Source organism: Flavobacterium sp. J27, from assembly GCF_004303025.1.
GTDB lineage: Bacteria > Bacteroidota > Bacteroidia > Flavobacteriales > Flavobacteriaceae > Flavobacterium.
In genome coordinates, this window is the sequence record NZ_PJQW01000012.1 from 76,426 (window position 1) to 166,809 (window position 90,384).

At 30.5% G+C, this 90,384-nt stretch carries 93 protein-coding genes and 1 tRNA gene; 55 read left to right on the forward strand and 39 right to left on the reverse strand.

The window, feature by feature from the left end:
* The coding region (locus tag CX675_RS20205) for an FAD-dependent oxidoreductase (RefSeq protein ID WP_240723664.1) at positions 1-705 on the forward strand (705 nt) is incomplete at its 5' end.
* 110 nt (positions 706-815) lie between these two features.
* On the opposite strand, the gene CX675_RS15650 is transcribed toward CX675_RS20205, so the two are convergent.
* Complete coding sequence (locus tag CX675_RS15650) at positions 816-2,258, reverse strand: MFS transporter (RefSeq protein ID WP_130736194.1); 1,443 nt, start codon at positions 2,256-2,258, stop codon at positions 816-818.
* A gap of 352 nt (positions 2,259-2,610) precedes the next feature.
* Here CX675_RS15650 and CX675_RS15655 point away from each other — a divergent pair, with 352 nt between their 5' ends.
* A complete protein-coding gene (locus tag CX675_RS15655) occupies positions 2,611-3,123 on the forward strand; it encodes a hypothetical protein (RefSeq protein ID WP_130736195.1) in 513 nt (170 codons plus the stop codon).
* Here CX675_RS15655 and CX675_RS15660 read toward each other — a convergent pair.
* Complete coding sequence (locus tag CX675_RS15660; protein WP_130736281.1) at positions 3,116-3,676, reverse strand: Smr/MutS family protein; 561 nt, start codon at positions 3,674-3,676, stop codon at positions 3,116-3,118. The genes CX675_RS15655 and CX675_RS15660 overlap by 8 nt on opposite strands.
* Positions 3,666-3,863 carry a hypothetical protein gene (locus CX675_RS15665; RefSeq protein ID WP_130736196.1) on the reverse strand — a complete coding sequence of 66 codons (198 nt, stop codon included), beginning with the start codon at positions 3,861-3,863 and terminating at the stop codon, positions 3,666-3,668. Before CX675_RS15665 ends, CX675_RS15660 begins: the two co-directional genes overlap by 11 nt.
* A 92-nt stretch (positions 3,864-3,955) precedes the next feature.
* Between CX675_RS15665 and CX675_RS15670 the strand changes: the two genes are divergently transcribed.
* The 3 genes from CX675_RS15670 to CX675_RS15680 all read left to right on the forward strand — a co-directional run bounded on the left by CX675_RS15670 (position 3,956) and on the right by CX675_RS15680 (position 5,471).
* The gene (locus CX675_RS15670) at positions 3,956-4,231 is read left to right on the forward strand and encodes a DUF2752 domain-containing protein (RefSeq protein ID WP_130736197.1); all 276 of its coding nucleotides are present in this window, start codon (positions 3,956-3,958) and stop codon (positions 4,229-4,231) included.
* A gap of 27 nt (positions 4,232-4,258) precedes the next feature.
* Positions 4,259-4,588: a CCC motif membrane protein gene (locus tag CX675_RS15675; RefSeq protein WP_130736198.1), complete on the forward strand. Its 330-nt coding sequence runs from the start codon at positions 4,259-4,261 to the stop codon at positions 4,586-4,588.
* A gap of 190 nt (positions 4,589-4,778) precedes the next feature.
* Positions 4,779-5,471, forward strand: coding sequence for a hypothetical protein (locus CX675_RS15680; protein ID WP_130736199.1), 693 nt, complete (start codon positions 4,779-4,781; stop codon positions 5,469-5,471).
* 91 nt (positions 5,472-5,562) lie between these two features.
* Here CX675_RS15680 and CX675_RS15685 read toward each other — a convergent pair whose 3' ends face one another.
* The 4 genes from CX675_RS15685 to CX675_RS15700 all read right to left on the reverse strand — a co-directional run bounded on the left by CX675_RS15685 (position 5,563) and on the right by CX675_RS15700 (position 11,116).
* A complete protein-coding gene (locus CX675_RS15685; protein ID WP_130736200.1) occupies positions 5,563-7,023 on the reverse strand; it encodes a lipopolysaccharide biosynthesis protein in 1,461 nt (486 codons plus the stop codon).
* Positions 7,024-7,038: 15 nt separating this feature from the next.
* The gene (locus CX675_RS15690) at positions 7,039-8,325 is read right to left on the reverse strand and encodes a glycosyltransferase family 4 protein (RefSeq protein ID WP_130736201.1); all 1,287 of its coding nucleotides are present in this window, start codon (positions 8,323-8,325) and stop codon (positions 7,039-7,041) included.
* Between the two features lie 4 nt (positions 8,326-8,329).
* Positions 8,330-10,744: a YfhO family protein gene (locus CX675_RS15695; RefSeq protein WP_130736202.1), complete on the reverse strand. Its 2,415-nt coding sequence runs from the start codon at positions 10,742-10,744 to the stop codon at positions 8,330-8,332.
* Positions 10,745-10,837: 93 nt separating this feature from the next.
* Entirely contained in the window at positions 10,838-11,116 is a 279-nt protein-coding gene (locus CX675_RS15700) for a DUF4834 family protein (protein WP_130736203.1), read from the reverse strand.
* A gap of 106 nt (positions 11,117-11,222) precedes the next feature.
* Between CX675_RS15700 and CX675_RS15705 the strand changes: the two genes are divergently transcribed.
* Positions 11,223-12,191, forward strand: coding sequence for a transporter (locus CX675_RS15705; RefSeq protein ID WP_130736204.1), 969 nt, complete (start codon positions 11,223-11,225; stop codon positions 12,189-12,191).
* A gap of 1 nt (position 12,192) precedes the next feature.
* On the forward strand, positions 12,193-13,311 hold the full coding sequence (locus CX675_RS15710; protein ID WP_130736205.1) for a GTP cyclohydrolase: 1,119 nt from the start codon (positions 12,193-12,195) through the stop codon (positions 13,309-13,311).
* Between the two features lie 56 nt (positions 13,312-13,367).
* Here the strand turns inward: CX675_RS15710 and CX675_RS15715 are convergent, their stop codons facing one another.
* Genes CX675_RS15715 through CX675_RS15725 form a run of 3 tightly spaced genes read right to left on the reverse strand, consistent with a single transcriptional unit; the run spans position 13,368 to position 14,846 of the window.
* A complete protein-coding gene (locus CX675_RS15715; RefSeq protein WP_130736206.1) occupies positions 13,368-13,679 on the reverse strand; it encodes a rhodanese-like domain-containing protein in 312 nt (103 codons plus the stop codon).
* 24 nt (positions 13,680-13,703) lie between these two features.
* Positions 13,704-14,318 (reverse strand): thioredoxin family protein, encoded by a 615-nt coding sequence (locus CX675_RS15720; RefSeq protein WP_130736207.1) that lies wholly within the window; start codon positions 14,316-14,318, stop codon positions 13,704-13,706.
* A 9-nt stretch (positions 14,319-14,327) separates the two neighbouring features.
* Complete coding sequence (locus CX675_RS15725) at positions 14,328-14,846, reverse strand: redoxin domain-containing protein (protein ID WP_130736208.1); 519 nt, start codon at positions 14,844-14,846, stop codon at positions 14,328-14,330.
* A gap of 122 nt (positions 14,847-14,968) precedes the next feature.
* Between CX675_RS15725 and CX675_RS15730 the strand changes: the two genes are divergently transcribed.
* From CX675_RS15730 to CX675_RS15815, 18 genes are all read left to right on the forward strand, one after another.
* Positions 14,969-15,424: a MarR family winged helix-turn-helix transcriptional regulator gene (locus CX675_RS15730; RefSeq protein WP_130736209.1), complete on the forward strand. Its 456-nt coding sequence runs from the start codon at positions 14,969-14,971 to the stop codon at positions 15,422-15,424.
* 1 nt (position 15,425) lies between these two features.
* On the forward strand, positions 15,426-16,058 hold the full coding sequence (locus CX675_RS15735; protein ID WP_130736210.1) for an NAD(P)H-dependent oxidoreductase: 633 nt from the start codon (positions 15,426-15,428) through the stop codon (positions 16,056-16,058).
* A gap of 23 nt (positions 16,059-16,081) precedes the next feature.
* Positions 16,082-16,648 (forward strand): YceI family protein, encoded by a 567-nt coding sequence (locus CX675_RS15740; protein WP_130736211.1) that lies wholly within the window; start codon positions 16,082-16,084, stop codon positions 16,646-16,648.
* Between the two features lie 106 nt (positions 16,649-16,754).
* Positions 16,755-17,621 (forward strand): AraC family transcriptional regulator, encoded by an 867-nt coding sequence (locus CX675_RS15745; protein ID WP_130736212.1) that lies wholly within the window; start codon positions 16,755-16,757, stop codon positions 17,619-17,621.
* A gap of 82 nt (positions 17,622-17,703) precedes the next feature.
* Positions 17,704-18,243, forward strand: coding sequence for a YbhB/YbcL family Raf kinase inhibitor-like protein (locus CX675_RS15750; RefSeq protein WP_130736213.1), 540 nt, complete (start codon positions 17,704-17,706; stop codon positions 18,241-18,243).
* A gap of 299 nt (positions 18,244-18,542) precedes the next feature.
* A complete protein-coding gene (locus CX675_RS15755; protein ID WP_130736214.1) occupies positions 18,543-19,943 on the forward strand; it encodes an anthranilate synthase component I family protein in 1,401 nt (466 codons plus the stop codon).
* A gap of 108 nt (positions 19,944-20,051) precedes the next feature.
* Positions 20,052-20,615: an aminodeoxychorismate/anthranilate synthase component II gene (locus tag CX675_RS15760; protein ID WP_130736215.1), complete on the forward strand. Its 564-nt coding sequence runs from the start codon at positions 20,052-20,054 to the stop codon at positions 20,613-20,615.
* A gap of 49 nt (positions 20,616-20,664) precedes the next feature.
* Positions 20,665-21,660, forward strand: a complete 996-nt coding sequence (gene trpD, locus CX675_RS15765; RefSeq protein WP_130736216.1) for an anthranilate phosphoribosyltransferase — start codon at positions 20,665-20,667, stop codon at positions 21,658-21,660.
* Between the two features lie 31 nt (positions 21,661-21,691).
* Positions 21,692-22,480 carry an indole-3-glycerol phosphate synthase TrpC gene (gene trpC / locus CX675_RS15770; RefSeq protein ID WP_130736217.1) on the forward strand — a complete coding sequence of 263 codons (789 nt, stop codon included), beginning with the start codon at positions 21,692-21,694 and terminating at the stop codon, positions 22,478-22,480.
* Complete coding sequence (locus CX675_RS15775; RefSeq protein WP_130736218.1) at positions 22,474-23,115, forward strand: phosphoribosylanthranilate isomerase; 642 nt, start codon at positions 22,474-22,476, stop codon at positions 23,113-23,115. Before trpC ends, CX675_RS15775 begins: the two co-directional genes overlap by 7 nt.
* Positions 23,099-24,286: a tryptophan synthase subunit beta gene (gene trpB, locus CX675_RS15780; RefSeq protein ID WP_130736219.1), complete on the forward strand. Its 1,188-nt coding sequence runs from the start codon at positions 23,099-23,101 to the stop codon at positions 24,284-24,286. Before CX675_RS15775 ends, trpB begins: the two co-directional genes overlap by 17 nt.
* A gap of 31 nt (positions 24,287-24,317) precedes the next feature.
* The gene (trpA, locus tag CX675_RS15785; RefSeq protein ID WP_130736220.1) at positions 24,318-25,082 is read left to right on the forward strand and encodes a tryptophan synthase subunit alpha; all 765 of its coding nucleotides are present in this window, start codon (positions 24,318-24,320) and stop codon (positions 25,080-25,082) included.
* Positions 25,083-25,124: 42 nt separating this feature from the next.
* A complete protein-coding gene (locus tag CX675_RS15790) occupies positions 25,125-25,910 on the forward strand; it encodes a hypothetical protein (RefSeq protein WP_130736221.1) in 786 nt (261 codons plus the stop codon).
* Positions 25,911-26,045: 135 nt separating this feature from the next.
* Positions 26,046-26,663: a TetR/AcrR family transcriptional regulator gene (locus CX675_RS15795; protein WP_130736222.1), complete on the forward strand. Its 618-nt coding sequence runs from the start codon at positions 26,046-26,048 to the stop codon at positions 26,661-26,663.
* 2 nt (positions 26,664-26,665) lie between these two features.
* Positions 26,666-27,964 (forward strand): TolC family protein, encoded by a 1,299-nt coding sequence (locus CX675_RS15800; RefSeq protein WP_130736223.1) that lies wholly within the window; start codon positions 26,666-26,668, stop codon positions 27,962-27,964.
* An 11-nt stretch (positions 27,965-27,975) separates the two neighbouring features.
* A complete protein-coding gene (locus CX675_RS15805) occupies positions 27,976-29,055 on the forward strand; it encodes an HlyD family secretion protein (protein WP_130736224.1) in 1,080 nt (359 codons plus the stop codon).
* A 2-nt stretch (positions 29,056-29,057) separates the two neighbouring features.
* Positions 29,058-30,653, forward strand: a complete 1,596-nt coding sequence (locus CX675_RS15810; RefSeq protein ID WP_130736225.1) for an MDR family MFS transporter — start codon at positions 29,058-29,060, stop codon at positions 30,651-30,653.
* A gap of 100 nt (positions 30,654-30,753) precedes the next feature.
* Complete coding sequence (locus CX675_RS15815; protein ID WP_130736226.1) at positions 30,754-31,125, forward strand: DUF2809 domain-containing protein; 372 nt, start codon at positions 30,754-30,756, stop codon at positions 31,123-31,125.
* Here the strand turns inward: CX675_RS15815 and yaaA are convergent.
* Positions 31,115-31,873 carry a peroxide stress protein YaaA gene (gene yaaA, locus CX675_RS15820; protein WP_130736227.1) on the reverse strand — a complete coding sequence of 253 codons (759 nt, stop codon included), beginning with the start codon at positions 31,871-31,873 and terminating at the stop codon, positions 31,115-31,117. The genes CX675_RS15815 and yaaA overlap by 11 nt on opposite strands.
* Before the next feature lie 145 nt (positions 31,874-32,018).
* Here yaaA and CX675_RS15825 point away from each other — a divergent pair, with 145 nt between their 5' ends.
* Both CX675_RS15825 and CX675_RS15830 read left to right on the forward strand, forming a co-directional pair.
* Positions 32,019-32,759, forward strand: coding sequence for a protein phosphatase 2C domain-containing protein (locus CX675_RS15825; RefSeq protein ID WP_130736228.1), 741 nt, complete (start codon positions 32,019-32,021; stop codon positions 32,757-32,759).
* Positions 32,760-32,815: 56 nt separating this feature from the next.
* A complete protein-coding gene (locus CX675_RS15830) occupies positions 32,816-33,469 on the forward strand; it encodes a hypothetical protein (protein ID WP_130736229.1) in 654 nt (217 codons plus the stop codon).
* A gap of 23 nt (positions 33,470-33,492) precedes the next feature.
* Here CX675_RS15830 and CX675_RS15835 read toward each other — a convergent pair whose 3' ends face one another.
* Together CX675_RS15835 and CX675_RS15840 are read right to left on the reverse strand one after the other, a co-directional pair.
* Positions 33,493-34,536 carry an RluA family pseudouridine synthase gene (locus CX675_RS15835; RefSeq protein WP_130736230.1) on the reverse strand — a complete coding sequence of 348 codons (1,044 nt, stop codon included), beginning with the start codon at positions 34,534-34,536 and terminating at the stop codon, positions 33,493-33,495.
* Positions 34,537-35,163 carry a PASTA domain-containing protein gene (locus CX675_RS15840; RefSeq protein ID WP_130736231.1) on the reverse strand — a complete coding sequence of 209 codons (627 nt, stop codon included), beginning with the start codon at positions 35,161-35,163 and terminating at the stop codon, positions 34,537-34,539.
* Positions 35,164-35,252: 89 nt separating this feature from the next.
* Between CX675_RS15840 and CX675_RS15845 the strand changes: the two genes are divergently transcribed.
* From CX675_RS15845 to CX675_RS15880, 8 genes are all read left to right on the forward strand, one after another.
* Positions 35,253-36,224 (forward strand): D-alanine--D-alanine ligase, encoded by a 972-nt coding sequence (locus tag CX675_RS15845; protein ID WP_130736232.1) that lies wholly within the window; start codon positions 35,253-35,255, stop codon positions 36,222-36,224.
* 10 nt (positions 36,225-36,234) lie between these two features.
* Positions 36,235-36,702: a hypothetical protein gene (locus tag CX675_RS15850; protein WP_130736233.1), complete on the forward strand. Its 468-nt coding sequence runs from the start codon at positions 36,235-36,237 to the stop codon at positions 36,700-36,702.
* On the forward strand, positions 36,702-37,160 hold the full coding sequence (gene coaD, locus CX675_RS15855) for a pantetheine-phosphate adenylyltransferase (RefSeq protein ID WP_130736234.1): 459 nt from the start codon (positions 36,702-36,704) through the stop codon (positions 37,158-37,160). Before CX675_RS15850 ends, coaD begins: the two co-directional genes overlap by 1 nt.
* A 318-nt stretch (positions 37,161-37,478) precedes the next feature.
* Entirely contained in the window at positions 37,479-39,017 is a 1,539-nt protein-coding gene (locus CX675_RS15860) for a SulP family inorganic anion transporter (protein WP_130736235.1), read from the forward strand.
* Between the two features lie 77 nt (positions 39,018-39,094).
* Positions 39,095-39,532 (forward strand): hypothetical protein, encoded by a 438-nt coding sequence (locus CX675_RS15865; RefSeq protein WP_130736236.1) that lies wholly within the window; start codon positions 39,095-39,097, stop codon positions 39,530-39,532.
* A gap of 61 nt (positions 39,533-39,593) precedes the next feature.
* On the forward strand, positions 39,594-40,130 hold the full coding sequence (locus CX675_RS15870) for an NADPH-dependent FMN reductase (RefSeq protein ID WP_130736237.1): 537 nt from the start codon (positions 39,594-39,596) through the stop codon (positions 40,128-40,130).
* A gap of 485 nt (positions 40,131-40,615) precedes the next feature.
* Positions 40,616-41,179 (forward strand): Crp/Fnr family transcriptional regulator, encoded by a 564-nt coding sequence (locus CX675_RS15875; RefSeq protein WP_130736238.1) that lies wholly within the window; start codon positions 40,616-40,618, stop codon positions 41,177-41,179.
* An 83-nt stretch (positions 41,180-41,262) separates the two neighbouring features.
* Positions 41,263-42,210, forward strand: a complete 948-nt coding sequence (locus CX675_RS15880; RefSeq protein ID WP_130736239.1) for a DUF6268 family outer membrane beta-barrel protein — start codon at positions 41,263-41,265, stop codon at positions 42,208-42,210.
* A gap of 30 nt (positions 42,211-42,240) precedes the next feature.
* On the opposite strand, the gene CX675_RS15885 is transcribed toward CX675_RS15880, so the two are convergent.
* Positions 42,241-42,876, reverse strand: a complete 636-nt coding sequence (locus CX675_RS15885) for a class I SAM-dependent methyltransferase (protein WP_130736240.1) — start codon at positions 42,874-42,876, stop codon at positions 42,241-42,243.
* Positions 42,877-43,214: 338 nt separating this feature from the next.
* Entirely contained in the window at positions 43,215-44,555 is a 1,341-nt protein-coding gene (locus CX675_RS15890; RefSeq protein ID WP_130736241.1) for a DEAD/DEAH box helicase, read from the reverse strand.
* 100 nt (positions 44,556-44,655) lie between these two features.
* On the opposite strand from CX675_RS15890, the gene CX675_RS15895 reads away from it, so the two are divergent.
* Positions 44,656-46,362, forward strand: a complete 1,707-nt coding sequence (locus CX675_RS15895) for a M14 family metallopeptidase (protein WP_130736242.1) — start codon at positions 44,656-44,658, stop codon at positions 46,360-46,362.
* A gap of 157 nt (positions 46,363-46,519) precedes the next feature.
* On the opposite strand, the gene CX675_RS15900 is transcribed toward CX675_RS15895, so the two are convergent.
* Positions 46,520-46,966 (reverse strand): PA2169 family four-helix-bundle protein, encoded by a 447-nt coding sequence (locus tag CX675_RS15900; protein ID WP_130736243.1) that lies wholly within the window; start codon positions 46,964-46,966, stop codon positions 46,520-46,522.
* 130 nt (positions 46,967-47,096) lie between these two features.
* Positions 47,097-47,687: an NUDIX hydrolase gene (locus tag CX675_RS15905; RefSeq protein ID WP_130736244.1), complete on the reverse strand. Its 591-nt coding sequence runs from the start codon at positions 47,685-47,687 to the stop codon at positions 47,097-47,099.
* A gap of 7 nt (positions 47,688-47,694) precedes the next feature.
* Here CX675_RS15905 and pyrE point away from each other — a divergent pair, with 7 nt between their 5' ends.
* From pyrE to CX675_RS15920, 3 genes are all read left to right on the forward strand, one after another.
* On the forward strand, positions 47,695-48,342 hold the full coding sequence (gene pyrE, locus CX675_RS15910) for an orotate phosphoribosyltransferase (protein ID WP_130736245.1): 648 nt from the start codon (positions 47,695-47,697) through the stop codon (positions 48,340-48,342).
* Between the two features lie 17 nt (positions 48,343-48,359).
* A complete protein-coding gene (locus CX675_RS15915; protein ID WP_130736246.1) occupies positions 48,360-48,752 on the forward strand; it encodes an SRPBCC family protein in 393 nt (130 codons plus the stop codon).
* Between the two features lie 83 nt (positions 48,753-48,835).
* Complete coding sequence (locus tag CX675_RS15920; RefSeq protein WP_130736247.1) at positions 48,836-49,570, forward strand: sulfite exporter TauE/SafE family protein; 735 nt, start codon at positions 48,836-48,838, stop codon at positions 49,568-49,570.
* 37 nt (positions 49,571-49,607) lie between these two features.
* Here the strand turns inward: CX675_RS15920 and CX675_RS15925 are convergent.
* From CX675_RS15925 to CX675_RS15940, 4 genes are all read right to left on the reverse strand, one after another.
* A tRNA-His gene (locus CX675_RS15925) sits at positions 49,608-49,683 on the reverse strand.
* 120 nt (positions 49,684-49,803) lie between these two features.
* The gene (bshB1, locus tag CX675_RS15930; protein WP_130736248.1) at positions 49,804-50,520 is read right to left on the reverse strand and encodes a bacillithiol biosynthesis deacetylase BshB1; all 717 of its coding nucleotides are present in this window, start codon (positions 50,518-50,520) and stop codon (positions 49,804-49,806) included.
* A 67-nt stretch (positions 50,521-50,587) separates the two neighbouring features.
* Entirely contained in the window at positions 50,588-51,631 is a 1,044-nt protein-coding gene (locus tag CX675_RS15935) for an isochorismate synthase (RefSeq protein WP_130736249.1), read from the reverse strand.
* Positions 51,631-52,056 carry a PaaI family thioesterase gene (locus CX675_RS15940; RefSeq protein ID WP_130736250.1) on the reverse strand — a complete coding sequence of 142 codons (426 nt, stop codon included), beginning with the start codon at positions 52,054-52,056 and terminating at the stop codon, positions 51,631-51,633. Before CX675_RS15940 ends, CX675_RS15935 begins: the two co-directional genes overlap by 1 nt.
* A 108-nt stretch (positions 52,057-52,164) precedes the next feature.
* Here CX675_RS15940 and CX675_RS15945 point away from each other — a divergent pair, with 108 nt between their 5' ends.
* The 8 genes from CX675_RS15945 to CX675_RS15980 all read left to right on the forward strand — a co-directional run bounded on the left by CX675_RS15945 (position 52,165) and on the right by CX675_RS15980 (position 64,152).
* Positions 52,165-53,742: a hypothetical protein gene (locus CX675_RS15945; protein WP_240723666.1), complete on the forward strand. Its 1,578-nt coding sequence runs from the start codon at positions 52,165-52,167 to the stop codon at positions 53,740-53,742.
* A gap of 116 nt (positions 53,743-53,858) precedes the next feature.
* Positions 53,859-54,494: a DUF1579 domain-containing protein gene (locus tag CX675_RS15950; RefSeq protein ID WP_130736251.1), complete on the forward strand. Its 636-nt coding sequence runs from the start codon at positions 53,859-53,861 to the stop codon at positions 54,492-54,494.
* 135 nt (positions 54,495-54,629) lie between these two features.
* A complete protein-coding gene (locus tag CX675_RS15955; protein WP_130736252.1) occupies positions 54,630-56,213 on the forward strand; it encodes an endonuclease in 1,584 nt (527 codons plus the stop codon).
* Positions 56,214-56,392: 179 nt separating this feature from the next.
* Positions 56,393-60,040, forward strand: coding sequence for a phosphoribosylformylglycinamidine synthase (purL, locus tag CX675_RS15960; RefSeq protein ID WP_130736253.1), 3,648 nt, complete (start codon positions 56,393-56,395; stop codon positions 60,038-60,040).
* Positions 60,041-60,160: 120 nt separating this feature from the next.
* Positions 60,161-60,619: a hypothetical protein gene (locus CX675_RS15965; protein WP_130736254.1), complete on the forward strand. Its 459-nt coding sequence runs from the start codon at positions 60,161-60,163 to the stop codon at positions 60,617-60,619.
* A gap of 137 nt (positions 60,620-60,756) precedes the next feature.
* Entirely contained in the window at positions 60,757-63,024 is a 2,268-nt protein-coding gene (locus tag CX675_RS15970; protein ID WP_130736255.1) for a S9 family peptidase, read from the forward strand.
* A gap of 88 nt (positions 63,025-63,112) precedes the next feature.
* Complete coding sequence (locus CX675_RS15975; RefSeq protein ID WP_130736256.1) at positions 63,113-63,655, forward strand: STM3941 family protein; 543 nt, start codon at positions 63,113-63,115, stop codon at positions 63,653-63,655.
* Positions 63,652-64,152, forward strand: coding sequence for a 2'-5' RNA ligase family protein (locus CX675_RS15980; RefSeq protein ID WP_130736257.1), 501 nt, complete (start codon positions 63,652-63,654; stop codon positions 64,150-64,152). The genes CX675_RS15975 and CX675_RS15980 overlap by 4 nt, the downstream gene beginning before the upstream one ends.
* Position 64,153: 1 nt before the next feature.
* Here CX675_RS15980 and CX675_RS15985 read toward each other — a convergent pair whose 3' ends face one another.
* The 5 genes from CX675_RS15985 to CX675_RS16005 all read right to left on the reverse strand — a co-directional run bounded on the left by CX675_RS15985 (position 64,154) and on the right by CX675_RS16005 (position 72,170).
* The gene (locus CX675_RS15985; protein ID WP_130736258.1) at positions 64,154-64,540 is read right to left on the reverse strand and encodes a methylglyoxal synthase; all 387 of its coding nucleotides are present in this window, start codon (positions 64,538-64,540) and stop codon (positions 64,154-64,156) included.
* 39 nt (positions 64,541-64,579) lie between these two features.
* Positions 64,580-65,431 carry a BadF/BadG/BcrA/BcrD ATPase family protein gene (locus CX675_RS15990; protein ID WP_130736259.1) on the reverse strand — a complete coding sequence of 284 codons (852 nt, stop codon included), beginning with the start codon at positions 65,429-65,431 and terminating at the stop codon, positions 64,580-64,582.
* Positions 65,432-65,553: 122 nt separating this feature from the next.
* Positions 65,554-66,564: a type I glyceraldehyde-3-phosphate dehydrogenase gene (gene gap / locus CX675_RS15995; RefSeq protein ID WP_130736260.1), complete on the reverse strand. Its 1,011-nt coding sequence runs from the start codon at positions 66,562-66,564 to the stop codon at positions 65,554-65,556.
* 48 nt (positions 66,565-66,612) lie between these two features.
* Positions 66,613-67,599, reverse strand: a complete 987-nt coding sequence (gene pfkA / locus CX675_RS16000; protein WP_130736261.1) for a 6-phosphofructokinase — start codon at positions 67,597-67,599, stop codon at positions 66,613-66,615.
* Positions 67,600-67,733: 134 nt separating this feature from the next.
* A complete protein-coding gene (locus CX675_RS16005) occupies positions 67,734-72,170 on the reverse strand; it encodes a translocation/assembly module TamB domain-containing protein (RefSeq protein ID WP_240723667.1) in 4,437 nt (1,478 codons plus the stop codon).
* Positions 72,171-72,344: 174 nt separating this feature from the next.
* Here CX675_RS16005 and tsaD point away from each other — a divergent pair, with 174 nt between their 5' ends.
* From tsaD to CX675_RS16045, 8 genes are all read left to right on the forward strand, one after another.
* A complete protein-coding gene (gene tsaD, locus CX675_RS16010; protein WP_130736262.1) occupies positions 72,345-73,364 on the forward strand; it encodes a tRNA (adenosine(37)-N6)-threonylcarbamoyltransferase complex transferase subunit TsaD in 1,020 nt (339 codons plus the stop codon).
* 1 nt (position 73,365) lies between these two features.
* A complete protein-coding gene (locus tag CX675_RS16015) occupies positions 73,366-74,070 on the forward strand; it encodes a 16S rRNA (uracil(1498)-N(3))-methyltransferase (RefSeq protein WP_130736263.1) in 705 nt (234 codons plus the stop codon).
* 1 nt (position 74,071) lies between these two features.
* The gene (locus CX675_RS16020) at positions 74,072-74,710 is read left to right on the forward strand and encodes a DUF4159 domain-containing protein (protein WP_130736264.1); all 639 of its coding nucleotides are present in this window, start codon (positions 74,072-74,074) and stop codon (positions 74,708-74,710) included.
* Between the two features lie 178 nt (positions 74,711-74,888).
* Positions 74,889-75,848 (forward strand): zinc metalloprotease, encoded by a 960-nt coding sequence (locus CX675_RS16025; RefSeq protein ID WP_130736265.1) that lies wholly within the window; start codon positions 74,889-74,891, stop codon positions 75,846-75,848.
* 397 nt (positions 75,849-76,245) lie between these two features.
* Positions 76,246-77,196: a zinc metalloprotease gene (locus CX675_RS16030; RefSeq protein ID WP_130736266.1), complete on the forward strand. Its 951-nt coding sequence runs from the start codon at positions 76,246-76,248 to the stop codon at positions 77,194-77,196.
* A 64-nt stretch (positions 77,197-77,260) separates the two neighbouring features.
* A complete protein-coding gene (locus CX675_RS16035) occupies positions 77,261-78,349 on the forward strand; it encodes an AI-2E family transporter (RefSeq protein ID WP_130736267.1) in 1,089 nt (362 codons plus the stop codon).
* On the forward strand, positions 78,349-79,530 hold the full coding sequence (locus CX675_RS16040) for a class I SAM-dependent methyltransferase (RefSeq protein ID WP_130736268.1): 1,182 nt from the start codon (positions 78,349-78,351) through the stop codon (positions 79,528-79,530). Before CX675_RS16035 ends, CX675_RS16040 begins: the two co-directional genes overlap by 1 nt.
* A gap of 6 nt (positions 79,531-79,536) precedes the next feature.
* Positions 79,537-80,106: a hypothetical protein gene (locus CX675_RS16045; protein WP_130736269.1), complete on the forward strand. Its 570-nt coding sequence runs from the start codon at positions 79,537-79,539 to the stop codon at positions 80,104-80,106.
* A gap of 180 nt (positions 80,107-80,286) precedes the next feature.
* On the opposite strand, the gene CX675_RS16050 is transcribed toward CX675_RS16045, so the two are convergent.
* The 13 genes from CX675_RS16050 to CX675_RS16105 all read right to left on the reverse strand — a co-directional run.
* On the reverse strand, positions 80,287-80,619 hold the full coding sequence (locus tag CX675_RS16050; protein WP_130736270.1) for a hypothetical protein: 333 nt from the start codon (positions 80,617-80,619) through the stop codon (positions 80,287-80,289).
* On the reverse strand, positions 80,616-81,191 hold the full coding sequence (locus tag CX675_RS16055; protein WP_130736271.1) for an RNA polymerase sigma factor: 576 nt from the start codon (positions 81,189-81,191) through the stop codon (positions 80,616-80,618). Before CX675_RS16055 ends, CX675_RS16050 begins: the two co-directional genes overlap by 4 nt.
* Positions 81,181-81,513, reverse strand: coding sequence for a hypothetical protein (locus CX675_RS16060; protein ID WP_130736272.1), 333 nt, complete (start codon positions 81,511-81,513; stop codon positions 81,181-81,183). The genes CX675_RS16055 and CX675_RS16060 overlap by 11 nt, the downstream gene beginning before the upstream one ends.
* 50 nt (positions 81,514-81,563) lie before the next feature.
* Positions 81,564-82,643 carry a serine hydrolase gene (locus CX675_RS16065; RefSeq protein ID WP_130736273.1) on the reverse strand — a complete coding sequence of 360 codons (1,080 nt, stop codon included), beginning with the start codon at positions 82,641-82,643 and terminating at the stop codon, positions 81,564-81,566.
* Between the two features lie 143 nt (positions 82,644-82,786).
* Positions 82,787-84,259: a serine hydrolase gene (locus tag CX675_RS16070; RefSeq protein ID WP_130736274.1), complete on the reverse strand. Its 1,473-nt coding sequence runs from the start codon at positions 84,257-84,259 to the stop codon at positions 82,787-82,789.
* 105 nt (positions 84,260-84,364) lie between these two features.
* The gene (locus CX675_RS16075) at positions 84,365-84,904 is read right to left on the reverse strand and encodes a helix-turn-helix domain-containing protein (protein WP_130736275.1); all 540 of its coding nucleotides are present in this window, start codon (positions 84,902-84,904) and stop codon (positions 84,365-84,367) included.
* An 82-nt stretch (positions 84,905-84,986) separates the two neighbouring features.
* A complete protein-coding gene (locus CX675_RS16080) occupies positions 84,987-85,772 on the reverse strand; it encodes a T9SS type A sorting domain-containing protein (RefSeq protein ID WP_130736276.1) in 786 nt (261 codons plus the stop codon).
* Positions 85,773-85,828: 56 nt separating this feature from the next.
* Positions 85,829-86,908 carry a hypothetical protein gene (locus CX675_RS16085; RefSeq protein WP_130736277.1) on the reverse strand — a complete coding sequence of 360 codons (1,080 nt, stop codon included), beginning with the start codon at positions 86,906-86,908 and terminating at the stop codon, positions 85,829-85,831.
* On the reverse strand, positions 86,901-87,590 hold the full coding sequence (locus tag CX675_RS16090) for a DUF4386 domain-containing protein (protein WP_130736278.1): 690 nt from the start codon (positions 87,588-87,590) through the stop codon (positions 86,901-86,903). Before CX675_RS16090 ends, CX675_RS16085 begins: the two co-directional genes overlap by 8 nt.
* Before the next feature lie 8 nt (positions 87,591-87,598).
* Complete coding sequence (locus CX675_RS16095) at positions 87,599-88,918, reverse strand: serine hydrolase (protein WP_130736279.1); 1,320 nt, start codon at positions 88,916-88,918, stop codon at positions 87,599-87,601.
* A gap of 33 nt (positions 88,919-88,951) precedes the next feature.
* The gene (locus CX675_RS20020; protein ID WP_205728643.1) at positions 88,952-89,563 is read right to left on the reverse strand and encodes an NAD(P)-dependent alcohol dehydrogenase; all 612 of its coding nucleotides are present in this window, start codon (positions 89,561-89,563) and stop codon (positions 88,952-88,954) included.
* A 14-nt stretch (positions 89,564-89,577) separates the two neighbouring features.
* Positions 89,578-89,928, reverse strand: a complete 351-nt coding sequence (locus CX675_RS20025; RefSeq protein ID WP_205728644.1) for an alcohol dehydrogenase catalytic domain-containing protein — start codon at positions 89,926-89,928, stop codon at positions 89,578-89,580.
* A 45-nt stretch (positions 89,929-89,973) separates the two neighbouring features.
* A partial coding sequence (locus CX675_RS16105; protein WP_304988711.1) for an FISUMP domain-containing protein occupies positions 89,974-90,384 on the reverse strand: 411 nt, incomplete at its 5' end.

Sequence of the window (90,384 nt, forward strand, 5' to 3'; positions counted from 1 at the left end):
ATTATGACTAATTCATCAGTAGAAAGAATTGATACTTCTGGAAATGGCGTAAAAGCATTTGTAAAAACAGCAAAAGGAGAAGAAGTACTAGAAGCAGATATTTTACTTTCTGCCGTAGGTATTAAAACGAATATAGAAAATATTGGTTTAGAAGAAGTGGGTATTGCTACTGATAGAGATAAAATTTTAGTAAATGATTTTTACCAAACGAATGTTCCAGGTTACTATGCTATTGGAGATGTAACTCCGGGACAAGCATTAGCTCATGTTGCTTCAGCTGAAGGAATTTTATGTGTTGAAAAAATTGCGGGTATGCATGTGGAAGCTTTAGATTACGGAAATATTCCAGGATGTACATATGCTACTCCAGAAATTGCATCAGTAGGTTTAACCGAAAAAGCAGCAAAAGAAAAAGGATACGAAATTAAAGTGGGTAAATTCCCATTTTCTGCTTCAGGAAAAGCAAAAGCTGCTGGTACGCCTGATGGTTTTGTAAAAGTTATTTTTGATGTCAAATATGGAGAATGGTTAGGTTGCCACATGATTGGTGCTGGCGTAACAGATATGATTGCAGAAGCTGTGGTTGCAAGAAAATTAGAAACTACAGGTCATGAAATCTTAAAAGCGGTTCACCCACACCCAACCATGAGTGAAGCCGTGATGGAAGCTGTAGCTGACGCTTATGGTGAGGTAATTCACTTGTAAAAAATAGTACTTAAAATAAAAAGTCCGATTAGAAATCGGACTTTTTTTGTGCGTTATTAATAAAAAAGAACTTGAAATTTATACTCTTTTAGAAAGTGAAATTCTATATATTAGTGTCCTCCACTAATTTTTTTATCAAAATTAATTCCCTGTTCTTTTAAAATATCTTTTACTCTCCAAGCATAGAATGCCAAATAAGCAAAACAAAGGACACCCACAATATAACTTGAGTGTATTGTGGTTATATCGGCAACATAACCTTGAAGTAAACTAATTAAACCACCACCCATAATCATCATAATTAAGAAACTACTCCCTTGACTAGTATTTTTACCTAATCCACTCACTGCCAAAGTAAAAATACAAGGCCATAATGTACTACAAAATAATCCTACACTTGTAAAGGCATACACACTTACCATTCCTGTAGTAGACATCCCTATCAATAATGCTAAAATACCTAATCCAGAAAAAATTAATAACATTCTAGCTGGATTACCTTTACTAGCCATATCAGCAAGAATAAGAACTAAAATAATTAAAGCATAGATATAAAAAGGTGATAAATCATGTTTTGCAATAGCATTTACTAATAAAAACACACCAAAAGCTACATAAGGAGCTATAAATCTTAAAATCTTCTGAAGGTTCATTTTATCAGTAAAAGCTTCAACAGCACCTGTCCATCTTCCAATCATCAAACTTGCCCAATACAGAGAAATATATGGTGCTATTTCATTGGTTAAAAAACCTAAATCTTTTTCCATGTAAGCTGGTAAATTACTCGCTGTAGAAACTTCAACTCCAACATACACAAAAATGGCAATCATACCTAAAATCAACTGTGGATATTTTAATGCTCCACTTCTATCCTTTTTAACGGAAATATCATCAGATTCTACTACAATTTCTGGCTTATCTGGTAAGGAAGAAAACTTTAAAAAAATAGCTACTAATAAAAAAGCAGCACCTAAGACTAAATATGGTATTTTAACACTTTCAATACTCATATCGGCTTCGCCTCCTTTAATTGCAGAACCAAAAATTGCAAAACTTACAATTAAAGGACCAATTGTGGTACCAAAATTGTTAATTCCACCAGCAAGAGTTAATCTTTGCGAACCCGTTGTAATTGGTCCTAATGCAATTGCTAAAGGATTCGCTACGGTTTGTTGCAAAGAGAATCCTAAAGCAACAATAAAAAGCCCAGATAACATTAAAGGAAATGAACCTAGATTAGCAGCTGGATAAAATAATAATGTTCCAAAAGCAGAAATAACCAAACCTAAAGCCAATGAATTTTTATATCCCATTCTATTAATTAAATCTCCTTTTGTTAAATAAGATATTAATAAATATATTAGTGAACCAACAGTATAAGCAATATAAAATGCTACAGATACTAATTGACTTTGAGCTTGAGATAAATCAAAAGCTTTTTTAAATACAGGAATTAGAATATCATTACTTGCTGCAACAAATCCCCAAAAGAAGAATACTGAAGCTAAAGGGATAAATTGTGCCCAATTTGTTTTTGTTTGGTTTGTACTCATAATTTAATGTTGGTTAGTTCATAATACACTTTTTTTATCATATATAAGTTTAAGCTTGTTTAATTATTATAATGATAAAATTATAGTGAAATTTTTCATAAATATACATTTATAAGATTTCTCTCAATGCATTTATAAGGATTAGTTATTAACGAAAACGTTTTCTTAAAGTAATTTTTATGATTTTGATAAAAATTTATAACGTTTTCGATTGTTAATAACTTTAAATCTCAAAATCAACATGCTTTAAAAAAATAAAGAATTTAAAAATTCGTTAAATATGTAGCCCAAAATAAAATATTAAACTTATTTTTGTTGCTTAACTATTAGTATCTATATTATTCACTTTTTAATGAAAAAAATATTTTTTTTACTTGTTTTGCTAATTTCATTTTCATCATGTGATGATGGAGACATTACTTTAGAATCTTTCAATTTTGAAGGACAAAATATTCAAAAGTGCTCTGATAATTTTTTAATTTTTAAAACAAAAAGTGACGAGTTATTATTAATTAGTTTACCTGAAACGGTTTATAATAGTCTTTTCGAAGCAACACCTACTAATGGAACTCCAAGAGTCATTAACATTACTGGATCTAATCAAATTATATATAGAAAATACACAGGTACAGTATCTAATCTTACTGTTTGCTCTACTGTTCCTGTTTCTTCACCTACTGTAACTAAAGAATGGTTAGCCACTGGAGGAACTATTGCTGTTGAAACTAATGAAGTAGTCGTTAATAGTGAAGTTACAGCACATACTCATAATATTACTCTTCACAATGTTAACTTTGCAAGTTCAGATAATTCTTTCAGTTTTGTAAGCTATATTTTTGGTGATTACCAAATTAATGTTAACTAAAAGCGTTTTGCTTTATGTAAACTTCGGTAGCACCAAAACCATATTTTTGAAAACTAGCTTCCTGAAAAGTAATCTGCTCATAACGTCTTAACAGAAATTCTAATTCAGATTTAAGTACGCCTTCTCCTACTCCATGAATAAATACTAATTTCTGCATTCTATTTTTAATTGCAAAATCGAGTTGCCCTTTTGCCGTATCAATTTGAATATTCAATATATCAAAGTTAGACATTCCTTTTGCAGAAGGAACTAATTTCTCTATATGTAAATCTACTTCCAATACAAAATCATCTTTCTTAGACTTCTTCTCTTTGCTAAAAGAACGCTTTTCTGGCTCTTCTTTCTCTGATAAGACTTGAGCAATACTTTTAGAAGAAAACAAATTAGTTAGTGATTCTTTATTAATTTTCACTAATTCTTCCGCTTTAAACTGCAGTATAAAATCATCACTTGTGGTAATCGTAATTCCTTCTGTATTAATTTTGGTAACTACACCTTCAATAGCTTCATCCAGTACAGCCACTTTATCACCTATTTCTAAATTAGTTTTCATCATGTTCATGTTCATTATTTTCAGTATCATTTTTACTAGGTATCTTCTTCATAATTCGATATAAACCAACCATAAAAATAACCATTGCACCAAACATGATGTAAGGATTTGGATTAGGTTTAGATTGTTCATAAATGGCATAAATACCGAAAGCAAAAAGTAAAATAGTATAAATAAAATTCTTCATCTCAATTCTTTTTTCAAATATAGAAAACTAAAACTGACAAGATATTTTTTTTACAGCATAATTTTTGTAAACTTGTAAAAAAGTTTCAGATTATGGAAGAATATATGCTACCTTGTCTCAGTAAAACCTTATTCGGAGTAGAATGCTTAGGTTGTGGTACACAACGAGCAATGTTACTTTTATTACAAGGTGATTTTGTAGGAGCTTTCAAAATGTACCCTGCCATTTATACTACGTTACTTTTTTTTATTCTTTTATTTCTTCATTTAATTGATAAATCAAGAAATTACAGTAAAATTGTTATAGCTACTGCTATTATAAATGCTGTAATTATGGTTATAGCCTATTATTTTAAGCATTTTCACTAACAAACCAAATAAATAAATAAATAAATTATGGAAAATCAAAAACTACCCAATGCAACGGCTGTATTAGTATTAGGAATTTTTTCAATTATAACTTGTTGCTGCTACGGTGTTATAGGATTAGTATTAGGAATTATAGGACTTCTAATATCTAAAAAAGATATAATAATGTACAGAGAGAATTCTTCTGCATTTACAAACTATAACAATCTTAACATCGGTAGGATATTATGTATTATTGGAATTGTTTTAAACGTACTTACAATTTTATACTTTGTTTGGTTTATAGCAACATTTGGTTTAGATTCAATGCAAGACCAAGAGCTACTTCAACAAAGAATTAGAGAATATTTCAAATAATATCATGACTAACCTATATGAATCCAGCTAAAAGCTGGATTTTTTTTTGCAGAATTACAACTGATAATCAATTTATTAAATATTTTTTTACAAAAATTTTCTTTTTTGGCACGCAAATTGGTTATACCTAATTAAGCAACAAGTTTTTAAAATAAACGATGTTGAAAGTTTAACCTTAAATTGATGTGTTATGAAAAAAATTACTCAAGCATTAGTTATCGCAGTTTTAACATTAAGTTTACACACTGCAAAGGCATCTGATAAAAAGGTTTTTGATGATGCGATTGATAGAACTTATCCTCCTGTAGATTACAGATATGCAGATCCGATAGTTTTCATGGAAAGAGGAATTGAATTTTATGTATTTCCAAATGGCGAATTTGATTTTAATACGGTTCAAACCACTGCGCCAAATAGAAGATCAAATACTGTCAATAGAACATACGGTGCTCCTGGTGTTAGAGGAAATGGTAGAGGTTATTACGGACCAACTTCGGTAGGTGTAAAAATTGAACACGATTATATGGGAAGAGTAAGAAGAATTGGAAATGTGTTCATTAACTATGATGCCACTGGAAGAGTTAAGAGAGTAGGTTCTGTTTATATGAATTACAATAGTTTTGCTCTAACTCAAGTAGGTGGTTTACGCATCATTTATGACCGAAGAGGTAGAATAGTAAATATTATTGGAGCGGTTAATACTTATAGTGGTCATTATACCTACACCACAAATAATAATCATTATCAAGCTGACAATCATTATGATTACAATTCGGATTATGGTTACAATGATAACAACGATGAAGATTATTACTATTACCGTCAAGATGGAACTAAAGCAAAAATGTCTACAGAAGATATTAAAGGAATAAATAAAAAATAAGTTATTATAACAATTTCATAATAGTTTTGGTTGGTTTAGTTTGTTTGTTAAAAATCCTGTAAAGCAGCAATGTGGAGCAGGATTTTTCTTTTTAAAATAGGATTTTAAATATTTTCTTTATCATCTTATTAATATCAGAGGATAAGGAAAAATAATAGGTTATTCCTAAATAAAATAACGTAATTAAACCTGATTTAATTAAAATATTAAGTAAAGGATGAAAGTTAAAATCCCAAAAATAAAAAAGCAAAAAAGTAAAAAGTAAAATACCAAACGATTTTAATGTATTTACAGAAAAAGGAAACAATTTCATTTTTAACACAACAAACAATAACTTAGACAAACTGTACAATGTTATAGATAATAATGTTGCAAAAGCAGTCCCTTTTAAACCATAAATAGGAATAAAAATCATATTTAAGCTAACTGTTACTAAAATAAGTAATACACCTAAAAAAAGAACTGTTTTGTAATATTTTGAATTAAAAATAATGGCATTGTTATTTCCTAAAATCAAATCAAAATATTTAGATAGACCAATGGTAAAGACAACAAAAATACCTTCAGCGTATTCTTTTGGCAGTAACCGATATAGTTCATTAATATTACATAGTATCCCAATAAAAATTAATCCACCAATAATTTGAAGTGTTATAGATGTCTTCTTATACAATACATTAAGGTCTTCCCATTTTTCTTCGCTCATTAATTTTGCAGTTATTGGATAGGTTATTTGATGCATTGCTCTACTTGGTACTGCTATTACAGTAGCAATAAAAATGGCTACCGAATAATAAGCTATATTTTCAATTTTCACATAATTATTTAGCATAAATTTATCTATCTCTAAAAATAAATTGGCAATCCCTCCTGTTAAAATAATAAATAAACTATACGTTATAATTGCTCTAGTATTTACTGGTAATGCCAAAGAAAAAGAAGGAAATCGTAGCTTAAAAGCATACCATTTCATTAAAATCATAGCCAATAAATAAATTCCCATCAAAGTATAAATAAATTGAACGGGAGTTAACCAATTGAAATAAACAGCAAAAAGACTACTACTAACTAATATTCGCAACAAAACTTCTTTAATAAAGTTCCCAAAAACAGATTGTAAATGCACCTTTACCCAAGCGTAAAAAATTTCAAAATACCCCATTGCTAAACCAATTATTGGTATTTGCCAAACATAATTATAGACAATCGGATTTTCTTTAGATAAAATGGACGCAATTTGATGGTAACCAAAATAAGCTACTAAGGATAAAGGAATGACTAATAATAGTGGAAGAAATAAAATAAAATTTAAAAACCTAGCTTTTTCTACATCAGATTTATATTCATTAAAATATTTCACTAAAGTATTATGCACTCCAAAAGCCATTAAAGGCATTAAAATATTAGCTGAAGATAAAATGTAACCCACTAATCCATAATAAGTATCGCCCAAAAATTGCACATACATATACAAAGTATTGACAGCCCCTATTGTAAACCCAATATAAGTAATTATAGTATTTTTAATAGATTGATTGATTACGATTCCCATAATAAAATTAGAAATTTAGAATTTAGAATTTAGAACTTTGGAAAGTTTTTCTGTCAAACTCTTTCTACTATATTGTTGGAGACCTACAGGGAATGTTTTTAAATTATGATCTAAATACAAATTATAATAACTTAAAATTTGATTCTTTAAAGCTTCTTTTTCTCGATAATTAAAAAAAGTGCCTGTATTGGTGGCTTTTAATATCTTTTCAAAATCGGTTTCTGTGGGACCAATTGCTAAGATAGGCCTTTCAGATACCATATATTCAAACAACTTTCCAGGAATAATACATTTGGTTTCTGTTGAATCTATTTCAATTAACAATAATACTTGTGAGCAACGTTGTTCTTGTAAAGCTTCTTCATGTGATACATATCCTCTATTATTTATAAATTTTGTCAAATGATACTTTGATATACTTTCTAAAACTTCATAACTAACTGCTCCTATTAATTTAAGCTCAAAATTTGAAGCAAAATCTTGATTATCAACAATTAATTCAGATAAACTTTGCCATAAAATTTCCGGATTTCTTTCTGAAAGAAATGAACCAATATGTGCCAAACTAAACTTAGAATCTAATGGTTTTTTATTTATCCTTTCTACATCATATCCATTGGTAATCACTTCAATAGGACGATGTGTTATTGTTTCAAATTCCTTTTTAGTAGTTTCTGATGTAACGATAATACAATCACATCCTTGTAGTACTTTTTGTTCTAATATTTGATGTTTTCTAGCAGCCCAAGCACTTAATTTCAATTCTTTGTGATAACCTATTGTGGTCCAAGGGTCTCTAAAATCAGCTATCCAATTGATACTTATTTCTTTTTTTAATTGTAAACCAATGAGATGCAAACTATGTGGTGGACCAGTAGTTATAAGTGTCTCTATTTGATGCTCTAAAAGGTAATTTTTTAAAAATTGTACCGAAGGTTTTACCCAAAAAACTCTCGCATCTGGAATAAATAAATTTCCTCTAATCCAAAGTAGAACCTTTTCAATTACAGACTGTTTTTTTTGATTTGGAATAATTCCTGAACTTATCTTTTTTGCTTTCTTTTTAGAAAAAAGGGAAGCCACTCTATACGGTTCAAAAATCCTTCTTTTTACAATAATTGCTTTTTCTGAAACGTCTTCTACTAACTTTTCGTCAAGTAGTGGATAAGTAGGATTCTCAGGGATATAAACGTGAGGTTCGATACCAAAATCGGGTAAATACTTAACAAATTTAAGCCAACGTTGCACTCCTGGACCACCCGCTGGTGGCCAATAATAAGAAACAATTAGTATTTTTTTTATGGGTTTAATGTTGTGTTTTTTTATTTTCTAAATACACTCCAAAAATAATAACCAAAAGCATACCTATAAAGGACGTTAATGCTATTATACTGCCAGTCTTTACTACTTCAGGTTCAAACTTAAATTCAATAGTATGTTTTCCAGCAGGAATTAGTAATCCCCTCAATACATAATCCACATTATATATTTGAGTTTCTTTTCCATCAATGGTTGCTTTCCACCCGTTTTTATAATACATCTCAGAAAATACTCCAAAACCATTTTTCGAATTATTGGATGTATATTTTAAATAATTAGGCTGATATATATTTAGCTTTATATTGGCTAATGAATCTTTAGAAAAAACCCCTTTAAAATCAAGAACAGAAGTATTTACAACCACAACATTTTTGGTATCTAAACTATCTAATGCTTTCATTTCTTCATCGGCTGATTTTACATTCTTTACTTGTTCTATAAACCAAGCATTTCCATTTGCAGCAGGATTAACAAAAGCGAATGGTTTTCCATCTTCACCATTCTGGATAATGTATTTTACATTCAACATATTTAAAATGTTTACATTATTCTTAGCAATTTGATAATCAAACAATTGCTGCATTCTTCTTGGCTTAGCTGCATGATAACCTCCTATTGATTTATGAAAATAAGAACTTCTAGCACTACTCATTTGCCCAGCAACTTCAAAAACTCTAAAATGTGTTGTATCTTGTAAAATTTGGGAATCCGCTTCTGAAAGATTAAAAGGCTCGTCTACTTCTCTTGCTGATTTAAAATCTTTACTATCCACATAATTCTTATCAATAGTAACTAAATCGGTACAAAGTATTAAACCAATTAAAATTACAGCAGTTATTTCTTTTAAAGATTTTTTATTATATAAGAATAAAATTACAAAAGTAACAATAACATATCCAATAGAACGAAAGATATCTTTGGAAAATAATGTCATTCTATCTTCTCGTAAGGCATTCATAAATTCTGGTCCATAATTTTGAGCATAATATCCATCATTACCTCCTGCGAAATCAAAATTACCTTTGAACATAAATAAAATGGCTAAAAGTCCAAAAACAATTGCTCCCGTTTTCCATAAATAACTCCACTGTGTTTTTTTGTCTTCAATTTTAAAAAAATGATACAATCCTAAAACAGCTAAAGCAGGAACACATAATTCTAATAAAACTTGTATCGATGAAACTGCTCTAAACTTATTATACATTGGTATGAAATCGATAAAGAAATCAGTTAAAAAAGCAAAATTTTTACCCCAAGATAATAGCAAGGAAACAATAGCTCCTGTTAATAAAGCATATTTTATTTTTTTATTATCTACTACAAATAATGCCAAAACAAAAAAGAAGAAAACTACGATTCCTATATATGCTGGAGCTGCTACTATGGGTTGATCTCCCCAATAGGTTGGCATTTGCTTTACAATTTCAACGGCTTCATAAGGTGGCACTCCTTGTTGTGTTATAAAGCGATACATTTCAGAATCTACACCTAAATCTTCATGATTTGACCCTCCGAATAGTCTTGGTGCGATTAGATTTAAACTTTCTGCTTTACCATAACTATATTCTGTGATGTAGTCATAGCTCATCGCATTAGTGTCTTCTTTTGGTTTTCCATTTTCATCGAAAGTCAATTCACTTTTATGACGAGTAGAAAAAGCCGCATATTCAGAAGTAGCTAATAAATTGGTAGCATTAGTACCTACTGCTAATAATCCAGCAATTGCAAACACACCTAATGTCTTACCCAAATCAACAAATGCCTTTTCTTTCACAAATTGGTACAAATAAAAAGCACTTATAATCACTAATAAAATAAGTAAATAATAGGTCATTTGAAAGTGATTGGCTTGAATTTCCAAAGCAGCCGCTAGCATCGTTAAAATTCCTCCAATTATATATCGTTTCTGGAAAACCAAAAGAACGCCTGCTAAAACAAAAGGCATATAAGCGATAGCATGTGCTTTTGCATTATGACCAACGCCTAAAATGATTATTAAATAGGTTGAAAAACCAAATGCTAAAGCTCCAAAAAATGCTTTTAACGGATCTATTTTTAAAACCATTAAAAGAATATAGAACCCAAGAAAATATAAAAATAAATAATCTGCAGGTCTAGGAAGAAATCGTAAAACAGTATCAATTTTTTTGATATAGTTATGCGGATAATTAGCTCCTAACTGATAGGTTGGCATTCCCCCAAAAGCACTATTGGTCCAATAAGGTTCTTCTTTATTTTCCTTTCTAAAGTCATTTTGTTCTTTTGCCATTCCTGTATATTGTGCAATATCGGACTGGAAAATTTTTTTTCCTTCTAAGACTGGATAAAAATAAATTAAAGCAACTAATACAAAGCCTAAAATGGCAAAAAGATGTGGAAATAAAGGTTGTATTTTTTTCATTGGTAAATAAAAGTCAAAAATAAAAACGCTAAGGTAAATAAAAAAAGGATATTGCAATAATATCCTTTAACTTCTCTATTAATAATTTGTTATTTAATCTATTTCTTCAAAATCGACATATTCACCAACAATTTTCTTTTCATTTGGCATTTTCTTAGGCTCATCATTTTGAGCATTAGACGATTGATTTGTATAGTTAGATTGTTGCCCAAATTGCTGATTCATTTGATCTTGCATTTTTTGTTGCAATTTGTTCACAGCAGTACGCATCAGTATAGGCGCAAAAATGCGGAACAAAAATTTAAATAGGTACCAAAATAAAACTATATAGGCAAGCGTTTTTATAAATCCAGTAAAAGATGCTGTTTCCATTTTAATTCAATTTAAAATTCAAATTTACGTTTATTAGTAGATAAAAGCACAGTAATGTTTCTTAAAATTATTATAAAATACTATTTTTGACCTAAATATTAGCAACATGAAATACTCTAAACGCTTATTCTTATTCTTTTTCTTTGTTTACCAAGCTCATTACGCACAATTTACAGATGAAATTAATTCCAATCGACCTGGAAAATCAATGATGGCCTTTGCCGTTGGAAAATCTATCATTCAAGTAGAAACAGGCTTAAATTTTCAAAATGAAGATCATGCTGCTTTAAAATACGATGCTAATGGTTTTATTGCAGAGTTAGATTTTAGATGGGGTTTATTTTTTGAAGAATTAGAGTTTATTGCAGAATTACAATATCAAAATGATAAATACAACTCTGCTTTTGAAAGTAAAAACCGTTCCGCTCTAAAAAAGACATTAATTGGAGCTAAATATTTAATTTATGATCCATTTAAAAATTATGAAGAAAAACCCAATCTATATAGTTGGAAAGCCAATCATAAATTCAAATGGAGACAATTCATTCCTGCTGTAGCTGGTTATGCTGGTGTAAACCTAAATTTTTCAGATAATCCATTTAACTATGCTCCTTCCTATGTAAAAGAAACCACCGTAAGCCCTAAAGTGATGCTTATTGCGCAAAATCATTTTGGAACAAGATGGGTATTTGTAACCAATCTTATGTATGATAAAATTGCTTCCGATTTTGCTTCTATTAATTATGTGATTACCTTAACTAGAGGTTTTAACGAAAAATGGTCTGGTTTTATTGAAAACCAAGGATACAATGGCGATTATTACTCTGATGGTGTTTTTAGATTAGGAGCTGCCTATTTAATCAATAACAGAATGCAAGTGGATGCTTCTATTGGTAAAAACATTAAAGATAGTCCATCATTATTTACTGCTGGTGTAGGTTTTTCTTGGCGTTTTGATGCTAATTATGAAGAAGTAAAAATAGAGAAAGACAAAGGCAGTAAAATGGATCAAAAAATGAAGAAAAAAGCAGAAAAAGAAAAGAAAAAACGTAAAGACGAGGTTGAAATAGAATAAGATGATAACAATTAAAAAAGCGGAAACTAAAAAAGAACTTAAAGACTATATTTTATTTTCATTTGAGTTATTTAAAGACAATCCTAATTGGGTCCCTCCTATTATTTCAGAAGAATTAGAAACTTTTGATAAAACGAAAAATCCAGTGTTCCAAAATGCTGAAGCCCATTTTTATTTAGCTTACAAAGAAGGTAAAATTGTAGGTAAAATTGCTGCTATTATTAATTGGGATGAAGTAAATATTTTAGAAAAAAGTAAAGTTCGTTTTGGATGGTTTGATGCTATTGATGATATAGAAGTAACCAAAGCATTACTAGAAAAAGTATACGAATTAGGCAGGCAACATAATTTAGAAATGGTTGAAGGACCTATTGGTTTTTCAAATTTAGACAAAGTGGGGGTCTTAGTAGAAGGCTTTGAAGAAATGGGAAACATGGTTACATGGTATAGCATGCCTTATTATAAAGATCATTTCGAGAAACTGGGCTTGGTAAAAGAGAAAGAGTATGTTGAAAGCAGTTTTTCATTTACCAATATAGACCCTTCTGGATTTGTTAAAATTAGTAATTTAGTAAAAAAACGTTATCAACTAAGAGCAGTAAACTTTACCAAAACGAAAGACATCATGCCTTATGTAGATGAAATGTTTGAGTTATTTAATGAAACATATTCAAAACTACAATCATTCGTAGCGATTAACCAAATTCAGAAAGAATATTTTAAGAAAAAATATATTGGTTTTATCAATCCAGAATATATTAAATTTATTTTAGATAAAGAGGATAAAATGGTAGCTTTTGCTATTGTAATGCCTGGTTTTAGTGAGGCACTTAAAAAAGCTAATGGCCGCTTGTTTCCATTTGGTTTTTATCATTTGCTTCAAGCTAGAAAAAATTCTAAAGAAGCAGTATTCTATTTAATCGGTGTTACTCCTGAATATCAAAGTAAAGGTATTACAGGCATTATTTTTGAAGAATATTATAAAGTTTTTATGGCTAAAGGAATTAACACCTGTGTTAGAACTCCAGAATTAGAAGAGAATAATGCGATTCATAATTTATGGAAACATTTTGATACAACGATTAAAAAAAGAAGACGAACCTACAGTAAAAAATTATAATAAAAAAGAGTTGCATTTTATGCAACTCTTTTTTATTTAGAAAAAATGATTTTTATTTATTCTGTATCAACTGGTCCTTCCCACTCTGTAATACCACCTACTAAATTATAGGCATTTGCAAAACCCAATTCTTTCATAATATTACAAGCATTCGCACTTCTTGAACCTGCTGCACAATACACATAATAGTTTTTAGCTTTATCTAATTCTTCTAAAGCATAAATAAACCCTTGTCCTTTGAAAATATCAATGTTTATTGCATTTGGAATTTTACCTCTGTTAAATTCATCTTCAGTTCTAACATCTAAAATAATTCCTTTTTCATCCGTTAAGAACTGGCTCCACCATTGTTGTTGCTCTAAATTCATATACTTTAATTTGTTCCAAAAATACTACGCTTTTATAGAACATCCAATAGCTTTAGTAACTTTTACAGAAACTTCTTTATTTTTCAATAAAGCATCAACCGCATTTTCTACATACTTAACCTTAACTGCACTTTCATCGGAATGATTGTCATCTATAGCGCCTATATATTTTACAATATTTCCTGTTTTAGTTTTTTGTAAAACGTATACATGAGGTGTTTTAGTGGCTCCATATTGTGGATAAATTTTTTGTCCTTCATCAAATAAATAAGGAAAGGTAAACCCTTTTTCTTTAGCTCTAACTTTCATTAGTTCAAAACTATCTTTTTCTTGAACTTCTGGATTGTTAGGGTTTATAGCAATAACTGGATAGCCCAATTTTTTATATTTCTTATCCAATGCAATGATTCGATCTTCATACGCTACAGCATAAGGGCAATGATTACAAGTAAATATAACAATATATCCTTTTACATCTTTATAATCACTTAAAGACACCATTTTATCATCCACATTTTTTAATTTAAAATCCGTGGCCTTATCTCCTATTTCATAACCAGAAGTTTTCGCATTATTAAAAGTAAATGCACTTACAAGAGCAAAAACAACTACACTAAAAACAATTTTTAAAGTTTTCATCTGTTTATTCTATTTATTTATTATTAATTGTAATTCTTTTTCTAATTCTTCATAAGTAAAAGATTGCTCATAAAAATGAGAGAGCTTATTTTTGTAAATTATAGTGGCAGGAATAGCACCACTCCAATCTTTATTTACTTTTTCAATCCATGAATTGGCATCAGGGTCATCTAAATGAATTACCTCAGACATTAATTTCTTTTTTTTTATGAATGGAATTAAACTAGACTCCACTTTTTTTGGAAAATCCAAACTAACTAAAATTACTTTTACCTTATCTTTTTCATATTCCTTTCCTAATTTTTCAAAATAAGGTAATTCTTTTATACATGGCGCACACCATGTTGCCCAAAAGTTAATCACATAAGTAGTACCATCATTTTGTTTCAAAAAATGCTCAAATCCTTCAAAACTATACGAAGCTATTGTAATACTATCTTGTTCATAAATCTTTAAAGGCTCATTATTAGTTTGTCCAAATACATGTAAACAACAAATACAACTTACTAGATAAAATATTTTTTTCATAACTAGTTAAAAATAATGATAATACTAGTAGCTCAAATAAATTTAATAAAAATTTAACAAACACTTGTATATACAAATAAAAATATGTTTTACATTTGTACATACAAATTTTGTAAATACAAATGAAAATAGAAGACGTAATTAAGAGTACCGTTACATTAAGTATTACTAAAAAAGTAGTTCTTAATTTAGCCTTTACAAAAAACTATATTGGAGATAAATTTAATGAAATTTTGAAACCATTTGAAATTTCTGGAGAACAATATAATGTACTACGTATATTAAGAGGTCAAAAAGGAAAACCTATTAATATGCAAGATATTCAGGAGCGTATGGTTACCAAAAACAGTAACACGACCAGATTAATTGATAAGTTGTTATTAAAAGATATGGTAGAACGCAATATTTGCCCTGAAAATAGAAGAAAAATAGAAGTTTTAATCACCCAGACGGGGTTAAATATACTATCTGAACTAGATCCTTTAGTTGAAGCACATGAAAATAGTCTTGCTGAAAAACTTTCAAATTCCGAACTCGAACAATTAAATAATTTATTAGAAAAAATCAGAGAAAATTAATATGAATACATTTATCGAAAATCAAAAATGGAGATATGCAACAAAGAAATTTGATGCTACAAAAAAAATTACAGCCGAAGATTTAACCACTTTAAAAGAAGCTATCCAATTGAGCACTTCTTCCTATGGATTACAACCATACCAAGTTTTTATTATTGAAAACCCAGAATTAAGAGCAAAATTACAACCCGTTTCTTGGGGACAATCTCAAATTGTAGAAGCCTCTCATTTAATTGTATTTGCCAACTTTACAGATGTTACTGAAAATCACATTGACAGCTATGTAGCAAACATGGTTCAAACGAGAGGATTAACTATTGAAGACATAAAACCTTATGCCGATTTTATGAAATCAAAATTAGTTAACTTACCTGCAGAAGCAAAGACTGTATGGACCTCTAAACAAACTTATTTAGCTTTAGGTAATCTTTTAAATGCAGCTGCAGAACTTAAAATTGATGTTACACCAATGGAAGGTTTTGAACCAGAAAAGTATAATGAAATTTTAGGTTTTAATGCATTAGGACTAAATGCCTCTCTAGTAGCAACTTTAGGTTACAGACACGAAGAAGACGCAACACAACATTATGCAAAAGTTCGTAAACCAAACGAAGAATTATTTATTACGCTATAATTATTTAAAAAAATTAAAAAACAATGAAAAATTTAAAAACAATTGCAGTAGCATTACTTACTTTAATAACATTCACTGTAAATGCTCAAACTACCAAGAAAGTAAATGTAGAAAAAAGTAAAATTGAATGGGTTGGTAAAAAAGTAACAGGTCAACACAATGGTACAATTAACTTAAAAGAAGGTGCCTTAGTATTTAAAGGTAAAAAATTAGCTGGAGGAACTTTTACTGTAGATATGACTTCTATAAATACAACTGATTTAGATGGTGGTATGAAAGGTAAATTAGATGGACATTTAAAATCTGAGGATTTCTTTGGAGTGGAAAAATATCCTACAGCTAAATTAGTTTTCAAAACAATTGCAGACAAAGGAAATAATCTTTACACTGTAACAGCTGATCTAGAAATTAAAGGTAAAACAAACCCAATTACTTTTGATATGACTGTTAACAAAGATACAGCAATTTCAAAATTAGTAGTAGATAGAACAAAATACGATATCAAACATGGTTCAGGGTCATTCTTTGATAATTTAGGAGATAAAACAATCTATGATGATTTCGAATTAAATGTTACTTTAAGTTTCTAATACAACTTAAAAAAAATACTATGAAAAAAAGAGACCCATTTCGGGTCTTTTTTTTGACCTTATAGAAACACTTTCTTTTTGTAAATTTAACTGCTAAATTGAAGTGATGAACAAAATAGAATTACCAAATTATTTTACCAGAAACCATCGAGTTCCTGAAGTTTACGTACATTCGTTTTCAAGTGACGCTTATTCAGATAAATCTAAAGTTCAATTGAATGCAAATTTAATTAGTTTTTTAACGGAAGGTTCGAAAGAATTGTATTACGAAAATGATTCACAAATAGTGACAAATAAAGATTTTGTAATCGCAAAATCAGGAAATTGTTTAATGTCTGAAAACTTATCTGAAGATAAAAAATATACCAGTTTATTGTTTTTCTTTTCTAATAACTTCGTAACTCATTTCAAAGAAAAATACCAAATTGAAAACAGAGTAAAACAGAACAATTCTGAAATGGAAAGCAAATTTAAAATCATCTCATATGATACTTTTATTTCTAATTTTGTCTACTCATTACAGCAATTAATTCAATCTGAAATAACTCTAACAGAAGATTTTCTCATCCTAAAACTAGAAGAAATTCTTCTTTATTTAGTTCAAAAAAATGGTGAAGAGACTATAACTTTTTTGGATCATCACACCTTACAAAAGCATCACGTTAGATTAAAAAATATTGTTGAAAAAAATATCTTTTCTAAATTAACTTTAGAAGAACTAGCTTTTTTATCGCACATGAGTTTGTCTACATTTAAAAGAGAATTTTATAAAATTTACACTACATCTCCTAGTAAATGGATACAAGAAAAAAGACTCGAAAAATCAGCACAAATGCTTCTCAATGATAGAGAAAGACCTATAGATGTTTATGCTTCAATCGGTTATGAAAGCCTCTCTAGCTTTACGCAATCTTTCAAGCACAAATACGGCATAACACCAAAACAATATCAATTAAAAAAAATGAACCAATAGCAACATTTTTTGAACTTTTCTCTTTACTTTTTTTCATCAAATTGAGATAATTTTGACTTAAATAATTAAAATTTAAAATAATATGAAAAAATTAATTTTAGCACTATTCCTTTTCGTTAGTTCTCTAACTCAAGCACAAACATTTACATTAAAAAGCAACGATATTGGTGGGCAATCTACTAAGAAGCAAGAGTTTAACGGGTTTGGTTGTTCTGGAGATAACGTTTCACCACAATTATTTTGGGAAAATGCTCCTAAAGGAACAAAAAGTTACGCTATTACTATGTATGACCCAGATGCTCCAACGGGTAGTGGCTTTTGGCATTGGGTAGTTTTTGACATTCCTACAAATACTAAAGAATTGGTTTCCAATGCAGGTAATCCAAGTTTAAATTTAGTTCCAAAAGGTACTATACAAAGTAAAACCAGTTATGGTGCCAATGGTTATGGTGGTCCGTGTCCACCTGAAGGTCATGGAATTCATACATACATTATTACCATTCATGCTTTAAAAATAGACAAATTAGGTTTGGATCAAAATACGAATCCAGAAATTGTTGGTTATTACCTTTGGCAGAATACGATTGAAAAAGCCTCAATTGTAATGTATTATAGCAGGTAATCTATTTTCTTAATAGAATAAATAAAACACTAATTATCAGTAAATTATAACTAATTTAATACAAAAAAATATATTTTGTTTTAAAATAATTTGGATTTAAAAAAAATATTTTAATACATTTGTTGCATTACAAATAATTATGATTTCAATTACAAATAATACTTGGTGGTGGAAAAACTTACGTCAATCGTCGTGAGCAAATCCTCCTATAGTATCATTTCAACAAATACATAGTAAAGGCTTGTCAATCACGACAAGCCTTTTTTTATTTTTTAAACATCTATAATCAAAATACAACAATGAAGAAGTACAAGTTAAATACAAATTACAAACAAATTTTAGCAGACACCATGACGCCTGTGAGTGTTTATCTAAAAATTAGAGATAAATTTCCTAATAGTATTTTGCTAGAAAGTAGTGATTATCATGGTAATGATAATAGTTTTTCATATATCTGTTTTAATCCAATTGCGACATTTAAAGTTGAAAATCAGAAAATTGAGATGGATTTTCCAGATGCTACTTGTGAAAGTATAAATATAAATTCTTCCATCAATGTGGTCAAACAAATTGAAATTTTTTCGAAACGCTTTTCCGCAGATGAAAATAAATTCAAATTCATCACTCAAGGCCTTTTTGGATATATTTCATATGATGCAATCCAACATTTTGAAACTATAAAAATCGCTGAAAAATCATCTGAAAACAAAATACCTGAAATTTTATATGCCGTTTATCAAAACATTATAGCAATTAATCATTTTAAAAACGAGGCGTATATTTTTTGTCATAGTTATGATCATCAGAATAATATAGATGAAATAGAACAATTATTACAAGCCAAAAATTTCACATCCTATTCTTTTAGTAAATCTGGAGAAGTAATGTCTAATTTAACCGATTTAGATTTTAGTAATAATGTTGCTCTAGCTAAAAAACATTGCAAACGCGGAGATGTTTTTCAATTAGTCTTATCAAGAAGATTTACACAAAAATTCAAAGGAGACGAATTTAATGTTTACAGAGCGCTTCGCAGTATTAACCCTTCTCCTTACCTCTTCTATTTTGATTATGGCAATTTTAAAATATTTGGTTCATCTCCTGAAGCACAATTAATTATTAAGAATAATCATGCAGAAATTCATCCTATTGCGGGAACTTTTAAGAGAACAGGAGATGATGAAAAAGATGCTGAGATCGCGAAAAAATTAACAGAAGATAGTAAAGAAAATAGTGAACATGTAATGCTGGTTGATCTAGCCAGAAATGATTTAAGTATTAGTTGTAAAGATGTTACCGTAGAAAAATATAAAGAAATACAGTTTTTTTCTCATGTTATTCATTTGGTTTCCAAAGTATCTGGGAACTTAAAAGAGAATCATTCTTTTACCGAATTAGTTGCTAAAACATTTCCTGCAGGAACTCTTAGCGGAGCGCCAAAATATAAAGCCATGGAATTAATAGAATCTATAGAACAAACAAATCGAAGTTTCTATGGTGGAGCTATCGGTTTTATGGATTTTGAAGGCAACTTCAATCATGCCATAATGATACGAAGTTTCCTAAGTAAAAATCACACTTTACATTTTCAAGCCGGTGCTGGTATCGTTTCAGACTCATCAGAAGAAAATGAAACGCAAGAAGTATACAATAAACTAAGTGCTTTGGAAAACGCATTGAGTTTAGCTGAAACAATTTAAATATAGCAACGAAAGTACCAAGTATTAGTTGCAAAAAATGAAAAAGAAAAAAATAACTCGTCAGGTTTAAATCTCATATAAGTTGAATTTGACATTGAAACAAAAAACATGAAAATAGCAGTCATCGATAATTACGATAGTTTCACTTATAATTTAGTGCATTACCTAGAAGATTTAAATGCAACTGTAACCGTTTACAGAAATGATGAATTTGAATTAGAAGAACTAGAATCGTTTGATAAAATCTTACTATCTCCTGGTCCAGGTGTACCTGATGAAGCGGGTTTGTTAAAAGCAGTAATTAAAAAATATGCTCCTACAAAAAGTATCTTTGGTGTTTGTTTAGGACTTCAAGCTATAGGTGAAGTTTTCGGAGGAAAATTAATCAATTTAGATAAAGTATATCATGGCATAGCAACTGAGGTAACTCAAACAGAACCAGATTATATTTTTAATGGTTTGCCTAAAGAAATTCAAGTAGGTCGATACCATTCTTGGGTAGTTGCCCAAGAAGAATTACCAAATGAATTAATTGTGACCTCTATAGACAAAAACGGACAAATAATGTCTATGAAACATGCTACCTATGATGTAAGAGGAGTACAATACCATCCAGAAAGTGTTTTAACACCAAATGGGAAAAAAATTCTTGAAAATTGGCTTACAAATTAGAATAAAAAACTAATTATAAATCATTTTCAAATTCAAAAAATCAATACTTATGAGTAAAGCAATATTAAATAGATTAATCAATCACGAAATATTATCAAAAACAGAAGCTAAAGAAGTTTTAGTAGCTATCTCTTCTGGACATTACAACCAAAGTCAAATAGCCGCATTTTTAACTGTATACATGATGCGTAGTATTACCGTTGATGAGCTCTCTGGTTTTAGAGAAGCACTCTTAGAATTATGTATTCCTGTCGACTTTTCAGAATACAATACAGTCGATTTATGTGGTACTGGTGGTGATGGTAAAGACACCTTCAACATCTCAACCTTAGCCTCTTTTATTGTAGCTGGTGCTGGAATAAAAGTAGCCAAACACGGTAATTATGGTGTTTCATCCATTTCTGGTTCCAGTAATGTTATGGAAAAAATGGGAATAAAATTTAGCAATGATATTGATTTTTTAACAAAATCTATTGAGAAAACAAATATCGCCATTTTACATGCCCCTTTATTTCATCCTGCCATGAAAAATGTAGGTCCTATTCGTAAAGAATTAGGCGTAAAAACATTTTTTAATATGCTAGGACCAATGGTCAATCCTTCATTCCCAAAAAATCAAATGGTAGGAGTATTTAGCTTAGAACTAGCGCGTATGTATGCCTATTTATACCAAAATACCACAACAAATTATAGTATTCTTCATGGATTAAGTGGTTTTGATGAAATTTCTTTAACCGATGAAGTAAAAATAATAACTAACACAACTGAAAATATTTTAAAGCCTAACGAACTTCTTTTCCCTCAAATTACTTTAGAGAAAATTAAAGGTGGGAATTCAATTGATGAAGCAGCCAAAATATTTTACAATGTTATTTCTGGAAAAGGTTCAAAAGAACAAAATGATGTCGTGTGTGTAAATGCCGCAATTGCAATTAAAACGGTAGAAAATTCAAACTACGAAGAAGCATTAGGAAAAGCTCAAGAAAGCTTAGCCAGCGGAAAAGCATTCGAAAAATTAAATCAATTAATACAACTCAGCAACTAACTACTAAAAACCCTCCTTAATTACTAACAACATGAATATTTTAGATCAAATAATACACGATAAAAAAAAGGAAGTTTCTCTTAAGAAAAATATCATCCCAATTTCTCAACTTGAAACTTCTATTTTATTTAATAGTCGTACCATTTCTTTAGCAAAATTATTACAAAACAGCCGCTCTGGAATTATTGCAGAACACAAGCGAAGATCACCTTCTAAACCAGTAATAAACAATGCACATTCTGTAGAAGATGTAGTCATTGGATATCAAAATGCTGGCGTTTGTGGTATTTCTGTTTTAACAGATGGAAAATATTTTGGTGGTTCTTTAGATGATTTATTGCTCACAAAAGCATCAGTTAATGTACCTTTGCTCCGAAAAGAGTTTATAGTGGATGAATATCAAATAATAGAAGCAAAAGCAAATGGAGCTGATGCTATATTATTAATTGCAGCGGTCCTAACAAGAGAAGAAATAAAAAACCTATCTCAGTTTGCGCAAAGTTTAGCTTTAGAAGTTCTCTTAGAGGTTCACAACAAAGAAGAAATTGAAAAATCAATTATGCCAAGTTTAAACATGATTGGTGTAAACAATAGAAATCTAAAAACTTTTGAAGTAAGTTTGGACTATAGCAAAGAATTAGTAAATTACATCCCCGACAATTTTGTAAAAGTTTCTGAAAGCGGAATTTATACCGTTGAAGAAGTAAAGGAGTTACAAAAACACGGTTATCAAGGTTTTTTAATGGGTGAACATTTCATGAAAACCGATGACCCTGGTAGAGAAGCAAAAGATTTTATTAATAAATTAATAGTATGTTAGACGTTAAACTAAAGATATGTGGTATGAAATATCCTGAAAATATTGAGGATATTTGCACTTTAAACCCAGATTATTTAGGTTTTATTTTTTGGGAAAAATCATTACGTAAATTTACAGATGAAGAAATTATTGATATCCCAAAAAACATAAAAAAAATAGCCGTATTTGTAAATGAAGAATTGGGCTCTATTAAAAGTATAATAAAGCAATTTGGATTCGATGCTGTACAGCTTCATGGTAGCGAATCACCAGAATTATGCAAAGAAATAAAGAACTTAGGTGTAGAAGTCGTAAAATCGTTTTCTATAGATGAAACTTTTGATTTCAACCTACTCTCAGATTATGATGATAGTGTTGATTTATTTCTTTTTGATACCAAAGGAAAACTTCCTGGAGGAAATGGAATTTCTTTCGATTGGAATCTATTATTAAATTACAATTTAACAAAACCTTTTTTTCTAAGCGGTGGCATTGGACTAACTAGTGTAGATGCCATTAAATCTTTTTTAAATACAAGTACTGCTAAATATTGTTATGGAATTGATGTTAATAGCCGATTTGAAAAAAAAGTAGGTTTTAAAAATTACTCCAAATTAAGGAGGCTAAAACGACTATTATATGAAGACAAAATATAACGTAGACTCGAAAGGGTTTTACGGAAAATTTGGAGGAGCTTTTATTCCTGAAATGTTGTATCCAAATGTTGAAGAATTAAAAGAGAATTACTTAAAAATAATGGCTGAACCTTCTTTTCAAGAAGAATTCAATCATTTATTACAACAATATGTAGGCAGACCTACTCCTCTCTATTTTGCAAAAAGATTGTCAGAAAAATTTAAGACAAAAATATATTTAAAAAGAGAAGATTTATGCCATACTGGAGCTCATAAAGTAAACAATACTATTGGGCAAATTTTAATGGCTAAAAAACTAGGAAAAAGAAGAATTATTGCTGAAACTGGTGCTGGTCAACATGGAGTTGCAACAGCTACTGTATGCGCTTTAATGGGGTTAGAGTGTATTGTATATATGGGCGAAATAGATATTAAACGCCAAGCCCCTAATGTAGCTCGAATGAAAATGCTAGGAGCAACTGTTCGTTCGGCAACTTCCGGTTCCAAAACACTAAAAGACGCTACAAACGAAGCAATTCGTGATTGGATAAATAATCCTATCGATACTTTTTATATTATCGGTTCGGTAGTAGGTCCACATCCTTATCCAGATATGGTAGCCAAATTTCAAAGTATTATTTCTAAAGAAATTAAGATTCAACTAAGAAATCTAGAAGGTCAGGATAATCCAGATTATGTTATCGCATGTGTGGGTGGTGGTAGTAATGCGGCCGGTGCTTTTTATGAGTTTTTAGAAAACGAAGATGTTAAACTAATTGCAGTAGAAGCCGCAGGCCATGGTGTAGATTCTGGTGAAAGTGCTGCTACTTCTGTACTAGGTAAAATTGGAATTATTCATGGAAGTAAAACATTATTAATGCAGACAGAAGATGGTCAAATAACCGAACCTTATTCTATTTCTGCGGGTTTAGATTATCCAGGTGTTGGTCCTTTGCATGCTCACTTACATGATTCAAACAGAGCAGAATTTATTGCTATAACCGATACCGATGCTATGCAAGCAGGGTTAGCTCTATCAAAAACTGAAGGTATTATACCGGCTATCGAATCCGCTCATGCATTTGCTGTACTAGAAAGAAAACAATTTAAACCAACAGATATTGTTGTTATTAATTTATCTGGAAGAGGTGATAAAGACTTAAATACTTACATCGATTACTTTAATTTTTAATACAAGGTAATAGATAGCAATAACTATAAAAATGAATAGAATTAATACAACTTTACTACAAAATAAAAAACTACTTTCCATCTATTTTACAGCAGGATATCCAAAACTTAATGATACTATTCCTATCATTCAAGAATTAGAAAAAAACGGAGTGGATATGATAGAAATTGGGTTGCCTTTTTCAGATCCTTTGGCAGACGGACCAACCATTCAGGAAAGTTCAACCCAAGCTATTACAAACGGTATGACCACTACTCTCCTATTTGAGCAATTAAAAGATATTCGTAAAACAGTTCAAATTCCTTTACTAATCATGGGATATTTCAACCCTATTATGCAATTTGGTATGGAAAAATTTTGTCAAAAATGTTCAGAAATTGGAATCGATGGTCTTATCATTCCCGATTTACCTTTGTATGTTTATGAAAGTGAATACAAAAATCTATTTGATAAATACAAATTAAAAAATATTTTTTTAATTACGCCTCAAACCTCTGAGGAAAGAATTGCTGAAATTGATGCTATTTCAAATAGTTTTATATACATGGTTAGCACAGCATCTGTAACAGGAAATCAAAGCGGGTTTGGTAAAGAACAATTAAATTATTTTGAAAGAATAGCTAAATTAAATTTAAAAAACCCTCAAATTGTTGGCTTTGGAATTAAAGATGGCACCACTTTTTCTCAAGCAACTACGCATCAAAAAGGGGCTATAATTGGTAGCGCATTCATTACACATTTAAACACAAATCCTGTTAATAAAATAAAAGATTTTATCGAAAATATATCTATTTAATATTTATTTTAGTGCATTACTAAAATTTAATTACTGCTATTTATGTTTTTTATTTTCGGCCTAAAATCTTTGTTCAGAACTGATAATAACAATAACCAATTTGTTACTACTCGTTTTCTAATTCTTGGCCCCGTTATTTTGCCTTTAGAATCGTATTTTGTTTATAATAAAAAAATTGTGGCAGGTACACCCAAGATTCCGTTAAATGGAAAAAATGTTTTGAAAAACTATTTGGCAATTTATTTATCATTATTTGCCATAGCCATGGTTCTATTTAATTTTTTCTTAAATAGGAGTTTATTATTAGAAGGTGATTTTTTTTCATTTGCACATCGCGTGAGTGATCTAAATTTACCATTAAATTTAATTGAAAAGGTTTTAACACTTGGCATTCTTGGCTTAGTATATTATGTCATTTTTAAATATGGCAATCTTTCTAAAGAAGATTTAGAAGAACGAAATTTATTTAAAGAAAGTGAGTATTGTAAAACACGTCTTCCTGGCAAAAATTTAATTCCTCTTTTATATAAATATTATGGACTTGAGGAACAAAAAGCAATTAAAAATCAATTAATTGCTCTCTTCTACAATGTTCAAATAAAAAAAACTGAAGAAGAAATTGAATTATTTAAAACATATGATATTAAAGCTAAAATGAAATATTACAACCAAAAGTTAGACGCTTTACTATCAAGTCAAGCGTATTTAAATTTGGATAGAACTGTAATTGCCCATTTATTCATGATAACTGCTGTAACTTACCATCTTGAAGATTCACCTAAAAACAAAATGTATTATGAACAACTAAAACAAAATCTTTTGTCATAATAATAAACCCTAATTAATATACCATTACAAATTAACATTATCTACATAGTGTTAATTTTTTGTTAACACAAAATTAAACAAACGTTTAATTTAAACAATTGTTTAATTTTGTATCGGATTTAAAACTTAAAAAAAATGACAGATTATAATCCAAAACAAATTGAGATTATCACTATAACTGAAAAGTTATTTGCTGAGAAAGGATTTGATGGCACTTCAATCAGAGAAATAGCTAAAGCAGCAGAGATAAACGTAGCCATGGTTTCTTATTACTTTGGTTCCAAAGAAAAATTATTAGAGGCTATTATCTTATATCGTCTTTCCTCTTTTCGTTTAATACTAGAAAATCTACAAGCAGAAAATATTACTCCAAAAGAAAAAGTAAAGAAGTTTGTAGCCATTTACATTAAGCGTATTTACGAAAACAGAGACATCTATCAAATACTTCACTATGAGATAGTAAATCAGAATAGAACAAGCAATTTTCCTGCTTTTTCAGAAATAAAAAAGAATAATCTAAAACTTTTAGAAGAAATTATACAAGAAGGGCAAGCTGAAGGTATTTTTAAACCCAACTGTAAATCGGTTTTAATTCCACCTATCGCTATCGGTTCTTTTTTTCAAATTTATAATAATAAAAAATTTTATCAAGAATTAATTGGTTTAGAGGATGAAGTTTCTTTTGAAAAATACATCTTAAATGAATTTACCAATGATATATCGAACGTAATTTTAGGAATGTTAATTCAATAAATATGAATAATAAAAATGTACTAGTACTCTGTTTTGTGCTTTTAATTAGCCCCATTCTACAAGCACAAAATTCAAAATCCTTAACCTTAGAAGAGGCCATTAGCATTGGTGTTTCTCAAAGTAATCAAGCCATTTTGGCTGATACCAAATTAAAAACTTCGGAATGGGAATTGAAAACAGTAAAGAACAATCAATTGCCAAATCTATCTGTTTCAGGGCAATATTTTAGATTAACTCAGGCAAAAATTAAAGGCAATTTAGCTCCTGAATCGGGTGGTGGATTAGACATCAATCAATTGATGATTGGCCAAGCAACAGCAACCATACCCGTTTTTAATGGTTTTAAAATTCAAAATGGTATTCAAGCAGCTAAAAGTTTAAATAAAGCTGAAATTAGTCATGCACAGCATACTAAAGAACAAGTTGCTTTAGTGGTTACCCAACTTTATTTTGGTTTATACAAAACAAATCAAATGATTCAGTTAACGGAAGATTTTTTAAAAACAGCTCACCAACGTGTCATTGATTTTCAAGCTATGGAAGACAATGGTTTATTGGCACACAATGACTTATTAAAAGCGCAATTGCAAGAATCGAATATAGAATTGTCTTTGGCTACAGCCAAAAAGAATTATTCAGTTTTAAATTATCAATTAGCTAATCTTCTGCAACTTCCAGAAGGAACTGTTATTGAAATTCCAGATACCTTTACAGAAAGTACAACAGAAATAGTAATGGAAACTTCCTCTGAAAGAAAAGATTTAGAAGCGATGCAATATCAAGAAGAAGCACTCAAAAGTAATATTAAAATTGCTAAAGGAAATTATTTACCATCTATAAATCTAATCGGTGGTTATATTGCTTTAGATGTTAAAAATGCTTTTACAATAACGAATGCAATGAATTTTGGTGCCGGAATTTCTTACGACTTTTCTTCTTTATTTAAAAATAAAAAAGAAGTTGAAAAAGCAAAAAGTAAATCGTTAGAAGCGACACAACAAATGGCTATACTTTCAGACAAAATAAAAGAGGAAGTCCAAGAAGCTAATGCTAATTATGAATTAGCCTTAAAACAAAAAGAAGTGTATAAAAAAGCGGAAGAACAAGCAACTGAAAATTACCGTATTGTAAAAGACAAATATGACAACGGTTTGTCTACCACTAATGATTTATTGGAAGCTGATGTAGACCAAATTCAAGCCAAAATTAATTATGCAATAGCTACTTCTGATATAGAAGAGAAGTATTACGAATTATTATATCAACAAGGAAAATTAACCCAATCATTCAACTTAAACTAAGATAAGTAATAATGGAAAAAAAGAAAACAAATAAGAAATTCACCCTAATATTAATTGTAATTATAGCATTAGGGCTTACCTATGGTGGTTATAAATATTTCCACTCTTTGGCACATGAGACAACAGATGATGCTCAAATTCAACAAAATATGAACCCAATTATTCCTAGGGTTTCGGGTTACATCAAAAAAGTATATGTAACAGATAATCAATTTGTTAAAAAAGGAGATACGCTTTTTGTAATTGATCCACAAGATTATGTTGTAAGAGAAAAAGAAGCAGAAGCAGCTTTACTTATTGCTCAAAACAGCCTTGAAGTTTCCAAAGCGGACACTGGTGGTGCTTTAGCAAATGTCTCAGTTTCTAGTGCGAATTCTAAATCTACAGAAAATGCGATAGAAGCTGCTAAAACTAGATTATGGAGAGCGACAAGCGATTTTGAACGTTATGAAAATTTATACAATAATAAATCGATTACAAAACAACAATACGAACAAGCTTTAGCTACTAAACAAGAAGCTGAAAGTAATTTAAAAGTTGCTCAAGAACAAAAAAATGCTAGCAATTACTTAAAAAATGCCGCAATTTCTCGCTCTAATGTTTCTAATAAACAAGTTGAAGTTGCTTCTGCAAATATTATGAAAGCCAAAGCCGTTCATGAAGCAGCTCAATTGAATGTATCTTATTGTTATGTAATTGCTCCTATTGATGGGCAATTATCCTCTGTTAGTATTCAAAATGGACAATTAGTGCAACCTGGACAGTCTTTATTCTACATTATTAATACGGAAGACGTTTGGGTAGTAGCCAATTTTAAAGAAACACAATTAAATAAAATGGCTTTAGGACAAAAAGTGGGTATCAAAGTTGACGCTTTTCCAAATGAAGAATTTGAAGGAACAGTAACTTCTTTTTCTCCTGCAACTGGATCTCGTTTTTCATTATTACCTCCTGATAATGCAACAGGAAATTTCGTAAAAACGGTACAAAGATTACCTGTAAAAATATCATTAACTAATGCTAATAACAAAGAGAAAGTAAAATCACTTCGTTCTGGTATGAATGTAGAAGTAGATGTACATCTTAAATAATTATGAGTACAAGCACAACAAATACACACGAAGATAGTCTCGTTGAATATGGTTTTAATCGCGTAATAATTACCATAACAGCAGTATTATGTGCACTTTTAGAAATTGTAGATACTACTATTGTAAACGTAGCCTTAAATGACATGCGTGGAAGTTTAGGAGCTACATTAACAGATGTAGCATGGGTAATTACTGCTTATGCTATTGCCAATGTTATTGTAATTCCAATGACGAGCTGGTTGTCACAACAATTTGGTCGTAGAAACTATTTTGCTGCTTCTATTATCATTTTTACCACGGCTTCCTTTTTATGTGGAAATGCAACGGGAATTTGGGAATTAATTGCCTTTCGTTTTATACAAGGTCTTGGTGGTGGTGCCTTACTAGTAACTTCGCAAACTATCATCACAGAAAGTTATCCGGTTGCTAAAAGAGGAATGGCTCAGGCTATTTATGGAATGGGAGTAATTGTAGGTCCTACTTTAGGACCACCATTAGGAGGTTATTTAGTAGATACATATTCTTGGCCTTATATTTTCTATATTAATATTCCTATTGGAATTATAGCTACTTTATTAACTTTAAGTTATGTAAAAAGCCCTAAGTATGGTGAAAAATTAAGTAGCAAACAAGTGGATTGGTATGGTATACTCACTTTAGCTGGTTTTATAGGCTCGTTACAATATGTTTTAGAACATGGACAGCAAGATGATTGGTTCAATGACACTAGTATAATTACGCTAAGTTTAATCAGTTTCTTAAGCTTATTCTTCTTTATTTGGCGCGAACTAACCTATGAATACCCAATTGTTAATCTGAAGGTTTTAAAGGATACCAATTTAAAAGTGGGAACCATTCTTAGTTTTATTATGGGATTTGGTTTATATGGCTCTACCTTTATTATACCAATATATACACAATCCATATTAGGATGGACTGCTACAGATGCTGGATTACTTTTAATTCCTAGTTCTTTAATGACTGCTTTTATGATGCCTATTATCGGTCAATTATTACAACGAGGTGTTCCACAAAAATATTTAGTGGCTTTAGGCTTTCTAATGTTCTTTGTTTTTACTTTTTGGATGTATACTATCATGACACCAGATACAGCTGAGGATTATATGTATTGGCCCTTAATTGTTAGAGGACTAGGTTTAGGATTGCTCTTTGTACCTATCACTACGTTATCATTGTCCACACTAAAAGGAAAAAGTATTGGTGAAGGTGCAGCATTTACTGGAATGCTTCGTCAATTAGGAGGTTCATTTGGTATTGCCATTATAACCACGTTTATTGCTCGTTTTAGTCAGGAACATAGAGTAAATTTAATTTCTAATATAGATGTTACTAAAGTTCAGGTACAAGATCGAATTCATCAATTACAAATGGGATTTATGTCGAAAGGTTTTAGTAGTAACGAAGCTTTGGCTAAAGCACATCAAGTTTTAAATATGAGTGTCATGAAACAAAGTACCGTTTTATCGTATATGGATATCTTCCTATATTTAGGTATTCTATTCTTAATTTGTGTACCCGTTATTCTTTTAATCAAAAACAATAAAAATAAAGTAGATATTAGTGAAGCCATGCATTAATTGTTTTTATAATCATTAAAAAGTCCAAGTGTTTACTTGGACTTTTTAATTTCTAACGGTTTGTATTTTGTATCTTTGATTGTCTATTCGAATCGCAAGTATGTTTCAATTTAAAAAACACTACTTTATCGCTACTATCCTACTCTTTTTAATTGAAGTTGGTATTGCACTTTATATACACGATGACTTCATTCGACCTTATTTAGGTGATGTATTAGTTGTTATTCTAATCTATTGTTTTATCCAATCTTTTTTTACTTTTTCAGTAAAAGCAACTGCTGTATTTGTATTACTTCTTTCTTTTTCTATCGAATTCCTACAATACATCCATATAGTTGAGAAATTAGGTCTACAAAAGTATGCAATAGCACGAACGGTTTTGGGAACTTCTTTCTCTTGGATGGATTTACTTTGTTATACTATAGGTGTTATCTTTATATTATTAATTGAAAAAAAGAAGATTACCTCGTAAAAACTAATTTATTTCCTTTACTTAAATTAGCATCAAAAGCATACCCTTCATAATTAAATTTTTTCAAATCTTCAATGGTTTCCGCTTTAGTATCAATGATGTAACGTACCATTAAACCTCTCGCCTTTTTAGCAAAAAAACTAATCATTTTTAATTTACCATCTTTGTAATCCTTAAATTCTGGAGTAATTACAGGCACTTTTAAGGCTTTGGTATCCACAGCACTAAAATACTCGTTACTGGCTAAATTAAGAAATAATTCCCCTTTACTCAATTCTTTATTTAGAGCATCAGTAATTGGTTTTTTCCAAAATTCGTAAAGATTTTTCTTGCTTCCAATTGCTAAAGAAGTACCCATTTCTAAACGATACGGTTGTATTAAATCCAATGGTTTTAAAACTCCATATAGTCCAGAAAGAATACGCAATTTATCTTGTAAAACATCTAATTGATCTACTGGAATAGTATAGGCATCTAAACCTACATATACATCACCGTTAAAAGCATAAACCGCTGGGCGCGCATTTTCAGTTGTAAAAGGAGTTTGCCAATCTTGATTGCGTTGCCAGTTTAATTCAGCTAACTTTTCAGAGATAGACATTAAATCCATCAATTGTTTTGGTTTTTTCTTTTTCAAAGTTTTATGAATGGTTTCCGATTTGGATAAAAAATCAGATTGTGTAAATTGATTGGTAGGTAATTTGGTTTCAAAATCTAAGGATTTTGCAGGTGAAATAACAATTTTCATAGTACGTTTTTATTGTTTTCCAAATGTACGAAAAAGAGTAAGTTTTGGTTTACAATTGCTATCAAAAATAATTATGATTATATTAGTTTTACGGATAAAGTCTTTATTATCTTTGATTTTTAAAGACTATAGAATTTAACTATAAATGAAAATATATTCAGCATTACAAAGAGGGACATATCATGAAAATTACTGTGAGGATAGTATTTATAATGGAAAATATGGAAAAAATAAAATACTTTGTGCTGTGATGGATGGTTGCACTTCTGCAATGGAAAGTTACTTCGCCTCAAGTTTAGTTTCAAAAATACTAAAGAAAATTTGTCATGAAAAAGGATATAAAGAATTTGTATCTAATGAAGATAAAAAAGTAAATCTTGAAGAAGAATTTCAATTCATTTTACGCAACATCTTACAAGAATTGAAAACTATTAAAAATCATTTGTTATTAGATGAAAAAGAATTACTTACCACGCTTATCTTATTATTGCTAGACAAAGAAACTCAAGATGGTCTTATAATTACAATTGGTGATGGATTTGTCGCGCTTGATGGTAAAGAATATGTTTTTGATCAAGATAACAAGCCAGATTATTTAGGGTTTCATGTGAATCAAGATTTTGAAGATTTTTATATTAATCAACAACAGATCTTACGGTTTAACAACGCAAAAGATATTAGTATTGCTACAGATGGTATTTTCTCATTCGAACCTTTAAAAAGTGAAAAAAGGAATCACGACTTCACCATTACCGAATTTTTAAGTAACAATAGAGAACATTCAGAAAAAACAGAGATGTTAGATTTGAAATTAAAATACTTGGAACACCAAATGGGATTAAAACCAACAGATGACTTCGGTATGATACGTATCCTTGTAGAATAAATATGAATATACTATTTTTTGGCTTGTTTTTTGTAGTCTTTTAAAAAAGCATTTTTATGAAAAAAGTAGTTAAAAAAATCTTTCTTTTTTTATCATTTCTTCTTCTTATCGTACTCGCGTTTTATGCTATCTCCTATTACCAACAAAAAAATCTATATAAAAAATACAATCATACGTTTAATTCTAAAAGAAAGGAACTAGGGTTACAAGAACTGAGTAAAGATTGGATTTCAAAATCCTACAATTGGAATCACTGGGAAGAATTAGGATATACTAACTATTATGATTTCTTCTTTAGTAAATATATTGAAATCTTTAAAGCTGAAAATATTCCTATTGGTATAACTTATAAAGAAAAAAATATTGATTCAACCCTAATTAAAGAAAAATACATCGACTTGAATTCAAATTTTCTTTTTTGGAAGAATAACATTCTTTCGGAAACTGATTTTTATGAAAAATACAACGATTCTACAAGTTATGAAATGGTATCAATTCAATATTATTTTGAAGATGACAATCACATACGAGATTATTTTAAATGCGATTACTATTTTATTGATACAAATACATTTATATGTGGTACACCAAGATTAATGCAAGAAGCAAAAGAAAGAAAATTAAAAATTCCACATCAAGGAAATATTACTAAAAAACAAGCCGATAGTATTTTGAAAAAATGGAATTTTCCACAAATAAAAAAGGATTAATAAATTACTAATCCTTTTTTATTTTACTCTTCTTCTGTATAACTTTGTGCTTTACTATATACTCTCCATTTTTCAATACAATCTACCATATCTTGTGGAATAGCTGTATTAAAACGTAAAAATTCTTTCGTAATAGGGTGTTCAAAACCTAAGGTTTTAGCATGTAAAGCTTGTCTTGGTAAAACTTTAAAACAATTATCTACAAATTGCTTGTATTTGGTAAACGTGGTTCCTTTTAAAATCACATCGCCACCATAACGCTCATCATTAAATAAAGTGTGGCCAATGTGTTTCATATGCACTCTTATTTGGTGTGTTCTTCCTGTTTCTAATCGGCACGAAATTAAAGTGACATACCCAAAACGTTCCAAAACTTTAAAGTGCGTTACGGCTGGTTTTCCTCTTTCTCTATCAGGATACACTGCCATTTGCATTCTATTTGTAATGTGTCGATCGATATTTCCTTCAATAGTACCTTCTTCCTCTTGAATGTCTCCCCAAACTAAGGCAACATATTCTCTTTCCGATGTTTTAGCCGCAAATTGTTTGGTTAAATAATCCATAGCCAACTCGGTTTTAGCAACCACTAACAAGCCTGAAGTATCTTTATCAATTCGATGTACTAAACCAGGACGCTCTGAACTATTCATGGGTAAATTATCAAAATGATAGGCCAAAGCATTAACCAATGTTCCCGAATAATTACCATGTCCTGGATGCACCACCATTCCAGCAGGTTTGTTGATTACAATTAACTGATCGTCTTCATAAACTATATCTAAAGGAATATTTTCTCCTTTTAAAAGATGTTCATATGGTGGATGTTCGAGCATCACACGCACCACATCATCAGGTTTAACCTTATAATTGGATTTTACAGGAATATCATTCACAAAAATTGATCCTGAATCGGCTGCCTTTTGAATTTTACTTCTGGTTGTGTTTTCTAAAGCATTCATTAAGAATTTATCAATTCGTAAGGCTTGTTGTCCTTTCGAAATAACAAATCGATGATGCTCATGCAAATCATCTTCTAAATCATCGTTTGAAACGGTATAATCTGCCATTTATTCTCCGTCATTTTTAAATTCATCAGGAATCTGACTGGCTTCTGATTCTAAAATAATATCCGAAGCATCAAACACCTCTTTTCCATCTCCTAAAATAAAATCTACTACCGAATTTTTCTTTATCTTATCGCCTACTTTTAAGGTTTTTCCATTATGAGTTAACCCTAAAACCACATCCTTAGCCATGTTTTTCTTATACGTAATCTTACCTTCTTTTAATCCTAAAGATTTTAAATTAGCGCTAATCTGACGATACGTTTTCTCATAAAAATCTGGCAAAGTAATATCTGTAAATCCTCCAGAATTTAATTTTACATAAATTTTTCTCCCATCTTTCACAGTTGTTCCTGCTTTTGGACTTTGTTCAACAATAGAAAATGGTGGCATTTCTTTTTTAAAATCTACCGTATCTAAAAGCAATAATTCTAAACCTAATTCTTTTAATTTTTCGTCAGCAATAGCTACTTGCATTTTGGATAAATCTGGTACTGGAATTTCTTCTCCATGATTTGTCTTATAATCTAAAAACTTTAATAATGCAAAAACTAAAATAATAACTATACCTAAGGCTATAGCTAACTGAATAAAAAATGTTTTACTGGTTAAGAATTTTTTAATGCTCATAAATTTGAATTTTGACAAAGATATAAAATAGAAAACATTTAGAGTTATAAATAAATAATGTAATTTTGTTTACTTATTAACGACAAAGTATGAAAAATGTTGCCATTATCATGGGCGGTTATTCTAGCGAATACCAAATCTCTCTAACCAGCGGAAATGTAGTTTATCAAAATTTAAACACGTCAAAATACAAAGGATATCGCGTTCATATTTTAAAAGATAAATGGGTGCATGTTAGCGATGACAACTCCGAATTTCCAATCGATAAAAGTGATTTTTCAATAACGATTCAGGGTGAAAAAGTTGTTTTTGATGTCGTTTTTAACGCCATTCATGGTACGCCAGGTGAAGACGGTTTATTACAAGCCTATTTTGAATTATTACATATTCCTCAAACCGCTTGCGACTATTATCAAGCTGCGCTAACATTTAATAAAAGAGACACTCTTTCTGTATTGAAACCTTATGGTATACTAACTGCAACGTCTCATTATCTTAATTTTGGAGACGAAATTAATGTGGATGAAATTGTAGCGAAAGTGGGGTTACCTTGCTTTGTAAAACCAAATAAATCGGGTTCTAGTTTTGGTATTACCAAAGTACATCACAAAGCCGATTTTTTAACTGCAATTGAAACAGCTTATAAAGAAGACAACGAAATTATTATTGAAAGTTTCCTAAAAGGAACTGAAGTTTCTGTAGGGGTAATTAGTTATAAAGGAGAAACAAAAGTACTACCTATTACAGAAATTGTATCTGAAAATGACTTCTTTGATTATGAAGCCAAATATTTAGGAAAATCACAAGAAATAACACCAGCTAGACTGTCTAAAGAAGTACAGTTAAAAGTAGAATTGGTTTCTAAAAAGGCTTACGAAGTTTTAAAAATGAAAGGCTTTTCTCGTAGTGAGTTTATTATTGTTAATGATGAACCTTATATGCTTGAAATGAATACAGTTCCAGGATTAACCAATGAAAGTATTTTACCACAACAAGCTCGTGAAGCGGGAATTTCGTTACCAGAATTATTCGAAAATGCTATTGAAGAAGTTTTAAAATAATTATAGACTAATGAAACAACTTATTATTGTATTTGCCTTACTTTCTCAAATGAGTTTTGCTCAAGAAAAAGTAATCCCTAAAGATCAAATGAATTCTATCCGATATGAATACAATTGGAAAGAAGAAGAATTTTTAATTATCAATTATCGTTTTCCGCAAGATTATTGCCCATACGAAAATTATGAAGAATTAGAAAAAACCTACACTTGGTTAACCAATAAAGTGTATAGCAAAGTAGATATGACTCATAATAGAAATATTTATGTCTATGGGGATAAACTAGCGGCAAAACCAATACTGGATTTCACAACACATTATGATGATATAGGTCATTATTTCTTAAAGAATTTCTTTGACAAAAAAGGGAATTGCATTGGTTTGCTAATTATAAATAGTAAAGGAGCTTATAAATATATCATCGGAGATTATTCTAGTAAAGATATTATCAATATTACGGAAGCATTAAAAATAAAATAATGAAAAGAGCTATTTTCCCAGGATCTTTCGATCCTATTACTAACGGACATTATGATATTATCAAAAGAGGCGTTTCTCTCTTTGATGAAGTTATTGTGGCTATAGGTGTAAATGCTGAAAAAAAATACATGTTCACACTGGAAGAACGGAAAAAATTTATTGAAGAAACGTTCAAAGACGAACCCAAAGTTAAAGTGATTACTTATCAAGGTTTGACCATCGATTTATGTAAAAAAGAGAAAGCCGATTTTATTTTGAGAGGACTTCGCAATCCAGCCGATTTTGAGTTTGAAAAAGCCATTGCACATACGAATAGAAGTTTGTCTAGAATTGAAACTGTATTTTTATTAACCGCTGCACGTACTTCCTATATTTCATCAAGTATTGTTCGTGATGTTTTACGAAATGGTGGTGATATTACCCGATTGGTTCCAGAAGCGGTAATGGCAAATAAATAATTAATTAGGTTTACTACGAATCAAATTTGGTTCAAGCATAACTTAATTAGGCTTACTATGAATTAAGTTTGGTTTAAGCATAACTTAATTTGGTTAAATACGAATCGAGTTTGACTCAAGCATAACTTAATTTGGTTAAATACGAATCGAGTTTGGTTTAAGCATAACTTAATTGGGTTTATTACGAATCAAGTTTGGTTTAAGCATAACTTAATTGGGTTTACTACAAATCGAGTTTAGTGTAAAGCTAAAAAAGGGTTAGGTTTCTTTCTTTTGAAGTACTACTTTTGCATTTTTATTCTAAAAGCCAAAATTAGTATGCAAAAAGTACTCAATTTATTCGATTTTAAACAAAAAGTAGACTATAAAACGGAAATTTTAGCGGGGTTAACGGTTGCTATGACCATGATTCCCGAATCATTATCTTTTGCCTTAGTAGCCGATTTTCCACCTCGTGTCGGTTTATATGGTGCTTTTATAATGGGAATTATAACCGCTATCTTTGGTGGTCGTCCTGGTTTAGTTTCGGGTGGTGCTGGAGCAACGGTTATTGTACTCATTGCTTTAATGAAAACTCACGGTTTAGAATATGTTTTTGGTGCAGTTGCTATGGCTGGTGTTATACAAATCATCGTAGGATTATTAAAATTAGGAAAATTCATCCGTTTGGTACCGCAACCTGTAATGTATGGCTTTGTAAACGGATTAGCAGTCATTATTTTTACTTCACAATTAAAACAGTTTAAAATTTTGGTAAACGGACAATATGAATGGTTGAGCGGCTCTCCTTTATTTATTATGATTAGTTTAGTAGCTTTAACCATTGCCATTATCTTACTTTTTCCAAAAATCACAAAAGCAATTCCTGCTTCATTAGTTGCTATTCTCGTTGTTTTTGGAATTGTTTTACTTTTTAATATCGATACCAAACAAGTGGTGGATATTGCTTCTATAAGTGGTAGCTTACCTCCTTTTCATATTCCTCAAATTCCTTTTACATTTGAAACCTTTAAGATTATACTTCCCTATGGTTTAATTATGGCAGCAGTAGGTTTAACAGAAGGGCTTTTAACCTTAAATTTAGTAGATGAAATTACAGGTACGAAAGGAAACAGTAATAGAGAATGTCTCGCACAAGGTACTGCTAATATTGCTAATGGATTTTTCTTTGGTATGGGTGGTTGTCCTATGATTGCACAAACATTGGTCAACTTATCTTCGGGTTCAAGAGCAAGGTTATCTGGAATTATTGCCGCATTAACCATTTTAGTAATTATTTTAGTGGGTGCTCCTGTAATCGAACTAGTACCTATGGCTGCTTTAATTGGAGTAATGATTATGGTTGCTATTGGAACATTTGAATGGGCTAGTTTTAAAGCGTTTACCAAAATGCCAAAACCCGATATTTTTGTCATGTTGGTTGTAACCTTAATTACCATATTCTTACATAACTTAGCTTTAGCGGTTTTAATCGGAGTGATTATTTCTGCTTTAGTATTTGCTTGGGAAAGTGCCAAACGTATTCGCGCGCGTAAATATGTAGATGAAGCTGGCGTGAAACATTATGAGTTGTACGGACCTTTATTTTTTGGTTCTACCACAGCTTTCGCAGAAAAATTTGATGTTCAAAATGACCCTAACGAAGTAATTATCGATTTTGCCGAAAGTAAAATTACCGACATGAGTGCGATTGATGCGGTGAATAAAATTACGGAACGTTATGCAGCTCTAGGTAAAAAAGTACATTTGAAACATTTAAGTGCCGATTGTGTAGAATTACTTAAAAATGCAGCCGCGATAATTGATGTTAATATCCTAGAAGACCCAACTTATAAAGTGGTTCCAGGGAAAAAATAAACTCTTGTAATTGAAATTGATAGTTTATAAAAAATAGTGTAGTTTTGAAATACGACTCCAAATAAAAAAGTCATATAATGAATAAAGCCATAGACACTACTATTTTAATAAAATCATTACAGGTTATTTCTAATTTTGGTACAAACATTCATTCTATTAATTCATCCAAAGAGTTTTTAGAAATTCACAATAGAAATATTGCAATGCTTACTGAATTAGCTTTAGAGAGAAACTCAGAATTTATTAAAAATCAAATTACGCAATACCCTGTTTTAAACTTAAACGAATTAGACTTATATATTTCAACTGAAAAAAAAGAAAAAAATTTGTTAAGTTTAGCTGTAGGCGATGTCGTAACCTCACTTTTCAATTTTATTAAAAACAAAGGCGTAAGTTTAAGTGAAACTAAAAATAAGTTAAAAACAGTTGCTACAATAAATGAGAAAATGATAAAAGTGGTGGAAGATCCCATTTTTGAAGAAGTATACATTCAAACGGAGCAGTTTGGAAAATAAATGTAGAATATCGCCTATTTAAAATATTTTCAACATCACCTTTTATTATTAAAATAGATTCATGCAATTATCCAAAACAAAAAATATTTTAGCTATTGTAGGCAGTGCCAGTACTAACTCTTCCAATTTAAAACTTGTTGAAAAAATAGCCACTCTTACGAATGAAACTATACAGTTTACCATTTTTAATGAACTGAAACAACTGCCTCATTTTGATCCCGAATTATCTGTTACTAACACACCAGAAACTATCTTGTCTTTTCGAAGTTTGATTGAAACTGCCGATGCGATTATTATATGTACTCCAGAATATATATTTAGTATTCCAAGTGGTTTAAAAAACGCTATCGAATGGTGTATTTCAACTACAATCTTTACCAATAAACCTTTAGGTTTAATTACAGCTTCTGCTCATGGTGAAAAAGCGCATCAAGAATTACAATTAATTATGGAAACGGCAATGGCTCAATTCACAGCAGAAACTACATTGTTAATTTCTGGTGTGAAAGGCAAATTTGATGAAGAAAACAACATCCATGACACTGAATTATTAGCCCAATTAGAACAATTTATAACTGCTTTACAAAAAAGTATGTAAAAGGTTATATTTGGTATCTATAACTAAATATATTTTGATGAATATAAAAAAGCAAATCCCATTCTTATTTATTCTGATTTGGATTTTTTCATTGTTAGTTACGCTATATACGCTTTTGAGCTCTGTTTTTATAGCTAGTTTCTTCAGCTTTTTTCATTTTTCCAATACATCTTGGGAAATTATTTTTTCAAATCTAATTACCTGTGTTCTCGTATTAATTTATACGAAAGAATTACTCTTTGGATATCAACCAAATTCTAAAAAACAGAATAAATTAAGTCTTTTGTTTTATGGTTTTTTAATCGTAGCCCTAATATTATTACAATATCACACTCTTTTCTCTTTAATGACAAATTTTGATATGAGCCGCTTTTGGACTATTTCCATTAGTATTATTGTAATTACAACTACCTATTTAGGACTACTCTTTAATAGAATTTTGAAGATATCTTCTTTTGTATAACAACTTAAATGTAATCTTAAAAATGCAAGACTTAAAACAATATATTCTATCTAAAATTGATATCTCTTCAGAAGATTTAGAAAAGATACTAAAAGCTTTTACTTATAAAAAATTTAAAAAAGAACAAACAATTATTAGAAATGGGCAACACGTTACTAAATATTACTTTATAGCCAAAGGCGGAGTTCGATTTGTGATTGATACCCCTGAAAAAGAAGTTACTGCTTGGTTTATTTTTGAAAATAATTTCTTTAGCGATCTAGAATCTATACGTTTGGGGCAGGTATCAAAATCAAAAATAATTGCTTTAGATGAAACTGAAATTTATAGTATTGAAACCAAAGCAATGTTACAATTTTATGAAGCATTTCCTGAATGGCAAAAATTTGGAAGGATAATCATGGAAGATGCTTTTTTAAATGTTATTGATAGTTTAATTTCTTTTCAAACGATGGATTCGGAAACCCGATATCTAAAAATGATTCAAAAATCTGACATTATTAATCGTGTCCCTCTTAAACATTTAGCTTCTTATTTAGGTATTACTCCAAACTCGCTCAGTAGAATTAGAAAAAATATTCGTTAATTTTTATTAATTACCAAAAGGTAATTTTAGCAAGCCGAATAGCTAGCATCTTTGCACTATCAAAGATTTAAAAACAAATTGTTATGATAGGCAAAAATCATATTATCCATTTCTTTTTCTTCATTTCATTTATTATTTCAAACCAAGGTATTGCTCAAGTTAATGGAGAAGTAAATGTCTTAGATAGAGATATTTTTTACATTCAATATATCCCAAAAACTGAAATATCAAACGATGTGAACTATCAAAAAATAAGTTCAAAACTAAATTTTCCATTATTTAAAAGTGAGCGTCTTTCTGTATTTAATACTATAGGTCTTGATATTCATAATTTTAATTTCACGAATAATACTTTAGTTACAAATCTTGCCGAAATGGATTGGTTTTACAATAGTAACATTAGCTTATTTACTAACTATACATTGTCAAGAACATGGTCGTTAAACAGTTTATTATCTTTATTTTACATTTCTAATTTTGAGAACCAAATCGCTTTAAAAGATATAAAATGGAATGGAAACATTTTTGCAGAGCACACTTTTTACAGAAAAAAAGAAGGTTATTTTCAATTAGGCTTTGGTGTAGGCTATATGACATTAAATGGCACAACACAAATAAATCCTATTGTACAGTTAAAATCTAGATTAAATGAACAATGGTCTTTTGTGTTGGGCATGCCAAATACCTATTTAAAATGGGATTTTCATCAAAAGCATTCTCTAAAAATTTTGGGAGACCTCAACGACTTTTATGCAAATTTAAATCAGCCCGTCCTATTATCTAGTAAGAATATTAGACAAAGAGTTGTATTTACAACTGTTTCGGCAGGATTAGATTATAATTATTGGCTAAAACCTTCTATAGGTATTTCCATGAAAGCAGTTTATCCTATTTTTGGAGATTATGAGATAAGAGATTATAACAATAATACTTTGTATGACTATGACGCTTCTTTTGACAAACCATTCTTTTCTATTGGAATAAAATTTAATCCTATTAGAAACTTACAAAACGACCTAAAACCATTGTAAAATAACACACTCAAAGAGTAGCATTTTAAGTTATTTCTCAAAAACTATAATCTTTTCTCTTATCTCTACTTTTTTGAATGGTAGTTTCTTTTGTAACCAATGCAACGTAGCTTCTTGATAGATGAACACATGAGTTAAATCATTTTTGTAATACCAATCTTCAAAAGGGGTTTGATTACGATATACTTCGGTTTTACAATACAATTTTCCGTGAGGCAATAACATAGAATGGAACAATTCAAACTCTTGTAAAGGGTGATGAAAATGTTCCATCACTTCACAACAGGAAATAAAATCATATTGCTGTGTAAGACGTTCTGGAATATTTTCAAAAAAAAGATCATAATTCACCACCGAATAGCTTTTCTCTGTGAGCAGTTTTGCAATAACAGGTCCAGTTCCCGAACCAAAATCTAAACCTCTATGGGTTGTTGAAAAATCATTTATAATAGCTTCAACTATCGGACTTACAAATTTTTGGTACCCTAAATCATTTACATCGTTTTCATGTTGCTCATAATGTTTCTTTTCCGCTTCTGTGTCAAAATAAGTATGCTTAGGTCTGAAAATACCTTCACACTGACTGCATTTATAAAACAGATGCTTGGGTTTTGTACAAAAAACCGTAGCAGTTGCATTACATAAAGGACAAGTTTCAGGTTTCAATTTAAATGTGGTTATATTGATATATTACTATTTTGGTTTACTTGTTCTCGATACATTTTTGTTCCATTACATTACACAAAAACACTCGAACTGACGTTAAATAGAAAAGTAGAGAAATTAAGCATTTTATTTTTAAATGAGTTCTCGATACATTTTTTATTCCATTACATTACACAAAAACACTCGAACTGACGTATACAAAAGTAAAGATTTAAGCATTTATTTTTAAAAGTTCTCGATACATTTTTGTTTCGTTACACTACACAAAAACACTCGAACTGACGTATATCAAAGTATAATAACACACTTCCTCTTTCCTCTTTCCTCTTTCCTCTTTCCTACTCTCTTTTCACCACCGATCGTGCTACTTCAATCTTATACTTCTTACCTTTTATTTTTTGGTCTTTTATTTTGAACAAAATCGGTTTTACTTTATTAGAACGAAGGGCAACAAATGAAACAAAGTCTTTCACCTCAATTAAACCAATATCCTCTTTATTTAAAGCTCCTTTTTGAGATAAAAAACCAACAATATCTACTTTATTTAATTTATTCTTCTTACCTCCACTTATATATAAAGTCTGAAAAAGAGGTGCTTCTGGTAACTTTTTCGCTTTGGAGACATCCAAAACAAAACCTTCATAATCAAAATAGTCTACTTTTTTCTCGGCTTCAGTAACCAAAACATAAGCTGCTCCTGAAGCTAACATACGAGCGGTTCGTCCATTTCTGTGAATAAAATCTTCTTCTTTTACTGGCAAATGATAATGGATAACATGCTTCATTTCTGGAATATCTAAACCGCGTGCTCCCAAATCGGTAGTTATTAAATACGAAACACTTTTATTTCGAAACTGAATTAAAGCCCTTTCACGTTCATCTTGATTTAAACCTCCATGATAAAAAGTTGCTATAATTCCTTTTTTTGTCAACCAATCATACACCCTTTCGACTGCTTCTCTGTGGTTGCAAAAAATAATTGCTGCTTCCGATTGTAAGGAGCAAATTAATTGCAAGAGTGTTTCTACTTTATCTTTAGAAGGCGATACAACGATACGAGTAACTAAATTCTCATTTGTTTTTTCTTCTTCCGTAAAATCGAGTACGGTTGGATAATTTACTCCTGTAAACTTAGGTATTTCAACTGCAGCAGTGGCAGACACTAAAATACGCTTGTTAATTTTAGGCAATCGTTTGATAATATAAGACATTTCTTCATGAAATCCTAACTGTAACGATTTATCAAATTCATCTAAAACAAACGTTTGTATGTTTTTTGTATCAAAACTTTCTCTATCTAGATGATCGGCAATTCTTCCAGGTGTACCAATAAGTAATGCAGGCGGACTACTTAAATTCTTCAATTCTGTTTCAAACGAATGTCCGCCATAACAAACATTAGCTTTGAAAGACGTATTCATTTTTTTCCAAACCTGTTCAATTTGCAACCCTAATTCACGAGAAGGAACTAAAATTAAAGTTTGTACTCCTTTTTTATCAACTTCTAACATTTGATATATTGGTAATAAAAAAGCTAGTGTTTTTCCAGAGCCTGTTGGAGAAAGTAATAAAACATTAGGATCATTCAAGATAGCCGTTTGAGCCGATTCTTGCATGTTATTTAACTCTTGAATTCCTAAATTCAAAAGTAGCATATTAGATAAAGAATTGTGATTCATTTGGCAAAGATAGTTTTAGAATTTTGAATTACGAATTTTGATGGGTATTTAATAGCTGTTTCTTTTTTTATTACATTTGAGAAAACCAAAATAAACCTACATGAAAAAACTATCACTACTCTTACTATTCTCTTCTTTTGTATTTTCTCAAGACCTAAAAACGCCTTTTGAAAAAGGAAATGGAAATCAATCTACTACTTACGAAGACTGTATTGCTTATTATACACAATTAGCCAATCAGTTTCAAACCGTTCAAATGGATGAAATGGGATTAACCGATGCAGGAGAACCATTGCACATAATCACTTTTTCTGAAAATAAAAACTTCGATTACAGTCAGAACAAAGGCGTTATCTTAATTAACAACGGAATTCATCCAGGAGAACCAGACGGAATTGATGCCACCATGATGCTATTTCGTGATTTGGCTACAGCCAAAATAAAAGTTCCAAAAAACACGATAATTGTAGCGATTCCCATTTATAATATTGGGGGAAGTTTAAATAGAAATTCCCATTCGAGAGCTAATCAAAACGGTCCAGAAGAATACGGTTTTAGAGGAAATGCAAGAAATTTTGATTTGAATAGAGACTTTATCAAATCAGATTCTAGAAACTCTAGAAGCTTTCAGCAAATTTTTCATGAAATAAATCCAGATATGTTTATAGACAATCATGTTTCTAATGGTGCTGATTATCAATACACTTTCACTTGTATTGCTACGCAGCACCAACGATTAGGTGGAAAACTGGGCGAATTTTATAAAAATGAAATGCATCCAGTAATTATGAAAGATTTAAAAAAGAAAAAAATTGAAAGCACACCTTATGTTAATATTCACGGCGACACACCAGATGGTGGTTTTTCTCAGTTTATGGATTCGCCTCGATATGCAACGGGTTATACTACTTTATTTAATACTTTAGGCTCTGTTCCAGAGACACACATGTTAAAACCATTTAAAGACCGTGTTAATGTTACCTATCAATATATGTTAAGTACCATTACTTATGTAGATAAAAATTATCTAAAAATTAAAAAATTAAAAAATGAAAATGTAAAGAGTTATGCTGTAGGTATGAAATATCCTTTACAATGGGAATTAGATTCGTCCAAAGTAAGTAAAATGGAATTTAAAGGATATAAAGGAGATTACAAAACCAGTGAAGTAACAGGTAAAAACAGGTTATATTATGATCAAAAACAACCATTTACTAAAAAAATTAATTTCTACAGTGACTATAAAGCCACAAAAGAAACGATAATACCTTCTTATTATATTGTTCCAAAATCGGAATGGCCCGTTATTGAATTGCTAAAATTGAATGAAATTGAAATGAAACCTATTGGAAATGATACTATAATAACTGTTGAAAGTTATAAAATAGAGAATTATGAAACTACCAAACGTCCTTATGAAGGACATTATGGTCATTACAATACGGTTGCAACCAAAAGTATGCAAGACATTTCTTTTAAAAAAGGAGATTTTTTAATAAAAACACAACAAAACGGGGTGAAATACTTATTAGAAACATTAGAACCAGAAGCGGTAGATTCTTACTTTAATTGGAACTTTTTTGATGCTATTTTACAACAAAAAGAATATTTTTCGGCATATGTTTTTGAAGATTTAGCCAAAGATTTATTAGATAAAAGTGCTAAATTAAAAGCTGAGTTTGATGCTAAAAAAATGACCGACAAGGATTTTGAAGCTAGTGCTGAAGCGCAATTAGATTGGATATATAGAAATTCTGTTTATTATGAAAAAGCGCATTTACAATATCCTATTTATAGAATAAAATAAAAAGAAGTCGCCTAAAAATGCAATAATTAGACTGTATGAAAATCATTTTGATTAATAGCATATTCTGTACGTTAAATAAGAACAGAATAATTATGCCTTCATACAGTCTCTTAACATTCTAGGCGACTTCAATAATCAGGGTTTAAAAACAAAAAAATTATACGGTTATATTTTTGTATGCTTTAATTCTAGCTACAGCTTTTTCGATAGACATTAACTGAGCAGAAATAATTCCATATAATGTAGGTGTAAGACTGTCATTTTTTAATGCTTCTCTAAATTTTTCTAAAGCCGCATTTTCTCCTGTTACACAAGCTTCAATAATAGCATCGTTATCATGACCAGTAATCATAGCTTTGAAATCAATCCATGCTCTGTGAATAACACCTAACGGACCATCTGTTGCATCAGTTGATTTTCCTAATCTGTTTATTTCATCTTGTAATTGTACTACCATAAGAGAACGATCTCTAGCAATACCTAAAAACTCTGTTTTGAGTTTTCCGTGTTCACAATTTTCGGCAGCGTTTGTATAACCTACTCTACCGTCTTCAAGAATTGAAATTAGTTCATTTAAAATTTCGATATTTTTTTTAGTTTCCATGTGCAATTGTTTTTTATTGTTAACACAAAGTTCTAAAAAACAACAGTACAATGTCTTACATGATTTTAGACAAAGTTTACAGAATATACAGATAAGAAAATTATACGTCTAAAAAAAAGGTTTTTTGCAATTAAGGTTTTTCAAATAAGAGTTTTATATTTTCATACGAATTTTCGAGTAAACTAGGGATATCTTTTGGATGTACCCAAACCACCTTTTCTATGCCTTCCTCTATTTGTCCTTGTGGCGTGCCTTTAAAATTAGATTTCATTTCAAACCAATACGTTTGCTTTAATTTATACCTCCCATTTCTTTTGAAAACATGATAGGTCTTTTGCAGTTTTTTTATAATTTTTAAACCAGAAACGCCTGTCTCTTCCTCTACTTCTCTCATGGCAGTTTCCTCCATGCTTTCATTTTTTTCAGTACCTCCTTTAGGTAAATCCCATTTCCCATTTCTGAAAATAAACAAGACACAGCCTTCATGATTATAAACTAAACCGCCACCCGCTTTTACAACAGGTATTTTAGCTTTTAAAGTTTTCATAATCAATTTTTCGTCTGGATGATATAAAATCGCATTTTCAACTTTGTTTTGAAATAATTTTATAATCAACTTTTTAATATCAATACTTTCTAAGAGAAAAATTTTAAAATTTGTCTCTTTTTGTACTTCATTTGTTAAAAAAAGTGCTTTATCGTTTACAAAAACTTTATACATTTGCAATATGATTTTTAATACCAACACAGCCGAAAAAACTGCCGAATTGCTTTTACAAATAAACGCAATTAAATTAAATTCTAAAAATCCTTTTACATGGGCTTCTGGATGGCAATCGCCTATTTATTGTGACAATAGAATAATCCTCTCATTTCCAGCTATTAGGAATTTTATCAGAGATGAATTTGCAAAAAATATTGAAGAGAAATTTGGCAAACCAGATGTTATTGCAGGTGTAGCAACAGGTGCAATAGGTGTAGGTATTCTTGTTGCAGAAGCTTTAGGATTACCTTTTGTATATGTTCGACCAGAACCAAAAAAGCACGGCAGACAAAACCAAGTGGAAGGATTTTTAGAAAAAGGGCAAAATGTAGTCGTAGTAGAAGATCTTATAAGTACAGGAGGTAGTAGTTTACAAGCTGTAGAAGCTCTTAGAAATGAAGGTGCAAATATAAAAGGAATGGCTGCTATTTTTACGTATGGATTTGATCTTTCAGTAGCACGTTTTAAAGAAGCCAATGTTACTCTTTTCACTTTAAGCAATTATGAAAATTTGATTCACGAAGCGGTAAACCGACAATATATAGATCAAGAAGAGATAGCAACATTGCAGGAATGGAGAAAAAGTCCGGCTACCTGGAATACTAATATTTAAAAATAAAATACCAAATAATGAACTTAGAAAGTACAAAAGTAGTAGTTGAGAAATCAGATGAATATATCTTTAATGCTTTAACTGATGTAAAGAATTTTGAAAAATTAATGCCAGAAAACATTGCAAAATTTGAAGTAATTGATGAGAATTGTTTTGAATTTGGTTTAAAAGGGATGCCAGAAATTAAATTAGTAAAAAAAGAAGCAAATCCAAATTCAAAAATTGTTTTAGGTGCTGCGTCTAGTAAATTACCTTTCACATTAACAGGAAATATCAATCCAGTTGCAGAAAATAAAACAGAAGTTCAATTATTCTTTGAAGGCGATTTCAATCCTATGATGGCTATGATGGTTAAAGGTCCTATTAGTAAATTTATTGAAACTTTAGCACAAAATATGCACAAATTGTAATTGGTTACAATCCAAATAACATTCTTTAAACTCCTGTCTCAAGCAGGAGTTTTTTTATTTAAATTTGAGAAAATATAAAAATAATGTTAGAGAAAATAAGTGTCCTATTTCTTTTATTTGCAGTTGTAGCAGAAATCATAGGGACAATTGGCGGTTTCGGGTCTTCCGTTTTTTTTGTTCCTTTAGCTAGTTTCTTTTTCGACTTTCAAACTGTACTTGGGTTAACGGCTGTCTTTCATTTGTCGAGTAATCTGAGTAAAATAGCTTTATTTAGAAAAGGTTTAGATAAAAAACTGCTATTATATATTGGATTGCCTTCTGTTATTTTTGTGATTATTGGAGGAATTTTAACTTCCTACCTAGACACGACTATATTAAAAATTATTTTAGCCTTATTTCTAGTTGGTTTTAGTTTGTTATTTCTTATAAAGAAAAAACTAGTGATAAAACCAGAACCTAAAGAATCAATTATTGGAGGATGTTTATCGGGCTTTACAGCGGGTTTATTAGGCACAGGAGGTGCAATTAGAGGAATAACGATGGCTGCTTTTAATTTAGAAAAATCTGTTTTTATTGCTACTTCTGCTACTATCGATTTTGCGATAGATTTTACACGCACAATTGTTTACTTTAAAAATGGATTTATTCATCAGCACGATTTAATTTATATCCCTTTTTTATTTGTTATAGGATTAATAGGTACTTATATTGGTAAATATATATTACAATTTATTCCACAAAATAAATTTAAACAAATTTCATTAGTCCTAATTTTCTTAATAGGAATTGTAATGGGAATACAAACCTTTATAAACTAAAAAAAGTGTTGAATAACTTCAACACTTTTGCCTTTTAGGGTGAAAGACGGGTCTCGAACCCGCGACCTTCGGAACCACAATCCGACGCTCTAACCAACTGAGCTACAATCACCATTTGGTATGCTTTTGAAAACTAATGTTCTTCTTATTTTGAATTGAGAATAAGTATAGCCTCATTTGCGAGTGCAAATATAGTAGTTTCCTTAAATCTGACAAAAAAAAATTAAACTTTTTTATATCAAATTTCCTAAACTACTGACAGCCAAATATCTTTCTACTGTAAAACCTTCAGCATATTCTACTCCTATGAGCCTTCCTAAGTCTTGTGCCCTATATTTTATAGAATCTAAAAAGTTTTTTGAGGTAATTGGCGTAACGGGTTCTTTGGAATTAGGGTCATAAAATTGAGTCCCATAAGCTAATACGCTTTCCATTTTTATATCTATATAACCTGTAATATCAACAGCAAAATCAGGTTCTATATTTTTCCATTGAATATAATGATATACCACCTTTGGTCTCCATGCCTTTTGATTTATGCCTTCTAATTGAGTTTCTATTTTAACTAAACCCGATAAAAAACAAGCATCACTAACGAGCTTACTTCCTTTTCCATGATCTATATGTCTGTCATCAATAGCATTACACAAAACAATTTCAGGTTGGTATTTACGAATCATTTTTATGATTTCCAATTGATGGTGTTCATCATTAACAAAAAACCCATCTCTAAATCCTAAATTTTCTCTAATACTTACTCCTAAAATAGTTGCAGCTGCTTGCGCTTCCGTATCTCTTATTTCAGCAGATCCTCGGGTTCCTAATTCTCCTCGGGTTAAATCGATAATTCCTACTTTTTTCCCAAGTGAAATTTCTTTTGCAATGGTTCCCGAACATCCTAATTCTACATCATCAGGATGGGCACCAAAAGCTAAAATATCTAATTTCATATTTCTATTTTTCAATTATATTACAGTGCATTAAAAAACTACACTTTTAACTTTTAACTTTTAACTTTTAACTTTTAACTTTTAACTTAATTATTCTTTGCATGATTCCTAATTTATTTTCTGTTTCAAAAAATTCCTTTTCCGGAACACTCTCATTTGTAATTCCGCAACCTACATAAAAATGAACCAATTCCTCTTCTATTTCAGCACATCTTAAATTTACAAATAATTTTTTTTTATCTTCATTCCATTCTCCTAAAAAACCAGAATAAAACTTTCTATCATAATTTTCATTTGCCAAAATAAATGATAAAGCGGATTCTTTTGGTAAACCACAAACTGCAGGAGTTGGATGCAAAACTTGCACGGTTTCCAATGCCTTTTGATCTGTCATCAATGTTGCATCTATAATCGTTTTAATATGAGCCAAATTACCCGCCTTAGCTGTAAATGGTTGAGAAACTTTTGTTTTAGTTACGCATGATTGTATTTTGGAAACAATATAATCGGTCACAAATTGTTGTTCTTGTTTTTCTTTTGCTTCCCAAATAATATCTTCTTTATATAATTGAGTTCCTGCCAAAGCAACCGTTTGTAGTTTATCACCGTTAATTTGTACCAATTGTTCTGGAGAAGCTCCCATCCACATTCCTATTTTAGGATGAAAGAAAAGATAACGAAATGCTGAAACATAAGTCTTTAATATTGATAAATATGAAGCTATAAAATCAACTTGTACAGGAATGGATACTTTTCTTGAAACTACTACTTTTGAAAAATGGTTTTCTTTTATATTTTGAATTGCTTTTGCAACCAATTCTTCAAAATTCGCTTTCTCATTTAAATTATAAGGTGTGCTTTCAAAAAGAGCTAAATTTGATTCATATTCTTGAATTTCACTTCTACAAACTGTACTTTTTTCTTTAGGAATAATAAATTTCTGATTTGAGTCAAATGCAACAAACACAAATCCGTCTTGCCCATGAAATGGGTACAAAGTATCTTCTGTCTGAAAATAAGCATTTAAAACATTACTATTAGGATTAGCAAAAAGGACAAAAGGTTTTTTATTCTGATAATTACTTTTTGCTTGAGCTATAATTTCTTGCATTACATTTTTCTTCTTGGTAATACCATATTGGTCAGTTTACAAAGAGAAATTAAGGCCTCATTTTCATCTACAATTCTTATTTCCCATAAATGAATGCTTCTTCCTTTATGAATAATTTTTGCTGTTGCATATACCATGCCTTCTCTTTTACTTTTTAAATGGTTCGCGCTAATTTCAATACCTCTAACCTCAAACTTTTCAGGATCAATAAACATAATGGAAGCTGCACTTCCTACGCTCTCTGCGAGAGCTACAGATGCTCCTCCATGCAATAATCCCATAGGTTGATGTACTCTTGGATTAACAGGCATTTTAGCTGTTAAAAAATCTTCTCCAGCATCTATATATTCTATTTCTAAAGTTTGCATCAGAGTGTTTTGAGATAAATTAGCACAAACTTTTAGTATTTCTTCTTTATTAAACATTGTTATTTATTTTCCACAAAAATACAAATTAATCCTATTTTAGATAGTATAAGAAAATAAGAATAATTTCGTTATTGTTTTAAAAATAGTACATTTACAAATCAAAAAATGGCTAATACTTTCTATTCAATGAAAAACTATTATTATATATTCTTACTATTATTGATTACCTTATTTTCTTGTAGAAATGATTTTGACTTTGAACCAAGTGTTGGAAATCTTTCTTTTTCTAAAGATACCGTTTACTTAGATACTGTCTTTACCAATATAGGTTCAAGTACTTACACTTTAAAAGTATACAACAATAGTGATAAAAATATTGCCATTCCAAAAATACAATTGGCTAACGGTTTAAATTCCAATTATCGTTTAATGGTAGATGGAATGCCAGGCAAAATATTTGAAAATGTAGAATTATTAGCGAATGATAGTTTATACGTTTTTATTGAAGTAACTGCTGATGTGGCAGATGCCAATCCTACCGATTTTTTATATACTGACCAAATTCATTTTGGTACAGATTCAAATTATCAAAAAGTGGAACTAGTCACATTAATTCAAGATGCTTATTTTATATATCCAGAACGCGTACAAAATCCAGACAATACCTACACATATGAAAACATTAGCTTGGGTATGGATGAAAATGGAAATCCGATTACAATTAAAGCTAGTATTCTTTCAGAAACAGATCCTATTAATGGTAATGAATTGCTTTGGAATAACTTAAAACCTTATGTTATTTATGGTTATGCAGTGGTACCTAATAATAAAACATTAGAAATAGCTGCAGGTGCAAGAATCCATTTCCATGCTGAATCGGGATTGATTATTGCTGACCAAGCTTCATTGAAGGCAAATGGTAGTTTATCTACTACTGAAACTCTAGAAAATGAAATTATTTTTGAAGGAGATCGCTTAGAACCCAATTTTTCAGAAGTACCAGGTCAATGGGGCACCATATGGTTTACTCTAGGAAGTACGGATAACATTTTAACAAATACAACCATAAAAAATGCAACCGTTGGTTTACTAATTTCTGGAAATGATGGAAGTACAAATCCTTCCTTAACCTTAAATAATGTTCAGGTTTACAATTGTAGTAATGTAGGTATTTTAGCTCGAACAGGTTTTATAAATGGAAAAAACATTGTTTCCAATAATTGTGGGGAAGCTGGTTTAGCCTGCACATTTGGTGGAAATTATGATTTTAAACAATGTACTTTTGCAAATTATTGGCCTACACCTGGACAAAATTCAGTATATATTGACGATTATGATGGAGCTCCAGAATATACTCTAAATGCCATTTTTGAAAATTGCATCGTTTATGGCTCTTCAAATTATGCTTTAACTTTTGAAAAACAAGGGGCTGACTCCAATTTTAATTATCAATTTAATAATTGCTTGATTCGTTTTAATGATTTTAATAATCAATTTACAAATGACCCACTGTATCAATTTAATGGCTCAAAATATTCAGATTGCTTGATTGCTACAACTACTTCAACAAATAACCCTAATTTTAAAAACCCAATAAAAAATGACTTTAGGATTGAAGAAAATGGAACGGGTATCAATCAAGGAGTTAATTTAACGCCAAATTTCGATGATATTTTGGGTAATCCTAGACCCACTCCTACAAACTTAAACCCAGATATAGGAGCATATCAATTTACAAATTAATTGTATTATTGTAAATTTTTTAAACATTTACTATGTTTTTACACATTTTTTTAAACATATCTTAGTTGTGAATAATTTTTAGTATATTTGGTTAAACAACCTAAATAACTATCATTATGAAAACAACTTTACCCTTATTACTCGTTTTTATAAGTTTAATATCTTGTAAAGATATTACACCTAAATCGGAAGGTGAATACAATTTAGAAATTCCTGAAGTAGTGGTTCAAAACGATCTTCCTCCTGATTCTGCAACAGTTAGTAAAGCTTGGGAAAAACACATGACTCCATCAAAAACTCATGAAATTATGACAAGAGATAATGGTCAATGGGAAGAAAAAATTACCATGTGGGCACATAGAAAGAGCGAACCTACCACACATACATTAGCTGTTGAAAATAAAATGATTTTAGGAGGTAGATATCAACAATCTACACACAAGGGTGATATCATGGGAATGCCTTTTGAAGGTGTCAGCACTCTTGCTTACGACAATACAGCACAAGAGTATATTTCTACTTGGATTGACAATATGGGAACAGGCATTCTTGTTATGAAAGGTCAGTTTAATAGTGATACAAAATCTATTAATATGGAGGGAATTACTGTAGATCCATTAACGAGAAAAGAGAAAAAAATAAAAGAAATTTTTACTTATGTAGATGATAATACTCAAAAAATGGAAATGTTTGATACCGATTACGATGGCAAAGAGTTTAAAAGTATGGAAGCTATTTTAAAAAGAAAGTAATATATAAAATATAAAAAACAATCCCTTTTTAATATTAATAAATTATTAACAAGTATGTTAATAAATTAATAATACGTTAATTTTAGATTTGAAATTAGTATTTAGATTTGCTAAGTAACTAACAAACAACAAACAATGAAAAAAATTAACGTATTATTTGCAATTTTTATTGCGTCATTTTCTTTTTCTCAAGCACCTAGTGGCTATTATTCTACCGCAACTGGAACTGGATATACACTAAAAACCCAATTATATAATATTATAAAAAATCATACCGATAGAGGGTATAGTGGTCTTTGGACAACATATAATACATCGGATAGAGATCATCAAAATGAAAATGACAACACCATTTTCGATTTATACTCTGAAATTCAAAACGGTAAAGATCCTTACAATTATAACTATGGTACAAATCAGTGTGGCACATACTCTGGTGAAGGAAATTGTTACAATAGAGAGCATATGATTCCACAGTCTGTATTTAATTCATCCTCACCAATGGTTTCTGATGCCCATTTTATTACACCTACTGATGGTTATGTAAATGGTATTCGCTCAAATTACCCACATGGTAAAGTGGCTACTGCAAGCAGAACAACAAGAAATGGGAGTAAATTAGGTTCTAGTGCTATTTCTGGTTATAGCGGAACTGTTTTTGAACCAGTAGACGCTTTTAAAGGCGATATTGCAAGAATGTATTTTTATTTTGCAACAAGGTATCAAAATACTGTTGCCAATTATAATTATGATATGTTCAACAAAACTAGTAATCAAGTTTTTACAACTCCTTTTTTAAATATGCTTTTAGCATGGCATGCACAAGACCCTGTGAGTGCAAGAGAAATAGAACGAAATAATGCTATTTATGCTAGACAAGGAAATAGAAATCCTTTTATAGACAACCCAAATTATGTAAACACTATTTGGGGAGGTTCTTCAAGTGGTGGTGGGTCTACTGGTGGTGGATCAACAACAACTAAAAGTGATTTGTATTTTTCTGAATATATTGAAGGATCTTCTAATAATAAAGCCTTAGAAATTAAAAATGAAACGGGAAATTCAAAAAGTTTATCTGGTTATGTTATTAAAAAACAAACAAACGGTGCGGGCTCATGGAGTTCTGGTCTTTCTTTATCGGGTTCATTAGCAAACAATGGAAAATTTGTTATTGTAAACAGCTTAATTTCATCTACTTGTTTCAACAAATCTAGTGCAAACATTTCAACTACGGCAACAGAATTAACTTTCAATGGTAATGATGCTGTAGGTTTATTTAAAAATGGAGTGTTGATTGATATCATCGGTACTTTTAATGGTGGTTCATCCAATTTTGCTGCTGATGTTACACTGAGGAGAAAATCGACTGCCACAGCTCCAAAAACAAGCTATAGCAGTTCCGATTGGGATAATTATGCTACCAATACATGTAATGGATTGGGAAATAGAATTTCGCAACAAGAAAGTGAAAAAGAAAAAGAAAACACATTTGAAATAAAAGCTTATCCAAATCCTAATAGAGGAGCCTTTACTATCGATTTTAGTACCAATGAATCCTTATTCTTAATTGAAATTTATTCTCCTTTAGGTCAAAAAATAATTGAAAAAACAGTTGAAAAACAAAATCAAATACAAATAGAAAACCTACAAAAGGGAATGTATTATGTAACTATTTCTAATACAAATACAAATAAAATGATGCGTATTATTGTTGAATAATCACATCGCTTAAAACGATAAAAACCTATCATTTATTAATGATAGGTTTTTTTGTTATTAAGTTGGTAAAATTATACTTTGAACTTCAACTTTTTTAAAATAAATTTGCAACATCAACAACAACATCTGTGGTAAACTGAATTAATTTAGAATACCATAGAATAAAACAATACAACACAATGATTCATTTCTTCGGAAACGAAAGTGCAACTGTTTTTGCTGTACAAACGCAAAACGAACTTTCGGCAGAAAACATTTCAAAACTTAATTGGCTTTTTGGGAATACAAATAAAATAGAGAAATCCGTACTTGCGGATTTTTTTGTTGGACCAAGAGCAACTATGATTACACCTTGGAGTACTAATGCTGTTGAAATTACTCAAAATATGGGTATCAATGGTATTCTTCGAATTGAAGAATTTCAAAAAGTGACAGCAGATTTTTCAGATTTTGACCCCATGTTATCACAAAAATACGAAGGGTTAAATCAAACTATTTATACCATCAATATACAACCAGAGCCTATTCTAGAAATTGATGATATAGCACAATACAATCAAACGGAAGGTTTGGCTTTAAATGAAGAAGAAATCGAATATCTCAATAACTTATCCTTGAAAATTGGTAGAAAATTAACCGACTCGGAAGTATTTGCCTTTTCTCAAGCAAATTCGGAGCATTGTCGTCATAAAATTTTTAATGGAACCTTTATTATTGATGGATTAGAAAAAGAAACTTCTTTATTCAAATTAATCAAAAAAACTTCTGCTGAAAACCCGAATGATATTGTTTCAGCCTATAAAGATAATGTCGCCTTTATTAAAGGACCAAAAACGGAACAATTTGCTCCTAAATCGGCAGACAAACCCGATTTTTATGAGAAAAAAGAGTTTGAATCGGTACTTTCTTTAAAAGCCGAAACCCATAATTTCCCTACTACTGTAGAACCTTTCAATGGTGCAGCTACAGGTTCGGGAGGAGAAATTCGTGACCGATTGGCAGGTGGGCAAGGTTCTATTCCTTTAGCAGGAACAGCTGTTTATATGACATCTTATTCTCGTTTAACCAATAACAGAAGTTATGAAAACGGTATGGCTGAGAGAAAATGGTTGTATCAAACTCCTATGGATATTTTGATTAAAGCTTCTAATGGAGCTTCTGACTTTGGTAATAAATTTGGTCAACCATTAATCACAGGTTCAATATTAACCTTTGAACATGAAGAAGAAGCGCGCAAATTAGGCTATGATAAAGTCATTATGCAAGCAGGTGGAATTGGGTACGGAAAATTAGATCAAGCCATCAAAAAGAAACCACAAACAGGAGATAAAATTGTCATTTTAGGAGGTGAAAATTATAGAATTGGAATGGGTGGCGCAGCTGTTTCTTCAGCAGATACTGGTGCTTTTAGCTCTGGCATCGAATTAAATGCTATTCAACGTTCTAATCCAGAAATGCAAAAAAGAGCAGCTAACGCTATTCGTGGTTTAGTAGAAAGTGATACTAATCCTATTGTTTCCATTCATGATCATGGTGCGGGCGGTCACTTAAACTGCTTATCAGAATTAGTAGAAGAAACGGGTGGTTTAATTGATTTAGATCAATTGCCTGTTGGTGATCCTACCCTTTCGGCTAAAGAAATTATTGGTAATGAATCTCAAGAAAGAATGGGGCTAGTTATTGGTAAAGAAAACATAGAAACTTTGGAACGTATTGCAGAAAGAGAGCGTGCTCCAATGTATCAAGTAGGTGATGTAACGGGTGATCATCGTTTTACTTTTGAAAGCAAAACTACAGGTGCCAAACCAATGGATTATGCTTTAGAGGATTTCTTTGGAAGTTCACCAAAAACCATCATGACCGATTCTACTGTAAAAAGAAACTATACTGAAATCGATTATTCGCAAGATAACATACCAGCTTACCTTGAAGAAATCTTAAAGTTAGAAGCAGTTGCGTGTAAAGACTGGTTAACCAATAAAGTAGATCGTTGTGTGGGTGGAAAAGTAGCCAAACAACAATGTGCTGGACCTTTACAATTACCGTTAAACAATGTAGGTGTAATGGCCTTAGATTATAAAGGAAAAGAAGGAATTGCTACTTCAATTGGTCACGCTCCTATTGCTGCCCTAATTAATCCAAAAGCAGGAAGTAGAAATGCCATTGCTGAAGCCCTATCTAACATTGTTTTTGCCCCTTTAAAAGATAATTTACAAAGTGTGTCTTTATCTGCTAATTGGATGTGGCCTTGTAAAAATGAAGGAGAAGATGCTCGTTTATATGAAGCTGTGGAAGCGTGTTCACAATTTGCAATTGAATTAGGAATTAATATCCCAACGGGTAAAGATTCGCTTTCAATGAAACAGAAATATCCAAACGATGAAGTTATTGCTCCTGGTACCGTTATTATTTCGGCAATAGGGAATTGTAACGACATTACTAAAGTAGTAGAACCTGTTTTTCAAAAAGACAAAGGTTCAGTATATTATATTAATTTATCACAAGATTCTTTTAAATTAGGTGGTAGTTCATTTGCTCAAACACAAAATAAAATCGGTTCTGAAACACCTACCATTGTAGATAGTAACTTCTTCAAAAAAGCATTTAATGCTATTCAAGAAGCTATTAAAGCGAATACCATTGTTGCTGGTCATGATATTGGAAGTGGTGGTTTAATTACTACTTTATTAGAAATGTGTTTTGCTGATCTTAATTTAGGAGCCAACTTAAATTTGAGTTCGCTAAGCGAAACCGATCTAGTAAAAGTACTGTTCTCAGAAAATATTGGAATTGTTTTACAAGCTAATGAAGATATGGCGTTTGAAAAAGCAATGGAAGGTATTGAAATTTTTAAATTAGGAAAGGTAACAAACACACCAAATTTAATTATTAACGAATTCAATTTCAATATTAATCAATATAGAGAAATATGGTTTGAAACCTCTTTCCTACTCGATCAAAAACAAACTAAAAACGGAAAATCGTTAGAACGTTTTGAAAATTTTGCAAACCAACCTTTACAGTATACTTTCCCAAATCACTTTACTGGTTTAGCTCCTGTCGTTTCTGGAGAAACAAGGCCAAAAGCAGCCGTTATTCGTGAAAAAGGTAGTAATTCGGAGCGTGAAATGGCTAATGCGATGTATTTAGCAGGTTTTGATGTAAAAGATGTACACATGACCGATTTAATTTCGGGACGTGAAACGTTAGAAGACATTCAATTTATTGGTGCTGTAGGGGGATTTTCAAATTCTGACGTTTTAGGAAGTGCTAAAGGTTGGGCCGGAGCCTTTTTATACAATGAAAAAGCCAATACCGCTTTAAAGAATTTCTTTAAACGTGAAGACACTTTATCGGTGGGTATTTGTAATGGTTGCCAATTAATGATGGAATTAGAGTTAATTCATCCAGAGCACGAAGTACATGGTAAAATGTTGCATAATGAATCTCATAAACACGAAAGTGGTTTTACTTCCGTAACCATACAAGAAAACAATTCGATCATGTTAAAAACCTTAGCAGGAAGTACCTTAGGTGTTTGGATTTCACATGGAGAAGGGAAATTCAATTTACCCTATAGTGAAGAACAATACAATATTGTGGCCAAATATGGTTATGAAGGCTATCCAGCTAATCCAAATGGTTCCGATTACAATGCAGCGATGTTGTGTGACAATACAGGAAGACATTTAGTCATGATGCCACACATTGAGCGTTCAACCTTCCCTTGGAACTGGGCACATTATCCAAAAGACAGAAACGATCAAGTTTCTCCATGGATAGAAGCTTTTGTAAATGCAAGAGAATGGATTGAAAGAAGAAAATAAGAGTTTTAAAATAAAAATACAAACAGCCTCAATGTTAACATTGAGGCTGATTTCTTTTACAAACAACCTTGATAACTGTATTCTAAATTCCTACATTTGGTAAAACAAAAAAATCATAAAATGAAAATAATAATTTTAGCCTTTCTTTGCCTTGGTCTTACTATTTCATGTCAGAACAAAAAGGAGAACCAACTTACAAATGCAGATAAAATAATTGGTACTTGGAAATTATTAACTGGAACAACCATAACTCAAACTGATACATCGATAGTTGATTATACCAAGGACCAAAAGTTAATTAAAATTATTACTCCTACTCATTTTTCATTTTTAAGGCATGATTTAAATAATGGAAAAGACTCTTCGGCAATTTTTGTAGCTGGTGGCGGAAAAGCAAAAATTACAAATGATACTTATATAGAATATCTTCAATTTTGCAATTTTAGAGATTGGGAAAATGGTACTTTTGAATTTGAGTACACTATAAAAAATGATACTCTAACCATTAAAGGTGTTGAAAAAATAGAAAAATTAGGTGTTAATCATCTCACTATCGAATCTTATATTAGAGAACAATGATGCGTTAAATTTGTCATAATTTTACAAATATTCAAACGGTAGTCTGTAACATTTCAGTTGAAAACATGTCCTATGTTTAATCAATCAAAATTAAAGCAAAAAAAACAAAGCGCTTTAAAAACTAAAATTTACATTCTATGAAAACAAAAAATCTAATTATTTTACTACTTATGAGTATTACCACACAAGCCCAACAGTTTGTTGGAGATTGGAAAGGAACACTAGATGTGCAAGGAATGAAACTAGAAGTTATTTTTCATATTGCACAAAAAGATAACAATTTCACCACAACTATGGATGTACCTATGCAAGGTGCATCTGGAGTGCCAATTGATAAAACAGAAGTTAACAACAATCAAATTACCTTAAAAGCGGCAGCTTTAGGTATCCAATTTAATGGTGAACTAAAAAATAAAGAAATTATAGGTGAATTTCACCAAGCAGGTATGAATTTACCATTAACGCTAACTTCTTTTGAAAGTAAATTACCTGGTAACACTGCTTTACCTTCGTCTAAGGAAGAATTAGCACAATTAAAATCATACGACAAAGGCAACTATAAGTATTCCGTATCTGATTATTTTGCGAGACCAAAAGCATCGGGTTTCCAATTGTCACCAAACGGTAAATACATGTCGTATCGTGAAAAAGACGAGAATAACAAACGTCATGTCTACGTAAAAGAATTGGCTACCGGAAAAGTTCAAAGAGCCATTGAAGAAAAAGAGGAATTGGTTCGAGGTTATGGTTGGATCAATGACGAACGCCTATTTTTTGCAATGGACAAAGGTGGTGATGAAAATTATCATGTGTATGCTGTAAATTTGGATGGTAGTAACTTAAAAGACCTTACTCCTTTTGATGGTGTTCAAGCAAGTATTCAAAATATCTTAAAAGAACAAAAAGATTACATTATCGTTTCGATGAACAAAAACAACAAACAAGTTTTTGAGCCTTTTAAATTAAATATTGTTACTGGAGCTTTAGAACAATTGTATAAAAATGAGGATATAGCCAACCCTATTCAAGGCTATGAATTTGATAAAGATGGAAATCTTAGAGGTTACAGTAAATTAGTGAATGGCGTACAAAATCAATTGTTTTACAAAGACAATAAAACAGGAGAATTCAAATTACACACTACTACAAACTGGGATGATACGTTTGGAATTATCAGTTTTAATTATGCTTCAAAAAACAAAGATGAAGCGTATGTCCTTACCAATTTAGATAGCGACAAGACTCGAATTGTTTTATACGATTTGGCTACCAAAAAAATAATTAAAGAAGTTTTTTCCAACCCAACATTTGATGTGAGCGGTTTAAACTTATCTCGTAAAAGAAACTACGAAATTGATAATTTTTCGTATGAAGGAGAAAAAAACGAGATTATCCCTGTAAGTAAATTATACAAAGAAATTTATGGCTTAATGGAAAAAGAATTTCCTAATAAAGAAGCCTATATTGTAGATAAAGATGATAATGAAACACAATTTTTAGTTATTGTTCAAAGTGATAAATTATATGGTACGTATTATCAATACGATGCAAAAACTAAAAAATTCAAACTTTTATACGATTTAATGCCACAGCTTAAAGAAGCAGATATGGCAGAAATGAGACCTATCAAATTTACTAGTCGAGATGGAAAAACGATTTATGGATACATTACATTACCCAAAGAAGCTTTACAAGGTAAAAAAGTACCATTAATTGTAAATCCTCATGGTGGTCCGCAAGGAGTAAGAGATTCTTGGGGTTTTAATCCAGAAACCCAATTATTTGCGAGTCGTGGTTATGCTACTTTACAAGTAAACTTCAGAATTTCTGGTGGTTATGGAAAAGACTTTTTACGTGCAGGTTTCAAGCAAATTGGTAGACAATTAATGGATGATGTAGAAGATGGCGTGGCTTATGCAATTAAACAAGGTTGGGTAGACAAAGATAAAATTGCCATTTATGGTGGTAGTCACGGTGGTTATGCTACCTTAATGGGATTAGTAAAAACACCCGATTTATATGCTTGCGGTGTAAACTATGTTGGAGTTTCTAACATTTTCACTTTCTTCGATTCGTTTCCAGAATATTGGAAACCTTATAAAGAAATCGTAAAAGAAATTTGGTATGACTTAGAAGATCCAAAAGAAGCGGCAATTGCTAAAGAAGTATCTCCTGTTTTCCAAATTAACAAAATTAAAAAGCCATTATTTGTGATTCAGGGAGCAAATGATCCTCGTGTCAATATTTCAGAATCAGATCAAATTGTAACAGGTTTAAGAGCCAAAGGTTTTGAAGTACCTTATATGGTAAAATACGATGAAGGTCACGGATTTCATAAGGAAGAAAATTCGATTGATATGTATGAAGCTACTTTAGGATTTTTAGCTAAAAATTTGAAAAAGTAAGCAATAAATAACTTGATACAACATGAGGCAATTTCCAAAATGAAATTGCCTCTACTTTTAAAATTAATTTATCTTTATAAATAAAAAAATGGAGCAAAAAATAGAAATCCCATTAAGTAAGAAGAAAATGCTTTTATCTCTAACTGGTAGCATTTTATTTGTATTCTTAGGAATATGGTTTATACTTCAACCGGAACAATTGAGTCATGGTCCTTTAAGAAGTCCTATTTTAGTTACAATTGTAGGCGTAGTAAGCATTTTATTTTTTGGAGCTATTGCGATTGTTATACTCAAAAAAATGAAAGGAAATCCTATTGGTTTAACCCTTTCCTCAGAAGGTATAATCGATAATTCGAGTGGTGTTTCAAGTGGTCTAATTCTCTGGAACGATGTGGTTGATATTAGCACTACCACAGTAGTGAACCAAAAGTTTGTATTAATTCTCACAAAAAATCCAGACATCTATATTAATAGGCAAACGCAAATTTTAAAGAAAAAAACCATGCAAATGAACTATAAATCCTATGGTTCCCCGATTTGTATTTCTGCGAATGCTTTACAAATCAATTTTGAAGATTTACATCAAATGGTTTTGGATTATTTTTCTCAATACAAAACGGTTGCTTCATGAATGTAGTCAGAAGACAATTAACCTTATTTTTAACCGAACAAAATCAAATTATTGAAGAAATAAGAGCTACTTATAATCCAAAGCAATTTGAATTAATTAAAGCACATGTTACCCTTTGCAGAGAAGATGAAATAGAAAATAATCTGGAAGAAGTAATTCAAAATTGCCATAATTTACATTGGCACAAACCTATATCGATTCATTTTAACCCACCCGAACGCTTTTCAGAAGGTAAAGGGGTTTTTATTTCTGGAAATGAAACCAATACAGATTTTGAAACCTTACGAAAAAATATTTTACAAAAAAATAGCCTAAAAAAACATGTTCCTCATATTACGCTCATTCATCCTAGAAATGGAACTTGTACAGACACAATTTTTGAAGTTATACAATCTAAAGAATTTCCAAGTAGTATTAATTTTTATACCCTTGCTTTAATCAAACAAACTGGAAATGAAAAATGGAAAATTCTAGAAGAATTCCTCATTACAACATAATTTATTTCAGTTCATCCAAACCATATAATAATAACTGTGCTGTTGCTTCATTTGTTGCTAAAGGCACATTATGCACATCACATATTCGTATTAGCATAGAAATATCGGGTTCGTGAGGATGACTCGAATTTGGATCTTTAAAGAACAAAACCATTTTCGTTTTTCCTTCGGCAACTCTAGCCGCAATTTGTGCATCACCTCCTAAAGGTCCGGAAAGCATTTTTTTTACTTTAATACCAATAGTTTCAACTTTTCCTCCTGTTGTTCCTGTTGCTATTATCGTAATGTTTTCAGCTTGTAAAATGGCTTTATTTTTATTTACAAACTGAACCATATCTGCTTTTTTTCCATCATGTGCGATAATCGCAATTTCAAATTTCTTTGTCATAGGAGCAAATATAAAAAATCCCGAAGAATCGGGATTAAATTATTTATTTAAAATATGATAAGCAATTAAACCGTCTATCGGTCTTCGAAGGATGTTACCTACTTGAATATCGTACTGTTGCAGTTTTTCACTCAATTCTTCCCTTAAATAAAAAGCGATAGAACCTACAAAATGAACTGGAACTTCTTTATAGTTTTCAAACTGCATAATATAATTTTCAATAAAAGCTTCTAATTCTTCTTTGATATATTTTTTGCAAAAATCGGTGTCCTTATGTTTAATTAAAAACTTCGCAAATGTAGCTAAATACGCATTTGGATTAGGTTCTTTATACAATTTGTTTTTGATAAAATCTGGATCAACATTAAAGGTCTTTTCAAAATCTTTAGCCATATCTTGTGGCATTTTATTGAAGTAATATCCTCTTATTAAATGTCTACCAAAACGATTGCCACTACAATCATCCATAGCAATATAACCTAAAGATTGTACTTTTTGATGCAAGACTTTTCCATCAAAATAACTACAATTAGAACCCGTACCTAAAATGCAAACAATGGCTTTTTCATTTTTAGGAGTAGTTGCGTAAACCGCAGCATAGGTATCTTCATGAACCGTTACTTTAGCATTAGTAAAATATTCTTCAAATACAGATGCTAAAAAGTTTTTCATTCTATCTGTTCCACATCCAGCACCATAAAAATAAAGATTAGATGCTTTGGCTTTATTATGAGAAATATCAAATTTATCTTCTAAACGAGCAATAATTTCTTCTTTGCTCAATACTTCTGGATTTAATCCTAAAGATTGGGTAGTAAAAATAACTTTTCCGTTATCATCTATCGCTATCCAATCGGCTTTGGTGGAGCCACTATCTACAAGTAATTTCATTTTGTTTTAGTTAGTATGGTTGGTTAAAAGTCCAAATTATTATTTGGTGATTAATAGTAGCCCTACATAGAGACAAAAAATCCTGCACTACAAAAGAAAGGTGCAGGATTTTTATAACACTATTATTTTACAGACATAACGTGTACAGATAAATCTAGTAATTTAGAAGAATATCCATATTCGTTATCGTACCAAGAAACCAATTTAAAAAACGTTGAATTTAAACCAATACCTGCTTTTGCATCTACTATAGATGTTCTTGAATCTCCAACAAAATCTTGAGAAACCACATCGTCTTCAGTAAATCCTAAAACACCTTGCATTGAAGTTTCTGATGCGTTTTTAAGCACTTTTAAAATTTCTTCATAAGTCGTTTCTTTAGCTAATTTTACCGTTAAATCAACAACTGAAACATCAACAGTAGGCACACGGAAAGACATTCCAGTAAGTTTACCATTTAATTCAGGAATTACCTTTCCAACCGCTTTTGCAGCACCTGTAGAAGAAGGAATGATATTTACAGAAGCAGCACGACCACCTCTCCAATCTTTTCTAGATGGACCATCTGCTACCATTTGAGTGGCTGTTGAAGCATGAACTGTAGTCATTAATCCTTCTACAATTCCGAAATTATCATTAATTACTTTTGCTAGAGGAGCTAAACAGTTTGTAGTACATGAAGCATTAGAAACAATCGTATCAGTAGCTTTTACTTCTGTATGATTTACTCCCATTACAAACATAGGAGCGTCTGCAGAAGGAGCAGAGATAACTACTTTTTTAGCACCGCCATCAATATGAGCTTGAGCACTTTCTAAAGTGGTAAAAATACCAGTACATTCAGCTACAACATCTACATCTACTTTTGCATCATCCCATTGAATTAATTTTGGATCTCTTTCAGCAGTAACACGAATAAATTTATCGTTTACATATAATTGCCCCTCTTTTACTTCTACTTTTCCGTTAAAACGACCATGAACCGAGTCATATTTTAACAAATAAGCTAAATGCTCTACATCTAACAAATCGTTAATGGCTACAACTTCTATATTATCTCTATTAAATGATTCTCTAAAAACAATTCTACCAATTCTACCGAATCCGTTAATTCCTAATTTTACTTTTGACATTTTAAGCTTTAATTTTTATATTATTTTTTGATTTAATTTGTTTTATTACTATGTAGACATAATATCTGACACACGAAGTAATTCTTTGTCAATTTCAGTATGTCCTTTTATAGCTTGTTCCAATGGTGTTAAAGCCACTTTATCATTGAGTAATCCAACCATAAAATTTGATTTTCCTTCTAAAATTGATTCTACTGCTTTTACACCCAATCTAGAAGCTAAAACACGATCAAAACAAGAGGGCGAACCGCCTCTTTGCATATGTCCTAAAACAGATACTCTTACATCGTATTCTGGCATATTTTCTTCCACATAATCTTTTAATTCGAAAACCGTTTTACCAATTTTATCTCCTTCAGCAACAACAACTATACTCGAAGATTTTCCAGACTCCTTACTTCTTTTTAAAGATTCTAATAATCGATCTAATCCTAAATCTTCTTCTGGAATTAAAATTTCCTCAGCACCAGCACCAATCCCTGAATTTAAAGCGATATGACCTGCATCTCTTCCCATAACTTCCACAAAAAATAATCGGTTGTGAGAAATAGCAGTATCTCTAATTTTATCAATTACCTCAACTACTGTATTTAGAGCAGTATCGTAACCTAAAGTATGGCTTGTACCAAAAATATCATTATCAATAGTTCCTGGTATTCCCATTACAGGAAAACCATATTCTTTATTAAACACTTCTGCTCCTGTAAAAGAACCATCACCACCTATCACCACTAAAGCATCTACACCAGCAGCCTTTAAATTTTCATAAGCCGTTTTTCTACCTTCTACAGTCATGAATTCTTTAGAACGAGCCGACTTTAAAATGGTTCCTCCTTTATTTACTATATTATTTACAGATCTCGGTCCCATTTCTTTGAAATCGCCTTCAATCATTCCTTGATATCCTCTATAGATACCGATACATTCAATATTATGATATGCGCAAGTCCTTACTACAGCACGTATTGCAGCATTCATTCCTGGTGAATCGCCTCCAGAGGTAAGCACACCAATTTTCTTAATATTTGGCAACATTATTTTTTTATTTATCGTAAATTTAAAAAAGGAAAATGGAATATGGAGTTATTTTTATCAAATATTAAATTTTACATTAAAATTCAATCGTTTTCGTTAATAACTTTTTGTTTTTTAATATAAAAATTGAAGAATTATTCTATTTCAGGTACTTTATCTAAATCTTTTTTCTTTTCCTTTTCTTCTTCAATTTCTTTATTTTTTCTAATATAATATTTTTTATCCCATAACTCTTCTGAGTCTGGTATATCATCATTAGAAGATGTATTAGATGTTTTATTTTTAGCTTTAGTAAATATTTTACGTAACATTTCTCCAAAGGTGTCAAAGTCAACAGAATAACTCAACCCAAGTCCTTGTGTATAACCAATACCTTCACCTATATTATAGTTGATATCATTTTCTCTATTGAAAACTCTTGCTCTAAGAGAACCATCTTCATTCAATTGTAATTGCACTTCAACATCTCCTACTAATACTGATTCAGTGACGCCACCTACAGGTACACCCACTTTTCCATTAATAGAAATTTTATCATTAATTTGTGTACTTAATGTAAGTCCTACTCTACCAGAAATTTGATTAACACGGTCAGCTTGGTCATAATTTACTCCTACTTGCAGTTTAGAATCTTGATCTGAAATAATGTCATTGAATAACGAACTTGCTTTCTCAAATAAAGAACCATATGCCACGCTTCCAGCGTTTTCAGGTGTTGTAAATGATCCGAAAGCCAATAATGCAAATGCTTGATTTTGTCTTACATCTTTATTTTGAAGACGATAATCAATCTCACTCTTCAAAACACTACTAACTGTTGGAAAATTGATATTAAAATCGGGTTCTGGATTACTAAGACTTCCGTTAATTACAATAGAAACTTCTGTAGGCAATTTTCTATTTGTGGTAAACGAAGAACTTTCAATTAATACCGATGGATTTGCCTGAGTTTTATAAATTGCTTCTAAATTTAAAATAGCTCCTAAAGGATCTCCTTCCCACCTAATAGTACTTCCTTTTTTAACTGTAAATTTTTTATCAATTAATCCGGCTTTCTTAAAATTATATTCTCCTTCTTGTACTTGAAAGTCACCATACATTAAAAACTTTCCTAATGTATTTATTTCCATTCGCATGGAACCATATCCATTTCCTTTCATGGCATGACCAGACTCTCTGTCTAAAATAACTTCTATTTCAGCATCGGTATCAATATCAAAATCTAAATTTAATTCTAAACCATTGTATTTGTTATTAATTGCTCCTTTTGACTTGTTTTTTAGTAAATCTTCTTCTTTTATAAAAGTATAATAGGGTTTTCTACCTACGTCTTCTGCATCTCTCACTGGAATTTTTATGGAAGTTCCTTTCTCAGATTCTCCAGTAACCGTAACTAATAACGATTCTATACTTCCGCTAATTTTTGCACTTCCGTTTAGAAAAGCAGTTCCATAATAATACGCGTCTTCAGAATCTTTAGTATTCAAGGCCAGAAGGTTATTCGTACGAACTTCTAAATCCAATTCCCAATCGGAAAACATACTGTGTTTTACTGAACCTCTTAAAACTCCTTTGGTATCGTATTCAGTATCAGTAATAACAATGTTTCGGAATAAAAATTCTTTTTCGGTAAGATCAACGATAGCATTCTTTTCAAAATTGTAATCTACATTTAAATAAGGAGCTTTTAATCCTGCATCATTTAAATACAAGCGCCCGTCTACTTCAGGGTTAGTAACTAACCCCCTAATAGAAGCACTTCCTGTAGCATCTCCTCTCACATTGGTAATAACATCACCAATAAGTGATCCAAAAGGAGCCAAATCAAAACGACTAAACGTAGCTTCCATATTGAGAGTAGATTGATTGTCTCTATATTTTAGTGTTCCATTTAAATTGAATCGTTCGCTTCCTTTCTGTACTATATAAGAATCTATATCAAACTCATTAAATTCATCATTCCCTTCTACGAGTAAAAACATATTACCCACGGGATATTTATTAATTTGTAAACTATCAATCTTAATGTCTGATAAAGGTTTATAATATTGATTATCTTGTTTAAACTTTATAAAACCGTTTAACTTACCATCCAAAGCAATACTATCGAGAGAAGGGGTTACTTTATCTAAATCGACATCATTAAAAGTTAAATTGAAGTCTTTGTAAGTTGAATCTCGCATTTCTCCATAAAAATCCATATTTTGATTGTTATGAGATAATCTTATTTTTTGAAATTTAAAGTCTTTAAATGTTTTGTCAAAGATAATTTTATTATCATTGTTCTCTTCTTCATTTATAAACCATAAATAATCTTTAAAGTTAACTTCCGATTTTTTAAACCCAATAACCGACTGTTTATTTTCATCAATTGTATGATAAATATTCAATGAAAAATTATCTTCTAATTTACTTCCTCCTTTAAATTCTGAACGTACAAATAAAGTATCGTTCATCGTTAAATTAATTAAATTAAAATCAGATACTTTATAATTTTTAGTCCGTATCGTATCCATTTCAATATATGTATTATATAACGGGTTTTTATTATCGATATCTATTTTAATTTTCTTAAAGTGATTACCAAAAGCAAGTACTCCTGGTGATCTGAAATCAAATTCGAACTTACCTAAATCGGCATTAATTCGCCCTCTCATTCTAGTATTTTCATCTATCGAAACTTCTGGTACAAAAATATCCACTATCTTATTATAAATTACGAAATTAAAATCTAGAAACTGTCCTTTTTGTAATTTGTTAGGAGAATAATTAGCATATAAGCTTCCTACTGCATTTTCTAGTATTTTTCGTACTTGATTGATTTTAAATTTACCAACCACTTTGCCACTAATGATGTCTTTGGAATTTATTGTAATTGTTCTAACTCTTTGAGAATCAAAACTAGAATTTAATTGAAAATCTTCAAAAAAGTAACTGTCTTTATCATTTTGATAAGACACATTTTCTACTTGTAGAACACCATCTAAATCATCTAAGTTATTTCCTTTTGCTAAAAAGACAACTTTTCCTTTAAAAATAGAAATAGTATCTGTTTTAGAAAATTGTAGCGCATGTAAATCTGCATAATCTACATTCGCTTTAAAATTATAATTCTTAACTTTCGAACTAAGGTCTACTAAACCATCAAAATCCATTTTTAAATTAGGATCATTACTATTAAAATAACCTTTAAAATAAGGCATTTTCATAGTTCCATCTACCGTAATATTTTGATAATTATATTTATTGTAATAAAAGGCATCAATTTTCCCTTTTACATTCGTATTTAAATACTTTTGTGTAAAACCCTGTCCTTCAACATCTAAATTAAGTGTTACTTTACCTATTTCTTTTTCATTTAAAAATTCCCCTAAACTAAAATCTTCTAAAACCACATTACCTTGGTAGGTCGCGTTATCAATATTAGCTAAATCCTGAATAGATAAATTAGTAATCACACTTCCAAGAACAGAGCCAATTTTAATGTCTGAATTAATATAATTATCCGTTAATTCTACATTTCCATTAAGGTTCACATTCCCCAGTTTAGCCAAAGAAGAGGGAAGGCTATTTCCTAAAATATTTGGCAAAATTGCAACTAACTTAGTATAATCAGAATTTATTTTTTGAAATTTACCATTAATATAAAATGATTCATTTTTGCTAAATAAGTTTTTGAATTGTACTGTTCCTAATATTTCAGAATTATTTTTATCTTTTAAATGAAGGTTTTCTGTTGTAAAATTATTTAATGTTCCAATCAAATGGGTATCCACATCAAAAATATTATCTTTACCAAATTCATTATAAAAATAATTTAAATCATTGGATGAAATAGTCGCTTCATCCATTCTAACATCAAAAATTACTTTATTATTAAAATCTGAAAAATCGGTTCGATTATACCGTAATTCAACAATACCTCTCATTAACGATTCTGTTGTTTTTAAATATAATTTTTCTAATAAAATATTTTTCTTGGTATAAGTAAAATTAGATGTAAGATTTTCTACAATAAGCCCTCTATGATCGTGAAACTTTAATTGTTCAATAAAAGTAGTTACATCAGATCCTTTTATATAAAAATCTTTTACAACTCCATTTAAATGTGTAAAATTTAAAATTCTCGGATTTTGCAAGTTTTCATTGATATAGTTCAATTTAGAATTAAACAAAGTGATTGAACTTGATTTCATTCTAAATCTCCCTGAAGAAGGTGTTCCGTCATCAAAAGAATCAATAAACTTATCAATATTAGTGTAATCTTCTCCTTTGTATTGTTTCAAATTAAAAGTTAAACCATCTAATATAACACTCCCTAAATAAGGATGCCCATTGTTATATAATTCTTTAACACTCATAATTGAAGTGTTTAATCGTTTTATGTAAAACAATGTGTCTTTATGATGATCTTTTATTAAAATTCCTTTTAGTTTAACAGAACCAAAGGCAGTAAAGGTTAATTTTTCAATATTTATATCAGTACCAAATTCTTTATTTACCTCATTTGTAGCATATCTACCTAAAGCAGTTTGTACAAATGGTAATGATAACAAAATAACTGATACCAATATAAAAATAAGTATAGCTACTAATGTTCTAAAGAATATTTTTTTAAATTTTTTGATACTATAAATTGTTTAAATTTGTCAAGAAAAGTAAATCTTTTTGAATAATCCACAAAAATAATGAATTTTGTAAGATAATTACAATTGACTTTATGCAAATTTCATGCCCTTTTTTAGATGAAAAAAAACATATATACATTAGCTATTGAAAGTTCTTGTGACGATACTTCCGCAGCTATTCTTTGTAACGATAAAGTGCTATCAAATATTGTTGCTAGACAAGCCATTCATGAAGAATATGGTGGTGTAGTACCTGAACTTGCTTCTAGGGCCCATCAACAAAATATTGTACCTGTGGTTGATGTTGCTATTAAGAAAGCAAATATAAAAAAAGAAGATCTTAACTGTATTGCTTTTACACAAGGTCCTGGTTTAATGGGATCATTATTAGTAGGCGGTTCATTTGCTAAATCAATGAGCATGGCTCTTCATATACCACTCATTGCAGTAAACCATATGAAAGCACATATTTTAGCCCATTTTATAGATGAAGTGGGTTTTGAAAAGCCTACTTTCCCTTTTTTAGCATTAACAATTAGTGGTGGTCACACCCAAATTGTCCAAGTAAATAGCTTTTTTGATTTAAAAATTATTGGAGAAACTACAGATGACGCTGTAGGGGAAGCTTTCGATAAATCGGCAAAAATATTAGGCCTACCTTATCCTGGTGGCCCATTAATTGATAAATATGCTCAAGAAGGCAATCCAAAAGCGTTTACATTTACAAAACCGAAGGTAGATGGGCTCAATTTTAGTTTTAGTGGTTTAAAAACCCAAATTTTATATTTTATTCAGAAAAATATGGCTGAAAACCCTAATTTTATAAATGAAAATAGAAATGATATTTGTGCTTCAATTCAATACACAATCATAACTATTTTAATAGATAAATTAAAACTAGCCGTTCAAGAAACTGGTATCAAACAAATTGCCATAGGTGGAGGTGTATCAGCAAATAGCGGTATTCGTAAAACCCTTAAAGAAACTGAAAAAAAATGGGGTTGGAAAACCTATATTCCAAAATTTGAATACACAACAGATAATGCAGCTATGATAGGAATTGTAGGATATTATAACTATCTTGAAAATAATTTTAACACAAACGATATCGTTTCTAAAGCAAGAATTGAATTTTAACATGCAATTATTTTATAATCCAGACATAAAAAAAGAAGATACTTTTTTTACTTTCGACAAAGAAGAAAGTAAACATATTATAAAAGTCTTACGAAAAAAAGAGGGTGATAAAATTCAATTATCCAACGGAAAAGGATATCTTTTTTTTGGAGAAATAATATTAGCATCAGATAAAAAATGTCAAATAAAAATTACCGATTCTAAATTTATTGCTCCAAGAAATTATAAAATTCATTTAGCCGTTGCTCCTACCAAAATGAATGATCGCTATGAATGGTTTTTAGAAAAAGCTACCGAAATTGGTATCGATGAAATTACACCAATAATTTGCGAACATTCTGAAAGAAAGATTTTTAAAACAGACCGAGCTGAGAAAATTTTGCAAGCTGCTATGAAACAATCATTACAATATTACCTGCCAAAATTAAATGCTCCGATTCCTTTTTTAGATTTTATTTCCAAAGAATATACTGAAAAAAAATATATTGCTCATTGCGAAGAGCAAGATAAAAAATCATTTAAAGATACTATTCAAAAGAAGGAAGATACAGTAGTATTGATAGGTCCAGAAGGTGATTTTTCTCTTCATGAAATAGAAACAGCTTTACAAAAGAAATTCATTCCAGTAACCCTAGGAAATACCAGATTAAGAACAGAAACGGCCGCTATTGTCGCTTGTCATACTATTGTTTTAAAAAATGAATAACATGAAAAAATATTTTTTCCTTCTTTTATTAATTTCAACCTGTGCAACAGCTCAAGAAATAGGTATTTTAAAATACTCTGGAGGTGGTGATTGGTATGCCAATCCTACATCTTTGCCTAATTTAGTTGTGTTCTGTAACCAAAATATCAATACAAAAATAAATTCAAAAATTGCTACAGTTGAAGCAACAAGTTCCGATATCTTTTCATATCCATTTCTTCATATGACGGGTCACGGAAATGTTGTTTTTTCGCCTACCGAAATAGAAAATTTAAGAGATTATTTAACTTCTGGTGGTTTTTTACATATTGATGACAACTATGGCATGGATGAATATATCCGAAAAGAAATTAGCAAATTATTTCCGCAAAACAATCTTCAGGAGATACCTATAAATCATGAGATTTTTAAAGCACCTTATAATTTTCCAAACGGTTTACCAAAAATACATGAACATGATAACAAACGTCCACAAGCATTTGGTATTTTTATTGAGAATCGTTTAGTACTATTATACACCTATGAATGTGATTTAGGAGACGGATGGGAAAACGCTGAAATTCATAATGATCCTATTGAAATAAGAGAAAAAGCTTTAAAAATGGGAGCTAACATTATAAATTACGCATTTAAAAACTAAAAACAATAACATATTTATTATTATTTAATAAAATAATTGAGATTTTTGCAATTATATAGAAATCTTTTTTATAAAACAATATCTTTACTTCACTTTTTTTTGAAAAATGAGACTTTTTTTGACATAATATTGTGCTGTTATAAAATAACATAACCTTAACATTAACAAACAAATAATTATGAAAAAAATCGTTGTTTTAGCATCTGTGCTAATTTTAGGATTTTCATGTCAAAATGAAGACAAAAACATTACTGATGAAGCAAATTCTAAAGATCTTGCTGCTGCCGCGCACAGAGGTTGTGCTTCAGAAGAAGTATTACAAAGACAATTAAAAGAAGATCCAGGATTGGCTCAAAGAATGAGAGATATTGAAGTTCAAACAGCTGATGCAATCGCTCAAGGTAGAATTGTTAACGGTGTAGTTGAAATCCCAGTAGTAGTAAATGTATTATACAGAACTTCTGCTGAAAACATTTCTCAATCTCAAATTCAATCCCAAATTGATGTATTAAATAAAGATTTTAATGCTCAAAATTCAGATTACAATACCGCTAACAACCCATACTCAAGTGTACGTGCTAATGTAGGCATTCGTTTTGTTTTAGATGCAATTTACAGAAAATCAACTACTAAAACATCTTGGGGTACAAATGATGCTTGTAAAAAAACTGCTAATGGTGGTATGGCTCCTACTTCACCAACTACTAAATTAAATCTTTGGGTAGCAACTATTGGTGGCGGAATTTTAGGATATGCACAATTCCCTGGTGGATCTTCTTCTACAGATGGTGTTGTTATTGATTCTAAATACTTTGGAACTACTGGAACTGCAACATATCCATTTAACTTAGGAAGAACTGCTACTCACGAAGTAGGACACTGGATGAATTTACGTCATATTTGGGGTGATGCAACTTGTGGTTCAGATTTAGTTTCTGATACACCAACTCACAATACTGCAAATTATGGTGTACCAGCAGTAGGACATAGAAGTACTTGTTCAGGCACACCTTTAGAAATGTATATGAACTATATGGATTATACAGACGATAGAGGAATGTACATGTTTTCTAATGGTCAAAAAAGCAGAATGCTAGCTATTTTCAATGTAGGAGGTTCTAGAGCTTCTTTCAGATAAAAACAAAATAAATATCATTTAAAAGCCATCAAATTTTGATGGCTTTTTTATTTTAATTAATTTACCATTCTTTTCATAAGGAAAGAATCAAGAATATATTCAGTAAATGAGTTTAAAAAATATACTATTTTTCCTAAAAAAATCGTCCTTTAAAAGAAACATTTAATCCAAAAAAGTTATTTAAGTAATCTTTTTTTAGCTTTTTATTAACTTTTTATTAAAATTATAGAATTCGTAAAACCCTTTAAAAATAAGGACTTAAATTACATATAATTATCATTATTAACAGTTTTTACAAATAATATGTAAAAATTTTATATAAAAAAATAACAATATTAACATTTAATGTTATATAATTGCAATGTAAATATTTTTAACAACCAAACAAATTTACATTATGAAAAAAATTTTTTTAACAGTTACTGCTGCAATGCTATTATTTTCTTGCAACAACGAAGACAATGCTGCTACTGAAACAACTGAAACAACTGCAAGTGCTCACAGAGGTTGTGCTTCTGAAGAAGTTTTACAATGGCAATTAAAAGAAGATCCAGGACTAGCTCAAAGAATGAGAGACATTGAGATAGCTACTGCTGACATGATTAGTCAAGGAAGAATTGTTAACGGAACGATGGAAATACCTGTTGTATTTAATGTATTGTATCGTACAGCAGCTGAAAATATTTCAACTGCACAACTACAATCTCAAATTGATGTTTTAAACGAAGATTTCAATGCTCAAAATTCTGATTATAACACAGCAAATAATCCTTATTCAAGTGTTAGAGCTAATGTTGGAATTCGATTTGTATTAGACGCAGTTAATAGAAAATCAACATCAAAATCATCTTGGGGAACTAGAGATGCAATGAAAAAGACAAAAAGAGGTGGTTTAGACCCTACATCTCCAACTACTAAACTAAACATTTGGGTTTGTACTATTGGTGGTGGTATTTTAGGATACGCTCAATTTCCAGGTGGTTCTTCAGCTACTGACGGTGTGGTTTTAGATTCTAGATATACTGGAACTGTAGGAACTGCAACATATCCATTCAACTTAGGAAGAACTGCTACTCACGAAGTTGGGCATTGGATGAACTTACGTCATATTTGGGGTGATGCAACATGTGGTTCTGACTTAGTAGCAGATACCCCTACTCACAATACAGCTAATTATGGAGTTCCTCCAGTAGGACATAGAAGTACATGTTCTGGTACACCATTAGAAATGTATATGAATTATATGGACTATACTGATGATAGAGGAATGTATATGTTCTCAAATGATCAAAAAAGCAGAATGTTAGCTATCTTTAATGTAGGAGGTTCAAGAGCTTCTTTTAGATAATAACGATTCTAAAATATTTTCTAAAAACTCGCTAAAAATTAGCGAGTTTTTTTATTTTTGATTCATGACACCAAAAGAACTTTCTTCAGGACTACTTCGTACCCTATTTATTATAGTTGGTATTAGTCTTACCCTTTTTTTATTATATAAAATTGCAATTGTAATTGTTTATTTAATTATAGCAATGGTTTTCTCTTTGATTGCTAATCCATTGGTACAATTTTTTAAAAAAAGATTAAAATTTAAAAACACATTAGCCGTAATTACAACCTTGCTTCTTTTTTTGTTGCTAATTGTGAGCTTTATATTACTTTTTGTCCCTCTAATAATTGCTCAAAGTGAAAATCTTTCCTTATTAGACATCAATTCTTTAGAAAATAGCTTCAATAACATGATAACTAATATTAGTAGTTATCTTGAAGCGCATCATATTAACTTTAAACAACTATTTGATTCATCCTCTTTATCATCTAAAATCAATTTTACTTTTATTCCTGATATTTTTAATGGTATTATTAATATTGTTGGTAATTTTGGCATGGGATTAGCTTCTGTTTTGTTCATTTCTTTCTTTTTATTAAAAGAAAAAGACCAAGCTTTTCGAATTTTTAAATTTGTTTTACCAATAAATCATAAGGTAAAAATTTTAGCATCAATGGAAAAAATTCAACATTTGCTATCGCGTTATTTTATTGGATTACTATTACAGTTACTAATCATTTTAATTTTATACCTTGTTGTTTTTCTCATTTTTGGTGTAGACAATGCTTTTATCATTGCATTATTATGTGCTGTTCTAAATATTATTCCATACTTAGGACCACTTTTAGGAATGATAGTTGCTTCTTTATTAATAATGATAAGCGGCATTGGTAACGATTTTATTAACACAACACTACCCCATACTTTTTATGTTATTTGCGGTATGCTTGTTGTACAATTAATAGATAACAATTTAAGCCAACCCATTATTTTCTCAAAAAGTACAAAATCACATCCATTGGAAATTTTTTTAGTTATCATTTGTGCAGGTATTTTATTTGGTATCACCGGAATGATTATTGCGGTTCCTAGCTATACTGCATTAAAGGTAATAGGTAAAGAATTCTTACCTGATAACAGAATCATCAAAGCCTTAACGAAAGATATTTAATGAATGATCCTTTAAAAATTTTATTAAACGAAGATATTCAAAATTTTATCAATACTAATTTAGATAGCGATACCAATCAGTTAGCGTTACAAAAAAACAATTTTGATATTGATTACATTCGTATCATCAATCAAATTGTAGCCAAACAGAAAGCAAAATTCAAGTTACCTACTTGGTTTAAAACGGTAAAAATCTTATACCCTTCTAAAGTTTCCATTGAACAAACCTCTTCCGAAAAAACAGCAGCATACAAAGCTTCCCTTATTTCTGGAGAAAGTATAATTGATTTATCCGGAGGATTTGGAGTAGATGATTATTATTTTTCCAAAGTCTTTAGAGAAGTGATTCATTGTGAAATAAATACTGAATTATCTCAAATTGTAAGCCATAATTTCAAGCAATTAGAAATCGAAAATTGTACGTGTCATATTGGTGAAAGTAGCGCTATTTTAGAAAAATTAGACCGTAAATTCAGTTGGATATACGTAGATCCTTCTCGAAGAAATGATTCCAAAGGAAAAGTTTTTTTATTAAACGATTGCGAACCCAATGTTCCAGAATTACTACCGTTGTATTTTAAATACTCTGATAACATTTTAATTAAAACAGCACCACTTTTAGACATACATTCTGGACTAACCGAGCTCCAATTTGTTAAAAAAATTCATATTATAGCACTAGAAAACGAGGTTAAAGAATTACTTTGGGAAATTAAAAATAATTACCATGAAGCCATTACTATTCATTGTATCAATATTGAAAAAGATCAAAATCAAATCACAGATTTTGTATTAAATCATAATTATATTCCAACATACAGTGCTCCTCAAAAGTTTTTGTATGAACCAAATGCTGCTATTTTAAAATCTGGTAATTTTAATGCCGTTTCAGCACTTTTTAAAATGAATAAATTGCATCAGCACTCCCATCTTTACACTTCTGATGAAAAGATAGTTTTTCCTGGAAGAAGCTTTCAAATTGAAACTATTATTCCATTTCAAAAGAAAGAAATTAAAACACATCTTCAAGATAAAAAAATGAATATTACCATTCGAAATTTCCCTCTTAAAGTAGACGAAATAAGAAAAAAATATAAAATTAAAGAAGGTGGCTCAGTTTTTGCCTTTTTTACTACCGATATTGAAAATAATAAAATAGTTTTGCTCTGCTCAAAAATTTAATAATTTATGAAACAATTACTTATACTTATAACTTTATTTCCGATTTTTATTGTTGCTCAAAAAAAAGACTGTCTGTACGATTTTGAAGAAAAAACAGATTCAACTTATATTAAATCTTTATCTGAAAAATTAGTTTATGAAAAAGTTTTTGGTAATACAAAAGAATTTATCCAATTTAATCTTATTAACAACAATGGTATTCCAACCCTAAGTTTTCAACAGTTACAAAAAAATCAAGACTTTATTCCTGCTCGATGCTTTGACAGAAAATCTAAAATAATTTTTCAATTAGAAAATGGCACCATAATTAGCTTATTAAGTGCGAATGAAAGTACTTGTTCTAACCTAACTTATTTAGCAGAAGAAAAAAGCAATATAAGACTTTTAAAAGGGTATTTTTTGTTCACCAAAACCAATTACGAAGATTTAAAAAAATCTCGCGTAACAGTTATGCGTGTACAATATGCAGGCGAAACCAAGGATTACATTTTAACCGATGAATTACAATCGGAAATTTTAAACGAAACCTTACACCCTAGCTCCTATTTTATAAACAATTTGGAGTGTATAGAATAAAAGCCAAATACGTTTTAGAAACAAAAAAGCCTAGCAAATGCTAGGCTTTTTGTGACCTTCCCAATACGATTTTCGAATCATTTTTTGGAAGATTTGAAGAGGCTGAGTGGTTTTTAATTTAGAATAATCATGATTAATTGCATATTAATTTAAGTTGTATATTCTTCTTTGTTTTTCTATTTAATTTGAATGTTTTATACTATTATGAATACGTAGTATTTTATTTAAGGCTGTTAAAACTATAAACAGTAGTATTACAAACAGAAATATCTTAGTTTTTTGATAATTCACATAGTTCAAAATGAATGAAGGAAAGCTACCAAAATACAGAACCAGACCTGTTAAAAATATTAATATGGAGACTTGTAAAAGAATGCTTTTTTGCAATTTAAGCTGAATCGTTTTCTCAGTTTTTTTCTCCATTTCTATTTTTAACATAATTTTATTTGTAAGCTCTTCAGATCCCAATATTTCACTCTTTTTGAATAATGTTTTAATAGTTTCTTCTTTCATAATATACTTTTTATTTCTTTACCTAATATTTTTTGCAAATGATTCTCAAAATTTATTCGTCCTCTATGTAAGTTAACTTTTATCTTTGATTTACTGAAACCAGTAATATCTTGTATTTCTGGGATTTTATATTCGTACAAATAAAACAAACGTAAAACTAGTGCTTCATCTGTCTTAATAGCATTTAACGCTATCATGATGTATTTTTTTTGATCAGTTACTTTTAAAATATCTTCTTCATTTTGTTTTGTAAATTCTAGGTTCAATACTTCGTCTGTATCAATTTCTATGTGCTTTTTTTGTTGTTTCAGCATATTGTAAGAAGTGTTTACCACAATACGATACAACCAAGTTGAAAATTTTGACTTCTGTTTAAAAGTATGCAGCTTATGGTAGACACTAATAAATGCCATTTGAACAGCATCTTCGGCAACATTCTGATCTTTCAATATTGAGCAAGCTAAGGTAAGGGAAACATTCTTATGAAATTCTATTAAATCCCTAAAAGCTAATGTATCCCCACCTATACTCTTATTTATAAGTATTATATCTAATCTATTTCTATCGCTCACCCTCTTTCTTTCTAAACCAATGAGCCATAAATAAGCCTAAAGCCCCAAAGATTAAAATAGTACCCCAAATTAATAAATCCGCAGTTTCTTCTGTAAGATCCATTGTCGTAAAAATGGTTGATACAATTAAGCCCAAACCGAGTCCTATTAGAATACAACCAATATCTACATATTGTATTCTACTAGAGGATTGAAAAGGCTGTAATCCTTTTTCTATCAAGGTTTTTTTTAGTAAGTAGGTATACCTAACGATAATAAAGACAATTAACACAATTCCCGTTATGAGAAATAACGCTCCCAAAGCATCCTGTATATTTTCCATATAAATTTTGTTTTATTAAATATATTAATTAAAAATTCTATAACTTCTTATTAAAATTGTGGTCCAATAAGATTAGAAAGTTTCTCTAAAAATAGAGGCATTTTATCACAATTAATAAATACAACTAAACCGTATTTTTGTTTAGGAATAAACATGGTATAAGCCTGAAAATCATGATTGTTTCCTGTATGTAAATGCATTACTCCATATTTAGTGCTTTTTTGAGCAAAACCAAGTCCCCAACCAGTCTGTCCAACCTGTTGTTTTAAAGGATTGTCATTAGAAAAATGAGTGTGCTCTTTTATCATATCATCAAATGTTTCATTATTCAATCCTTCTCTTTTTAACATAGCGATAATAAACTTTGCATATTCTGAAGCTTCACTGTGCAAACTAGAATAAGCGTTAAAAGTTTTTCCGTTCCACCCTCCTTCAACAAGGGTATTACTAGTTGGATTTCCTTTGCTATTATGCCCAAACACTTTATGAGATTCAAGATAATCATTCCAAATAAAGGTACTGTGTGTCATTCCTAGAGTATGAGTAACTTCATCTCGAAATAACTCGTTTAATTGCTCTTTAAAACCAACCCCTTTTAATATTCCAATAACAGCAGCAAGATATTGATATGCTTCACCAGAATACATAAAGTCGGTACCAGGCGTAAATGCGAGTTTTATCAATTGGTTGTTTGCATGGTTTGGAAATCCAGTTTGATGAGCCAAAACCATACGAGCTGTAATTAATTTATAGGCTTCCATTGATTCTGGTGAAATTCCAGGATGTGGCAAATATTCATACAATGGTTTGTCGAGGTCTAATACTCCTTTTTCAGCCATCTTCATCACAAAATAAGCAAAAATAGGTTTGGAAAGTGACGCTCCTTCAAATATACTCTGCTTATCAACAGGTATATTGGTTTTGATATTACTTACACCTAAAGCTTCATGGTAAACTACTTTATTGTCATTTATAATGACCATGGAGAGTCCAGGAATCTTTTCACTGTTCATTATTTTTTTTATTTCTGAAGTAAGTTTTTCTTTTTTTATGTTTTTTCCATTAAGTGTAGTGACATCTATACTCTGAGCACATGCATTTAATACTGTCAAACAATACAGTATTATCATAGTTAGACATATTTGAATTTTTTTTGAAATATTCATCTTGTTTTAAATTTATGTGATTATTATTTAGTTTTTTGTGAATTCACATACATTGGACAAGATTACTTTATGAAAAGGTTACAAAAAAGTATTATTAAATATATGTTTTATCGTTTTTCCCATAATTCCTTTCCAAGGTATAGCTTTTGAGTAAGCAGATATTCATAAATAGGATTAACATTATCTCCATTGAGAAACACTATATACCCGTTCTTGGATTTGGGGAACATAATTGCCAAAGTGCTTACACCTGGATCTTTTCCGGTATGTAACATGGCAAATTCATCACCCCTAAATCCTGTTAGGATTTCCCAACCGAATCCAAAGAAATCATTTTCTTGCAGTTTTACCTGATGTTTTTGCATTTCTTGAAACAATTCTTTTTTAAGTTCTGCTCCATTGATTACATACGAAATAAATCTCCCATAGTCTTCTACGGTTGTTAAGAGGTTAGCAGCAGCATTTGCTTCATAATATTTTACCGTTTGAATATTATTTCCATTTTCATCAAAGTTTTGGGCATATCTTGATTCATCCATGGAATTATCCCACCAAAATCTCGTATCGTTCATTCCTGCGGGTTTAAAAACCAGTTCTTGAGCTAAATCTTCAATATTTCTTCCTAACTTTTTCTCAATTGCTTTACGCAAGTATTCAAAGCCTTCACCTGAATATTGGTATTTTTCTCCAGGGTTAAATTGAAAGTGTAGTCTGTTTGATTCATTCATATACCTCCAATTAGGGAAACCTGTTTGATGGGTCAACACAAGATAAGGAGTTAGTTTTTTGTATCTCTCGTCCTTTTTTAAATCAGGATCTATCCAATACTTATATAACGGTTCCTGCAAATCCAAAAGTCCATCATCCACTAATTTTAAAACAGTTAATGCAAATACTGGCTTTGTTAATGAGGCCACTTTAAAAATGGCATTATAAGGTGCTTTCTCTTTTTTGTCCAAAGTACCATATACCTCAACTTTTGTTAATTTTCCATTTTCAATAATCCCCATACCTAAAGCTGGAACATTGTTGTCTTTGAGTAATCTTTCGATGTTATTTACTGCATCAATTGGTTTCTTTGCTGGGTCTTTATGGTCATAGCTTAATGCTTCGCTCAGCACCCAATCTTCTCCATTTAGTACCCACACATGAGTAAACATAGCGGTGCTTGTTAAAACATCTTCCTTCCCTTTTTCCTTGATGAAAAAATTATGTTCTCCTTTTTGAATTACTCCATATAGTTTTCCATTATTAAACAAAGGGAATACCTCTAAGCTGTTTACATTGACTTTGCGTATTGGTTTTTTATCTGGGTTTGAGCAAATATATTTTTTTGTGTTTTCAAAAAAAGAGGCTCTATCCTGAAACCCACTTTGGTCGTGAAAAAATTTTAAGTCTTTGGCTATGTGATTATCTAAATATTCCAAATCGCATTGGTTGAACCCTCTTTCAAAGAAAATGCTATCTTGTTTTTTTAGTGTATTGAATAGTGTTGAATTTTTATCTAATTGTGCAGTGAGATGTAAGACACTAAATACAGTTATAATAACAGTTAACGTGATTAATTTTGTTCTGTTCATAATTACTATTTTTTAATTGATGATAATTTTTTGCAAATATTTCTTAAAATAAATAATTCATCTAAAAAAATCACCTGCCAATTACACGACAAACACCCGACAAGGCTATATTATACTGAATTTGAGTTGAAAATATAACTTACCTTTTTTATCTATTTCATGGGTATTTCTAATAATGATATATACATTTGAAAGCACTAACAATACCATTACAATGAGAATAAACTTGCTGCCAAGAGCAAACCAATTTTTTAAAAAAGAGGCTAACATAAAAATGAAGGCTGATACTATGCTCCATAATATTTGAATTGTTATTAGTTGCTTCGTTATTGAATTAAATCCTTTTTTTATGAACATGATTGCAAGCGGTACAACTATATTCAATGGTGGTATTATGGCAAATGGCAATGCAGAAAAATTGATGAGCTTGATTAATTCTAAATTGGTTTCGAATGTTTCTTCTTCTTTTTCTAGTAGTTCTTTTTCTTCTATACCTAAAGCTTTTGAGAGTGACTTAAGTGTATAGCCTTTAGGCTCCGTACCAGCTTCAATACGTTGTATGGTTCTAACAGAAACACCAGATTTTTCGGATAATTCTTCTTGTGTTATATTTAGCTCTTCTCTTATTTTTTTTATTTTAGACATTGCTTTCTCATATTAACATCTGGTAAATTATGAAAATAGTTTCAGATATATATATTATTTTATATTCATCATTGACATTAGATTACTTTTTCATAATTTTTATAGGATTTTGATAACCTAACTTTAAAAGATATAAACCAGAAGTTAATTTCTTTAAATTTATTTTATCATTATTTTGATTAATCTCACCTTTCATAATGATTGTCCCATTTAAATCCATCACATGATAATCTATTCTAGTATCAATATTCTTTACGGTTATAAAATTACTTGAGGGATTGGGGTATATTGATAAATTTCTGTCATTTTCAATAGTTTCAAATGAAAGTGTTGCAGTACTGATTCTTATTTCATCAATTATAGCTGTGATATTGCTATTACTGAAACCGTCCATTCTAATCTCATCAATGTTTTTAAAATCATCGTTATTGGATAAATCGTAATCCGAAAAACTACTGGTTGCATTTAAAACTACGGAGCCAATACTGCTCCCATCTCTATAACTTGTCATTGTAAAATTCCCTGAAAAGCTAAACCATTGGATTATTATGCTGTCCAAATCAAACTCATTACCATCTTCAGATGCTATATTTAAAGTTAAAGCTTGTTGGGCAAAAATGGTTACTGTACTTGGGGTATTACCTCCATTATGATTTATGGACCCAGAACCTTCACCATCTACAAAAAAAGACCATCCTTGAACTGTACCACTTCTGGGTAGTAAATCATAGGAAGCTATGTTGGAATTAGTGCCGTCGAAAGTGGTCGTTCCAATAACCGGTTGTGCGGAAAGTGCTGAAATAGAAAAGAATAATAAGAATATCCATGTGAGTGGTTTTGTTGTTAATGTTAGGTAGTTTAAATTCATGATAATAATTGTTTTTGATTTATATTAAACAGAAATATTTGTTAAGTGTATTACATTTAAAAAGTGAAACACGGCAATACATCTTCTTCAAAATAAGGTTTTTGATTGCTCCAAAACATATAGTCTACTTTAAGGAAATCTTTTGCAAAAGCATGAAGTAGAGGAACTATACTTTCCTTTCTAGATTCACTTTTATCATTATCTTCATCATAGTCTGAATCTGCGCCAGTTTTACCTATGTAGTTACCATCTTGGATAGCGATACCAAGTGGGACGCTAAAGGTTCCTTCGTGCATTTGTGCTATGGCATGATTTAGTTGAGCTTTTCTTGTTATCATTAAATCGGGACCACCAAGACCTACTCCGATGTTTTCTCCGTAATCATAAATACTTTTTAGATATCCTTTATCATCAAATGGTAACCATTCACCAGGGATAAAATTGGCATAAATCATGGTGGTGGATATTGGAAAAGCTTGTTTAAGGGCTAACATATTTTCTTTTATCCCTTGAACATAACCCGCTTCGGTAAATGTGGAATCGTTTTTCCCATTTACACCAATAGCTGTTTCTTGAAGATTAATACCCTCAATAATGCCATCGAATTCTTTACCCAAAGCGTTTAAAAGCAACGCAAATCGTTCCCGTACTTTTTTATTCCAACGTTTAGCCACCCAACCATCAGGTTTTCCATTATCATTATATTGTAATTCTGCCCCTTCATTATATTCTTTAGTAAGTAAATAACTTGGCACTGCTTGGTATTTTGGATTGAAGGTAGCATCCTGTAGTTGGATAAATAATTTTTTATTGTGTTGTTTTAGATATTCAATATCTTCGCGTATTATAGAAAAATCATAGTGTTCTTTGTTTGGTTCCAAATCTTTCCATGCATACATGATTTGAGCTCCTTTAAAGGCTGGATGATTTAGAAAAGGATGGTTTTTTATGGATTTTCGGTCCTTCGAAAAATAAACGAAATGTCTGATGCTGTCTTGTCGTATTGGGCATTTTGCATCCGTATACTTTCTATAGGCATTTTTATACTTCTCTGACGGGTTTTGCCAATTTTGAGCATTTGCAAACAGACTAATACTTAAAAGCAAAAGGCATAGGATACCGTTTTTCTTATTCATAACTAACAGATATAATATGCTCTTTAGAAAATCCTTTTAAGAGTAACCAAAACCCTAAAACAATTTCAAACAATGCCGTTGGAACATTTAAAACTAAATATTCAACTGTAATAACATCAATAATTTTAAATAATAACAACGTACTTGCTATTATTGACAATATCCCTCCCAATAGTCCCCAAACTGAAAGCCATTTCGGGATTAACTTTGATTTTAAAAACAATACATAGAGCATAAGGTTACCAATACTTAATACAAAAACCATAAATACATGATTGGTATAATCTCTTGTGGTTTTAAGTACATTCCCTAATGCTTCCAATACCCTTAGGTTTTCTAAAGTATTTTCAGCATACTCTTGGCTTAGTACAAGAATTGACAATAGTACTACCGTTCCTATAAGTAATACAACACCAGCTATAATTCTGAAACTTAAAAAGCCCAACGCCAAGCTTTTATTATATTTTTTTATAATGGGGTATAATACAATAGCAAAACCTAAATACATTAAGAACAATATAAATTGAAACAAGGCACTCATTATGACTTGGTTGAAATTGGCTGCAGCTTCTGTTAAATAATTTACTGAATCTACAGATGGGGAAATACTAAGAATGCCCGCAACCATTCCCATGATAATAAGCAATCCAGCCAGCTTTATTTTATTTTTTAAGATTTCCATAGACTTATTTATTCTTTATTTAATCTATTTGTTTTACCCCCTTGGGTAATGAGCATTTCTTGTTTTTCAATATTAAACACAATGGTAATACCAGCTGGTTCGTATTTGAATTCTCCTTTTGCAGTGGCTTGTAAGTTCATTTTGGAGTCTCCGGGAGCCTGAAGGCGCAATTGTTTACCCGATTTTGTTACTGTTAACTTTACAGGGAATGATTTGCTTGAATAGACGCCTAGATATTGCTCCAATTCTTTGGCTTTTGGTTCATAAACCCTGAAATCGGGAATCTCAAAATGTTTATTAAAAAGACTGTTAACTATGGTGACTACCATTGAGTTTAGACTATAATCCATACCATTGGAAGTGATTGCAATCGCATAATTTTCATCAGGAAAATATCTCAAAGCCGAAGTAAATCCATCTATTTCCCCATTATGTCCATAGCTGACCTTATCATAATATTCTATTTTGAAAAGTCCCATTCCAAATTTGTCTTGAATGGTTTTCATTTTTGAAACACTCTCTGGTGAAAGTATTTTGTTGTTAAACAGTGCTTCTGCAAAATGTATTAAATCCATGGGCGTAGACACAATGCCACCTGCCCCCATATCAATGGATGGATCGGTTTCGTCCGTTTTTTTCCATTGTTTATCAAATTGATAGGCATAGCATTCATTGTTTGTGACCTCTATTTTACTTCCAAAAAATGTATGATTTAAGTTTAAAGGCCTGACAATTTCATCTTCTAAAATCCTCGCATACGGTTTTTTATAAAGCTTTTCTAGGATGTACGATAGTAATACATAGTTTGAATTGCTATATGCTGCTTTCTCATCAGGATTAAAATCGCTACCGCCTTGAGTAATGATTTCCACCATCTCTTTTTCCGTTTTTGGTCGGGTGTGATAACTTAAAAATGCTTCTTTATTATCTGTGAAACTGTGGATACCACTTCTATGATTTAAAAGGTTTGAAATAGTGATACTACTTGCGTTTTTTATTTCAGGAAAATACTTTTCTATTGTTTGATTAAGCGATATTTTTCCTTCTTCTATCGCTTTAAAAGTCAATGTTGCTGTAAACAGTTTGGAAACAGACCCTATTCTGTATTTCGTTTCTTTATTAGGTTTTTGTTTCGATGCCATATCAGAATAACCCACTTGTTTATTGTAGATTACTTTTCCGTCTTTTAAAATTGCTACACTACCCATGAATTTTTGATTTACTTCAAGCGTATTGAAATAGCTGTCTAGTTTTTGGCTATTTATGCTTTGTGCAAAGCAATTACTACTTAAAACAAATATTATTACTACTATTTTTAATACTTTCATTTCTAAAAATTCTATAAGTTTTCTTGTCAATTATTAATTTGTCATTTTAACAATGACATTTCCTTTTTTATTTCCACTTTCAATATGCCTGTGAGCTTCTATAATTTGTTTCAAACAATACCTTTTGTCAATAATGGTTTTTAACTTTTCTTTCTCAAAAAGTTCGGCAATCTCTTTTAAATATCCTTTTCGTTTTGAAATAGATAAAAGCCCTGTAGCAGAAAACTTTACTTTCTTTTGGCTAAACATTTTTGTCCATAACATCTGTATAAGTATGAAAACTTTAAGAACTGGATTTAAGTAAATACCATTTTGGGTTAATGATTTCCTACAATTTGAGAATGACCTTTTGTTAGCTACATCGAAAATGATATCGTATAACAAACCATTTTCTGTAAAGCTATGCTTGGTATAATCAATGACATTATCTGCACTTAATGATTTTACCAATGCCATATTAGCTGTACTGTAAACTCCTGTTACAATTGCCCCAAATGATTTGGCTATTTGAACAGCTGCAGAAACAACTGTCCCAGAAGCTCCATTGATAAGAAAATTTTGATTAGGCTTCACATTAGCTAATACTACCATAAAATTCCATGCTGCCATGAATGTACAAACTGGTGCCACCTCTTCATCACTCATATTTAGAGGTCTTTTTAATATAAGACCGTTTTGTGCAACGCATACACATACTCTGCATAGCAACCCAAATTAGAACCTGAATGACCAAATACGCTATCTCCAATATTAAAAAGAGTGACGTTCTTACCTATTGCTTCTATCTGACCCGAAAATTCGGCTCCTAACACTGACTTTTTGGGTTTTGTTAGACCCAAAAACAATCTTGTAAAATATGGCTTGCCCATTCTCTGTAGAGGATCTTCCGTAGAAACAGGAATCGCGTTAATCCTAATTAACACCTCATCATCTTTGGGTACAAGTTTTCTAACACTATCGAACTTTAGTACTTCAGGTGGTCCGTATTTACCAATTATAATAACTTTCATTATAGTTTTTGATATGGCCTAAACCACAATTAATAAGATTTACTATTAAGGAGTTTGCAATTTGATAAGCCTTACGCTTGCACCAATATCACTAACTCCATTTGCTCCAAATCCTTCTGTCTCATCAAAACGGAAATAATAATAACCTTCTGTAACAGGGGTTGAAGTCCAATAATATCCATATGTTCCGTTGAATATAAAGTTACCCACGGTTGTTCTGGCACCTCCTGGTAAGGATTGAAACTCTCCATTAACAAGGTTTGCAGTGTTATTTTCAACTTCGTTAAACAAGGTCTGCCAATGTCCTTGAGTTGGCAATCCCCATCCTTCTGGTGCCAGTTGTGAAGCTGCATCCCAAGTGTATAGCTTTCCATAGGTATTGCAATTAGTTGATTCATCGTTATAACACCATGATGAAGTGGCTGTTGCTGTATTGGTATCGAAATTGAAATTTTC

Coding starts and splice junctions, on each gene's coding strand:
- CX675_RS15805 (WP_130736224.1), top strand. CDS start 27,976: ATGGAAAAAAAGAAAACAAATAAGAAATTCACCCTAATATTAATTGTA.
- CX675_RS15735 (WP_130736210.1), top strand. CDS start 15,426: ATGAATACATTTATCGAAAATCAAAAATGGAGATATGCAACAAAGAAA.
- CX675_RS15980 (WP_130736257.1), top strand. CDS start 63,652: ATGAATGTAGTCAGAAGACAATTAACCTTATTTTTAACCGAACAAAAT.
- CX675_RS15665 (WP_130736196.1), bottom strand. CDS start 3,863: ATGAAGAATTTTATTTATACTATTTTACTTTTTGCTTTCGGTATTTAT.
- CX675_RS15870 (WP_130736237.1), top strand. CDS start 39,594: ATGCAATTATCCAAAACAAAAAATATTTTAGCTATTGTAGGCAGTGCC.
- CX675_RS15795 (WP_130736222.1), top strand. CDS start 26,046: ATGACAGATTATAATCCAAAACAAATTGAGATTATCACTATAACTGAA.
- CX675_RS15950 (WP_130736251.1), top strand. CDS start 53,859: ATGAAAACAACTTTACCCTTATTACTCGTTTTTATAAGTTTAATATCT.
- CX675_RS15720 (WP_130736207.1), bottom strand. CDS start 14,318: ATGAAAACTTTAAAAATTGTTTTTAGTGTAGTTGTTTTTGCTCTTGTA.
- CX675_RS15695 (WP_130736202.1), bottom strand. CDS start 10,744: ATGAAAAAAATACAACCTTTATTTCCACATCTTTTTGCCATTTTAGGC.
- trpD (WP_130736216.1), top strand. CDS start 20,665: ATGAGTAAAGCAATATTAAATAGATTAATCAATCACGAAATATTATCA.
- CX675_RS15655 (WP_130736195.1), top strand. CDS start 2,611: ATGAAAAAAATATTTTTTTTACTTGTTTTGCTAATTTCATTTTCATCA.
- CX675_RS15705 (WP_130736204.1), top strand. CDS start 11,223: ATGAAATACTCTAAACGCTTATTCTTATTCTTTTTCTTTGTTTACCAA.
- CX675_RS15955 (WP_130736252.1), top strand. CDS start 54,630: ATGAAAAAAATTAACGTATTATTTGCAATTTTTATTGCGTCATTTTCT.
- CX675_RS15900 (WP_130736243.1), bottom strand. CDS start 46,966: ATGGAAACTAAAAAAAATATCGAAATTTTAAATGAACTAATTTCAATT.
- CX675_RS15815 (WP_130736226.1), top strand. CDS start 30,754: ATGTTTCAATTTAAAAAACACTACTTTATCGCTACTATCCTACTCTTT.
- CX675_RS16040 (WP_130736268.1), top strand. CDS start 78,349: ATGAATGATCCTTTAAAAATTTTATTAAACGAAGATATTCAAAATTTT.
- CX675_RS15860 (WP_130736235.1), top strand. CDS start 37,479: ATGCAAAAAGTACTCAATTTATTCGATTTTAAACAAAAAGTAGACTAT.
- CX675_RS15915 (WP_130736246.1), top strand. CDS start 48,360: ATGAACTTAGAAAGTACAAAAGTAGTAGTTGAGAAATCAGATGAATAT.
- CX675_RS16015 (WP_130736263.1), top strand. CDS start 73,366: ATGCAATTATTTTATAATCCAGACATAAAAAAAGAAGATACTTTTTTT.
- CX675_RS15670 (WP_130736197.1), top strand. CDS start 3,956: ATGGAAGAATATATGCTACCTTGTCTCAGTAAAACCTTATTCGGAGTA.
- CX675_RS16020 (WP_130736264.1), top strand. CDS start 74,072: ATGAAAAAATATTTTTTCCTTCTTTTATTAATTTCAACCTGTGCAACA.
- CX675_RS16075 (WP_130736275.1), bottom strand. CDS start 84,904: ATGTCTAAAATAAAAAAAATAAGAGAAGAGCTAAATATAACACAAGAA.
- CX675_RS15660 (WP_130736281.1), bottom strand. CDS start 3,676: ATGAAAACTAATTTAGAAATAGGTGATAAAGTGGCTGTACTGGATGAA.
- CX675_RS20025 (WP_205728644.1), bottom strand. CDS start 89,928: ATGAAAGTTATTATAATTGGTAAATACGGACCACCTGAAGTACTAAAG.
- CX675_RS15715 (WP_130736206.1), bottom strand. CDS start 13,679: ATGAATTTAGAGCAACAACAATGGTGGAGCCAGTTCTTAACGGATGAA.
- bshB1 (WP_130736248.1), bottom strand. CDS start 50,520: ATGAAATTAGATATTTTAGCTTTTGGTGCCCATCCTGATGATGTAGAA.
- CX675_RS15710 (WP_130736205.1), top strand. CDS start 12,193: ATGATAACAATTAAAAAAGCGGAAACTAAAAAAGAACTTAAAGACTAT.
- CX675_RS16085 (WP_130736277.1), bottom strand. CDS start 86,908: ATGAATAAGAAAAACGGTATCCTATGCCTTTTGCTTTTAAGTATTAGT.
- CX675_RS15730 (WP_130736209.1), top strand. CDS start 14,969: ATGAAAATAGAAGACGTAATTAAGAGTACCGTTACATTAAGTATTACT.
- trpB (WP_130736219.1), top strand. CDS start 23,099: ATGAAGACAAAATATAACGTAGACTCGAAAGGGTTTTACGGAAAATTT.
- CX675_RS15680 (WP_130736199.1), top strand. CDS start 4,779: ATGAAAAAAATTACTCAAGCATTAGTTATCGCAGTTTTAACATTAAGT.
- CX675_RS15965 (WP_130736254.1), top strand. CDS start 60,161: ATGAAAATAATAATTTTAGCCTTTCTTTGCCTTGGTCTTACTATTTCA.
- pyrE (WP_130736245.1), top strand. CDS start 47,695: ATGATTTTTAATACCAACACAGCCGAAAAAACTGCCGAATTGCTTTTA.
- CX675_RS15750 (WP_130736213.1), top strand. CDS start 17,704: ATGAAAAAATTAATTTTAGCACTATTCCTTTTCGTTAGTTCTCTAACT.
- CX675_RS20020 (WP_205728643.1), bottom strand. CDS start 89,563: ATGAGTGATGAAGAGGTGGCACCAGTTTGTACATTCATGGCAGCATGG.
- CX675_RS15985 (WP_130736258.1), bottom strand. CDS start 64,540: ATGACAAAGAAATTTGAAATTGCGATTATCGCACATGATGGAAAAAAA.
- CX675_RS15755 (WP_130736214.1), top strand. CDS start 18,543: ATGAAGAAGTACAAGTTAAATACAAATTACAAACAAATTTTAGCAGAC.
- CX675_RS15650 (WP_130736194.1), bottom strand. CDS start 2,258: ATGAGTACAAACCAAACAAAAACAAATTGGGCACAATTTATCCCTTTA.
- CX675_RS15940 (WP_130736250.1), bottom strand. CDS start 52,056: ATGTTTAATAAAGAAGAAATACTAAAAGTTTGTGCTAATTTATCTCAA.
- CX675_RS15760 (WP_130736215.1), top strand. CDS start 20,052: ATGAAAATAGCAGTCATCGATAATTACGATAGTTTCACTTATAATTTA.
- CX675_RS15865 (WP_130736236.1), top strand. CDS start 39,095: ATGAATAAAGCCATAGACACTACTATTTTAATAAAATCATTACAGGTT.
- coaD (WP_130736234.1), top strand. CDS start 36,702: ATGAAAAGAGCTATTTTCCCAGGATCTTTCGATCCTATTACTAACGGA.
- CX675_RS15880 (WP_130736239.1), top strand. CDS start 41,263: ATGATAGGCAAAAATCATATTATCCATTTCTTTTTCTTCATTTCATTT.
- pfkA (WP_130736261.1), bottom strand. CDS start 67,599: ATGTTGCCAAATATTAAGAAAATTGGTGTGCTTACCTCTGGAGGCGAT.
- CX675_RS15895 (WP_130736242.1), top strand. CDS start 44,656: ATGAAAAAACTATCACTACTCTTACTATTCTCTTCTTTTGTATTTTCT.
- CX675_RS15810 (WP_130736225.1), top strand. CDS start 29,058: ATGAGTACAAGCACAACAAATACACACGAAGATAGTCTCGTTGAATAT.
- CX675_RS15905 (WP_130736244.1), bottom strand. CDS start 47,687: ATGTATAAAGTTTTTGTAAACGATAAAGCACTTTTTTTAACAAATGAA.
- CX675_RS15830 (WP_130736229.1), top strand. CDS start 32,816: ATGAAAAAAGTAGTTAAAAAAATCTTTCTTTTTTTATCATTTCTTCTT.
- CX675_RS15945 (WP_240723666.1), top strand. CDS start 52,165: ATGGCTAATACTTTCTATTCAATGAAAAACTATTATTATATATTCTTA.
- CX675_RS15890 (WP_130736241.1), bottom strand. CDS start 44,555: ATGAATCACAATTCTTTATCTAATATGCTACTTTTGAATTTAGGAATT.
- CX675_RS15850 (WP_130736233.1), top strand. CDS start 36,235: ATGAAACAACTTATTATTGTATTTGCCTTACTTTCTCAAATGAGTTTT.
- CX675_RS15775 (WP_130736218.1), top strand. CDS start 22,474: ATGTTAGACGTTAAACTAAAGATATGTGGTATGAAATATCCTGAAAAT.
- CX675_RS16045 (WP_130736269.1), top strand. CDS start 79,537: ATGAAACAATTACTTATACTTATAACTTTATTTCCGATTTTTATTGTT.
- gap (WP_130736260.1), bottom strand. CDS start 66,564: ATGTCAAAAGTAAAATTAGGAATTAACGGATTCGGTAGAATTGGTAGA.
- CX675_RS16095 (WP_130736279.1), bottom strand. CDS start 88,918: ATGAAAGTATTAAAAATAGTAGTAATAATATTTGTTTTAAGTAGTAAT.
- CX675_RS15740 (WP_130736211.1), top strand. CDS start 16,082: ATGAAAAATTTAAAAACAATTGCAGTAGCATTACTTACTTTAATAACA.
- CX675_RS15990 (WP_130736259.1), bottom strand. CDS start 65,431: ATGAAATTACTTGTAGATAGTGGCTCCACCAAAGCCGATTGGATAGCG.
- CX675_RS15675 (WP_130736198.1), top strand. CDS start 4,259: ATGGAAAATCAAAAACTACCCAATGCAACGGCTGTATTAGTATTAGGA.
- CX675_RS16080 (WP_130736276.1), bottom strand. CDS start 85,772: ATGAATTTAAACTACCTAACATTAACAACAAAACCACTCACATGGATA.
- CX675_RS16090 (WP_130736278.1), bottom strand. CDS start 87,590: ATGGAAATCTTAAAAAATAAAATAAAGCTGGCTGGATTGCTTATTATC.
- tsaD (WP_130736262.1), top strand. CDS start 72,345: ATGAAAAAAAACATATATACATTAGCTATTGAAAGTTCTTGTGACGAT.
- CX675_RS16035 (WP_130736267.1), top strand. CDS start 77,261: ATGACACCAAAAGAACTTTCTTCAGGACTACTTCGTACCCTATTTATT.
- trpA (WP_130736220.1), top strand. CDS start 24,318: ATGAATAGAATTAATACAACTTTACTACAAAATAAAAAACTACTTTCC.
- CX675_RS16025 (WP_130736265.1), top strand. CDS start 74,889: ATGAAAAAAATCGTTGTTTTAGCATCTGTGCTAATTTTAGGATTTTCA.
- CX675_RS16050 (WP_130736270.1), bottom strand. CDS start 80,619: ATGAAAGAAGAAACTATTAAAACATTATTCAAAAAGAGTGAAATATTG.
- CX675_RS15840 (WP_130736231.1), bottom strand. CDS start 35,163: ATGAGCATTAAAAAATTCTTAACCAGTAAAACATTTTTTATTCAGTTA.
- CX675_RS15790 (WP_130736221.1), top strand. CDS start 25,125: ATGTTTTTTATTTTCGGCCTAAAATCTTTGTTCAGAACTGATAATAAC.
- CX675_RS15745 (WP_130736212.1), top strand. CDS start 16,755: ATGAACAAAATAGAATTACCAAATTATTTTACCAGAAACCATCGAGTT.
- CX675_RS16060 (WP_130736272.1), bottom strand. CDS start 81,513: ATGGAAAATATACAGGATGCTTTGGGAGCGTTATTTCTCATAACGGGA.
- CX675_RS15970 (WP_130736255.1), top strand. CDS start 60,757: ATGAAAACAAAAAATCTAATTATTTTACTACTTATGAGTATTACCACA.
- CX675_RS15975 (WP_130736256.1), top strand. CDS start 63,113: ATGGAGCAAAAAATAGAAATCCCATTAAGTAAGAAGAAAATGCTTTTA.
- CX675_RS15825 (WP_130736228.1), top strand. CDS start 32,019: ATGAAAATATATTCAGCATTACAAAGAGGGACATATCATGAAAATTAC.
- CX675_RS15685 (WP_130736200.1), bottom strand. CDS start 7,023: ATGGGAATCGTAATCAATCAATCTATTAAAAATACTATAATTACTTAT.
- CX675_RS15725 (WP_130736208.1), bottom strand. CDS start 14,846: ATGAAAAAAATATTTTATCTAGTAAGTTGTATTTGTTGTTTACATGTA.
- CX675_RS15935 (WP_130736249.1), bottom strand. CDS start 51,631: ATGCAAGAAATTATAGCTCAAGCAAAAAGTAATTATCAGAATAAAAAA.
- CX675_RS15800 (WP_130736223.1), top strand. CDS start 26,666: ATGAATAATAAAAATGTACTAGTACTCTGTTTTGTGCTTTTAATTAGC.
- CX675_RS15920 (WP_130736247.1), top strand. CDS start 48,836: ATGTTAGAGAAAATAAGTGTCCTATTTCTTTTATTTGCAGTTGTAGCA.
- CX675_RS15835 (WP_130736230.1), bottom strand. CDS start 34,536: ATGGCAGATTATACCGTTTCAAACGATGATTTAGAAGATGATTTGCAT.
- CX675_RS16030 (WP_130736266.1), top strand. CDS start 76,246: ATGAAAAAAATTTTTTTAACAGTTACTGCTGCAATGCTATTATTTTCT.
- yaaA (WP_130736227.1), bottom strand. CDS start 31,873: ATGAAAATTGTTATTTCACCTGCAAAATCCTTAGATTTTGAAACCAAA.
- trpC (WP_130736217.1), top strand. CDS start 21,692: ATGAATATTTTAGATCAAATAATACACGATAAAAAAAAGGAAGTTTCT.
- CX675_RS15700 (WP_130736203.1), bottom strand. CDS start 11,116: ATGGAAACAGCATCTTTTACTGGATTTATAAAAACGCTTGCCTATATA.
- CX675_RS15845 (WP_130736232.1), top strand. CDS start 35,253: ATGAAAAATGTTGCCATTATCATGGGCGGTTATTCTAGCGAATACCAA.
- CX675_RS15875 (WP_130736238.1), top strand. CDS start 40,616: ATGCAAGACTTAAAACAATATATTCTATCTAAAATTGATATCTCTTCA.
- purL (WP_130736253.1), top strand. CDS start 56,393: ATGATTCATTTCTTCGGAAACGAAAGTGCAACTGTTTTTGCTGTACAA.
- CX675_RS16070 (WP_130736274.1), bottom strand. CDS start 84,259: ATGAACAGAACAAAATTAATCACGTTAACTGTTATTATAACTGTATTT.
- CX675_RS16065 (WP_130736273.1), bottom strand. CDS start 82,643: ATGATAATACTGTATTGTTTGACAGTATTAAATGCATGTGCTCAGAGT.